This window comes from Ruegeria sp. AB7, from assembly GCF_056542625.1.
On record NZ_JBQGAC010000004.1, the window covers coordinates 111,964 to 225,222 of the forward strand.

Below are 113,259 nucleotides of genomic sequence, written 5' to 3' on the forward strand. Positions count from 1 at the left end.
ACAAAACGCCGATGAGATGGAAAGCGCCTTCATGACCGCACGCGCCGAGGGCAAGGCCGCCTTTGGCAATGATGAGGTCTATATCGAGAAATATCTGACCACCCCCCGCCATATCGAGATTCAGGTCTTCGGCGATGGCAAGGGAAAGGCAGTGCATTTGGGCGAACGCGACTGTTCGCTGCAGCGTCGCCACCAGAAGGTGTTCGAAGAAGCCCCCGGCCCCAGTATCACGCCGGAAGAACGTGCGAAGATCGGTAAGATCTGCGCCGACGCGGTCGCCAAGATCAACTATATCGGCGCGGGCACCATCGAGTTCCTTTATGAAAATGGCGAGTTCTACTTCATTGAAATGAACACGCGTCTACAAGTGGAACACCCCGTGACCGAAGGCATCTTCGGCGTCGATCTGGTGCGCGAACAAATCCGCGTCGCCGCTGGTGAGGACATGTCGTTCGGTCAGGACGATCTCGAGATCAATGGCCACGCCATCGAGGTTCGCATCAACGCGGAAAAACTGCCGAACTTCTCGCCCTGCCCGGGCAAGATTACGGCCTATCACGCGCCAGGTGGTCTGGGCGTGCGGATGGATTCCGCGCTCTATGACGGCTATTCGATCCCGCCGTATTACGACTCGTTGATCGCCAAACTGATCGTTCAGGGCCGTGACCGGGCTGAAGCTTTGGCCCGTCTGGAACGTGCTTTGGGCGAGTTGATCGTCGACGGTATCGACACCACCGTGCCGCTGTTCCACGCCCTGCTGCAGGAACCTGACCTGCACAGCGGCGAGTACAACATCCACTGGCTGGAGCACTGGCTTGCGGAGAACATGGCCTAATCTGACCAAAGGGCCGAAGGACAAACCCCCTTCGGCCCCGAGGCACCCGGCATGAGCCTTTCCCCTGAACTTCTGCTCCATGGCTATTCCATCGGCATTTTTCCGATGGCTGAGCATCGCGACGACCCCGAGTTGTTCTGGGTCGACCCGAAGTTTCGCGGCGTGTTCCCCCTGGATGGGTTCCACATCTCCCGCAGCCTAGCGCGGCGTATCCGGACCTGTGGGTTTTCGGTAAGCATCAATCGCGATTTTGCGGGCGTCGTGGATGGCTGCGCCGACCGATCGGATACCTGGATCAATCCCGAACTGCGCCGTCTGTATCAGGAACTACACCGGACCGGCCGCGCGCATTCACTCGAAGTCTGGGACGGCGCTTCACTGATTGGCGGCGTTTACGGCGTAGTCCTCGGCGCGGCCTTTTTTGGCGAAAGCATGTTCTCGCGTCGCACGGACGCATCGAAGATTGCACTTGCCTATCTGGTGGATCGACTGCGCCAAACCGGGTTCACACTGTTCGATACGCAGTTTCTGACGGCGCATCTGGCCTCGTTAGGCGCGATCGAGATCCCGCGTGCGGTTTATCATAGCGAATTGAAACAAGCGCTTGACCTGAAAGCAGATTTCACCGCTGATCTGCAGCAGACCCCTCAGGGTGTGATACAACGGATCACCCAGACATCGTAGCGGGCGTGATCCAACGCGTTCAGCGCGGGTGAGGTCGCAATCATCCAGCCATCAAACAGCTGCTGCGCCTTACCCTGCTCCCAGATGGTCAGATAGGCAAAGGCGTCACCTGTCGGGTTTTCGGCTGGATAGCGACAATCACCCAGCGCGACATCCAGACCAAAGACCGACGTGGTCTCGCCGTTCTGCATTTCGATGTCCACCGTCTGCCCGCTGACCTTGTCCAACCCGCGCAACATTGCGCCAGGGCCGGATTCGACCTTTTGCTGCGCAGCAGCTCCGGTTGCGGTGACTATCAGAGCCACCAGTGCAGGGCGGATCATTCGCTTCCGTCCCCGGCCACGAATTTGACCAGCAACGAGATCAGGCTGACCGCGCCTTGCGTATCGGTAATCTCATCACCCGCCTCAAAATAGAACGGGGAACCGCCCGGCATAACCTCAACAAAGTTGCCACCCAGCAAGCCTTCGGAAGAAATCACAGCGGCGCTATCGTCTGGAATAAGAATACCATCTGCCACGGAAAATCGGGTATCCGCGCGGTACGTATCAGAGTTTAGCGTAACGCCGGTCACCGTCCCAATCTTGACCCCGGCAAGGCGTACATCCGTGCCAACGCCCACACCTTCGAGCGAGCGGAAAGACGCGCCCAGCTCGTATCCTGCGCCGGATTGAGACAGGCCTGTGGATTGGCTGGCGTAGACACCGAACGCAATGGCGCAGGCCAGCACGGCACCGCCGACGATAACTTCGGTCTTCGTATGATTAGACATCTGGCCTCGCTTATTCCGGGCTCCACGCCTCGTAATCGCTACGTTCAACCGGATCGGCACGACGCAGAGAACCGGCAGGTGCATAGGCCAGCGCGGTGCCGGTCAGATTCTCCTGATGCGGTTTTTCCCAGGACTTGTGCGCCAGAGGTTTATCGGTTGGCGGTTCATCCCATGTGCGGTGCAGCCAGCCATGCCAATCGGGATCGATCCGGCTGGCCTCGGCTTCGCCATTGAAAATCACCCAGCGCTTGCTGTCGTCGGCATTGCGATAGAACACGTTGCCCTCGTCGTCCTCACCGACCTTGATCCCCTTGCGCGCAGTGTAGAATTGCGTGTTCAGGGTGGCCCCGTTCCACCAGGTCACGGCCCGCAAAAGACTGTTCAGGATTCCCATCGGCTGCCTCCGGCATTTCTGTCCCCGAAGATATGGACCAAAGGCACGCTAAGGTCCAGTACTGCCAGCGCTACCTGCGTCATTCCGGCAGGATAGCGGTGACTTCAATTTCAATCCGGTATTTCGGATCGATCAATCCGCATTCGATCATCGTCGCTGCAGGAGGGTTCGCACCAAAGGTTTCAGCCAGAATGGACCAGCAAGGTTCAAATTCGGTTCGATCCGGCAGCATATAAGTGATGCGCACGACATCAGAGAATGAAGCACCCGCCTCGGCCAGCGCGTTTTCGATGATAGACAGCGCCGAGCGGCATTGCTCCACGATCGTTTCACCTTGCCCAACAGTTCCCGCAACATGAACCCAACCACCCGCGACAACCGCGCGGCAATAGCCAACCTTAGCTTCAAACTCACCACCCGAAGAGATACGTCTTACTGTCATCGTGTCCTCAAACGAAAACGGCGCGGACATTGCCGCGCCGTGTGTGTGTTAATCTATGCGGTTCAACCCGCCGAAGCCGATTCCGCCGCGTCTGCGTAGATGATCAAAGGCTGAGAGTCCGACGTCACAGCCTCTTCGTTGACCACAACTTCGGTCACGTTCTTCATGCCCGGCAGTTCGAACATTGTATCCAGCAGGATGTCTTCCAGGATAGAACGCAGACCACGTGCACCGGTTTTACGCTCGATCGCTTTCTTGGCGATCGCCTTCAGCGCATCATCGGTAAAGGCCAGTTCCGCATCTTCCAACTCAAACAACCGCTGGTATTGCTTGACCAGAGCGTTCTTCGGGCTGGTCAGGATGGTGACCAAAGCGTCTTCGTCCAGATCTTCCAGCGTCGCCAGAACCGGCAGTCGGCCGACGAATTCGGGGATCAGGCCAAATTTCAGCAGGTCTTCGGGTTCCAGATCCTTGAAGATCTCGCCCACGCCGCGCTCGTCATTGTCACGCACGTCGGCACCAAAGCCCATGGCCGAGCCTTTGCCACGCTGTGCAATGATCTTGTCTAGTCCGGCGAATGCGCCACCACAGATGAACAGGATGTTGGTGGTATCCACCTGCAGGAATTCCTGCTGCGGATGTTTGCGCCCACCCTGCGGTGGAACGCTGGCCACGGTGCCTTCCATCAGTTTCAGCAGGGCCTGCTGAACGCCCTCGCCCGATACATCGCGGGTGATCGAAGGGTTTTCAGACTTGCGGGTGATCTTATCGACCTCGTCAATATAGACGATGCCGCGCTGTGCGCGTTCGACATTGTACTCGCTGGCCTGCAGCAGTTTGAGGATGATGTTTTCAACATCTTCACCCACATAACCGGCTTCGGTAAGCGTGGTTGCGTCCGCCATCGTAAACGGCACGTCAAGAATCCGCGCCAGCGTTTGCGCCAGCAGGGTTTTGCCGCAGCCGGTGGGGCCAATCAGCAAGATGTTGGATTTTGCCAGTTCTATATCGCTGCCCGCTTTCTGGGCATGATTGAGACGCTTATAGTGGTTATGTACCGCAACCGACAGCACCCGCTTGGCGGTGGCCTGACCGATCACATAGTCATCCAGCACTTCGCAGATATCCTTGGGTGTTGGCACACCGTCCGAGGATTTCAGACCGCTGGCCTTGGTTTCCTCGCGAATGATATCCATGCACAGCTCGACACACTCATCGCAGATGAACACGGTCGGGCCTGCGATCAGCTTACGCACCTCATGCTGGCTTTTGCCGCAAAAGCTGCAATAGAGCGTGTTCTTGCCGTCACCGCCTGAATTCGTCGCCATGCTTTACCCCTCGGGCTCCGTCTCAGCGGCCCCTCTCAAGGACCGCGCTTGCCGTATATGCCTGCAGCTTAGGCCAGCGTTCTGGCAGCTACAATCTCAAAATCATCCCTCACGCCGGACGCGCGCGGATTTGAACCTAGGCCTCTTCACCATCCATCTTGGCGCGGTTCTCGACGATCTCGTCGATATGGCCCCAATCCTTGGCCTCTTCCGGGCTCATGAAATTGTCACGATCCAGCGCCTTTTCAACTGCCTTTTTGGTCTGCCCGGTATGGCGCACATAGATGTCATACAGGCGATCTTTCAGCTTTTGCGTCTCGGCCGCGTGGATCATGATGTCGCTCGCCTGGCCCTGATAACCGCCGCTGGGCTGGTGCACCATGATCCGGCTGTTAGGCAGCGAAAAGCGCATTCCCTTCTCGCCCCCGGCCAGCAGAACCGAACCCATCGACGCCGCCTGACCGATCACCAATGTGGAACATTTCGGCTTGATATACTGCATTGTGTCGTAAATCGACAAACCACTGGTGACCACGCCACCGGGAGAGTTGATGTAGATCGAGATTTCCTTGTTCGGATTTTCCGCCTCAAGGTGCAGCAGCTGAGCGACCACCAAATGGCTCATACCGTCATGGATGGGGCCGTTGATGAAAATGATCCGCTCTTTCAGAAGGCGCGAGAAGATGTCGTATGCGCGCTCGCCCCGGCTGGTCTGCTCGACGACCATGGGGACGAGTGTGTTCATATATGTATCAACTGGATCGAACATTCGGAACCTGCCTGTTTTGCGATGGATCGGGACATTACCCGAGGAGTAGTTACCCGAGTCTTAGTGCCGCCACAGGGGGGCTGCAAGGGGGGCCGAACGTTCCCACGAATTCCGTCTACCTGCACGACCCGAATGCACACGCCGCTACAGGTCGGTTGACGGATTGCGCGGAAACGTGCTGGTTACATCACGCTATTTTGATCCATGCATATGGAAATACATGCCTGGAAATTGTACCAAGAGTTCTCGCTGCGGATGCGGCGCCGGTCAGGCGTCGGGATTCGGCGGCACTAACGAGGGAATACGATCATGGCTTTTCCGCAAATGACCGAGGATATGTCACCCGGCGACCTTGACCGGATGGTTGAAAACGCAACGCGCGCGTCGAACTTTCTGAAAGCCATAAGCCACGAAGGGCGTTTGATGATCCTGTGTCACCTCGTCTCGGGCGAGAAATCCGTTACTGAACTGGAACAATTGCTATCGGCCCGCCAAGCCGCCGTTTCTCAGCAACTGTCGCGGCTCAGACTTGAGGGGCTGGTTGTTCCTCGTCGCGAAGGCAAGGCGATATATTACCGGCTGGCAGATGATCGACCAGCCCGAATACTGGAAGTGGTGTACGAACTGTTTTGCGCTCAGGATGCGACCTGAGCCTAGTTTTTAGCCCTTCGAAATCGGCCATGCAAAACCTGTAGCTATGGCCCGGGAAAGCTGCTAGTCAATTCGAAACAAGCACTTATGGAGCAACCGATGATCCGCGCAATTCTGATTGGCCTGGCCCTGTTCACCTTGACCGCCTGTGAAACCGCAAAGGGCGCTGGCAAAGATATCGAAAACGCCGGAGATGCCATCCAGAACGCGGCCGAGGACGTGCAGGAAAACATCTGATCGTGACGGGATGTTGCGTTCAGGCAACGCTTACCCGCAATATGTAGTTGCCACACCGACTCAACCCGAGTAGTGTGCCGGTACAGGTGCATAGACGCGGCATTGCATTTCTGATACTTTGACGGGGTTCTTTTGCGCAAGCGAAAGAACCCCGTTTTGGTCCGGAGGGTGGTGCGTGGTAGCCTGTATGAACCTTGGGTTCTCAAAAAGGAAAAGGCGTCAGGTGCTCAGACGCGGTCTTTGCATGCATCCTTGCGGACACTCCTGACGCCTTGCCGGTCCGTTCCGCCCGAGGGGCTTCCCGGTCCAGTTGCCTCGGCCCCCGAAGGGACTTTGGCCACTGCCACACGCGCTATGTCGCGTCGCAGTCCGCGCGGACCTTCTGAGAGGCTGAGCATTTAACCCGAACCGAAGCCCAGACCACCTGCTCCACCACCGGTAAGCCATTGCAACTACAAACAAATCCTAAAATCCGCCTTCGTTGCTGTGGCCCCCTTGGCCCTTGCATCCCGCCCCAGTTCCGAAGATCAGAAGCAGTAACCAGACTGTTACATCAGCGTCATGATCCGGCAAGAAAATAGCACTGCAGCATAAAAATTAGACGGGGATAAGCTGTTGATATCCGCCGGGAGAGCCATGTGGATAACCCGAGAATTCGCGTCATCGCGCGGGCTTGGGGATGGAAAAAGTCAAATAAGGATCGCCGGCCAGAATTCGCTTGGTTTCTGCACCTGCGAAGGTCCCGTGCGCTGAATTAGGGGGGTATTGTCCGAGTTGTACAACACTCAAGCCCCCAATCTTTCGAATCGTACAACCGGAGATTCGTCTATGCGCCTGACCATTTCTCAAGCTCGCGCCCGTTTGGGCGAACTGGCCACCTTGTCCCAGGACCCCCGACAAGTGATCGTGCTGACCCGTTATGGCAAACCGATCGCCGCACTGGTGTCGATGAACGAGGCGCAGCGGATTTGGGAGTTAATGGATGATGACACCATCGGACGCAAACACCCGCTCAGCGGGGTGCGCGGGTGGTGGTCGAAGGGGCGCGGTATTCCGGGGATGGAACCTGGGCCGGACGGTTCTTACCTCACCGCGCGCGACGCCGCGCTGAAGGTCCGCGAGATCCAGATGACCCGTGCCGAGGAACGCCGCATTCTCAAACGCGGGGGTCTGGACCCTGTCGCGGGCGGCGAGATCGCCGCCCGGCCCGTCGCCTCCCTGTGGAGACTGTTGTTTATGAGAAGCGCTCCGACCTGAACGGGGTACCTACTACTCCTGCCGCAGTCACAAATCTCAGCGGCATTAACCCCCTTTAACATCCGATCGGGCCGGAAACGCTTCAGTTCACCTGACGTTCCAGAACTGTGCTGTAGGTCGTTCCGTTTCGCAGGCTACGGAAATCGGCAAAGATCTTGCCGTCCTCGTACCGCGCATCGATCAACGCATTGGCGCCAATCACCAGCGGGGATGTTTCAACGATGCCGATCGAGCCAGACCCATCGAGGCTGATGGTTCCGGTGGCCTCGTATTCATTCCATTCAGTGTCGCCATCCCGACGCCACTTGCTGGGCCCCCAGAAGACATTGTCTTCCTGCATCTGGACGTCGAGCATCCATTCGGCCTGATTAAAGCGGGGCTGATCGCCCTTGTAATAATGGCTGGGCTGCACGGTCGTGTAGGACCCGACCCACGTGCCGCGCAGATCCGGTGTGGTATCGGCCAGTGCTGCGGTTCCGAGGGCGAGGGACGTGGCCAGAGCGGCGGCTCCGGCAGTCATGTATCTGGTCATGGGGATCTCCTCCTGAAAACGACCCTTTGGAGTTCAAAAGCGAACATCCTTGCTGTGGCATACAGATTGGGCGGAGGTGCGCCGGTTACAACTTACCTAAGGGAAACTTCATAAAGCGTTTAGTTTGGCGTTAGATGGCGCAGCAGACGGAGCGCCCCGTAGGGCGGGCTTCAGCCCGCCACCCCCGACACCCACGGTGTTCAAGAGATGGGTGTAAACACCCATCCTACGTAGGGTGGGTTTCCAACCCACCAAACCATCCGACCCATGCGCATTGGATCTGGTCGAGCGAATGGCGGGCTGAAGCCCGCCCTACAGTTTCAATGGCAGTGATAAGGCTTTGAACCAGCGTGACAGCATTGCCCCGGAGGTGAATTTTTCCGACACCCGCCGCCATGAGCGAAAGCCGTCGTCGCGGTAAGCGTGGTAATGACTGCCAGCAGAAAGAAATAGCGCATTTGAAACTCCCATTTTACTCATAAATCAGAACGTTAACAAAGGTTAACGGATTGGATCGCCGTCGCAAGTATCATTTTGATATTTTTCAGTATATCTACACCCGTCGACTGGATCGCTCGATCAAAAGAACTGAGGGCAGCGCCGGCCCGAGGGAAGGCGCAAACGCGCCGCCCCATGGGGGCGGGTCGGCGCGGCCTGGCGGTTCAGCGGTTAAATCAACCAAGTTTTCAACAATTTAGGCGCACAAATTTGTCACGAGCTTGCAATGGCGCGCTTTACATTATCACTTTATTATTATAACCCCTTCAAAACCGAACACAAAACTCATAGTATACAGGCGAATATGACAACTTGGAGGGTTGAGAAGTACGTACTGCCCAATGGCAAGTGTCCATTCGATGAATGGGCAGCATCAAACAAGTTAACAGACAGCGACAGAGCAGCCTTAGATACTAAAGTGGAAGCCATCGAGGCAATTCAAAATGCATTGCCGCCTGAATGGGTAAAAAAATACAAAACTTCTACAGTTCGCGAACTCAAAGTTAAGGGCCAAAAGAAGCAACTCAGGCCGCTTTGCGTGATAGAAGCAGAAAAACGGATAATTCTTCTAGTAGGCGCCATCGAAAAGGGCGGGAAGATACCGAAGGGAGATCTGAAGAGTGCAGAACAACGAAAGCAACATCTTGAGAACGGCTATGGATCAACAAAAGACTACTGGCAGGATGAAGGCGATATGGAAACGCCTTAGATCCAAAGCATACAGAGATGGATATGTCGAAAATGCAATTGGCAACCGCCTTGCAGCGCAAATCAATGCGTTGCGCAACCAAAAAGGTTGGACACAGTCTCAGCTCGCTGAAGCTGCGGATATGAAACAAGCGCGTATTTCGGTTTTAGAGAACTCGTGTGCAAATGCGTCGATTAGTTCATTGCGACGTATCGCTTCAGCATTAGACGTAGCTATTAGCATCAAATTGGTGAGCTTTAGTGACCTAGTCGAGGAAGTTCGTACAGATAAACTTGACAAGCGAATACCTTCATTCGCAGATGACAGGCTAAAATTCGATCACAAGATTCGAATTAATACTGCGACTTCAGCAGGCCATTCCAAAATGCTTTATCTGAGTTCAGATCACACTCGATCAAAGACAACCCAAATCACGGTCCCAACAATAGAGTCTTCAATCAAGGCACAACAAAGCTATGTCCACTGAAAATCAAAACTCAGATATTCGCTTTCACCCGGCAGACGTAGTCGGCTTCAACTTGAACGATAACAGTTGCAAGATGGTGTTTTCGATTGAAGGTCCCGAAGGCCAACAATATCCACAAGTTGGAGTGTTCATGACCCATCGAACGCTAAAACTCTTGGCTTTCACGATTTCGAAAACGCTTGAACGCTTCGAAGAAACGGTCGGTCCAATACCAATTGATCCATCCAAGGTTGAAGAAATCGAACAAGCCTTATCCGCGACTGAAAATAGCGACTAATCCTTGTTTCAAGTTCTAAATTTTGACGCAAGAATGAGCAAAAAAATGGCCAGCTTTTAGCTGTCCATTTTTAAGGCGCTAATAAACGCCTCCTGCGGGATATCCACCTTCCCGAACTGACGCATCTTCTTTTTCCCCGCCTTCTGCTTGTCCAGCAGTTTGCGTTTCCGTGTGGCGTCGCCTCCGTAGCATTTGGCGGTCACGTCCTTGCGCAGCGCCGAGAGGGTCTCGCGGGCGATGACCTTGCCTCCGATGGCGGCCTGGATCGGGATTTTGAACATGTGGCGCGGGATCAGGTCCTTGAGCTTTTCGCACATCGCCCGGCCCCGCATCTCGGCCCGGTCGCGGTGAACCATGGTCGACAGCGCATCGACCGGTTCGTCATTCACCAGCACCGACATCTTGACCAGATTATCCTCGGTATAGCCGGTCATCTGGTAGTCGAACGAGGCATAGCCCTTGGTCACCGATTTCAGGCGGTCGTAGAAGTCAAAGACGACCTCGTTCAGCGGCAGGTCATAGACGACCATGGCGCGGGTGCCCGCATAGGTCAGGTCCAGCTGGATGCCGCGGCGATCCTGGCAGAGTTTCAGCACGTCGCCCAGGTATTCATCCGGCACCAGAATGGTCGCCTTGATGCGCGGTTCCTCGATATGGTCGACCTTCGACGGATCGGGCATGTCGGCGGGGTTGTGCAGCTCGATCATCTCGCCGTCTTTCATGTAGACATGATAGATCACCGACGGCGCGGTGGTGATGAGCTCGATATCATATTCGCGTTCGATGCGGTCGCGGATGACCTCTAGGTGCAGAAGGCCGAGGAAACCGCAGCGGAAGCCAAAGCCCAGTGCGGCTGAGGTTTCCATTTCAAAGCTGAAGCTGGCGTCGTTCAGGGCCAGTTTGTCGATCGCATCGCGCAGGTCTTCGAATTCGGAACTGTCCACTGGGAAAAGGCCACAGAACACCACCGGCTGCGCGGGTTTGAAGCCTGTCAGAGCCTCTTCGGTGCCGTTGCGGTCATTGGTGATGGTGTCGCCGACGCGGGTGTCGCGGACCTGTTTGATCGAGGCGGTCAGGAAGCCAATCTCACCGGGGCCGAGGCTGTCGACCATCTCCATCTCAGGCCGGAAGACACCAACGCGGTCGACATGGTGCAGGGTGCCGTTCGACATGAACTTGACCCGCATGCCCTTTTTCAGCGTGCCGTCCATGATGCGGACCAGAACGATGACGCCGAGATAGGCGTCGTACCATGAATCCACCAGCATCGCCTTGAGCGGCGCGTCCAGATTGCCCTGCGGTGCGGGCAGCTGCTGCACGATGGCCTCGAGCGTCTCGTGAATGCCCTGCCCCGTCTTGGCGCTGACCTGAATGGCGTCGGTCGCGTCGATGCCGATCACATCCTCGATCTGTTCGGCCACGCGATCACAGTCGGACGCAGGCAGGTCGATCTTGTTCAGCACCGGCACGATCTCATGATCGGCGTCGATGGCCTGATAGACATTTGCCAGCGTCTGCGCTTCGACACCTTGGGTTGAGTCCACGACCAGCAGAGAGCCCTCAACCGCGCGCATCGACCGGCTGACCTCATAGGCAAAGTCCACGTGGCCGGGGGTGTCGATCAGGTTCAGCACGTATGCCTCGCCATTGTCGGCGGTATAGTCGATGCGAACCGTGTTGGCCTTGATGGTGATGCCACGCTCGCGCTCGATATCCATGCTGTCGAGCAGCTGTTCCTTCATGTCGCGATCCTTGACCGTTCCGGTCTCTTGGATGAGCCGGTCAGCAAGGGTGGATTTGCCATGGTCGATATGCGCGACGATGGAGAAATTGCGGATATGAGCGAGGTCTGTCATGGGTTGGGGATATGTAGAGGAATCGTGGGTTGGTCAAGGTGGGAGAGTTTTCGTTGCAGCTTAATTTTGAGCGCGAAGCAAAGTTGTTCCATGCTCTTAGAACTGAGCAAACCAAAGTGGCGATAGCCCGCGTTTTTCTACGATCATTGTTTCTCGTTGCAAGTGACTATAATTCACTCAGCGAGGCCAAAATCTTAAGTGCTTTGAGATTTGCAATTAACGTGTGCACAGTTGGCGGGCCTAACCCTCGAACCGCCGACATGCAATGGGGATGCAACGTAGACGATTGGGAAATTTCGTTCTCCGGTCATAGCCAAGAAATTGAGTTTCGTGTTGCTCACAGTGCCGAAACACAAATGTACGAGTGCGTTTGGGAGCATTATCCCGACCTTGCAGACGGTGGTGGACACATCTTCATGGACCTTAGAGACGCGCGGCTTTCTCCGGCCAAATCAGTTGACGAAGGGAACTTACTGACCGACTTGGAGTTCCTTAATACTAATCATGATGCTGGGGCGCTTCACAGACTACCAATATGGTCCAATTTACCAGAACATATTGATCTCGAAGTAAGTAGCTTACTCAATTTCTTTAATGCCGACCCTAAAAAATGGGCATTTTGGCATCAATGGTACCAAGGCTACCTATCCGGTGATCCTATTGAACCGATGTTTGAATACAATGTTTCGAGGATACCAGAGGCAATCTGGGATGGAGGCGTCGAATTCGTAGCTCGCGAAATTGAACAAATACGCAAACGCATGGCGGTAGAGCGGGCGGTTGATGACCTAAGACAAAATCTCGGAACCAGATCACTCGGCCGCTTTGGCATCGGAGGCAACCACCCACCCGGTCCCGCATCAGATTTGCAGTTTCAGAATTCGATTACTTTGATCTGGGAATCTGTAGAGGAACTTTCGGAAGAAGTTAGAAAAGCACAGCCAGATGTTGACCGCTTAGAGGCTATTTTGAAGTCGCTGCAAACTGCGTTTGCGACAATGATCAAATGGACTGGAAGAAAAGCCGATCTTGCGATTGATGCCACAATCAAATGGAGCATTCCTCTAGTTGGTGGCGCTTACATTGCTCAGAACCCTGAAAAGATTCAGCTTTTAATCAAAGCTATGCAGGAATGGCTTCCATTGCTACGCTAACCGGTGCCGGTTTGAAGCCCGGCCTACGGGGTGGTGTGTTTCCGACTCGGGTATTCACTTTTTCGCAACGTATGATTGATCCCGAATCCACTTTGATTCATACTCCGCCGCAGACCGAGAGGGGCAGAAGATCCCTCCGGGCAGGCAAAAAACGAGGCTCGAGTATGAAACAGTTCCTCTTAATCGCATTTTGTGCGGCATCGCTGACGTCGGTGGCCCACACGGTGGACGCGGCGCAGATCAAGCGGGCGTGTCTGGCATCAGACCGTGAAGCGGCGACGCGGGCGCGGTGCCGGTGTATTCAGCGCGTGGCGGATCAGGCGCTGACGCGTAGTGATCAGAAGACCGTCGCCAAGTGGTTCACCAACCCGCATCAGGCGCAGGAGTTGAAGATGTCGCAGACCGCGCGCGATGATGCGCTGTGGGATCGGTATCAGAACTTTGGCCAGATGGCACAAGCGATCTGTAGCTAAGTCCGAGGCAATCCTTGACCTGATGCACGCTGCGCCTCAGAAAAGGCGCAGCGAAAGGTATGTGCGATGGTGATGAAAGGGCTGACCCTTCGGGGCCTTGAGGTGTTCGAGGCGCTGGCGCGGACGGGATCGGTGGCGCAGGCGGCCGAGATCACGGGGCTCAGCCAGCCCTCGGTTTCCCAGCAGTTGCGCAATCTGGAAAAGGCTTTGGGCACCGATTTGGTGGATCACGGGCGGCGACCGATGCGACTGACACAGGCCGGCCGCAGTTTCCTGGCGCGGGCCGAGGCAGTGCTGGCCGAGTTGCAGATGGCGCAAGGCGAACTGGCGGTGATGGATCTGGGGCATCTGACCACCCTGTCCATCGGCTTGATCGACGATTTCGACAACGACCTGACGCCGCGATTGGCGACGTTGCTGGCCGACAGTCTGACCCGGTCGAAATTCAAGCTGATCACGCTGCCCAGTCTGGACCTGTTTGCCGAGCTGGAAGCGCAGCGCCTGCACATGGCGGTCTCGGCCCATTCTGGCGAGGTGCTGGAGGGCGTGGTCGAATATCCGCTGGTGCAGGATCCGTTCATTCTGGTCGCGCCTAAGGGCGTTGCGCAACCAGTGCAGGATCTGCCCTTTCTGCGCTATGCCCGCGAGCAGTTGATCAGCCGTCAGATCGAAAGCCATCTGGCGCGGCAGCAGCTGGAGTTCGAGGAACGGTTCGAGATCGGCTCACACCTGGCGCTGATGGCGATGGTGGCGCGGGGGCTGGGCTGGGCGATCACCACGCCGCTGGGCTATATGCGCGCCGCCCGCTTCCACGACGGGATGGAGGCGCACCCTGCCCCGTTCGGTGAGTTCGCACGCACCATTTCCTTGTTTACACGGACCGACTGGTCCGATCAGGTACCTCAGGAGGTGGCCGACATGATCAGACGCCTGATGCGCAGCCAGATCGTTGATCTAGCGATTGCGCAACTGCCGTGGTTGGGTGGTCAATTGAAGGTGGTGGGGTGACCTGACGCTCTCCAAGGCGTGAAAGGCAGTTTTGTAATCTGGATGACTTTATTATTAATACTCTGCTTGGTCGTCGGACTTGCATCCACACCTTTCATTATTAAGCGAAAACGCTCCAGAGCCGAGGCGAGGTGCAGTGCCCTTCGGAGAAGCATGGGTCTCATGAATTCTGAAAGAAGACCTTCACTGCCTGCTGAAGATCGGTCAGGAATGTTAGAGTTCTTGGCTTATTCAATGAGCAACCCCGCGCTGTGGGCTTCTCTTGATGATGACATCGCACGCATAAGCGCCCAAGTGGACCGGGATAAGTACAATATCGAACAAATAGTTGCCGTGCATTTGACATCAAATTTCTTCGCCTGGCGTGGCCTGAAAAACGACGAGAGTATAATCAACGATCTCTCGACGCTCGGCAATCTGATTAGATGTATGCTCTACACTATTAAGCCAGAGAAATGGAGCTCAGCGCCTACCAAGACGAATAAGCTATCTCCATTGTCCGATGACGAAATTCGCTCGCTTTATCAACTTAAGATGTTTGGGAGTCATTTTGGCAACGAGAAAAGTAGCCTTGAAAGATCTAAATGGCTCAAAGGAATTGCGATAGCTCAAGCCTTTGGCAATTTGGGGGCTGTTCTTGAACAACGAGAAGCATCCATCCGGGATAGAGCAAGCGCGTCTTCGGATTGGCTTCAACGGGTTGGAGGGAGCGATTCCGCAATGCACCTTCTAAAGGATGGATGGCTGCCGTTCCTCAAATCACTGGAACACCCTGATATCCGGCTCTGGAATGAGATCGTTACCGATTTCGAAGAATTTGAAGGTGATCGCTTAGAGGCCGCTTTCTGGATTTTGGAACAACCCGAATGTGACCGGTTAACTGCATGGCACTTTATTGTTGGCACGATCTCTTGGGAAGTTCTGGACTGGGATCTGAAGATGCAAAAGGAGCGAAGAGAAACAACGCTCCAAGATGCGTTCGAAGCGGTATTAAAAAGATGGAATACCGGCTTTTATCGATACCACTCGCTGTCTTATCCACAGAAAGAGGAGGATGAAGGTCATCACGGTTTTGATGGCAGCACCATTTTTGACCTGCTTACTGCCTTAGAGCACAGGTTGGATCTTCCTCCATTTACACGCCCGAGCCAATTAGACCAGGATTTAGGCAACCCGACCGACGATCTTTCAAGGTCGGTTTCGGTTGGGCTTAGGTATTGTCATCAAGAAGGGCTATGTCTTCAGCGCGGTTGTGACTGGCATGTACCCGCCTGGCATCCAGCATCCGCGGTTGAGAATTAGATTTTGGAACCACTAGAGCAGGGCGTATTCGCGCAATGATGCAGCCCACAGCCGAATTGAGGCTGCGTATTTTGAACCTAATTGTGAACATATGCGACTGTGCGAATTCAAGGTGCTAAATCTCGTGATCGTCGCTGATCCTTAATCGCTTTCTCAAACAGGACGAAACTGGTTATTGAAACGAAGTGCGAAGACGCGCATCCAGCCCCGCCACGGCCTCTTCGATCAGGTCCAGAACGCCGTCGAAATCCCCGGTGTAGTACGGGTCAGGCACATGGTCGGCAGCGGTATGGGGGGCGAAATCGGTCAACAGGCGGACCGGGGTGTCGTTGCCGTCCGGGCGCAAATCTTCGATGTTCGCGATGTTTTCTGCGTCCATTCCGATGATCAGGTCGAAGTGGTTGAAATCCTCGGCCACGAACTGGCGCGCGCGTAGGTCGCTGAGGTCGATATCACGCGCGCGGGCGGCCTTTTGCATTGGGCCGTAGGGCGGGTCTCCGATATGCCAGCCCGAGGTTCCGGCGCTGTCGGTCTGGTGATGCGGGGCGCGGGCGCGAAAAGCGCCCTCGGCGGCGGGGGACCGGCAGATATTGCCCAGGCAGACGAAAAGGATACGGTGTGACATAAGAGAGGTTTAGCGCGTGGGGCAGGTATGGAAAAGATCGTCATTCTGACCGGGGCCGGGATTTCCGCCGAAAGCGGGTTGGGCACGTTCCGCGATGAAGGGGGCCTGTGGGCGCAGCACCGGATCGAGGATGTGGCCACGCCCGAGGGCTTTGCCCGCAATCCGTCGCTGGTGCATCAGTTTTACAATGCCCGCCGAGTACAGGCCGCCAAGGCGCAACCCAACGCGGCGCATCAGGCGCTGGCCCGGTTGCAGCAGGGCTGGCCTGGAGAGGTGATCCTTGTCACCCAGAATGTCGACAGCCTGCACGAGGCAGGAGGGGCCGCGCATGTGATCCATATGCATGGCACCTTGGCTGGGGCTTTGTGTGAGGCGTGCGGATATCGTTGGGCTTCGCCACCCGAAATGGATGTGGGTGAGCCCTGCCCGTCCTGTCACCAGCCCTCGGCCCGGCCCGACGTGGTATGGTTCGGCGAGATGCCATATTTCATGGATGAGATCTACGACCATCTGATGGAAGCATCGCTGTTCGCCTCGATCGGCACCTCGGGGCAGGTTTATCCGGCGGCAGGGTTTGTACAAGAGGCGCGGGCCGTGGGCGCGCGGACGATCGAATTGAACCTTGAGCCATCAGCCGGAATATTTGATGAAACCCGGCTGGGGCCAGCCTCGAAGGCAGTACCGCGCTGGGTCGATGAGCTGTTGGCGCGAGGCAGCACGCGATAGGGGCAGACAGCGGCGCGTCTTCCCGTCTATGGTGCAGAAAACGCAAACCCGAGTGAGTGACATGACCGATCTACCGCCCAAAGACGGAGAAATCCTTGACGACAGCAGTATCGACGCGCGCGATACGTTAAGTACCAATCTGGCCAGCCTGTGGTGGACCTTTCTGCTGCGTGGAATTCTCGCAGGTCTGATCGGGATTGCAGCGCTGTTCTGGCCGACCAGCAGCATCTCATTATTGCTGCGATTGGTAGGGGCGCTGCTGATTCTGGATGGCGCGCTGACCTGGCTGGGTTTTGGGCGGCGCGGGCTGATCGGAGGCTTCGGGATCGGTGCCGCGCTGATCGGTTTGGTGTTGCTGATCTGGCCACAGGGCGTGGCCTGGCTGGCCTTCACCCTCATGGGGGCGATGGCGCTGTTCGTTGCGATCGGCTCGTTCATGGCGCTGCCGCAAATGCATCCACAAGACCCCGAGCGCGCAACGGTGCGTAATTCAGGTATCTTCGCACTCATCGTCGGGCTGGTGCTGATCTTCTGGCCCGGCAGCGGCATGGTGGCGTTGGGCTGGGCAATTGCCTTCTTCGCGCTGACCTCGGCGGTGGTGATGTTCTTTCTGGCGGCACGGTTCAAAAAAGCGGGCGATCGATTGGGGATGAAAACCGTCAACAGATGACGCAACAGGCCGGGCATTGCCCGGCCTGACGTATGGATGATGGCTGTACCACAGCCTGAAGACAGGCGTTAGTTCGAATGGCCGCCTTTGTCCTGGCGCTCAAGATCGACCGGGATCTCGACCGCGACCTCTCCAGCATTTTCGAAGATCAGAGTGACGGGAACGGTTCCGCCCTGTTCGAAAGGCGCGGTCAGGCCCATGAACATGACGTGATCACCGCCGCGTTTCAGCATGTGGGTTTCGCCCGCCGGAATGGCGAAGCCTTCCTTCACATGCACCATCTTAGCGACACCGTTTTCGTCAACCTTATGAGTGTGCAGTTCCACTCGGGCAGCCGCATCCGAGGTCACGCCGATCAGGCGGTCATCGGTATCGCTTTGATTCTGGATCATCATGAAGGCGGCACCCGCCTTCGCGGTTTTGCCCGAAGACCGTGCATAAGGGTCTTCGACCGAGATGGTATCGGCAGCCAGCGCCGCACCGGTCAGCGAAAAGGTAGTCAGGACTGCAAGCAGGCTGGATTTGAGGGTCATTGTGCCTCTCCTTGGTAACTGTCTGATAGAGTTTGGAAACTGGAATCAGGCAGAAACCGGCGGGGCACGAGCTGGGTGTCGCGGCAACGGCGCGGCAATCAGATGCTGGGAAAGGAGCGACGGCGCGGGCAGCGCGCGCGACGGGGCCGGAGGTACGGCAACCGAGGCTTCATGTATCGCGCCCAGCAGGTTGAGCGCATAGTCAGGGCAGTATTGCGGTGCGCGGGTCGGTTGGCCGTCTTCGTCCATATAGACGACGACCGGCCCGCTGCCGGTGCACAAAACCATCTGCCCGACCGCGCGCTCCATACCCCGCGACACGGCCAGTCCCTGCCCGGTGAGGATCACCATCAGGGACAGCGCATAAGGCAGAAATGTGCGGAAAAAGCCTGTCATGTCAGCTTGGTATATACGCCGCCCGCTGAACCGGCTTCAAGCGCAAAGCAGTGGCTGAGACAGTATGGCCTAGCTCAGCTTTTCGGCGGCCTGAACGCCTCGGCATTCATCCCCGTATGCAGTCGGTTTACCCGGCGCTGCATCCGGGTGCAGCGGATCACGGCTTTTGCAATTGATCTTGGCAGTAAAAACAGAAAATTCTTTGCTTTGAGTGACATGGTAACCCCCTCAACATGAATATGCATAAACATATGCGATATTCAGCAGGCGTTCTGTGAACAACGTCACGAAGCGGGGCGTTTTATTACCATTTCAGAGACAATCATTCGCACAGGGGCAGCGAATGCAAAAAAGAAAAGCCCCACACCGCAGGGTGCAGGGCTGAATTCTTGCGTGAGAAAGCGCTTAGGCCGAGGCTTGTGCCTTGGCGATTTCTTTCTTCACTTTCAGGGCGTTCGCCGACAGCTCGTCATCCTTGGCTTTGGCCAGGAACGCGTCCAGACCTCCGCGGTGGTCGACCGAGCGCAGGGCAGCTGCCGAGATGCGCAGCTTGACGCCACGACCCAGAGTTTCCGACTGCAGGGTAACGTCGTTCAGGTTGGGCAGAAAACGGCGACGAGTTCTGTTTTTGGCGTGGCTGACATTGTTGCCAGTCATCGGGCCTTTTCCGGTCAGTTCGCAACGGCGCGACATGGTTTCTTCCTTTGTTTCTGGAGGCCGGGTACAAGACCCGCGGCCAAATCACAAGGGGCGCAACCCGAAGTCGCGCCCGAAAACTGGTTGGATGCGTTTAGTGGGAATCGCGCGAAGGGTCAAGACGGCTGCGGCGAAATCTTTGCACCCGAGTTGAATTCATTTGAGGTCAAGATCGGGGACATCCGCAACAGCGGCTTGTTATTCTTCAAATGCCGCGTGATCAACTGCGCTTGCAGCCGCCCGCCGGGGATCATGCGGGCCGGGTCGGCGCGGTAGTCAAGGTCTGTCAGTTCGGGAAAAATCTCGAATATCTCGCGACGCGACGCGGCGCTCAGCATTTTCAGCGCTTCGGGGCCGGTATAGAGGCTTTCGGTTGGCGCGTCCTCGGCAAAGATCACCTGATGGCGGTCGAACAGCAGGTGGTAATACTCGACGCTTTCCACGCTTTCATCAACGTAGATATCCGGCATTGCGGTGAGTTTGATGGCCGGAATCAGAACCTCGGTCGTGCCGAACATGCGTTGGGCGATCTTTGAGTGCACCAGCATCCGATGCTGGCGCGAGACCAGCAGATCGCGATGCGGCAGCCCCTCGCCCAATGCCCCTGCAAGGATACGCACAGGCCAGAGTCTGGGGTTGGCTTCAAGCTGGAAGCGATCAAATTCACGCCGCCCGATCCAACGGATCGGGTGCAGGCCCTGCCCCAGCGTGGGGATCAGGTCACCGGTGCACAGCGACTGGATGGGGGTCTGGCCCTGCTGCGTCGTGATCAATGTATCGCGCGTGAAACAGGGCATACCCGACCCGTTCTCGAACGCTGAATACGTGACGGTGATGCCTGAAGGCAGGGTAAATGTGCCGCTAGAGACTGAATAACCAACCCCGTCTTCGACCGTAATCACCCCGAAAGTATCGTCCGTGATAACAGTGCCCTCAGGGAGGTTCAGCGTGTCGGTTCCGCTGCCGCCGCGAATGTCACCCGACACCGTGGTGCTGGTGAAATTCAGCGTGTCATTACCGGCACCAAGCCGGATATCGCCGACGGTTGACCCCCTGATATCAACCGTATCCGCATCGGACCCGCTAGCGATGCGCCCGCCAACCGTGCTGTTGGTGACAATGATCGTGTCGGTGCCTGCATTGCCCAGGACATTGTTGGCAATGGTGCTATTGGTGATGGTGATATCGTCATCGCCGCCACGGCCACGGATACCGGTCACCGGAGGCGTCGCCGGGTTTCCGTTCAGAGTACCGTTGTCATTTGTGACATCGATATCGTCGTCGCCGTTGGTACCATTGATATTGGGCATTCTGACGTGTCCCGTTCCTCGGAGAATCCGGGCACGATCCGAGCTGACCAAGCCCTTTCTCAACCCGGTTCAAACGCAGTGACTTACACTCAAACACAACAATATATGTAGCTTTAATACACGATTAGCGGTCAGCGCACCAGCCGCGCACGCATCATACCGCCAGAGTGTTACGCGTCGGACAGCCCGGAGAGGATTTGTTCGGCCGCCGCCGATGGGCTGAGGTGGCCCGCACTGACCTGAGCGCCAAGATCGCTCATCCGACTGCGCATCTGCGGCGTTTCGAGACGCGCAAGCAATGCGTGGCGTACCTCTTGCTCGAACCAGTATTGTGCCTGTGTGGCGCGGTTCAATACCCAATGCCCGGCTTCGCGCCGCCAAGTGGTCAGGGCCTGCATTTCGTCCCAGGCCTGTTCCAGCCCATGCTCTTCAACCGCTGAAACCGTCATGGCCTTGGGAAACCCTTCGGGGTCCTGTGGGCGCTTGCGCAACAGACGCAGCGCGCCCGCGTAATCGGCGCAGGTGCGGGTGGCAGTCGCTTTCAGGTCGCCATCGGCCTTGTTGATCAGGATCATGTCGGCCATCTCCATGATGCCGCGCTTGACGCCCTGCAACTCATCTCCGCCCGCCGGGGCCAGCAGCAGCAGGAACAGGTCAGACATCTCGGCCACAACGGTTTCCGATTGGCCCACACCCACGGTTTCAATCAGCACGACGTCAAAACCAGCCGCCTCACAAAGTGCAATCGCTTCGCGTGTGCGGCGCGCCACGCCACCAAGATGGCTCTGGCTGGGGGACGGGCGGATAAAGGCGTTTTTCTCGCGGCTCAGCCTTTCCATGCGGGTCTTGTCGCCCAGGATCGAGCCCCCCGAACGGGCCGAGCTGGGGTCAACTGCAAGAACCGCAACGCGCAGCCCCAGCCCCGTCAGCATCATGCCGAAGCTTTCGATAAAGGTCGATTTGCCCACACCCGGCGTGCCCGACAGGCCGATCCGCAACGCCTGGCGTCCGGCGCCGCTCAATTGATCCAGCAGCGCGGTTGCCTGCGCCCGATGATCTTCACGCCCGCTTTCGACCAGTGTGATCGCACGGGCCAATGCCCTGCGCTCTCCGTTCAAGATCCTGTCGCCAAGCTCGGCAATGTTCATCGGTAAGTCCCCGGCTGGAATTTGCCCTAGATGAGGGGGGATGACCCGGTTTGTCCAGCCCCAACCGAAGCCGAGTTTGGCGACGCTGGACCTTGGCCGAGGCTTTGGCGATAAGGCGATATGACCCGGTTGCCCATTGATGACGCCATTCCCGATCTTCTGAACGCTTTGCGAACGCATGGGCGCGCGGTGCTGCAGGCGCCGCCGGGTGCGGGCAAGACAACCCGCGTGCCGCTTGAGATGCTGCAGGCCGGTCTGTGCGAGGGCCGGATCGTCATGCTGGAACCCCGGCGGCTGGCCGCCCGCGCCGCCGCCGAACGCATGGCCGAGACGCTGGGTGAACCCGTGGGCCAGACCGTGGGCTATCGTGTCCGTGGAGACGTGAAAGTTTCAAAGGCGACGCACATCGAGGTTGTGACCGAAGGTATCCTGACACGGATGCTGCAATCCGAACCTGACCTGCCCGGCGTAGGTGCTGTGATATTCGATGAATTCCACGAACGGTCCCTGAACGCCGATCTTGGGCTTGCACTGTGCCTTGAGGTGACTGGAGCGTTGCGCGATGACCTGATCTTGCTGGCGATGTCCGCGACGCTGGATGCTGAACCGGTGGGCCAGCTGATGAACGCGCCTCTGGTGACATCCGAAGGGCGCAGCTATCCGGTCGAGACCCGCTGGTTGGACCGGCCTTTGGGGCCGCAGGCGCGACGACTGGATGCGCTGATCGATCTGGTGGTGCGAGCCGAACGGGAAACCAAAGGGGGCATGCTGGTGTTCCTGCCCGGTGAAGGTGAAATTCGGCGGGCCGAGGCGGCTTTGGCCAGCCGTCTACCCGACACCTGTTCAGTGCGGCCTTTGTTCGGAGCACTGCCCTTTGCCGCCCAGCGCGCGGCGATTGCGCCGGTTAAGCAAGGTCGCAAGGTGGTTCTGGCGACGTCGATTGCCGAAACCTCGCTGACTATTCCCGATATCCGCGTGGTGGTCGATATGGGGCAAGCCCGGCAGGCGCGGTTCGATCCCGGATCAGGCATGTCGCGGCTGGTGACCGAGCGGGTGACGCGGGCCGAAGCGACGCAGCGCGCAGGCCGTGCGGGGCGTGTGGCCGAAGGTGTCTGCTATCGGTTGTGGTCCAAGGGCGAAGAAGGTGCACTAGCCGCCTACCCGCCTGCCGAAATCGAGGCTGCCGATCTGACCGGGCTGGCGTTAGAATTGTCGCTCTGGGGCGCAGAACCGGGTGATCTTGCGTTTCTGACCGCGCCGCCCGAAGGCACGCTGGCCGAGGCGCGCGCGTTGCTGGCGATGCTGGGTGCCCTGGATGGCAAAGGTAGGATCACCGAACATGGGCAGGCGCTGGCGGCGCTGGCGCTGCATCCTCGGCTGGGGCACATGCTGCTGCACGCGGGATCTGAGGCCGCGACACTGGCGGCGCTGATGGCGGAACGCGATCCGCTGCGGGGCGCGCCGGTCGATCTGTCTTTGAGGCTTGAGGTGCTGCGGGACGTGCGCGCGTTTCAGCGCAATCGGGTCTGGCAGGTCAACATGGGCGCGCTGGATCGGATCAAGGGCGAAGCAAAGCGGTTGCGCGCGCAATCTAAGGATGCGGGCGGTCTGAGCCCGGCAGCGATGGCGGCGCTGGCCTATCCCGATCGCATCGGACAGCGACGCAAGGGAGATGTCCCGCGTTATGTCCTGTCGGGTGGCAAAGGCGTCGTGCTGGAAGCCGGTGATACGCTGGTGGGTGCACCTTATCTTGTGGTGACGGATACGGATGGGAACCCGCGTGAAGCGCGCGTGCGCATGGCAGCGCAGATTTCCGAGGGGGAAATTCGCGATCTATTCGGCGATCAGATCGCGTGGGTCAACAGCTGCGACTGGTCGAAACGCGAACGCCGTGTCGTGGCGCGCAGGCAAGAGCGGTTCGGAGCAATCACGCTGGACGACCGCATCTGGAAAGATGTCCCCGAGGACGCGTTGGCGCGGGCGATGTTGGACGGGGTGCGCGATCTGGGTGTGCGGCTGAACGGGGCCGCAGCGCGATTGGCCGCTCGGGTCGAGTTGATCCGCGCGGAAGGCGCTGATCTGCCGGACTTCTCGGAAACCGGGCTGATGGAAACGCTGGAAGACTGGCTGCTGCCGATGCTCTCGGGCGTGCGCAATGCCGATGACTGGAAGCGGTTCGACCTGCTGCCCGCGCTGCGCGCCCGGCTGGACTGGGACCAGATGCAGGAACTGGATCGGCGGGCGCCGGGCTCGTTTGTGACTCCGTTGGGCCGCAAGCTGCCAATTGACTATGGCGGTGCTGTGCCCGAAATCTCGGTTAGGCTGCAAGAGGTATTCGGCGTTACGCAACATCCGGTAGTTGGGGGCGAGCCTTTGAAGATCACGCTGCTGTCACCGGCCCAGCGACCGATCCAGATCACCCGTGATCTGCCCGGATTCTGGGCCGGGTCTTATGCGGATGTGCGCAAGGACATGCGGGCGCAGTACCCAAAACATCCCTGGCCCGAAGATCCAACTCAGGCGGATCCGACGCTGCGCGCGAAGCGGCGCAAAGGCTAAGCTGATCAGGTGGGCGTTGATAAGCCTCATTGGCGGAAACGGCGGAAAGCGCACAAATCGCTGCAAAAATACACGAAACACTGAAAGTTCAGGCCATATTTTGCGGTTATCCGAGAGCGGTATTGTTAACTCAGCAATACATGATTATGTAACTTCTTCGAATTACAAAAAGAATACGCCCGAGCAGGCCTGACATGACGACATGGATACGCAACATCTGGGAAGAGGTCGCGCGACCGCTGATCCAGCGCCCAAGCCGGGTGCAGGTTGCTGCGTTGTGTACCCGCAAGGCAGGTCCCGGTGACGACGTTTTGTTAATCACCAGTCGGGGCACCGGACGCTGGATTATCCCCAAAGGCTGGCCCATTGATGGGCTCAACGGGCCGGAAACCGCATTGCGAGAAGCCTGGGAAGAGGCTGGAGTGCGCGCGACTGAGGTGCAGAAAGATCCCGTTGGTCATTACTCTTACGACAAAAGGTTGGATGACGGCACGGCGTTGCCGGTGATCACCAGCGTTTATCGGATCGAGGTGACCGATCTGGCGGATGTATTCCCCGAGTCCGATCAGCGTAAGCGCTGCTGGGTGTCCCCGAAGGTGGCCGCCGAACGCGTGCAAGAGCCGGAATTGCGCGACTTGCTACTGCAATTGTAACAATATTGTAAAAAACTGATGACAAAGGTTGCCGCGCCCATTGGAACCGTTTAGCGGCGGGCATCATTCAAAACAGCCGTTGTGAACCGATGTCAGACCACCCCACCAAAGCCCGTTGGCACGCACTGGACCGTGACCTACAGCGTATCTCGCGCGTTGAGCACGCCAATGCCCAAGTATCGCGTCCTCTGTTGGCCCCCGGAATTGCACTGGCCTTTATCGCGCTGGCGGGTTTGGCTGCAGCGCTTCTGTTCGGACGGGCCGATGGCGGCGTGATCGTTGTCGCAGCTGCTGCATTCGGCGCTTACATGGCGATCAATATCGGTGCCAACGACGTGGCCAACAATATGGGCCCGGCAGTTGGGGCCAATGCTCTGACCATGGGCGGAGCCATCCTGATTGCCGCCATCGCAGAAAGCGCAGGCGCATTGCTGGCAGGGGGGGATGTGGTTTCGACCATCTCTAAGGGCATCATCGATCCGATGTCGGTGCAGAACAGCAATGTGTTCATCTGGGCAATGATGGCGGCCCTGATATCGTCGGCACTGTGGGTCAATCTGGCTACCTGGGTCGGGGCACCGGTTTCGACCACGCATTCGGTGGTTGGCGGCGTGATGGGTGCCGGCATTGCTGCGGCGGGCCTAAGTGCGGTGAGCTGGGGCACGATGAGCGCGATTGCCGCCAGTTGGGTGATCTCACCCGTTTTGGGCGGGATGATTGCAGCCGCCTTTCTGGCATTGATCAAACACAAGATCCAGTATCAGGACGACAAGATCGCGGCAGCGCGGCGCTGGGTGCCCATTCTGGTTGCCGTGATGGCAGGGGCGTTTGCCACCTACTTGTCGGTCAAAGGCCTGAAGCGGATCGTCAAAATTGATCTTCAATTTGCCCTTTTGATCGGTCTGACCTTTGGCGGCCTGGTCTGGGCTGCGACGGTACCGTGGGTCAAGCGCAAGTCTGAAGGGTTGGAGAACCGGACCCGGTCGTTGAAGACATTGTTTGGTCTGCCTCTGGTGATTTCGGCCACATTTCTGAGCTTTGCGCATGGGGCCAATGATGTGGCCAATGCGGTGGGTCCACTGGCGGCGATCGTGCATGCGGCCGAGTTCGGAGATTTTGCCACGAAAGTCTCGATCCCGACATGGGTCATGGTGATCGGCGCGTTTGGCATCTCGTTCGGCCTATTCCTGTTCGGTCCCAAGCTGATCCGTATGGTCGGCAGCCAGATCACCAAGCTGAACCCGATGCGGGCGTTCTGTGTCGCGCTATCGGCGGCGATCACGGTCATCGTCGCCAGTTGGCTGGGTCTGCCGGTCAGTTCGACTCATATCGCGGTTGGGGCCGTCTTTGGTGTTGGCTTCTATCGGGAGTGGCATGCAGAACGGCGGTGGAAATACTCGAACCGCCAGCGACCGGCAGAGCTGCGACTGGCGCGCGAGGAACGGCGGCGGCGCAAGCTGGTGCGGCGGTCGCATTTCATGACCATCGTGGCGGCCTGGGTGATCACGGTACCGGCAGCGGCAGTGATGTCGGCGCTAATTTTCTGGGTTTTGACTGCGTTCGCTTGATCGGAATTTGCGAGGCTCTGCCTCGCGCTCCGAGGTATTTTAGGCCAGATGAAGAGACGGATCAGGTTATGATCTGGTCGACTGTGAGCGGCGTGTCCGGTGATTGATGGATGAGTTGAGAGACTCGGCTATTGATCGGGGTTGGGATCGCGTACTGTTGGCCGAGTTTGATGATTTCGCCCTGTAGACTGTCGATTTCGGTCGGGCGACCCGCCGTCAGATCATAAGCCATCGAGGTGCGCGCATTGGGGTCGATGGTCAGCATTTTTGCCGCAATTCGTGTAAAAATTGGCGTTGGCAGACGTAGAATGTGCGGTGTCATCCATGCGGGTAGTGGCGTTGTGGAGGTGGCCTCGATCTCGGCGACTTTCAAAACACGCTGCGCCTCGGCCATTTGATCAGCCATCAGGCGACGCCAGTTTCGGTCGAGCAGTTGGTTTTGCAAGGTCTGGCCGGACAATGCGTTCAATGCATTGTTGAGGTTGATCACCAGCTTACCCCATTGCACTGCCTCGATCTGGTCGCTTTCGCTGACGGGTAGATCTGGGGCGCTAAGGCGTTCAGCCAGAGACCGGGAGCCACGCTCGATGACGATCTCGCCCGATGTGGCGCGGTGATAGGTTGCCGGGCCCGTCGGCACCACGTTGAAGGGCACCATTCCAGCCCGAACGTCGCGTCCGGGAAGAGCGGTGCGCAGGGTGCGGGCGTTCTCGAGCCCATTCTGCCAAGACAGAACCGGGGCCGTTTCCGTGGCGTATGCGGCGATCAGCGCTGCCATCTCGGCGGTCGCGCCGGTTTTTACCGTGACGATGACCAACTCGGCATCCCCAAGACAGGCAGGGTCTTCGCTGAGCGTGAGTTGTGCGGCGGCGACGTGACGATGCAGGTTCGAGAAATCTGTCACCGTCAGCCCCTGTCCCCGGATGGCGTTCAGCACCCGCGCGCGACCCAGCAGTGTCACGCTGTGTCCCGCTGCGGCCAGCAATGCGCCGCAAAAGCAGCCAATGCTGCCTGCACCGGCGATGACAATATTCATGGCTTACCTCCGCTGTGCCTCCAAGGATCGCCGGGATCGTTCAACGGAGCCAGCGTGACGTGAGGTCAGACGCGGGCGCGTCTGGGGCGGGTGCGTTCGAGGTCTTCCGAGATCGGAATGAACTCCTGATCATCACCGGGCGGCAGGTGGAAGGCGCCGTTCGCCCAGTCGGCAGTTTTCCATTCGCGTGTGGCGGTTTCGATTTTCTCCTTCGAAGAGGAGACGAAGTTCCACCAGATGTAGCGATCTTCGTTCAAGGTCGCGCCGCCCAGCAGCAACAGCCGCGCACCCAGTGGTCCGGCCTTCACGGACAGGTGATCGCCGGGGCGGAAGACCATCATGCGACCCGCCTCGAAGCTGTCGCCTGCGATCTCGACCGAGCCTGTGGTGACATAGACACCGCGATCCTCGTGATTGTCGGGCAGTGGGAAGGAGGCACCCGGTTCGAGCTGGACGTCGAGATAAAAGGTCTCGGACAGCATGGTGACCGGGCTGGTTTCGCCATAGGCGGAACCAAGGATCAGGCGGGCGCTGACGCCTGCATCCTGAATATGGGGCAACGCGCCCTGTTTGTGGTGTTCGAAATCGGGGGCCATATCTTCGTGAGTTTCGGGCAGGGCGATCCAAGTCTGGATGCCAAACAGGCTGTGTTTCTTGCCGCGTGTTTGGTCACTGGTACGTTCGGAATGGGTCACGCCACGCCCAGCGACCATCCAGTTGACCTCGCCGGGATAGATCATCTGATGCGTGCCGAGACTGTCGCGGTGTTCAAACTCGCCCTGATATAAATAGGTCACGGTACCAAGTCCGATATGGGGATGCGGCCGTACGTCAATACCGCCTTCGGTGATGAATTCGGCCGGACCCATTTGGTCGAAGAAGATGAAGGGGCCGACCAGTTGCCGTTTGACCGAGGGTAGCGCGCGGCGCACCTCGAACCCGCCCAGATCACGGGCACGGGGGATGATCAGGCTGTCCAGCGCCGGGTTCTCGGACCGGCAGTCGGGGGTATGGGTCGGATTCCAGCTCATTCTCGCTCTCCCTTAGGTCAGGATCTGGCTTGGGCTTCAATATGTTTGATAATGTGGAATATAGTATGATTTATTATCTGGCATAGCGCATGAGTGCACATATACAGTGCACGATGGGCGGAAACGGCGGCAACGCTCACGTGACGGTGATGAAATGACCCGATCTTCAGACCAGCTTAACTCGGCTTTCGCAACAAACGTGCTAGATTGAGTGTCAGGCCAGACAACATGCCCGTTATCGAAAGGAGCCCTCTCGATGTCGCACGTTCTTCTTACCCGCCGCAGCGCGTTGGTTACGGCGGGCTGTTTTGCAGCGCTAGGCACGGCCGGGCTGACCACGCCCGCGCGGGCGCAGGGCGTTGCACCGACCCCGTCCATGCGGGGCGGATCGAACAACTATCGCCCCGGCGCCCCTATTGTGCAGCGCATCGGCGGCGGAGGTTTCTGGATGACCGGCACCGTGCGCCGCGCAGGCGACGGTGCCCCCTTGCCCGGCCAACGTATCCAGATCTGGGCGCATACGACCGAGGGGCACGAGCGCGACCAGCGCAGCCATGGGGCGACGCTGACGGATGCGAACGGTGAATTTCGGCTTGAGATGCCACAAATCGTGCCCGCCTTTGGCCAACCGCACGGGCATCTCGCCTATGACAGCGGCGAATTCGAAACGGTTTTCCTACGCCCGGTGATGTCGAGCGCGAAGGATAAAACGCTTGCCGCGCATTTCGTCTTGCAGCCTGCCTGATACGTGTTGAGGCGCATACTGATCTGGGCAGCGTTGATTGTCGCCCTTCTGGTGCCGGTTATCGCGGCAGCATTCAGCCCTTATCTGGCGTGGCGCGAGCCGATCTACATCCTAGCCGGGTTTGCGGGCATCGTCGGGATGTGCCTTCTGCTGATGCAACCCTTGCTGGCCGGACGCTGGTTGCCTGGGCTTTCACCTGTGCGCAGCCGCTTATGGCACAGGCGGTGCGGTCTGGCCCTTGTCGCAGCGATCGTAATCCATGTGGGCGGTTTGTGGATCACGAGCCCGCCGGATGTCGTGGACGCGCTTCTATTCGTATCAGCCACACCCTTTTCCGTCTGGGGTGTGATCGCGATGTGGACGGGTTTTGCTGCAGCAACGATGGGCGTTCTGCGCCTACGCCTGAACCTGCGATTTCGGCTCTGGCGTCTGGGGCACACAGGACTGGCGCTGGTGACCATACTGGGCAGTGTCGTACACGCCCTGCTGATTGAGGGCACAATGGAGAGCATGACCAAGATCGCATTGTGTGTGCTGGTAGTTCTGGCGTGCGTCGCTACGCTCGCCAGACTACGGGTCTGGGATGTGACCCGACGCGTTTAGTCCTCCCATACGCATACCGGGGCCGCGTCAGGCTGATAGGCGTTTGGCATAGGTCGCGCGATCTATTTCAACATCCCGCACGGTGATGCTGCCGACCGTGGGCGCAGACGCAGCCAGAACATTCAGAATGATCGCGTTCAACTCGGCGCGCGTTGCCTCATCACGGCCCTGCAGCAACAAGAGCGTGGCATGAATGAAGGTCTGCGGTTCGGTCCCGATGCGGAAATACGGAAACGAGGTGGCACGGATTTTGAGTGTTGGGGCATCGAATTCTTCATGCGCGGCGAGCACGGAATAGAGCTGCTCACAGATGGCTTGAAAATCATGAGTTTTTTCGAGCCCGGCGGAGAATTCCAGAGTGATGTGTGGCATTGGTTGCTCCGAGATTTAAGAGAGCCATCTATGGCTCTCCCAGATTGCTGTCGGCCTCAGACGCCCAGACACCAGCGCATCACGGCTTTTTGCGCATGCAGGCGGTTTTCGGCCTCGTCAAAGATCACCGAGTTCGGGCCGTCCATGACCTCGGATGTGGCCTCTTCTTCGCGGTGCGCGGGCAGGCAGTGCATGAACAACGCGTCTGGCTTGGCATGCGACATCAGCTCGGCGTTGACCTGATAGGGGCGCAGCATGTTGTGGCGGCGCTCCTTCGCGGATTGGGAATCGTGCATCGAGACCCAGGTGTCGGCGACTACAAGGTCGGCCCCTTCAACAGCTTTGTGCGGGTCCCGTTCGATCACGATTTTCGAGCCCTTCTGGCGTGCAAGCCCCATGAATTCTTCTTCTGGGTCCAGCTGCGCCGGGCCGGTGAATGTCAGGTCGAAACCGAATTGACCGGCGGCATGCAGAAATGAAGCGCAGACATTGTTGCCGTCGCCGGTCCAAACGACCTTTTTTCCTGCGATGGGGCCGCGATGCTCTTCATAGGTCAGCACATCGGCCATGATCTGGCAGGGATGTGTACGATCGGTCAGACCATTGATGACGGGAACGTCCGAGTATTCGGACATCTCGGTCAGGATGGTTTCATCAAAGGTTCGGATCATGATCATGTCGACATAGCGCGACAGGACCCGGGCGGTGTCGGCGATGGTCTCGCCATGGCCCAGCTGCATGTCCTTGCCGGACAGTACCATAGTCTGCCCGCCCATTTGGCGCACGCCAACATCGAAGGACACGCGGGTCCGCGTTGATGGCTTTTCAAAGATCAGCGCAACCATGCGGCCTGCCAGAGGCTGCTCATCGTCGGGGGCGGCTTTGGGACGCCCAAGGCGCGCCTGTTTCATCGCGCTGGCCTGATCGATCATGTTCCGCAGATCACCTGCGTCAGTTTTGTGGATATCAAGGAAGTGGTTCATTTTAATTCACTTTTTAATCAGGCGAGTTCAGGCCGAAGCCATTGCGTTTTCGACTTGTGCCGCAGTTTTCTCGAGGCGGATCAGGGCTTGTGCGATGTCATCCTCGGTGAGGGTCAGCGGCGGCAGCAGGCGGATCACGTTATCTGCGGCGGGAACCGTTATGACCTCGTTGTCATAGCCAGCGTTGACCACGTCGATATTGGCGGGTTTGCATTTCAGGCCAAGCATCAAACCTGAGCCGCGCACCTCCTCGAATACTTCGGGGTGGTCCGCGATCAGGCCTTCGAGCTTCTGACGCAGCAGGCCTGCCTTGCGATTCACACCTTCGAGGAAGGCCGGAGTAGCGACCTGATCAATCACCGCGCAGCCGACGGCACAGCCCAAGGGGTTGCCGCCATAGGTCGAGCCGTGGGTGCCTGCCGTCATGCCGCTGGCGGCCTCTTCGGTGGCCAGAACCGCACCCAGAGGAAAACCGCCGCCGATGCCTTTGGCGACCATCATGATATCCGGCGTGATGCCGGCCCATTCATGGGCAAAGAGTTTGCCGGTCCGCCCAACGCCGCATTGGACTTCATCGAGGATCAGCAAAAGGCCGTTATCATCGCAAATCTGGCGCAGGGCTTTCAGCTCTGCATCCGGAACGGGGCGGATGCCGCCTTCGCCCTGAACCGGTTCGATCAGGATGGCCGCCGTGTTGTCGGTGATGGCGTTGGTGACACCGTCGAGGTCTCCGAATGTCAGATGCACAAAGCCGGGAAGCAGCGGGCCGAAACCTTTGGTCATTTTCTCGGACCCGGCGGCGGCGATACCCGCCGATGACCGGCCATGGAATGAGCCGTCGAAGGTGATGATCTCGACCTTCTCGGGCTGACCTTTGTCATAAAAATACTTGCGGGCCATTTTGACGGCCAATTCGCAGGATTCGGTGCCCGAATTGGTGAAGAACACCGTATCGGCAAAGGTGTGTTCCACCAGCTTGTCCGCCAGTGCCTGCTGTTGCGGGATGTTATAGAGGTTTGAAACATGCCACAGCGCATGCGCCTGTTCCGTCAGGGCCGCCACCAGCGCCGGATGCGCATGACCCAGCGCGTTTACCGCTATGCCCGCGCCCAGATCCAGAAAACGTCGGCCATCCGCCTCGGTCAGCCAGGCGCCTTCGCCCTTCACGAATGTCAGGGGCGCGCGGTTATAGGTCGGCAGAACGGACGGGATCATCGGATCATCCTTTTCGAATAGCTTGAGCCCTGTGAGTGATACACTGGGGCCATGGTCGTCAACTGATTTGGTGGGGTTTGCGCGGATTTGGACAGCGCAAATGGATCAAACGGGCCGATTATGCGGTCAGGCTTTGGCGTCGGAGGCGCAGGATATGTGCGGTATTGATCATGTGAGGCCGTATAGCGGGGTGCACCGGGTCTGAAAACCCCGTTTTTGCGATCGGGGCAAAAATCATTCTGAGACCGGGATTTACCGCTTGTCATTTACCCGACGCTGGCGCACGGCTGAACCATGACACCGATACGTCAGAATCCTGCCCTTGCGGCCCTGCTGATCCTTGCGGCCAGCGCCCTTCTCGCAGGGACCACATTGCTGGCGAAAGCACTGGGGACGGATGTGCTTGGCCCTGCCCTGCATCCGATGCAGATCAGCCATGGACGGTTTCTGTTTGCCTTTCTGGTAATCGTGACAGCCGTCGGCATCATGCGCCCCCGCCTGAGCCGCCCGCATTGGGGTCTGCATATAGGACGGACAAGCTTCGGCTGGCTGGGGATCACGCTGATGTTTGCATCCGTTGCTTTCATACCGATTGCGGATGCGACGGCTATCTCGTTCCTGAACCCGGTCTTTGCCATGATGTTGGCGATCCCGCTGCTGAAAGAAGGTGTCGGCCCGTGGCGCTGGTTGGCCGCCATCGTGGCCTTGATCGGTGCTTTGGTACTGTTGCGTCCGACGCCCGCTAGCTTTCAACCCGCTGCATTACTGGCCCTGACCGCAGCAGTGATAATTGGGATGGAACTGATCTTTATCAAAAAGCTCTCGGGCCGAGAAATACCAATCCAGATTCTGCTGATCAACAATGCGATGGGTCTGACCATTGCGACAGTCGCGGTAAGTTTCGTTTTCCAGATGCCGACGCCTCAGCAATGGGCGGCGCTGGCCTCGATTGGTGTGCTAATGGCCTGTGCGCAGGCTTGTTTCGTCAACGGAATGGCGCGGGCGGATGCCTCTTTTGTGGCACCGATCAGCTACGCCACCCTGATCTTCGCTGCCGTCTACGATTTCGCGGTATTCAAGGTGATACCGGATGGGATCAGCCTGATCGGCTCGGCCATCATCCTGACCGGAGGTCTGATTCTGGTCTGGCGCGAGGCGATACACCGTCAGGCCTTGAGCCGGTAGCCGGTGCGCAACATCTGCCAGGTCAATCCTCCAACCAACAATGTCGCGCTGGCGCAGATCGCCATGCCCAACCAAGGAGAGCTGTCGGACACGCCGATCATCCCATAGCGCAACCCGTCGATCAGATAGAAGACCGGGTTCGCATGGCTTAGCCGATTGAGCACTGGCGGTAGCGCCTGCACAGAATAGAAAGTGCCGGACAAGAAAGCCAAAGGCGTGACGATGAAATTGGTGATCGCCGCCATCTGGTCGAACTTGTTGGCAAAAATCCCGGCAAAAAGCCCAAGCGCACCCATGAACGCGCCGCCCAGAACCACGAATATCAGTGCGATCAGCGGGTTCTGCGGCACGATGCCCAGAACCAACGCCAGAGCGATTGCAACAACAAGGGCGATCAGGATACCGCGGGCGATGCCTCCGGCCAGATAACCCAACAGGATTTCCAGCGGCGATAGCGGCGGCATCAGCGTATCGACGATATTGCCCTGAACCTTGGCGATCACCATCGATGACGATGTATTGGCAAAGGCGTTCTGAATCACGGTCATCATCATGATGCCCGGTGCCAGAAAGGTCAGAAACGGCACCCCCATCACATCCGGTCGGCTGGGACCAATGGCAATGTTGAAGATCAGCAGGAACAGGCCTGCCGTCACCAGCGGTGCCAGCAGGGTCTGCGTCCACACGGCCAGAAAGCGCAGGGTTTCGCGCTGCGCCAGTGTATAGAGGCCCATCCAATTCACCGCGCCAAAGCGGCGTGCGTCGTGATCCATGAGATTATGCATGCTCTGCCCCATACCTGATTCGAAGACCGCTTGTAACTCGGGCCGCAGTGTTTAGAATAGGGCGCTGAGATGATTTCCCAAGGCGGCCCGAATCCGGGGCCGCTTTCCGCTTTTGAAAGGCAAATGATGTCCTGGACTGACGAGCGTGTAGAGCTGCTGAAAAAGATGTGGGGCGAGGGCCAGTCGGCCAGCCAGATCGCCAAGGAACTGGGCGGCGTGACCCGCAATGCGGTGATCGGCAAGGTGCACCGTCTGGGTCTGTCGAATCGCGCCACCGGTGCAAGCCCGGCAAAGGCCGAGCCTAAGGAAAAACCGGCCCCCGCGCCCAAGGCCGAGGCCAAACCGAAACCGACACCCAAGACTGAACCGGCCCGTCCGGTGCCAGCCCCCGAGGCCAAACCGGTCACCCCGGCCCGTCGCCAGATCATACCCGCCGGCCAGCCGCTGCCTCCGCAACCGTCGGCCAATGAGATCAGCCCCGAGGCTTTGGCCAAGGTCAACGAGATTGAAAAGAAGGCCAAGAAGCTGTCTTTGATGGAGCTGACCGAAAAGACCTGCAAATGGCCTGTCGGCGACCCCGCGACCGAGGATTTCTGGTTCTGCGGCCTGCCCGTCGAGGCAGGCAAACCCTATTGCGAGGCACATGTGGGCGTGGCGTTCCAGCCGATGAGCTCGCGCAGAGATCGTCGGCGGTAATTCTTAGACATGACAGCGGGTGTTGGCCTTGGTTGGCCAACGCCCTATCAACATTAGTCTGCAGAACGGGTGCTTTCCGTATAGTCGGATAGCAATGATCGGGCGTGTTGAGCGTGGCGCGACACCAGCTGTTTCTGACGCGCGTTATCCGGCACCAGATAACTGGTATCCGAGAGGCCCCCGGTCGAAATGCCCGAAAACAATACAGTAAGTTCCTCGACCATTGCAGGAGGGAGTGAATTCAACGCTTCCTGTCCTATCAGCAAGCTTTCGGTCGGGGCACCCTCGGCGACAATCACTTCGTGCGTCGCCAGGACCAGATGGAAATACGTGACGCTGTCTACGGTTTCATCGACATAAATCCCCGGCAGATCGGTCAGCCTTATCGCGGCGACCAGAACCTCAGAACGACCGAACATGCGTTTCACAATCGCCGAGGACACCAGCATGCGATGCTGACGCGAGACAAGCAGATCACGTCGGGGCAGGCCTTGTCCAAGTGCGCCCGCGCAAATTCGCACTGGATAAAGTTTCGGATTGCGGCGCAACTCGCGCGCAGTGAGTGAACGGCGCAAGATCTGCAGCAAAGGCTGGTTGCCACCCCGCGCCAGCAAAAGCAGCTGGCCAGGCTTCAGATCTTCTACCGGCACCGGACCCAAATCAGTGGATACGAGTGTGCCCGCAGTCAGACAGGGGATGCTGCCCGGGGTGGGATCGGTATTGACTGTATATGTACCGCCATTGTCGGTCGAAATCAGGGAATCGCCAGCGCCGGCCTGCCCGATGACTGTCGATTGCATACCGTTGGCCGGGCCAGTGTTCGCAGTGATCGGGCCGGGACTTGGAGGATCGCTGAAAGAATTAAACTGATAAACCGTTGTCCCTTCGGAAAGCGAGATACCATTGGTTTTACCCAATCCGTTAAATGTCCCGGAACTTGTCGTGTCGATGACATAGATATCGCGACCGGCAACCGTTGTCGGCGTGATACCGGCCAGAGTATTGGTGGTTCGGATCGAGCCATTGCTCAAATAGATCGTCACGACCAACCCCGAGACATCCGTACCAGCGTCAACCGCGACCTCGATAAAATCCAGGGTCGGGCCACCTAAGTATTTGAGCTCAGAAAAGTATGGATCCGGCATAAATCACATGTCTTTCGATGATGCTAAGACGTCCACCCGGCACTGACGGGACAGAAATGCTGTGGCTGCTGTTGATACATCTTTCGTAGGAAGGCAAGCTGTTGCTTCTGTCACTGCGCCGGATGCGAAGGCAGATTTGGCATCGGCACCCATCGGGGTAGTTCCTCGGGCGAAACCGAGACATGCAGTTTCTCTGACCGGTCACGCCCTACTTTGCGATGCTTGCGCAGCAGGAAAATCTTACCCCAGCCACGCCAGGTGCCCACGGATTGCGCATGCGGATCGGTAGGGAAACGGTCGCGCCAACCTTCGGGCAGGGGCAGGCCGTGCAGCTCGGCCTTGTCCAGCATCCAGATCAGGGAGATGTTGCTGAGGGGGCGGGCCTCTTCGAACCCGTTCAGCTGGCCGCCAACATCGCCGTGGGTGCCGCGGAACCAAACCTGCTCGATATGGCCTTTGAAGTCAGGCGTGCATTTCCACAGCACCGGCTCGAACACTTCGCGGGTCTCGTCCAGCGCCATGGCGTGATAGCCGTGGCGGGTGGCCGGGCCAAGCTGGTGGTTGTGGAAGGCGTGGCGTTCCTCGGCCCAGCGCCAGAGCAGCGGCAGGCGCAGGCCCAGCGCCTTGACCGTGTCCCAGACGCCGACCATCTCGATGGCGACATCCTCGTGACAGAACTCCCGACGAAAGACCGCCGCCGCTTCGCCATTGGCGTTACATTCATAGTGTCGATAGGCCTGTTTGATATTGCGGACAGTGGCGTGTTCGGCCTTGAGCAACCCGATAGCATCGATCACGCCCGCAAGGCTGCGGACCCCGTATGCGCCGCGTGAATAGCCGATGAAAAAGATCTTATCACCGGGTTTGTAACGCGAAGCCAAATAACCATAGGCCCGACGAATCTGACGGTTGATACCCCGCCCCATCATCACGTCCATAGTCGACTTCCAGCTTTCCCACTGCACGCCGGATTCGTAGAAAACCGAAACCTGGCTGCCCATCTCGCAGCACAGGCGCAGGGTCTGGCCCGCGTGGGTTTCCCGCCCTGCTTCCAGCGTCGACATGGTGCCGTCAAGAATGATGACATGGCTGACAGGTTCGCGGTGGCGCGTTTCGGCCGAGTGCTCGGACCGCAGAGGCCGTCCGAGCCATCCCAGTACCTTTCTACTCAGCCGCGACAGAACCATGCGTCAACAATTCCCAAACTTTGTGAGGTGTGAAAGGCATATCCGCCTGCCGCACCCCGTGATCCCAGAGCGCATCCTGTACCGCGTTAGCCACTGCGGCCAGTGCGCCCACGGTGCCTGCCTCGCCACAGCCTTTCATCCCCATCGGGTTGGCGGTTGACGGAACCGGCGCCGAGGTAAACTCTATCATGGGTATCTCAGCAGCGCGGGGCAAGGCGTAGTCCATGAACGAAGCCGTGAGCAGTTGCCCCTCGGCATCATGAACAACATGCTCGGTCAGTGCTTGACCGATACCCTGAACCACGCCGCCATGCACCTGCCCCTCGGCCAGCATCGGGTTGATAAGATTGCCGAAATCATCCACCACCGTGTAGCGGTCGACCCATGTTTCACCAGTGAAAGAATCGATAACGACTTCGGCAACATGTGCGCCGTTTGGATAGCTGCGTGCATCTAGCGTGGCGCGGGCTTCGTGCTGCAACAGATCGGCGCGCCCGTCTGCGCGCGCCATCTCGGCCGCCTCGGTCAGCGTGGGGGTCAGGTTGGACCCGGGTGCGCGGAAGGTTTCATGGTCGAAGGTCACATCGATTTCCTCGATACCCATCTTATCCGCAAGATAGGGCGTGAATGCGGCGATCATCGTATCAACTGTGACCAGTGTCGCGTTGCTTTGGGTCGTTACCGAGCGTGATCCGCCGGTTCCGCCGCCCTGCGCCAGCCTGTCCGTGTCGCCTTGCACAACATTGATCAGGTGTGAAGGAATCCCTGTCTGGTCCGATAGGAACTGGGCATAGACGGTCTCATGCCCTTGCCCATTGGACTGAGTGCCGACATAGAGGTTCACCGTTCCGTCCTCGCAAAACTCGATCTTCGCGCCTTCGGAAGGGTCTCCCAAAATACTTTCGATATAGTAACAAAGCCCCTGCCCCCGGATCAGGCCGTTTTCCGCATCCGCCGCCTTGCGGGCCTCGAAGCCCGTAGTCTGTTCGGCGGCGCGGCTGAGGACCATGTTGAACTCACCCACATCATAGGTTTCGCCGGTTGCGGTCTTATAGGGGAAGGCTTCGGGTCGGATGAAATTCTTGCGCCGCAACTCCCACGGATCAATCCCCAACTCACGCGCAGCACGGTCCATGACGCGTTCCAGCACATAGATCGCCTCGGGTCGCCCGGCACCGCGATAGGCGTCGACCTGCGTGGTGTTGGTGAAGAATCCTTCGACCCGCAAGTAGGTGGTCTGAACATCGTAGACACCCATCAAAACCTTACTGAACAGGCTGGTCTGGATCGCCTGCGCGAAATGGCTGTTATAGGCACCAAGGTTGATCTTGCTGTGAACCCGATAGGCGGTGATCTTGTGATCGGCATCAAAGGCAAGTTCCGCCAGCGACGTCAGGTCACGGCCGTGGTGATCTGACAACATCGCTTCGGACCGGTCCGACATCCAGTGCACGGGCTGGTCCAGTTTCATGGCAGCAACAGCAACGGTGAAATATTCGGGATAAGGCATCGCCTTCATACCAAATCCGCCGCCGACATCTGGCGTAGTAACACGGATCGCCTCGGGGTCCAGTTTCAGCTTTTGTGCCAGTTGCGCTTTCATCCCCCAGACACCCTGCCCGCCATATGAGAAATGCATACGGCCACCCGACCAATCGGCCTGACAGCCACGCGGTTCGATCGAGCTCACGATGACCCGGTTGTCATGCACGTTCAGCGCGACGGTGCGCGCCGCTGCATGAAAGGCGGCATTGGTCGCCTTCTCATCACCCAAGCCCCAGTCAAAGGCGCGGTTGTCGGGGGCTTGTGGATGCAAAGGTTCGCCACCCGCAGCGACATCCATCTTGACCGGCAGGTCTTCGGTTTCCATCCAGATCAATTCGACTGCATCGCGGGCCTGTAACAACGAGTCGGCAATGACGACCGCAACGGGTTCTCCGACGAAACGCACGCGGTCCTTGGCCAGCATGTTCCGCTCGGACGCAGCGCCTTGACTGCCGTCGCGGTTGGCGACTGTAGTCGCGTTCATCACCGTATCGATCCCGGCAGCAGTCAGATCTTCCAGCGTCATGACCAAGCGCACCCCATCCGCTGTACGTGCATCTTCAAGGTCCAGCGACGTGATCGTGGCATGCGCCACCGGGCTGCGAAAGAATGCTGCGAACAGCGCATTCTCGGGCACAGAATCGTCCATGTATTGCCCCTGCCCGGTCAGAAACCGCTGGTCCTCGGTCCGTTTGATGGGCTGGCTTTTGCCGAATTTTTCCATGGGATGATCCTCTGGCTGCCTGAATGCGCGACCCTAGCGTGAAGCAGGACCTTGTCCAGTGGCTGAGAAAATTAACCCCGCACGGTCTGAAAGCGACATTCATGTCTGGAAACAGCGTTGCGCGCCGATCTGGGCCGCGCCTAGGCTGAACCTAAATTCAGTCGAGTGGAGGTTTCCATGCCCAAAGAAATCAAGCTGACGAATGGCCGATTGGACAGCCAAAGTGCCGAGGCCTATTGGGATGATGGGTTTATATTTCCGATCCCCGTGTTCTCTGCCGCAGAAGCCGCCGGGTACCGTGCCGAGTTGGAAGATGTCGAGGCCAGCTGGCGCGAGGCTGACCTGCCGCTACCCCTGAACATGTACAAACGCATCAACGCGCATGTGGTGATGCCATTTGCCACTCGCATCGCGTTGGACCCGCGCGTTTTGGACGTTGTCGAAGGTGTTTTGGGCCCAGACCTGCTGTTGTGGTCGGCTGAGCTGTTCATCAAGGAACCGCGCACGACGCAAGTGGTGGGCATGCATCAGGACCTGACATATTGGGGTATGGGTGAAACCTCGGACCAGTTGACCGCCTGGATCGCCCTATCCCCTGCGACGGTTGAGAGTGGCTGCATGGATTTCGTGAAGGCCAGCCACAAGAACCCGATCCTGCCGCATAATGATACGTTTTCCGACAACAACCTGCTGTCGCGCGGGCAAGAGGTGGCAGTCGATGTCGCAGAGGAAGACAAAACCCATATCGAGTTGCAGCCCGGCCAGATGTCGCTGCACCATGGGCTGACCATTCACGGGTCAGGGCCGAACGTATCTGATGATCGTCGAATTGGCCTGGCTATCCGTTATCTCAACCCCAATGCGCAGCAAAAAGTGGCGGATCGCGACTATGCCATTCTGGCGCGGGGCGAGGACCGGGTGGGGAATTTCATCCATATCCCTGAGCCGACCGAGCTGTTTGCTCCTGAGGCGCTGGACCTGCACGCGCGCATCCGCAGCGATCAGGCCAAGGCGATGGGGCAAGGGGCCAGCGAAAAGCTGGATCTTTATGCGCCCGCCCCATCAAATCCCGGCTGATCATTGCAGGACCGCCGCGCAGGGCCTTCCCCTTCCTGCGTCCATTCGCTATTGCAGGCGCTGACCCGATATTGTTGACGCAGGACGCATCCCATGGCGATGGAAAAGACATTCAACGCGGCCGAGGCCGAGGCCCGCATCTATCAGGCCTGGGAAGCGGCCGGAGCCTTCAAGGCAGGCGCGAACAAATCGCGCGACGAGAGTTTTACCATCATGATCCCGCCACCGAACGTGACGGGTGCGCTGCATGTGGGCCACGCGTTCAACAACACGCTGCAGGATGTTCTGACCCGCTGGCACCGGATGCGCGGGTTCGACACGCTATGGCAGCCTGGTCAGGACCACGCTGGTATCGCCACGCAGATGCAGGTGGAAAAGATGTTGGCCAACACCCAGCAGCCGGGACGTCGTGAGCTGGGACGTGAGGCGTTTCTGGACAAGGTCTGGGAATGGAAGGGAGAATACGGCGGCACGATCATCGAGCAGCTCAAGCGCCTGGGCTCGTCCTGTGATTGGTCGCGCAACGCCTTCACTATGGCGGGTGCGCCGCGTGACCCGCGCACGGGCCACGAAAATTCTGCGAATTTTCACGACGCGGTGATCAAGGTCTTTGTCGACATGTACGAAAAGGGACTGATCTATCGCGGCAAGCGGTTGGTCAACTGGGACCCGCATTTCGAGACCGCGATTTCGGACCTTGAGGTCGAGAATATCGAAGTTGCGGGCCATATGTGGCACTTCAAGTATCCGCTGGCGGGCGGTGAGACCTATACCTACGTCGAGAAAGATGAGGACGGGAATATCGTGCTGGAGGAAGAGCGCGACTATATCTCGATCGCCACGACCCGCCCCGAAACCATGCTCGGCGACGGCGCAGTTGCGGTTCACCCATCCGATGAGCGCTATGCGCCCATCGTCGGAAAACTTTGCGAAATCCCGGTAGGCCCGAAAGAGCATCGCCGTCAGATCCCGATCATCACCGATGATTACCCTGATCCAGATTTCGGCTCGGGCGCGGTGAAAATCACCGGTGCACATGACTTCAACGACAATATGGTCGCCAAGCGCGGCGGCATTCCAATGTATCGCCTGATGGACACCAAAGGCGCAATGCGCGCCGATGGTGCGCCTTATGCCGAAGAGGCGGACAAGGCGCAGGAATACGCGCGCGGGCGTGAGTTCACCGAGAACGAGATCGACGCGATCAACCTGATCCCTGATCATCTGCGCGGTCTCGACCGGTTCGAGGCACGTGCGAAGGTGGTTGAGGAGATCACTGCAGACGGTCTGGCTGTCATGACTCGCGCCGATGATCCACGTCTGGGTTCGACCGCTTTAAAGCCGGAACACGAAGGCGCGGACAAGCTGGTGCCGCTGGTCGAAAGCAAACCGATCATGCAGCCCTTCGGCGACCGCTCGAAAGTCGTCATCGAGCCGATGTTCACCGACCAATGGTTCGTCGACGCCGCCAAGGTCGTCGGCCCTGCGCTGGACGCGGTCAAGGACGGCACGGTCAAGATCATCCCCGAGTCGGGCGAGAAGACCTATTACCATTGGCTGGAAAACATCGAGCCGTGGTGCATCTCGCGCCAGCTGTGGTGGGGGCATCAGATTCCGGTTTGGTATGGCCTCGATCTCTCGGCTGAGAATTTCAAGGACGACGAAAACGACGGCAACCTTGATTTGGTCGAATTGGGTCGTTTGCTGAACGAGGGCGGCATGCTGCATCGTGGCAATGTCATGGAATGCGCGGCAAGCCTTGAGGCAGTTACAGAGAAATTCGTCGACGACAATGCCAATATACCCAGCCCGCTGAGCCACGCGACTGTCATCGAAGTTGCCGATAAGCAGGAAGCGATCCATCAGTTCGCCGAAAGCCTTGCCCTATACGCAGTCGAACAAGACCCGACCAAGCTGGTCTACCCGGTCTGGCGCGACCCCGACGTGCTCGACACATGGTTCTCTTCCGGCCTCTGGCCTATCGGCACGCTGGGCTGGCCCGAAAAGACCGAAGAGTTAGAGCGCTATTTCCCAACCGATGTGTTGATCACCGGCTTTGACATCCTGTTCTTCTGGGTCGCGCGGATGATGATGATGCAACTGGCCGTAGTGAACGAGATCCCGTTCCACACCGTCTATCTGCACCAGCTCGTCCGCGACGAGAAGGGCAAGAAGATGTCCAAAACCACCGGCAACGTGATCGACCCGTTGGAGATCGTGGACGAATTCGGTGCTGACGCGCTCCGCTTTACCAATGCTTCAATGGCGGCTATTGGCGGGGTACTGAAACTGTCGCGCGAGCGCATCACAGGTTACCGAAACTTCGGCACCAAACTGTGGAACGCCGTCCGCTTTGCCGAGATGAATGAGGTCTTCACCGACGCTGTCCCGCAACTGGACGTGACTGACCTGAAACCCAAAGCCGCCGTGAACCGCTGGATCATCGGTGAAACCGCCCGTGTGCGGGAAGAGGTCGACGCGGCGCTGGAAAGCTATCGTTTCAACGACGCGGCCAACGGGCTCTACGCCTTTGTCTGGGGCAAGGTCTGCGACTGGTACGTGGAACTCTCTAAACCCTTGCTGCAAGGCGACGACACCGAGGCACAGGCCGAGACCCGCGCCACCATGCGCTGGGTTCTGGATCAGTGCATGGTTCTGCTGCACCCGATCATGCCTTTCATCACCGAAGAGCTGTGGGGCCTGACTGGTAAGCGTGCCAAAATGGTTGTACACGCAGATTGGCCGACCTATGCGGCTGCCGACCTGATCGACGCGGATGCGGATCGAGAAATGAACTGGGTGATCTCGGTGATCGAAAACACCCGCTCGGCCCGCGCACAGATGCGGGTTCCTGCTGGCCTCTACGTGCCGATGCTGGTGACGGAGATTGACGCGCACGGCCAAGCGGCATGGGACCGCAACGAAGCGCTGATCAAACGTCTGGCGCGGATCGACAGCCTGACCAAGGCGGATGAACTGCCCAAGGGCACGATCTCGATTGCCGCCCCCGGTGCCTCCTTTGGCCTGCCACTGGCGGACATCATCGACATTGGTGCGGAAAAGGAACGGCTGGAAAAAGCCAAAGGCAAGTTGGCCAAGGAACTCGGCGGTCTGCGCGGACGCCTGAACAACCCGAAATTCGTGGCATCGGCCCCGGAAGAGGTTGTTGCGGAAGCCAAAGCTAACCTTGCCGCCCGCGAAGAAGAAGAAGCCAAGCTAAACGAAGCTCTCGCCCGTTTGGCTGAAATCGCCTGATCTTTTTCCTGCTGCTGATATATTGAAATCGAACCTCACCACCCAACCGGCGGTGAGGTTTTTCTTTACCCTCAGAGCTTTCCCCTTGTTCACGCCACGCCCCGCTTGTTAGCACTTCGGCGAAACAACCTGGCGAGGCACTGACGATGCGATCTTTCCCTCCGATGCAGACCGTCTCAACCGGGTTGGTTGTGGCCATTGTCGGGTTCTTCAGCTCGTTTCCCATCGTACTGCATGGGTTGGGCGCGATGGGAGCTTCATCGCAGGAAGCCGCCTCGGGTCTGATGAGTGCGGCGATTGCCATGGGGCTTGCAGCCATCGTCCTCAGCCTGCGGTACAAAATGCCGATCAGCGTTGCGTGGTCGACTCCGGGGGCCGCTCTGTTAGCCGTCTCGGCCACCCCGGTCGAGGGATTTTCAGGCGCGATTGGTGCGTTCCTGTGCGCCGGAGCATTAACGGTTCTGGCAGGGCTGTGGAAGCCGCTGGGACGATTGGCAGCAGCAATTCCCACAACACTGGCGCAAGCAATGCTGGCAGGCGTGCTCTTGCCACTATGCCTTGTGCCCTTCAAGGCGGCGATCGAGATTCCATGGCAGGCGTTGCCGGTGATCCTGACGTGGTTTGTCGCGGGCCGTTTCAATCGATTGATCGCGGTTCCGGCAGCTGTGGTCGCGGCGGCTATCATTGTGTCGCTGAACGCAGGAGATGCCCAATTGATGCCGGATCGTTTGATCGCGGCTCCGATCTGGACCATGCCATCATTCTCGGTCGCGTCGGCCATCGGGATCGGCGTACCGCTGTTTATCGTCACGATGGCGACACAGAATATCCCCGGCGTCGCGGTGATGCGCAGCTTTGGCTTTGATCCTGTTCCCGGCCGGTTGTTTTCATCCGTCGGTGGCGCAAGCATGCTTTCGGCCCCATTCGGGGCGCCTGCAACCTGCCTGGCCGCGATCACCGCCGCGATGTGTTCCAACGAGGAAAGCCACCCCGATCCGGCGCAGCGTTATTGGTCGGCAATCATGGGTGGCGTGTTCTACTGCCTCTTCGGTATCTTTGCCGTGGCGATCACCAGTTTTGCCGCCCATGCCGACCCGCTGCTTATGGGCACTCTGGCAGGTGTGGCCCTGATCGGGGTCCTGGCCAATGCCATGCATGCCGCACTGGACGTCCCTGTCGAGCGCGAAGCGGCTATTTTGACACTGGCCATCACAGCCTCTGGAATAACGGTTTTTGGGTTGGGCGCGGCAGTCTGGGGGCTGTTGGCTGGGGGTATCGCATATCTGGCAACAAACCGAGTGCGCTGAGCCCTTTCATCAGAACCCCTCAGGCGGTAAAATAAGTGCATGTTCGGATCGCTTGGAAAACTGATTGAACGCCAGATCAAAAAGGCGCAGGCCGAAGGCCAACTGCAGGGTCTTGAAGGCGAAGGTGCCCCGTTACCCGACCGCTCGGGCGAGGCACAAGGCGATCCCGCCATTGCTGCGGGTCATCGGATCATGGCGCAGGCCGGAGTGCTACCCGAGGAGTTCGACATCAAGAAACAGCTCGACGCCGCCCGCAAGGAGTTTGCAGCGCTGACTGACAATCAGGACCGCAGGGCCGCAATGAAAAAGATTGCTGATCTTGAGATGCGATACAACATGGCCCGCGATGCACGGCGCGCATTCATGCGGTGATCATTTGAACTCGGGCTTTCGGCCCTGCATCTGTGCCATGACAACTTCCATTTGATCCGACTTACCGATCAGGTCGACCTGTTCGGTAGATTCGGCCAACAGCACATCAGCACGGTCACGGGTTTCGGCCACATCAATCAACCGTTTGGCGGCGCGGATGGCGGACGGGCTTTTACCCGCGATGTCCTCGGCCAGCGCCAGCGCTTCGGTCAGGGGATCATCCGACAGTTTGGTAACAAGCCCCCAATCTGCCGCCTGTGGCGCTCCGATAGGGCGGGCGGTATAGGTCAGCAGGCGCAGCACGTCCGAGCGCACGAGCTCTGGCAGCAGAACCATGCCGCCCATGTCGGGGATAATGCCCCATTTCATCTCCATCACTGCCAGCTTGGCTTCGGGATGCACGATGCGGATGTCGGCACCCAGCGCGATCTGTAGCCCACCGCCATAGGCGACGCCTTGAATAGCGCAGATCACCGGCACTGGGACGCGCCGCCAGATCAAGGCAAGTTCCTGCATTTCGTTGGCATCTTCGTGGCTGCGGGTCATCAGCCATTCGGTTGGGTCTGTGTGTGCCATGCTGGCAAAGCTGGCCATATCGAGCCCTGCGCAAAAGCTCTTGCCCTCTCCCGATAGCACCACGGCGCGGATATCGGCTGCGGCGACTTCTTGGCCGGCCGAAAGGATCGCCTTGATCATCGCATCGTCCAGCGCGTTCATCTTGTCGCCGCGAGTCAGCGTGACATGGGCGATGTGGTCTTTGTATTCGACGGATACGCGGGACATGGGACCTCCGGGGCGTGATTTGCTGTATAAACATGCCAGCAAGACGCCAGCAGCGCCACAGCGACGTCAGGGCAAACCGCGCATCCGAAGCCTCCTTTGAACTTCTGGCAAGGCTTGCCCCGCCTGATCGGTTGCGCTTATCTGCGGCCATGACTGGTCCTCGTTATACCCCGCTTGCCCTCACGCTGCCCGCGACCGTGCCTTTTGTCGGCCCCGAAACGCAGGAGCGCCAACGTGGCGCGCCCTTCGTGGCCCGGATCGGTGCGAATGAAAGCGTGTTTGGCCCGTCCCCGCGCGCCATCGATGCAATGCAACGGGCCGCGGGCGAGATATGGATGTATGGCGATCCCGAGAATTACGAACTACGCCATGCGCTGGCGGTACATCATGGGGTCGCGCCTGAAAACATCGTGGTTGGCGAAGGCATTGACGGGTTGCTGGGCTATCTGGTGCGCCTGCTGGTTGGTCACGGCGATGCAGTTGTGACTTCGGATGGAGCTTATCCGACTTTCAATTACCACGTGGCCGGGTTTGGTGGGGTATTGCACAAGGTCCCCTACCGCGACGATCACGAGGACCCGACGGCACTGTTCGCCAAAGCGGCGGAGGTAGACGCCAAGTTGGTCTATCTGGCCAACCCGGACAACCCGATGGGAACATGGCATTCAGGTGAGGATATCGTGTCCGCTCTGGAGGCTTTGCCAGAGGGCTGTTTGGTGGTTCTTGACGAGGCATATGTCGAATGCGCGCCCGAGGGGACCGCTGCACCTGTCGCTGCTGATGATTCACGTGTGATCCGGATGCGAACGTTTTCCAAGGTTTATGGCATGGCCGGGGCGCGGGTAGGCTACGCTATCGGCTCGTCCGAGTTGATTGCGAGCTTCAACAAAGTGCGCAACCATTTCGGCATGAACCGAGCCGCGCAGGCAGGGGCATTGGCCGCGCTAAAAGATGAAGATTGGCTGACGCATGTGCAGCAAAGGATTGCCGGGTCCCGGAACCGCATCGAAGAGATTTCACGGTCGAATGGTCTGGTGCCTTTGCCGTCTGCGACAAACTTTGTGGCGATTGATTGTGGGCGCGATGGGGTGTTTGCCAAGGCCGTGTTGGACACGCTCGTTGAACAAGGCGTGTTCGTGCGGATGCCATTTGCCGCGCCCCAGAACCGGTGCATTCGGGTCAGCTGCGGAGGTGAGGCGGAAATGGCGGCGTTTGAAGCTGCTCTGCCCACGGCCCTGGCAAAAGCCTGAGCCTCGTAAAGGGGGCTGTCTGCCCCCGATCGCGCCCAAGCGCGATTTCCCCCGAAGTTATTTATGGCCAGATGAAGAGGCGGATCGGGCTTATCCGGCCAGCGTCGCGGCGGCGGCTTCGAGCGCGCCCTGACCACGGGGGATATCGAGCGCAGCCATAGCGGTTTCGACGCCACCCAGCATGGCCATGACCATTTGAGCGTTTACGTGCCCCATGTGGCCAAGGCGGAAGCAGCCGTCCCAATCCTCCATTCCCAGACCGATTCCCAGCGTCAGACCCAGTTGGGTTTCGGTATAGCTGCGCAGCGGCGTGCCCCGCCCCTCGGTCAGGCGGAGGGCAGTGACCGCGTGGCTTCGATGGGCCGGGTCGGTGACGTTGAAATGCAGCGCGCCACCTTGCGCCCAGATTTCACAGGCGGCCCAGATGGCCTTTGCCAGGTGTTCGTGGCGGGCCCAGACCTGTTCGATCCCTTCGCCATGGATCAGGTCGAGCGCGGCGCGCAGGCCATACAGGTGGTGGGTTGGCGCGGTGCCGTTGAAATACTGATAGAACAGATCTGGATTGGCGCGTGGTTGCCAGTCCCAATACTGCGAGACGCGGGGCATTGTGGCGCGCTTGGCTTGCGCCTTGTCGTTGAAGAAGACAAAGCCGGTGCCCGCCGGGGTCATCAGCCCTTTCTGGCAAGCCGTGACAGTGACGTCGACACCCCAGGCATCCATCTCGAACCGGTCGCAGCCCATCGACGCGATGCAGTCAGCCATCAGCAAGGCTGGGTGGTCAATGTCGTCGAGCAACGCTCGCAAGGCCGGGATATCGTTGCGGATCGATGTGGACGTATCGACTTGGACCGCAAGGACCGCTTTGATCTTGTGGCTGGTATCGTTACGCAGGGCCTCGGCGATGCGGTCAAGATCCCAGGGCGAGGACATTCCGAAATCGATCAGGTCAACCTTGGCGCCGATTCCTTCGGCCATCTCGGCCCAACCGTGGGTGAAGCGGCCAGAGGCCGGGGCAAGCACGGTTTCACCGGGCGCGATGACGTTGGAAAGCGCAGCCTCCCATGTACCGTGGCCGTTGGCGATATAGATGGCGACGTTGTGCTGGGTTCCGGCAACGCGTTTCAAGTCTCGGGTGAGCGCGGGCATCATCTCGATCAATTCGCCGTCATAGACATTGGGCGACGGACGGTGCATCGCCTGCAGCACCGTATCGGGCATGATCGAAGGGCCGGGGATGGCCAGATACTCGCGCCCATGCGCGAGGGAGGTTTGGTTTGTCATGAGGGCAACCTGTTTGAATTGAGGCCTACCCTAGCGTCTTGCCCTGCGGCGTCAATCCAGCAGACTGGCGGCCTCGCGGGCAAGTGTTTCGATCCCGGACCAATCACCGTTTTGAACCATCTGCTTGGGCGCGACCCAGCTGCCGCCGGCGCAGACAACATTCGACAGCGACAGGTAATCGAGGGCATTTGACGGCGATACGCCACCAGTTGGGCAGAAGGTGATCTGCGGTAGCGGTGCGCCGATGGCTTTTAGGGCGGGAGCCCCTCCTGAGGCCTCGGCGGGGAAGAATTTCAGCATGTCATAGCCCTTTTCCAGCAGAGCCATGGCTTCGCTTGCAGTAGCCGCACCGGGGAGAAGGGGCAGTCCTTCGGCTTCGCAGGCGGCGATCAGGGCATCGGTCGCACCGGGGGAGACGCCGAACTGAGCGCCCGCCTCTTTGGCAGCGCGGACATCTTCGGGTGTGACCAGTGTACCCGCCCCGACAACACCGCCGGGGACGTTGGCCATGGCGCGGATCGCGTCGAGCGCGGCGGGAGTGCGCAAGGTGACTTCAAGCGCCGGGAGGCCACCGGCGACCAAAGCTTCGGCCAACGGGCGCGCATGGGCCGCGTCGTCGACGACCAGGACTGGAACAATCGGGGCCAGCGCGCAGATCTCGCGGGTGCGTTGGGTGTTGGACATTGGGTTACACTCCGAAAATGCTGGCGCCGGTGTCGGCTGAGCCGACATTCTGACGGAAGGCGCCGAAGAGGTCACGGCCAACGCCGTGTTGGTTTGCCGTAAGGTCGGCGGTGGCCGGATTGCGGTCGAGAACACCGGGGGTCAGGATTTCCAACTCGCCCTTGACCGCATCAACGCGCAACAGGTCACCGTCTTGCAGATAGGCGATCGGTCCACCATCCAGCGCCTCGGGGCAGACATGGATGGCGGCGGGCACTTTGCCGGATGCGCCCGACATACGGCCATCGGTGACCAGAGCCACCTTCTGCCCCCTGCCCTGCAGGATCGACAGGATCGGCGTCAGCGAATGAAGTTCAGGCATACCGTTGGCTTTTGGCCCTTGGAAGCGAACAACAACGATGACGTCATCGGTGAATTCTCCGGCTTTGAAAGCGGCTTTAACGGCGTTCTGGTCGTGGAATACACGCACGGGCGCTTCGACCACTTGGTGTTCAGGTGCTACAGCCGACACCTTCATGACCCCTGTGCCCAGATTGCCCGTCAAGCGAGAGAGCCCGCCCGTGGGTTGGAACGGGTCTTTGGCCGGGCGAACGATCTTTTCGTTCAGACTGTGGCCCGCGCCCTCTTCCCAGACCAACTCGCCGTCTTTCAGCTTGGGTTCTTTGGTGTAGTTGTGCAGGCCCTGCCCCGCGACAGTCAGCGTATCGGGGTGCAGCAAGCCATCTTCCAGCAGCGTACCGATGGCGAAGCCCAGGCCACCCGCAGCGTGGAAGTGGTTCACGTCTGCCAGACCGTTGGGATAGACGCGCGCGACCAAAGGCACGACAGCGGAGATGTCGGAAAAATCCTCCCAGTCCAGCACGATACCACCGGCACGCGCCATGGCGATCAGGTGGATCAGTAGGTTAGTGGAACCGCCGGTGGCCATCAGGCCGACGATGCCATTGACGAAAGCGCGCTCGTCAAGGATCTGGCAGACCGGTGTGTAGTGATTGCCCAACGCGCTGAGAGACAGGGCGCGGCGCGCGCCTTCCTCGGTCAGGGCATCGCGCAGGGGGGTGTTGGGGTTGATGAAGCTGGACCCTGGCAGGTGCAGGCCCATGAATTCCATCAGCATCTGGTTGGTGTTGGCAGTTCCGTAGAAGGTGCAGGTGCCGGGGCCGTGATATGCGGCCATTTCGGCCTTCATCAGCTCTTCGCGGCCCACCTCTCCGGCGGCGAATTTCTGGCGGACCTTGGCCTTTTCGTCATTCGGCAGGCCACTGGTCATCGGACCTGCAGGCAGGAAGACGGCAGGAAGATGCCCAAAGGCTTGCGCGCCGATGATTAGGCCGGGCACGATCTTGTCACAGACGCCCAGGAAAACGGCGGCGTCATAAGTGTTGTGGCTTAGCGCCACTCCGGTCGCCAGCGCGATCACATCGCGCGAGAACAGAGATAGTTCCATCCCCGCCTCGCCTTGCGTGACGCCGTCGCACATGGCTGGCACGCCGCCTGCAACCTGCGCTGTGCCGCCTGCTGCGCGGATCGCATCTCGGATCAGGGCCGGGTAGCGTTCGAAAGGCTGATGGGCCGAGAGCATATCGTTATAGGCGGTGACGATCCCCAGATTGCCAGCCGTGCCGGTGGCCATGGAGTCCTGATCTTCGCCCGCCCCGGCATAGGCGTGGGCCTGCCCGCTGCAGGACAGGTGCGCACGCGCAGGGCCCTTGGATTTGGCCTGCTCCATTCGTTCAAGATGCGGACCACGCAGATCGGCGCTGCGGTCGATGATGCGTTTGGTGACGTCGGATATAACTGTGTTGACCATGATTACCCTCCGATCTGACGCCAGCGGCGCCCATCGCGATGCATCAGCATCAATGCTTCTTCGGGCCCCGAACTGCCCTGATCGTATTTCGCGGGCTTATCGCCACGCTCTTCCCAGCCGTGAATGATGGGATCGACCCAGGCCCATGCGGCCTCGGCCTCATCGCCACGCATGAACAAAGTCTGGTCGCCGCGGATGACATCCATGATCAGGCGTTCATAGGCATCCGGGGATTGGCCGTCGTCGCCCAGCGCATCAGCGAAACTCATATCGAGTGCAACGTCGGACAGGCGGAACCCGCCCTGCCCCGGTTCCTTGATGGTGGTGCGGAGCGTGATGCCTTCATCCGGTTGCAGGCGGATCACCAGCACGTTGCCATGCAATGGGCCGACATTCGGAAAAATCGTATGCGGCGGGTCGCGGAAGAACACTGCAATCTCGGATTCACGTGCGCGCAGGCGCTTGCCGGTCCGCAGATAAAACGGGACACCGGCCCAGCGCCAGTTGCCGATATGCGCCTTCAGCGCAATGAAGCTTTCGGTACGGCTGGCGGGGTTGCCGACGTGATCCAGATAGCCATCGCCCCCTTTTTCGGTGCGGTACTGACCACGAGCGATATCCTTGGGTTCCACCGGCTCCAGCGCTTCGATCACTTTGACTTTCTCATCGCGCACCGCGTTGGGTGAGAATTTCGAAGGCGGTTCCATCGCTGTCAGGCACAGCAATTGAACCAGATGGTTCTGGATCATGTCCCGCATCGCGCCGGACTGATCATAATAAGCACCGCGCCCTTCGACGCCCACGGTTTCGGCCACGGTGATCTGGACGTTATCAACATGAGTGGCGTTCCAGAGCGGTTCGAAAAGCGAGTTGGCAAAGCGCAGCGCCATCAGGTTCTGCACGGTTTCCTTGCCCAGATAATGATCGATCCGGTAAATCTGATGTTCTTCAAAACAGGCCCGCAGCCCTTCGTTCAACGCTTTGGCTGATGCCAGATCGTGACCAAAGGGTTTCTCGACCACGATACGACTGTCAGGTGTGGACAGGCCGTGCTCGTTCAGACGTTGGGCGATGCCCGAGAAAAGGCTTGGGCCTACTGACAGATAGAAGGCGCGTACCACATCCGGTCGCAGCGTTTTCGCAAGGTCAGACCAACCCGCATCGCCAAGCGCATCTACCGGAAAATACTCGACGCGGGACAGAAAGCGATCAAGCGTATCCTTTTTAAAACCCGGCGCAAACTCTTGCATCGACGCACGCAGCTGTTCACGGAACCCGTCGCTGTCCATGTCGGATCGGGCGGTTCCAATGATGCGCGCATCCTCAGGCATCTGGCCGACTTCGAAGCGATGATAGAGGCCCGGCAGGATTTTACGCTGCGCCAGATCGCCCGTCGCGCCGAACAACACAAGGTCGAACGGATCTACCGGAATTACGCGTGAGACCATTGCAAGGCTCCTTTCGAATTCCCCGCCAGCATAAGCAAGGTTTCAGCCCGGGATTAAAACGCATGTGCGTCATTAGCTATGTTATCGCTAACATTCACCGGCTGAATAGAAAACCTGAGCGCAAAAATCAAGCGCGGATTTGCAGCTGGCATCGCGGAAGATCAGTCAGGACTGCGTCCGCAGCCAGTCCATCACCGCCGGACGCACGGATTGTTCCCCACGATGGCGGGCATCGGCGATAATTTTACGCACATCCTGAAGGTTCGACCGCAACAACAGGCTTTTGACCGGCCCGATTGAGGCCGGGCGCATCGAAAGGGTACGGATGCCCATGGCCGCGAGACACAGCGCCTCGACCGGGCGACCGGCATCTTCGCCACAGAAGCTGAGCGGTGTGTCCGAGATCGAGCATCTCTCAACGATACGTTCAATGAAACTCAGAAAGCTGACATTCAGCGTATCGTAGCGACGGCGAACCAGTTCATTTTCGCGGTCGGCGGCGAAGAAAAACTGTTTCAGGTCGTTCCCACCGATCGAGATAAAGCCGACTTCGTCAAAGAACTTCTGCGGCGCAAAGGCAAGTGAAGGCGTTTCCAGCATCGCCCCCACTTCGAGCGATTCAGGCAGAGCATGGCCCAGACGCCGTTCACGCTCGATCGTTTTCTTGACCTCCCAGCGCGCCTCACGGAATTCGTCAGCCTGCGCGACAAACGGGAACATGATCGTCAGGGGGCGGCCATCGGCGGCCCGGATCAGCGCCTGCAACTGCATCCGCATCACGCCGCGCTTGTCCAGACCCACCCGGATCGCCCGCCAGCCCAGCGCAGGGTTCGGTTCTTCCACATGCTTCATATAGGGCAGAACTTTGTCTGACCCGATATCGAGTGTACGGAACACCACACGCTTTTCGCCCGCAGCATCCAGAACCCGTTTGTATTGCGTTACCAACTCGGATCGCTTGGGCATCTGATTGCGGATCAGAAACTGCAGTTCGGTGCGGAACAGGCCCACGCCCTCGGCACCAGAATTGCTAAGTGAGGGCAGATCGGCCATCAGGCCCGCATTCATCACCATGTTGATTCGCGCACCATCCTGAGTAACGGTGGGCGTTTCACGGATCGAGGCGTAGCGCTCCTGCGCCTTGGCTTCCATCGCGATTTTGTCACGGAACGCACTAACGACGGTGTCTTCGGGGCGCAGATGAACGACACCGCTATCGCCATCAACCAGAATGTGATCGCCGTTCAGGGCTTCGGTGGTGATGCGGCCTACATGCACCACCAGTGGGATCGCCAACGCGCGCGCCACGATAGTGGCATGGCTTCCGACCGAGCCTTCTTCCAACACGATCCCTTTGAGAGAACGGCCATATTCCAGCAGATCACCGGGGCCGATATTTCGCGCAATTAGGATCGGATCGGGCGGCAGGTCAGCCCCATTTCCGTTACCCTGTCCAGTCAAAATTCGCAGCAACCGATTGCTGAGGTCGTCCAGATCGGCCAACCGTTCACGTAAATACGGATCGGTAACCTGCCCCATGCGAGCCCGCGCCTGAGATTGTTCTTTCTCGACCGCCGCCTCTGCGCTGAGACCAAGAGCGATGTCCTCCTCCATCCGGCGCATCCAACCCTTGGAGTTGGCGAACATCCGGTAGGCTTCCAGAACCTGCAACTGCTCTTTGTCGCCGCCCTGAGAAATCTCAAGCATCTTGTCGACGCCGACGCGTAGCTCTTCAACGGCCTCGGTCAGCCGCTCACGCTCACGATGCGGGTCTTCGGCAATGGGATTGGTGACAACAACACGAGGTTCATGCAGCCAGACATGGCCTTCAGCAGATCCCTCCTGCGCCGGGCCACCGGTAAGTTGCACCGATTGCTGGTGCAGCGGTGACAAGGCCGCGCCTTCGCCGACGAACGCGCCCAGTTCGGCCATTTCGGCCAGAACCATCGCGACAACTTCCAGCGCATAAACCTCATCCGCCGAAAACTCGCGCGCGTCCCGGGACTGAACCACCAGCACGCCCAGTTTCTGACCCAGACGCTGTACCGGCACACCAAGAAAGGACGAATACCGTTCCTCGCCAGTTTCCGGCATGTACCGAAAGCCCTTGGCCGAGGGCGCGTCCGCCGTATTCACCACCTTGCCAGATTTGGCGACGCGACCGACCAGCCCTTCGCCCATACGCATCCGCGTCTTGTGTACCGCTTCTGGGGACAGACCTTCGGTGGCGCACAGTTCAAGCGTATCCTCATCCCGAAACAGGTAGATCGAGCAAACTTCGCGACCGGTACTGTCGGCGATCAGGTGCGTGATCCGGTCAAGACGTTCCTGACCGGCGGCTTCGCTCGCCATTTCTTCGCGCAGCCGTCCCAGCAACTTGCGAGATTCTGTTTCCGTGCCTTCCGCCATGGCCCACCCACGTTACGGTTTCAGACAGGACACTTGGCTGAAAGCTCAGGCCGCCTTGTCCAGTTCAAAGGCATCATGCAGTGCCTGAACCGCAAGTTCCATGTATTTCCTGTCGATCAGGACGGAAATTTTAATCTCGGAGGTTGTAATGACCTTGATGTTAATCCCCTCATCCGAGAGAATCTTGAACATCTTGGCCGCAACACCGGATTGCGAACGCATGCCGATCCCGACAACTGAGACCTTGCAAACGTCCTCATCCGCAACCAGTTCGGCGTAGTTCAGCTCACCCTGATCCTTGATCGCCAGCAATGCCTTTTCGGCGCGGGAGACCTGATTGGTCGGACAGGAGAAGGTCATGTCGGTGCGCCCTTCGTCCGAGATATTCTGGACGATCATGTCCACGTTCACACCCTCGTCGCTGAGCGCGGTAAAGATGATCGAGGCGATGCCGGGGCGGTCCGCCACGGAAACGACGGTCATCTTGGCTTCGTCGCGGGAATAGGCCACACCGGCCACAACATTGGATTCCATGATATCCTCCTCGTCGCAGACCAGTGTACCGGCCTCGTCGGATTGTTCCTCAAAGCTTGAAAGAACGCGCAGTTTCACCTTGTAGCGCATCGCCAGCTCGACCGAGCGGGTTTGAAGCACTTTGGCCCCCAGCGAGGCCAGTTCGAGCATTTCCTCGAACGAGATTTTGTCCAGCTTGCGTGCCTTTTCACAGATGCGCGGGTCGGTCGTATAGACACCGTCCACATCCGTATAGATGTCGCAGCGCTCGGCTTCGAAAGCGGCAGCAAAAGCCACGGCGGTGGTGTCCGAACCGCCCCGACCCAGCGTGGTGATACGACCTTCGGGGCTGATGCCCTGGAAGCCCGCGACCACCGCAACGCGCATCCCTTCGCCGAATTTCTGGTTGATATTCTCGGGCGGGATTTCTTCGATCCGGGCCGCTGAATGGGCACCGTTGGTGATCAGCGGCACCTGCCAACCCTGCCAGCTGCGCGCCGGGATGTCCATTTCCTGCAGGGTCAGCGCCATCAGGCCAGCTGTAACGTTTTCACCAGAGGAGACAACGGCATCATATTCGCGCGCGTCATAGAGCGGAGAGATTTCATCGACCCAGCCCACCAGCTCGTTGGTCTTGCCGGACATCGCCGAAACGATGACGATGACGTCATAGCCTTTAGCTACCTCGACACCAACCCGTTTGGCAGCACGGCGGATCCGGTCCAGATTGGCGACCGATGTGCCGCCGAATTTCATCACGAGTACGGGCATGGGGGCTAGTGTCTCCGCGCCTTGAATTTCTGATCCCGTGCCTCTTATGCGAGGGGGGGCGCAAGGGCAAGTGGGCAAAGTCTGCACCGCAGTGCTTTACTTTGGTCGTGCGTGGTGTAAGCGTTCGGTCAAAGTCTTATTCCACGAGGATTTCAATGTTCCGCTTTGCCCTTGCCCTAAGCCTGGTTTCGACTGCCGCAAATGCCCAAGTGGCCACCCTATCGGGAACGGATGGCGAGAACTCATTAGGCACCGTTCCATGCGCTGCATTGGCAGGTGATACACTGGCCAGTTGTCCGGCCGAATTGCGGAAGCGCGAAGATGGAACGGCGACGTTGGCGGTTCAGTTGAACACTGGCGAGGTTCGGCGGATTTACTTCACCAAAGGTGTGCCGGATTCCAGCAGTTCGACATCGAAACTGACCTATGAGACACGCGGTGATATCATGGTGATCTTCATTGATCCCGGTGAAGTCTACGAAATCCCCAAGGCGGCCCTGAACTCTCAGTAAGGGTGCGCCCGACCATCCCAGGTTTCAAAACAACCGGTAGTATCGAGCGAGAGAGCCGCAAATCGCTCGATCAAGCCGTTTGCCGCCTGATCGACCGTGATCTCTGCTGCAGATCCGCCCATGTCCGTCTGCACCCAGCCCGGATGGTAGATTCCCACCGCAATGCCATCCGCCTGTAGGTCAGTCGCTAGGTTGCGGCCCAAATTCAGCGCCGCCGCCTTTGACGCACGGTAGATATAGCTGCCACCCGGCGCGCGCGTATGTGACGCCATCTGAGACGAAACGATGGCGATCCGGCCCCGCGCGGTACACAGGTTCGGCAACAAGGACTGGATGGTAAGAAACACGCCTGTCACGTTGGCGGCGAAGCTTTGCGCCCACATCTCGGCGGGATAGCCACTAATGTCGTGTCCTTTGTCCAGATAAACGCCCGCATTGCAGATCAGCAGGTCAATCTGGCGGCCTCGCAGTTGCTCGGCCATCGCAGCGTGCTGTTCTGGGTCCGTGACATCCAGCACGATATCTGCGCTACCGTCCCGGGCAGTTCCGGTCACTTCATGACCTTCTGCACGATACTGATCCGCAATGGATTTCCCGATCCCTCGGTTCGCGCCCGTAACAACGATGTGCATGGGTCAGTTGGTTTTGCGGCTAGGAACAAACGGCAGCGGTGCGACCGGCACGCCGTCTTCAATCAGCGATTGCGCCTCTTCGGGCTTGGCCTCACCATAGATTGCGCGCTCGGGCGCATCCCCCAGATGGATTTTGCGGGCTTCTTTGGCGAAATCCTTGCCCACATAGTCCGAGTTTTCCTCGACCTTTCGACGCAGTTCGCTGAGGACCTCAGCGATCTCGGGCGAAGGTGTTGCCATGCTGATCTCATCCGCAGAAGGCTGCGCTGGTGCAACCTCGGTCACCGCCTTGCGCGCAGGCCGGACACGCGGTGTCATCACCGCCTTTTCCACCTTGTCGCAGCCGCATACCGCGCAGGTTACCAACCCGGCCGCTGACAGTTTGTCAAAGGCGGCTGCGGATTGAAACCAACTGTCAAAGCTGTGGTCATTGCTGCATTTCAATGCGTATTGAATCATATCACATCCAAAATCCGGTTGGCGAATAGATACCGACCAACATGGCAATATCAAGTCTTGATCTTGGCCCGCTATTGCCGATGCAACCCGAATCCACCCAAAAGCGCAGCAAGATCGGGCGACGACACCTTCAACGATGCCTTTTTGGGCGAAACCCATTTGCGCCTGCGCTCACCCGCTTCGGGAAACTGCGCCTCCAATCGCTGCACATGCAGCGGAAACACATCAACCAGACACAGCGCCGATGGCTTGCCAGGCCGGTTCTTGATATAGGCAAACCGACCAAGACTTTCGCTTCCGCACTGCCCCAAAACACCAGCCTCTTCCCAGGCCTCGCGGGCGGCTGTTTCAGAAGGGGTCAGCCCGTTGATCAACCAACCCTTGGGAATGATCCAGCGCCGCGCCCTGCGCGTTGTGATCAACAAAATCTCTGGCAGGTCATCATTGGTACGATAGCAAAGCGCAGCGGATTGAGCATAAACAGGCAGCGCCCCGGAAAGGGAGAGGTTTTCTGCCGAAAGCCCGGCAATCGCACCACTACTGCGCCCGTCAAACACGGTTCATATCCACTGCTCACTCCGCTTATGTTGCGGTTTATAAAGTGATATTTATCATATCCGGCAGAGTCTGCCAAGCTTTACGGGAAAGCCCCCTTGTTCAGAGCCATCCGCCCCGACAAACGCCGCACCAGCTCGTCATGAGGGATGTCGGCATCAATCGCCAATCGACGCAGCCCAAAATGCACATGCGCGATCTGCTGGTAGTAGCGGGTATAGACAAAATTTGTACCGCCCCCGGCAAGCGCCCCAAGCAACGGTACAGACTGCGCCGCCAGCTTCTGGCCCAGCACTACGGACAGGCGCGGCGCCACCATCGCAATGAGGCGTTGCATGGTCGGTCCGGTCAGGGTCATGCGCATTGAGAAAAAGCCCAGATCAGCCCCGTCATCCTCGGCCAAAGGACCTGCGGCTGACAACACTCGGATCGAGTCGAATTTCACGTTCTCGGCGGTCGGATCAAATCCTTCCCGCATCGCTGCGCCTTGGATCGCGCGCAGCATCATGGCGGTTGTCGCGGGCAGCTCGACAAGTGCTGTGGACACTCCACCCAGACCTCCGGCTGCGCCCATGGCAGTAGTCAAGGCTGTGTTGACCCATGGTTTCTGGTCCGGCACGGCACGCCGAGAGCCTTCGGCCGCATGCATGGCAAGCCAAAGCGCCTGTTCGGTTGCTTCGGTCAGACCTTCTCGCACCGGCTTAGGTAACTGATCCAATAAGGATTCCGCCGAACCACCAAGCTTGTTCAGCAGATTCACTCCTGCGCCACCTGCCGCACCGTACAGCTGCGCAAGCCGATCAAGCTCGGCCTCAGGATCGAGTTTTTCGACAAGAACCACGTCCTGCATCTGTGCCCTCCTGTCCTGAAAACATCGGGACTTTGCAGCGGGTTTTCAATGGGTCAACGGGTCCAGCGACTAACAAGCCCCTGAATTTCGGACCAAACTCCGGGGGTCAGTTCCAAACCCAGTATGCGATCAGGGTTGGTGGGCGGGGGCATTTCGACACCCGTCAGCGGGGTGAACCCGAACCGGGCATAATAGGGCGCATCGCCCACAAGCATGACGCGATCCCACCCTTTGGCGCGTCCGGCCTCTACCCCCTGATGGATCAGATATCCGCCCAACCCTTCGCCTTGATGGGTCGGGTGGACCGCCACTGGACCTAGCAGCAGCGCGTCATGTTCACCCACATGCACGGGCCAAAACCGGATTGCACCAGCCAGAATGCCCTGCCCATCGCGCGCGACCTGCGACAGGCCAGCGACAGGCGGCACGTCATCACGCAGACGATAAGACGACAACGCCTCGCGCCCCGGAGCAAAGCACAGATCATAGAGCGCTTCGACCTCCCACCAGTCTTCCGGCTCTTCCGGCCTGATCTTGAATTGCTGCACGCGCGCCCTCTTATCCTTGCTGGAAATCGCCCTAGCACTTCGATAGGCCTTGGGCAAACGCTTGGAGTCCATATGTTCTATCGCCCCGAAGACGGCCACGGCCTGCCGCACAACCCCTTCAACGCCATCATAACCCCACGCCCGATCGGCTGGATTTCGACGCGCGATGCTGACGGGATCAACAATCTGGCCCCGTATTCCTTCTTCAATGGTGTCGCTTATACACCGCCTCAGGTGATGTTCGCCTCAACCGGCTCCAAACACGATCAGGATGGCGGCAAGGACAGCATCGCCAATATCGAGGCCACGAAGGTATTCTGCGTCAACGTGGTGGCCCATGCGCATCGCGATGCAATGAATGCCAGCTCAGAGGGTTTGGGAAAGCACGTCGACGAGTTCACTCATGCTGGGCTGACACGCGTTGAATGCGAAACCATAAATTGCTCTCGGGTCGAGGGAGCGCCCGCAGCGCTGGAATGCAAACTTACTCAGATCGTAACTCTGCCGGGTGAGTCCAATCGGGTGGTGTTCGGAGAGGTCACTGGTGTGCACCTGCACGATGACCACATCCGTGACGGCAAACTTGACGTGACCTCATTCAACCCGCTCGCGCGGTTGGGTTATCGGGACTATTCTGTGGTGACAGAATTGTTCAGCCTTTCACGCCCGGATGACTAATGCCACTGCCTGATCCTACACGCAGATATCCGATTGTTCTGCCCGACGGCTCTAGCCACAACGGAACAGTGTTTCTGTCTCAGGCCATCGATCATCCCCGCTTTGAGGCAGGAGCTTACACTTATGCGTCGGATTTCGATGCACCGAAGGACTGGGCGCAGCGGCTTGCACCGTATCTGTTTCCCTTTTCAGAAGAAAAGCTGATGCTGGGCAAGTTCTGCCAAATCGCTCATGGAGTAAGGTTTATCACTGCCTCCGCAAATCACGCGACCGATGGCTTGACCTGCTTTCCATTTCCAATCTTCGATCCGGATCGCATGTCAGGCTACCAGCCTGATACACGTGATACCGTTATCGGGCACGATGTCTGGATCGGTTACGGAGCTTTGATTTTACCCGGAGCGCAGATCGGAAATGGCGCGATTGTTGGCGCAGGCTCGGTCGTGCGGGGTCAGGTTCCACCCTATGCAGTCGTTACCGGCAATCCGGCAAAAGTCCGGCGCTATCGTTTTGATCGCGATGTGATTGAAAGGCTGCAAGACTTGCGATGGTGGGATTGGCCCGCAGAAACCATCACTCGGGCCGAAGATGCCTTGCTTTCAGGCAATATCGATGCGTTGGAGCGCATTGCTTCTGAGATATAAGGCGGCCAATCCGGCCGCCCTTTCGCGTATTCAGTGCCCGCCCAGAATACCGGTGCGGACCGAATAATCCACAGCCAGTTCGTAATCCGGGTCATCATCGCTGTCGACCATCAGATGGCCGGCCTTGTTCAGCAGTGTATGACAGTCACGGCTCAGGTGCCGCAGCATGACGCGTTTGCCAGCCGCTTCGTATTTGGCGGCGATGTTTTCGATAGCCTGCAGCGCGGATTGGTCCACCACACGGCTGGCTGCAAAGTCGATGATGACGGTCTCGGGGTCGTTTCTTACGTCGAACAGCTCCACGAAGCCCTCGGACGAACCAAAGAACAGCGGGCCCTGAATTTCATAGACCTTCGCCCCTTCTTCCGTTTCCGAGTCGCGCGTAACCGCGTGGATGCGTTTGGCGTTATTCCATGCATAAGCCAGGGCAGAGACAATCACACCGACCACAACAGCCACCGCAAGGTCTTCCATCACGGTGACGACTGTCACCAGTACGATCACGAACGCATCCATCAAAGGCACTTTGCGCATGATCTTCAGCGAATTCCAGGCGAAGGTTCCGATCACCACCATGAACATCACACCGACAAGTGCGGCCAGTGGAATCTGCTCGATCAGAGGCGAACCCACTAGGATGAAGAGCAACAGAAACAGCGCTGCAGCGATACCTGCGATACGCGTGCGCCCGCCTGACTTCACGTTGATCATCGACTGACCGATCATCGCACAACCGCCCATACCGCCGAAGAAGCCAGTGACCACGTTCGCTGTGCCTTGCGCGATACATTCCTGCGAGGCACCACCGCGCTTGCCGGTAATCTCACCCACAAGGTTCAGCGTCAGCAGGGATTCAATCAGACCGATTGCGGCAAGGATCAGGGCATAGGGCAGGATGATTTCAAAGGTCTCCCAGTTCAGCGGCACCATAGGTATATGGAAGCTGGGCAGGCCGCCTTCGATCGAAGCCAGATCACCGACACGCGGGACGTCCAGCCCAATGCCAATGACCAAAGCAGCGACAACAAAAATCCCGGCCAGAGGCGCTGGGATGACGCGGGTGATGCGGGGCATGATCCAGATCACAGCCATGGTCAGAGCAACCAGACCCAGCATTGTGTAGAGCTGTAGGCCTGAAAGCCACTCGCCACCGCCCATGCCGTGGCCGGTATTTTCCATGGTTCCGGGCACTTTGAATTGCCCCAGCTGCGCCAGAAAGATCACAATCGCCAGGCCGTTCACAAAGCCCAGCATCACCGGATGCGGCACAAGTCGGATGAACCGGCCCCAATGCATCGCACCTGCGATGATCTGCATAATCCCCATCAGCACCACCGTTGCGAACAGGTATTCGATCCCGTGTTGTGCGACCAGTGCGACCATGACAACCGCAAGCGCCCCGGTCGCGCCCGAGATCATGCCGGGGCGACCACCGATCAACGCAGTGATCAGACCGACCAGAAACGCCGCGTAAAGCCCGACCAGAGGGTGCACCCCGGCGACAAAGGCAAAGGCCACGGCTTCGGGGACCAGCGCCAAGGCGACGGTGAGACCGGACAGCAGTTCGATCCGCAGGCGGGAAAAGGTCAATCCCTCATCCGGGACCCAGCGCAAATCGGGTTTGGCTATACGATTGGCAAAGCTTGCCAGCATGGCTCGGGGCATGGATCGGTCCTGTTGGTCGGTATTGTTCGCGCGAAAGGGGCCTTCTAGCGGTCAAACCGGTCTCGAGATACCGCGCCAGGCGGGACCCTGATATGCGCCCTGCGCATAGCTTGACCCAAGCGCACACAAACCGTTGAACCCACTTGTCAAAAGGTGCTGTGGCCCGCAGAACTCACACAGCAGGAATTTTCAACGGAGAGCACTCGTGACCCAAACAAAAATCGCCGTCATTGGAGGATCGGGCATTTATGACATCGATGGTCTGGAGAATGCCGAGTGGGTCACAGTAGAAACGCCATGGGGCGATCCGTCGGATCAGATCCTGACCGGGTCGCTGGATGGGGTCGAAATGGCCTTCTTGCCGCGTCACGGTCGCGGACATGTGCACTCGCCGACCGAGGTGCCCTATCGCGCCAATATCGACGCGTTGAAACGGCTTGGCGTAACGGATGTGATCTCGGTCTCGGCCTGCGGGTCGTTCCGCGAACATATGGCGCCGGGTGATTTCGTGATCGTGGATCAGTTCATCGATCGAACATTTGCCCGTGAAAAGAGCTTTTTCGGGACTGGCTGCGTCGCCCATGTCAGTGTTGCACATCCGACCTGCCCGCGCCTGTCGGACGCTTGTGAGACTGCTGGCAAGACGGCTGGCATCACCATCCACCGAGGTGGAACCTATCTGGCGATGGAAGGACCGCAGTTCTCGTCATTGGCGGAATCCAAATTATACCGCGAGCAATGGGGGTGCGACGTGATCGGCATGACCAACATGCCCGAAGCGAAACTCGCCCGCGAGGCCGAGCTTTGTTATGCCTCAATTGCCATGGTCACCGACTATGACAGCTGGCACCCTGATCACGGTGAAGTCGACGTGGCCGCCATCATCGCCACGCTGACCGGTAATGCGGAAAAAGGCCGGGCATTGGTCAAAGGTCTACCCGCTATGCTGGGGACCGACCGTGCGCCCTGCCCGCATGGCTGCGACCGGGCGCTGGAGTATGCCATCCTGACCGCGCCTGAAAAGCGCGATCCGGAATTGTTGGCCAAGCTGGATGCTGTGGCTGGGCGGGTGTTATGAACTCAGTTCTGAGACAGGTTCTTTTGCACCTCGTCCCATAGGCCACGCGACCACAAATCGTTGTGGGTGCCGTCGGGGATCACGTAAATCTGCGCGGTATCGGACATCTCGGCCAGAGCTTTTCCGTGATGCAGTGGAATAGTTTCATCCTCGGTGCCGTGAAAAATCAACGTCGGCACCGAGATCTGTTCGATAAGGTCACGTGTGGCGAACTGATCCCTCATCAAGGCTGAGACCGGCAGGAAAGGATAGCGTTCCGCCGCGACATCAACGGTTGCAGTGAACGGGGCCTCAAGCACCAGAAGTTCTGCATCGGGACGCTCGGCAGCCACAGCGGCGGCAATGCCGGTGCCGAGGCTCTGACCGTGCAGCACCACAGCTTTGCCCTGACCCGCCAGCCTGTCATAGAGCTGAACTCCATCAGAGATCAGCGCCAGTTCCGAGGGCTCGCCTTCGCTGCCCGGAAAGCCGCGATAGCTGGGGGCAAGCAGCCCGTAGCCCGAGTTGAGGATTTCGCGCAGCCGTTCAGCACGGTCCCCCAGATTGCCGCTTTGGCCGTGGAAGAATAGGACGGTCGGTGCATCCGGGATTGCAGCGGGTGCAGCCCAGACCGTCAGGGCAGTACCATCAGCCATTGTCAGCGACAGCGCATCAACATCCGCCAACCCCACCGAAGCCGGATCCGGTAACGTACCTTCGGGTTTGTACAGTAGAGATTGCTGGTTGAAAAACATGTATCCGAGGACGCCCGCATACAAGATCGCCCCGGCCAACAGCAGTCCTACCAAGATGCTTTTGAGGCGCTCGACATCGGATCTGGCGCGGCCGGTATCGGCCTCAGCGTGTTGGGTTTGAACCATGACTCCCTCCTTTGGGTCGCATTGCGAGAGTGGGGTACATTGGAGGCGTTTCAAGATGCATAAGCCAAGCTTCATCCAATCTTAAACCTGTTGCGGCAATCCCAGACCGCATTGCACGCTTGAATTCCCTGCCCCATGTCCTTGGTATTTAGGCGACCCCGGCTTCGCAAATCCGAACGCCAACCCGTTGGAGACGGTGTTTCACCACGAGAATGTGCCCGCAAAGCCTTGACCAATACGTCGTGCCAAGGCTTGCTGTGGGAAACACTCTAATAGGATACTCCATGTCCATTGAAATCTGGCTGGCCTTTGTGGCCGCTTCGACCGCGCTGCTGCTGATCCCAGGCCCGACCGTGTTGCTGGTGCTTAGCTATGCGCTGTCGAAAGGACGCAGTGTGGCGGTTGCCTCGGCCACTGGGGTCGCATTGGGGGATTTGGTGGCGATGACCGCGTCGCTGCTGGGGCTGGGGGCGCTGGTGCTGGCCTCTGCCACACTGTTTACCGTGCTGAAATGGGTTGGGGCAGCCTATCTTGTCTGGCTTGGTGTCAAACTCCTGCGCAGCGCGCCGTCGGGCGGGCTGCAAGCAATTGAAACCGAACGTGACGTGACCGCCCGCAGTGTTTTTGGCCATGCCGCTGCGGTCACCGCGCTGAACCCGAAGTCCATTGCCTTCTTCATCGCTTTCGTACCGCAATTCTTGCGTCCAGCCGAGCCTTTGGGTCCGCAATTCGCGATCCTGATCGCAACATTTGTGGGTCTCGCGGGGTTGAACGCGCTGGCCTACGCGCTGCTGGCGGACAAGCTGCGCCGGATGATCGGACGCGCGAATGTCATCACGACCATGACCCGGTTCGGAGGGTTGACCCTGATCGGAATGGGCATCGCCACAGCGGTTCTGCGCCGCCCGGCGTGATTTCAGTTTTCAGCGTTTTCCTTCATGAACCCCCGGATAAACCGGCGAATTTCGCGGGCGGCGGAGGTGTCCAGATCCCTGCACAACTCGACGAATGCATCGCGCTCATCCTTGTCGAGACGCAAAATCAACTGACTGTTTTTCTTGGTAGATTTCTTTCCATCTTTCTTGGTCACACGTCCAGTCCCCGTCCTGCCCTTGATTCTAAGCGCGATGCATTGTATATACATAGAATATAAAATGTAGATATCGCGCACATAACAGCAAAAGTGAGATTAAAGCAATGAACCTTCATGTCGCGCAAGCCATTCTTCTTCGGGATCGACGCAACTGGCGCAAGCCGCACCTGTCCTGGCTTCCGAACGCGCTGTATCGCTACTACGGCCTGCCTAACGACATGCGCGGCCGCAGCAAGTAGCCGCAGGGGCCAGAGTTCTCTTGCATGACCGCACCTTATGGGCGAAATACCCCGCGCGTGTTTGATGCCAAAGGGGTGGCCCATGTCCAGAAACAAAACGGTCAAGGATTACATTCGGACCATCGTCGATTTCCCGCATGAAGGGATCATGTTCCGCGATGTCACCACCCTGTTTGCCGACCCGCGTGGGTTCCGCATGGCAATCGACCAGATGTTGCACCCTTACGCCGGTGAGCGAATCGACAAAGTTGTGGGCCTTGAGGCGCGCGGCTTTATTCTGGGCGGTGCGATTGCCCACCAGCTGAGCGTTGGATTCGTGCCGATCCGCAAAAAGGGCAAACTGCCCGGCACCACGATCAGCCAGGACTACAAGCTGGAATATGGCGAGGCGATCGTCGAAATTCACGATGACGCCATCCAGCCGGGTGAGAAGATCCTGGTCGTTGATGATCTTCTGGCTACCGGAGGCACCGCCGCCGCGGGGATCAAGCTGATCGAACGGCTGGGCGGCGAGATCATCTCATGCGCGTTCATCATCGATCTGCCCGAATTGGGTGGTCGCAAAGCGCTGGAAGATTTGGGCATGGACGTGCACGTTCTGTGCGAGTTCGAAGGGCTCTGATCTCCACAAACTTCACAAACTCGTGACTGGAAATCGCGTGCGCCGCAGGCTTAGCGCGATTGGGGTCACATTCAAGAAACAGTTGCCTCTGGATTCTGTGATCTTGTCGCGACCTGACTGCGTACCCCGAATGATGCCACCTAAGGCATTCTCAACAAGGGAAATCATGTCATGTTGCGCAAATTCGCTGTTGCTGGAGTTGCCAGTTTTCTGTTGACCACCTCTGCGTTGGCAGATGGGCACGCCAAGGATATCGTCGATACTGCGGTGGGCGCGGGCAGTTTTGAAACGCTCGTCGCTGCCGTTCAGGCCGCCGAACTGGTTGAAACGCTGAAAGGCGAAGGGCCGTTCACCGTTTTCGCCCCAACGGATGAGGCTTTTGCAGCGCTGCCCGAGGGCACGGTCGAAAATCTGTTGAAGCCCGAAAACAAGGACCAGTTGGTCGCAGTGCTGACCTATCACGTTGTCCCGGGCAAAGTGATGTCGGGTGATCTGTCCGATGACATGACCGCCGCCACCGTGCAGGGCGGAGATATCACCATCGATCTCGACAATGGCGTCATGGTGAATGATGCCAACGTTGTGCAAGCCGATATCGAAGCCGAGAACGGCGTGATCCATGTGATCGACAAGGTCATTCTGCCCGCGTCGTAAAGAACCGCAGCGCCCCGGTATACGTCCGGGGCGCGTCTATTAGGCCAGAACCGCCCCGGGGTTCATAATCCCCTGAGGATCAAGCGCTGTTTTAATCGCCCTCATGGCCTGCAACTTGACCGGATCACCATAGCGCTCCAGATCATCTGTCTTGAGCCGACCGACACCGTGTTCGGCGCTGACCGATCCACCAAATTCATGAACCAGATCATGTACCGCGCGTTTGACCGCGCCCCGCTGTGCGACAAACTCCGCCTTATCCTGCCCGGCAGGTGGAAATACGTTGTAGTGCAAATTACCGTCGCCCAGATGGCCAAAGCAGTTTACGCGAAACGGCCCCTGCCCGGCCACCACATCCGCACCGCGCCGAATGAACTCTGGAATGCGGGAAATTGGAACCGAGATATCATGGCTGGAAACTGACCCGATCAGCCGGTTGGCCTCGGGGATGCGCTCGCGCACGGCCCAGAGTTCGGACCGCTGTGCTTCGCTCTGCGCGATAACCGCATCGCGGACCAGATCGCGCTCATCAGCGGCGACATAAATCGCCTCAAGCATGTCCGAAGGGTCTTGGCCGACAGACAGGCCCAGCTCGATTAACACACTCCATTCTGGTGTTGCCGCAAAGGGTTGCCGCACGTCGGGCAAAACCTCGGTCAGGAATTCGAGGCCCTGCCCATGGATCAACTCAAACGTACTGACCGCTTCCCCCACTTGATCCCGCGCCACTGACAACAGATCAATGGCAGCCTCGGGTGAGGAGACCTGAAACATTGCAGTTCCAACGCCCCTGGGTCGCGGGAACAGCTTCAACGCTGCCGCGGTGATGATGCCAAGTGTCCCTTCGGACCCGATCATCAGGTTACGCAGGTCATAACCGGTGTTGTCCTTACGCAACCGGCTAAGCCCGTGCCATATCTCACCACTGGGCAATACCACTTCAAGCCCCAGGCACAGATCGCGTGCATTGCCATAGCGCAGCACATTCACGCCACCCGCATTGGTGGCCAGATTGCCGCCAATCCGGCAAGAACCCTGCGCAGCCAGCGACAGGGGAAATAGACGGTCCGCGTCTTCAGCGGCGGTTTGGACATCGGCCAGAATGGCACCGGCCTCGGCCACAAGTATGTTCTCGGTGGGGTAAGTCGCGCGTATCGCCGTCATCCGTTCCAGGGAAACGATCAAAGGGACAGGACCATCCGGAACAACCTGCCCTCCTACCAGACCGGTGCCGCCGCCATAAGGGACAACAGGCACCCGAGCGTCTGCGGCCAATTGCACCAGAGCCGACACATCTTCCACAGTGCGTGGCAAGGCAAGCAAACCGGGCTGCCCGACAAACCGCTGACGCGGCTCTTCAAGGTAACGATCTGCAATCGGGCGCAAAACGTCAGCACCCAATCGGGCTCTGATTGCTTCGGCAAGGCGGCTGTCTGCAGGGTTCAGTTTCATGGCTCTTCCCTGCCAAAGGCCACGGGCCGCGACAAGCCCTATTCCAGCTCTATCAGGTACTGAGGCTCCAGCACCACAACCGTCGGCCTGTCGGGCAGCGTGCGCAACGAGACGACAATCTCGGACACCCCATCCCGTTCAACCGGGAATTCATCCCGAATATCCACCAGAAACCGCTCAAGCGAAAAGTCCGAGAACCAATGCATCGGGATAATGACCGAGCTTTTGAGGCGTTTCAGAACCTGAACCATCTCGGGCAAGGGCATCGTGGTGCCTCCGTCCACCGCCGCCATGACCACATCCAGCCGCCCCAGTGCAGCGAATTGTTCATCCGACGGAATGTGATGCAGATGCCCCAGATGGCCGATGCACAACCCTTCGACCTCGAACACAAAGATCGAGTTTCCGCGATCTTCAATACCGCCATAGGCCGAACGGATATCGGTCGACACATTGCGAATCAGCATCTCACCCAGATCAAGATGGTGCTCGATGCCTTCGCCGAACTCGCCCCAGCCCGGCAAGACATACGGGATGGCCGGATCGGGATGGGCAGTCCAGTGGGTGCTGTGCGCATGGTTCATTGTGACCACGTCAGGAATTAGCGCAGCGCCGCCGATAAAACCGGTGAAATCGGTCACCGCGTTCAGCCCGCCCTGCGTCTGGATCAGAAACGATGCATGCGCGACATAGCTGATACGAACCGAAAACTCGGGCACGGGATCCTGCCACGCCGCTTTGTGAAGATATTCAATCCCCGGTGCCGCATCTGCGATGGCGATACAGTGACTAGGCCGCCGCTCCTGCGCCACAGCCCCGCCTGCAATCATCATCAGTCCCGCAACAAACCGCCACATAGGGCAAGTGTAGCGCAATGGGCCAACAAGTCATGCCCTTGTTGAACTGGCCACGGATATCTCCATGACAGGAGGCTTGCCATGCCTGGTGGCAGAGCCCTCTAGCCTGCCTCAGTCTTGCCCCGACGATCGGACCTTAGGCTGGCATACAGAACATGCGTTCGCCAGCGCCCATTGATCTGCAGATAAGACTGCGCCACGCCTTCGTATTTGAAGCCTGAGCTTTCCAGCAGACCGCGAGAGGCCTTGTTCTCAGGCAAACACGCGGCCTCGATCCGGCTTAAATCCAGACGGGTGAAGGCGTGATGAACAACGGCGCCAATTGCTTCGCGCATGAACCCCTGACGCGCAAAGGCCTGCCCGGTCCAATAGCCCAAGGTGCCAGCCTGCGCCGGACCACGGCGAACATTGTCCAACGTGATCGCCCCTAGCAGAATATTGTCTGTGCGACGAAACAGGAACAGAGGTATCGCCGTTCCACTCGCGACTGAGCGCTGGGCCCAATAGACCCGGTTGGTAAACGACTTTCGGCTCAGATGGTCCTTGGCCCAAACCGGCTCCCACGGCACCAGATAGTCCTTTGAAGCACGCCGCAAGGCGGTCCAGTCGTTGAAGTCGGAATGCATGGGCGGGCGCAGCGTCAAGCGCTCGGTTTCGAGTTTTAGCTTGCGTCTGCCTAACAGCATCACGCCGCACGCCTCTCCTGCAGATCCACCAGCGTCGGTGCGCCCGAGACCGGCCCATATAGCGCCAGCGCTGCAGGGGCTTTGACTGCCATGTCTTCGGCAAAAGCACGCACGTCCTCGGTGCTGACCGCATCGATCTTGGCCACGGTGTCCTCAAGCGAGGGCACACGTCCCCAGATCTGCACCAGCCGCGCCAGCCGTTCGGCCCGGTTCGACGGGCTTTCCAGCCCCATCAGCATCCCGGCCTTCATCTGGGCCCGCGCACGGGCAACCTCTTCTGCGCTCATGTCTTCGGCAGCGCGCTTCATCTCGTCGATGGTAATCGTCGCCAATTCGCCCACCTGATCGGCCGAGGTGCCTGCGTAAATCGTTGTCGTACCGGTATCCGCATAAGCACCGGTCTGAGCAAAGATCGTATAACAAAGCCCGCGCGTTTCGCGCACTTCCTGAAACAGGCGCGAGGACATGCCTCCACCCAGAGCGGTCGAGTAAATCTGGGCCGTATAGATCGCATCATCGCGATAGCCCGGACTTTCCAGCGCCAGCGCGAAATGCGCCTGCTCCAGCTCTTTCTCCTGCCGCGCCTCACCACCAGTGAACCGCGCAGCGTCGGGGATCAGACCCTTGCGCGGCTGCAGGTGGCCGAACATCTCTTCGGCCAGTTTCATCAGCGCATCGTGGTCCACAGCTCCAGCTGCAGACAGGATCATCTGTTCCGGCCCGTAGTGTTCGGCCACGAAACCCGACAAGTCCTCACGGGAAAACGCACTGACGCGCTCGGTCGGGCCCAGAATGGTGCGGCCAAGGGGTTGGTCGTGATAGCTCTGCTCTTGCAGCCAGTCAAAGATCACATCGTCAGGTGTGTCATAGGCCTGACCGATCTCCTGCAGGATCACGCCGCGCTCGACCTCGATCTCGCGCGGGTCGAACACCGGGTTCAGGACGATGTCGCCGATGACATCCATGGCCAGCGCCACATCGTCCTTCAGTACGCGTGCATAATAGGCCGTAACTTCGCGCGAGGTATAGGCGTTGATGTACCCGCCCACATCCTCGATCGCTTCGGCGATTTGCAGCGCAGAACGCCGCTGGGTTCCCTTGAACGCCATATGCTCAAGGAAATGCGCGATACCGTTCTGCTCGATCCGCTCGTGCCGCCCACCGGCGGTTACCCAGATGCCGATGGCCGCAGATTGCAGCCCCGGCATATGTTCACTGACGATACGAAATCCGTTCTTCAGTTGGTCTTGTCTGACAGTCACCCAGCAATATGCCTTCTGATATGATCCTCGAGGGTGCCCAGATCATTTGCTATGCGGGTCACCCGTTCCGGACGTTCATATAGATCAGACATGCGGGATGGAAGAGGCGGATGTTCGCCGCTTGCCTTCTCGACCGCCGCCGGGAACTTCGCGGGATGCGCGGTTGCGAGCGTGATCATGGGCACATCGGCAGCGCGGTGGTCTTCAGCCACTTTGATCCCAACGGCGGTGTGCGGACAAACCAACTCGGCGCTGTGGACCATCGTGCGCCTGATCGTCTCAAGCGTCTCGTCCTCAGAAACGCGGCCCGAGTCAAAGCTTTCTCGCAGAGCCTCCATTGCGCCTTGGCTGACATTGAAGCCTCCGCTCTTGAGTTCGTCCATCAACTGAGCGACTGCGCCGCCACCTTCGCCATAGGCGTAGTACAATGCGCGCTCAAAGTTCGAGCTAACCTGAATATCCATCGAAGGGCTGATTGAGGGGATCGTATCGCCCTTGAAATATCCCTCGCCCGAGAGACAGCGATGCAGAATGTCGTTCTGGTTGGTCGCCACCACCAGACGATCGATGGGCAGCCCCATGCGTTTGGCCAGATAGCCTGCGAAGATATCGCCGAAATTCCCTGTCGGCACGGTGAAGCTGACCTTGCGATGTGGCGCGCCGAGGCTGACGGCGGCGGTGAAATAGTAAACGATCTGTGCCAGCACACGGGCGAAGTTGATCGAGTTCACCCCGGCCAGCTTCACCCCATCACGGAAGTCGAAATCGTTGAACATGTCTTTCAGCGCGGCCTGACAGTCATCGAAATCGCCATCCACGGCCAAAGCGTGCACATTGCTGTCGGCAGGAGTCGTCATCTGACGGCGTTGCACTTCCGAAACACGGCCATGCGGGAACAGGATGAACACATCCACCGCATCCAGCCCACGGAACGCTTCGATTGCGGCAGAACCGGTGTCACCGCTCGTCGCGCCGACAATGGTAACGCGATCTTCGCGCCGTTTGAGCGCGACCTGGAACAGCTGGCCGATTAGCTGCATGGCAAAATCTTTGAAGGCCAGTGTGGGTCCGTGAAACAGCTCCAGTAGAAAATGGTTCTCGTTCAGCTGCTTCAAGGGCGCGCGGGCGTCATGGCCGAAGCCCTCATAAGCGCGCGCTATGATCTTTTTGAACTCATCATCGGAGAACGAGCCACTCACATAGGGCCACATCACGCGGAATGCGATTTCTTCATAGGACAGGCCAGCCAACGCAGCAATTTCGTCCTGCGACATCACCGGAATTTCAGCGGGCAAGTACAGACCACCATCACGGGCCAGTCCGGTCAGCATCGCCTCTTCAAAGGTCAGTTCGGGCGCCTGCCCGCGGGTTGAGATGTATTTCATGTCGCGTCACTTTCGGAATTGGCACGGCTGCGCCACAGGAAATATCCGGTCATTGCGGCCCAGACCAGAGCAAGACCAAACCAGATGATTGCATATTGCAAATGATCGTTGGGGATGCCCGCCGTATCCACCGGCATTGGCGTTACATTCGGATCGGTTTCCGAGCGGGCAATTAGCAACACCGGCTCAGCCCCCAGCGCGGCGGCCAGATTGGGCACATCACGGGCGAACCAGATGTTGCCGTCAATATCTGCGTCAGGCGTGTAGCCATCAACTTCATCGGGCCAGTGCAGGTTGCCGGTGATTTCCATCGGGCCAGTCAGGCGAACAGCCTGCTTGGCTGTGGTCGGCACAAAGCCGCGATCCACCAGAATAGTCCGGTCGTCGGTGGTAAAGGACTGGATGATCCGATACCCCGGCCCCACCTGCTTGACCGAAACCAAAACGTGGATCTCACCCGGTTCGATCTCGCCTGTGACCGTCACCGGCAGGTATTTGTCCGCATCTTCGGACACCTGCAATGGCAAGGCGACAGGATCGGCAGCGATGCGGCTTTCGATTTCGGCCAGCACCTCCTGTTTCCAGGTCAGCCGCTGCAGTTGCCAAATGCCCAGCGACAACAGCAGGCCCAGACCGGCAAAGCCGAAGATCAGCAGAAACAGAATGCGACGCATATTGGGATCAGACCTTGTTGCGGGAACCGGCGCCTTGTTAAGGGGCACGTGAACCGAAGTGCAACCATGTAATTGTATGGGGCGCAATCTTGCGCCCCTGATTGAGAAAAAGCCGCCCCGTGGGGCGGCTTTTGCAATTGGATCACCTGCGTGGCGTTACATCAGCGGGGCCTGACCCCAGATGTAGACGGCGAAAAACAGGAACAGCCAGACGACGTCAACGAAGTGCCAGTACCAAGCGGCAGCCTCGAAACCGACGTGTTTCTCGGGCGTAAAGTCCCCCTTCAGGGCGCGGATCAGACAGACCGACAGGAAGATGGTGCCGATAATCACATGCGCGCCGTGGAAACCGGTTGCCATGAAGAAGTTCGAATAGAACTGATCGCCACCGAACTCCCAACCCTCATGGGCCAGTAACTCATAGTATTCAAACGCCTGAAGCGCAGTAAAGGCGATGCCCAGAACGATACCAATGGCCAGACCATTGATCAGCGCCTTGCGGTCATTGTCATGAACAAGCGCGTGGTGGGCCCAAGTAATCGCACAACCCGACAGCAACAGGACCAAAGTGTTGATCAGCGGCAGGTGGAACGGATCAACGGCGTGGATATCCGGCTGGATGTATTCAGTACCGGCATAGTCGTACATCGGATACATGCGATGTTTGAAGAACGACCAGAACCAGGCGAAGAAGAACATCACCTCGGACATCACGAACAGGATAAAGCCATAGCGCAGGCCGATACGCACGACCGGCGTATGATCGCCCTGACGGCTTTCAACCACGACTTCGGACCACCATGCAAACATGGTATAAAGAACCCCGACCAGCCCCATCCAGAAGATCCACGGGGTAATCCCGTGCATCCAAAGAACGGCCCCGAACAGCATCACAAATCCGCTTACCGCGCCGATCAGTGGCCAGATTGACGGGTTCAGAATGTGGTAATCATGGTCTTTTGCGTGTGCCATCAGCGTCCCTCACCTACAGGCGTTAGTTCTTGTTTGTTTCAGCCTGCACATCAAGGGCGGCATAGCCCTCGGGCAGATCAATCTCATAGAATGTATACGACAGCGTGATCGTATGCACATATTTTGCTTCGGGATCTTCGATCAGTTCGGGATCGACGAAGAACGTAACGGGCATCTCGACTCGCTCACCCGGCTCCAACACCTGTTCATCGAAGCAGAAACAGGCGATTTTCTGAAAATACCCCCCGGCGGAATAGGGCGCCACGTTGTAGGACGCCTGCCCTGCGACGGGCTTGTCGGTTGGATTGTACGCTTCGTAGAACGCCAGACCTGTCTCACCGATACGTATTTTCATCTCGCGTTCGACGGGCTTGAAGTCCCACGGCATACCCTTGGCCTTGGAGGCATCAAATCGGACCGTCACCACTTGGTCGAGAATGTCATCAGGGGCTTTCTCGGCAACCCCGGTGGTCCCTCCATACCCCGTGACCCGGCAGAACCAATTATAAAACGGCACCGCTGCCCATGCCAAACCGCCCATAAGGACGACGACGCCGACCAGTTGCGCGACCGTTTTCTGTGGCCCCGTCAACTTCATCAGTTCTGCACCTGCTGCGTCGCCAGACTAAAATCTGTGTTCGAGACCTTGACGACTGTCAGGCCGAAGATGATCACGATGAACGCGGCCAGTGTCAGGCCGACGCCCAGATTGCGGCTGAACCGTCTTTGGTGAAGTTCGTGAGTTTTGCGCAGGCTCATGACCAGCCTCCTAATCCGTAAGGTTTCAACAGGGCCTCGACGAGAATCGCGCCGAAATGCAGAAACAGGTACAGCAGCGACAGCTTGAAGAAACTGCGTTCGACCTTGAAGTTATCGGCCTCCGAATCGTCTTCGTTTCGACGAGAAATCTGCCAGGCCCCCCGCAGAAACAAGCCATTCAGAACCAGCGCAACAACTAGATAAATCGGGCCTCCGATATCCGAGAACGCAGTCCCCACCGCCAGCAACGCCAGCAACGCGGTATAGACCAGAATATGCCAGCGCGTCGCGCGTCGACCATGGGTGACGGTCAACATCGGCACCCCGGCATCGTCATAGTCCGAGCGCATGAACAAGGCCAACGCCCAGAAATGCGGAGGTGTCCACATGAATGTCAGGGCAAACATCAACCACGGTTCGAGCGTCATCGAGCCAGTGGCCGCGACCCATCCGATGACCGGCGGGAACGCCCCCGCGGCACCACCAATGACGATGTTCTGAGGCGTCGAGCGTTTCAGCCACATCGTGTAGACGACAACATAGAAGAAAATAGTGAAGGCCAGAAACGCCCCTGCAAACCAGTTGGTTGCCAAACCCAGCATAATCACGGACAGGCCAGACAGAGCCAGACCAAGCGCCAATGCCTCGCCTTCTTCAACTTTGCCAGAGGGGATTGGACGGCCTTTGGTGCGCTTCATCACGCGGTCGATATCCGCGTCCCACCACATGTTCAGCGCGCCGGATGCACCGCCACCAATAGCGATGAACAGGATGGCGCAGAAGCCAACAAACGGATGTATCGGAACCGGAGCCGCAAGCAGTCCGACCAAAGCCGTGAATACGACCAGCGACATCACGCGCGGCTTCAGCAGGGCGAAATAATCACCAAAGCTGGCCTCGTCCGCGCGGGTCTGCGCAGAGACGGTGCTGGCATTGAAGCTTGCGTCGCTCATATCCGGTCCTTTTCGGGGCAAAAGCTGCGCGATTTCCGCGCAGCCCGCATGTGTTTACCTAGGCCGCAAAGGGCTTAGTTCGAGGCCACTTGGTAGGAAGCAGGCTGACCTGCATACTCTTCAAGCGCGCCCTGCAGCCACTGTTCATATGCCTCTTCGCTGACCACTTTGACAGTGATTGGCATATAGGCATGGTCTTTACCGCACAGCTCAGAACACTGTCCGAAATAGACGCCTTCCTTGTCTGCTTCGAACCACAGTTCGGCCAGACGACCAGGAACGCCGTCCTGCTTCACGCCGAACGAAGGAATGGTCCAGGAATGGATCACGTCCGATGCAGTAACCTGCATCACGACAATCTTGCCGACCGGAACAACGACCGCGGTGTCGGTGGCGAGCAGCCATTCGTCTTCGCCATAGCCTGCATCGGCCAGCTTCGCCCGCATCGCATCGTCCAGAACAAACGGTGTTACGTCGGCATCCGCCGGGCGCGCGCCCTCGTCGAGGGTGGCCGGGTGGCCCAGGAGATAGCTATCGAAGGCAAAGTCATGATCGACATATTCGTAGGTCCAGTACCACTGGTTCCCCACGACTTTGATGGTGATGTCGCCTTCGGGAATCTCTTGTTGCTTGAAAAGAACCGGCAGCGAGAAAGCCCCGATGAAGACCAGAATCAGGATCGGGCCCAAAGTCCAGGCAATCTCAACCGGAGTGTAATGCGAGAACCGAGCCGGGTTCGGGTTTACGCGCTGGTTGTAGCGTACGATGCAGTAAACCAGCAGACCCGCAACAAACACACAGATCGCGGTGATGATCACCAGAATCATGTTGTCCAGCGACTGAATCCCTTCGGCAAGGCTGGTGGCAGCAGGCTGGAACCCTATGCCGCCGTCAACCGGCTTGCCAATAATCTCAAGCTCCTGAGCCATGGCGGGAAGGCTGGAGAGGGCCGTAGCAAGCCCGGAAAGCATCAAAGCATTCTTCATTTTCTGTCCTGATCGTTTGATCTTTGCGTCTCTCGCGAAAAGGTGTGAATCGGTCGCACCTCTCCCGTTGTCTTTGGCCGCGTTAAAAACCATATTCCGTCGGGTAGATAAAGCAAAATGCTTGCGTCAAACAGACGCTATTTTTGATCTGGATCAAACCCGAAAGGTCACAACTGATGACTCAGGCCCCGTTTCGCCCGTTTGAAAGCGTCCTTCCGAAGGATGAAGCGCTTGCTGTACTGAAGGCTGCAACTGATGGCGCCGAGGATGGGGAACTGTTCGTAGAACGGCGCAAATCCGAATCTTTGGTGTTTGATGACGGTCGATTGCGCACAGCCTCTTACGACGCTTCCGAGGGATTCGGTCTTCGCGCGGTGCAGGGTGAAGTGGCTGGATACGCGCATTCAACGGATGTTTCGATTCCCTCTCTGAAGCGCGCAGCCGAAACCGCACGGTTGGCGGTCGGCGATGGTGGTGGGACGCTGGCCGGGCCACCACGTGCCACCAATACCAGGTTATATACCGATGAAGACCCGATCGAATCCGCCGCCTTCCCGGTCAAAATCGAGACACTGCGCGAGATAGACGCTTTTACCCGTGGTCTGGATTCCCGGGTTGTGCAAGTCAGCGCCACGATTGCCGCTGCAGTGCAGGAGGTCGAGATTCTTCGCCCCGATGGTGTGCAGGTGCGCGATATACGCCCGATGACCCGCCTGAACATCTCGGTTATCGTAGAACAGAACGGCAGACGCGAAAGCGGTTCTGCCGGAGGTGGCGGTCGCGTGGGGCTGGATGGCTTGATCGATCCCTCAGACTGGCAAGATAAGGCGCGTGAGGCTCTGCGGATCGCGATGGTCAATCTGGATGCCGTCCCTGCACCTGCCGGCGTGATGGAAGTCGCGTTGGGCCCCGGATGGCCCGGCATTCTGTTGCACGAGGCCATCGGCCACGGGCTTGAGGGTGATTTCAACCGCAAGGGCAGTTCCGCTTTTGCCGGGCTGATGGGGCAGCAGATCGCTTCGAAAGGTGTAACAGTCGTGGATGATGGGACGATTGCAGACCGACGCGGTTCGATATCAATGGATGACGAGGGTACACCCAGTTCGCGTACAGTTCTGATCGAGGATGGAATCCTCACCGGATATATGCAGGACCGACAGAACGCACGCCTGATGGGCGTTTCTCCAACCGGGAACGGCCGGCGTCAAAGCTATGCCCATAAACCGATGCCGCGCATGACCAACACAATCATGTTGGGTGGCGATGCCGATCCGGCCTCGTTGGTGGCAGATATCAAAGACGGTATCTGGGCTGTGGGCTTCGGCGGTGGCCAGGTCGACATCACCAACGGCAAGTTCGTGTTCTCCTGCACCGAGGCATATCGTGTCGAGAACGGCAAGATCGGCGCTCCGGTCAAAGGCGCGACGCTGATTGGCGACGGCCCCTCGGCGCTAAAACGCATTCGGGGACTGGGCAATGACATGGCGCTGGATCCCGGCATGGGCACATGTGGCAAGGATGGGCAATGGGTGCCGGTCGGTGTCGGCCAACCTACCGTTTTGATGGATGGGCTGACTGTGGGCGGCTCTGCCACCTGAGTCGGCTCAAAAGAAGAATCAAGGCGCGAAGGGTTAACACACTACCCTTCGCGTCAAATCAAAAACTCATCCATGGACTATGTGTGCCAAGAAAATTCGCACGAATTTTCTCTTTTTCTTTCAATGACATAATTATCTCTCCGAGGGATAGGCTCGAAAAATACCGATCTAATTTTCTAAGATTCACAGGCTGTTAACCCGCTGCACCGTAAACCAGTTTTGCAATCAGGCGGAGCATCGGATGACCGAAGAGCAGCTTTCTTCCAATCACCCCCCACTCCCACCCACCACGGAAGAGGACCGGTTTTCCTGGCTCCGTCTGTTGCGCTCACGCAAAGTAGGGCCGGCAACATTCCGGCGCTTATTGCGCGAACATGGCTCGGCGCAGAACGCGCTGGCCGCGTTGCCGGAAATGGCGCGCGCTGCCGGGATCGAGGATTATGAAATCTGCCCGCCCGGCGTAATTGAGGCGGAGCTCAAGGCCGCAAAGGTCGCCAAAGCGCAGCTTTTGTGCCTTGGGGCCGCCGATTACCCTTACGCGTTATGTGACCTTTCGGATGCGCCCCCGATGCTTTGGGCAATCGGCGATCCGTCGATCTTGAAACGCCGGGCAATTGCCATGGTCGGGGCACGGAACTGTTCTTCGCTGGGCGCGCGCATGGCGCGGGCGTTGGCGACGGATCTGGGTAAGCAAGACTATGTCGTGGTCTCGGGGCTTGCCCGCGGCATTGACACCTCGGCGCACTTCGCCGCATTGGCGACCGGTACTGTGGCAGTGTTGGCAGGTGGGGTTGATGTGATCTATCCGGCCGAAAATGCCGATCTGGCGCGAGATATCGCAGACACCGGACTTCGTCTGTCTGAACAACCGATGGGCACAACGCCTCAGGCACGACATTTTCCGCGCCGCAATCGCATTATCTCGGGTCTGGCGCAGGCAGTGGTCGTTGTCGAGGCCGCGGCGAAATCCGGCAGCTTGATCACCGCGCGGGACGCCCTGGACCAAGGGCGCGAGGTTCTGGCCGTGCCCGGCCATCCCTTTGACGCCCGCGCGGCAGGATGCAATCTGCTGATCCGAGACGGGGCGACACTCGTCCGCAATGCAGAAGACGTGATTGATGCTTTGCCCAAGCAACAGCTACAATCTTCTGCCCAACAAATCCTACCCCTTGGACCCGAGGCAGACTCTGCTGAAATCACGCCCCAAGCCTTGCACGAGGCGATACTGACTCGACTTGGCCCATCTCCGATCGCGGAAGACCAGTTGATCCGGGACATCGCTGCATCTGCGGGCGAAGTCGGCCCTGTGTTGGTCGATCTGGAGCTTGAGGGCAAGATTCAGCGGCAACCAGGCGGCCTGCTGTCACTTTGCGCCTAAGCTATCGAACGGATTCGACACCGGATTCCGCGAGCGGTGCGGCCAGAACCGGCTTGAATTCAGAGTATTTTTAGTAGTGAAAACGAACGCATTGACAATTCGATCTTGCCCCACACATTTTGCACGGTCATACAAAGCGCAAAATCCGTCGAGCGAGGATTCCTCTTAAATGCCCGTAGTTGTTGTAGAATCTCCGGCCAAAGCAAAAACGATCAATAAGTATCTTGGCCCCGACTACACCGTTTTGGCCTCATATGGCCATGTGCGGGACCTGCCACCGAAGGATGGGTCGGTCGATCCCGAGCATGAATTTTCAATGAAATGGGAGGTCGGCAATGACAGCCGTAAGCATGTCAAGGCGATCGCCGACGCTCTGAAAGAAGACAACGCACTGATCCTCGCGACCGACCCTGATCGAGAAGGCGAGGCAATCAGCTGGCACCTCCAAGAAGCGCTGACCAAGCGGCGTTCGATCAAGAAGGATACGCCAGTCAGCCGTGTGACGTTCAACGCGATCACCAAGGACGCCGTGACCGAGGCGATGCAGAACCCGCGTGAGGTCGATATGCCGCTGGTCGAGGCCTATCTGGCCCGCCGCGCGCTGGACTATCTGGTAGGGTTCAACCTGTCGCCCGTTCTGTGGCGCAAGTTGCCGGGTGCCCGTTCAGCGGGGCGCGTGCAATCGGTCTGCCTGCGCCTCATCGTCGAACGCGAGATGGAGATCGAAGCCTTCAAGCCGGTCGAATACTGGTCGGTCAAGGCTGTGTTCGAGACGCCTCGGGGACAAACCTACGAGGCGCGTCTAGTCACGCTGGCAGGCAAGAAACTGGACAAGCACGATCTAGCGAATGCAACGCAAGCCGAACTGGCGGTTCAGGCGATAACCAGCCGTGATCTGAGCGTGACATCGGTCGAGGCCAAGCCTGCCGCGCGCAACCCCTCTGCCCCGTTCATGACGTCGACCTTACAGCAAGAAGCCAGCCGCAAGTTCGGCATGGGCGCACGCCATGCGATGCAGGTGGCCCAGCGGCTGTATGAGGCCGGATACATTACCTACATGCGAACCGACGGTATCGACATGGCCCCCGAGGCCGTGGCGGCAGCGCGCGATGCAATCGCCGACCGTTATGGTGCGGAATACGTGCCAGACAGCCCGCGCATGTACAAAAACAAGGCCAAGAACGCTCAGGAAGCACACGAGTGTATTCGCCCGACAGATATGTCGCGCGATGCTAAGGCGCTGAAGGTGACCGATGAGGATCAGCGCAAGCTTTATGATCTGATCTGGAAACGCACCATTGCCTGTCAGATGGCTGCCGCACGGCTTGAACGCACGACTGTCGAGATTACCAGCACGGACGGTCAGGTTGGCCTGCGCGCCACCGGTCAGGTGGTGCTGTTCGATGGCTTCATGCGCGTTTACGAAGAAGGCCGCGATGACGTGGTCGACGATGACGACAAGCGCTTGCCACAGATCATGCAGGGCGATCCCGCACGTTTTGCCAAGACCTCGCTGCGTGATCAGTTTGCCAAGGCCACCGCCGACTCGGAAAAGGCCGCCATTCTGGCCGAGAACGAATCCGTTCTGGCGCTGCAGCATCACACCCAACCGCCGCCGCGCTATACAGAGGCCACGCTGGTCAAACGGATGGAAGAGCTGGGGATCGGGCGTCCGTCGACCTATGCCTCGATTGTCACCACGATTCAGGATCGTGAATATGTACGTAAAGACAAGAATCGGCTGATCCCCGAAGAAAAGGGCCGGATCGTCACCATCTTCCTGCTGAATTTCTTTCGCCAGTATGTGGGCTACGAGTTCACCGCCAATCTGGAAGAAGAGCTTGACGACGTCAGCGCAGGTGAACGCGACTACAAGGATCTGCTGGGCAAGTTCTGGCGCGATTTCTCTGCCGCGATTGGTGAGACATCGGAGCTACGTATCTCGGAAGTGCTGGACAAGCTGGACGAAGCGCTGGCACCGCAGCTGTATCCGCCGCGTGAAGATGGCTCGGACCCGCGCATTTGCCCGAAATGCGGTGTTGGCCAGTTACATCTGAAAACTTCGCGCACCGGCGGGTTTGTCGGTTGTGGCAACTATCCTGAGTGCACTTATACCCGTCCGATCGCTGGTGAGGGCGCGGAAGGTGACGAGCGTTTGCTGGGCGAAGATGCGGGCGATGAGATCTGGCTGAAATCCGGTCGATTTGGGCCATATGTCCAGCGCGGAGAGCCCACGCCTGAGAACAAGAAGCCTCCTCGTGCGTCCCTGCCCCGTGGCTGGAGCAAAGACGACATGGATCTGGAGAAAGCGCTGACTCTTCTGTCCTTGCCCCGTCAGATCGGCGAGCACCCCGAAGGCGGCATGATCAGTTCGAACTTTGGTCGCTTTGGACCTTATCTAATGCATCAGTTGGCCGACGAGGCAAAGCCCGTCTACGCCAACCTCAAAGACCCGAACGATGTGTTTGAGATCGGCATGAACCGCGCCGTCGAACTGTTGGCCGAAAAACGCGCCAATCCAGGTCGCGGACGTCGGGCGGCCGCGAAGCCGCTGAAAGAGCTGGGCGACCATCCCGACGGCGGCGCGATGCAGGTGTTGGACGGGCGCTATGGACCGTATGTGAAATGGGAAAAGGTCAACGCGACGATCCCCAAAGACATCAAACCCGAGGATGTGACCCAGGAAATGGCCATCGAACTGGTCAATGAACGCGCGGCCAAGAAAGGCACAAAGAAAAAGGCAGCCCCCAAGAAGAAAGCTGCTGCCAAGAAGACCACCAAGAAAGCAAGTTAGGTAGAAATACCACCTGACCCTTGGATTCGTTGACTTCCCCGTGACGTGGCGGCACAAATCGGCCCAACACCATGTCATTGGGGGAGTTTTCCATGAAGAAAATCTATGACAATGCCGATGAGGCGCTCGATGGGGTGATATCGGACGGCATGCTGATCGCTGCGGGCGGCTTTGGGCTGTGCGGTATCCCGGAAATGCTGCTTGAAGCAATCAAGGCCTCAGGCGCGAAGGATCTGACATTTGCCTCGAATAACGCAGGTGTGGATGATTTTGGCATCGGCATCCTGCTGCAAACCAAGCAGGTCAAAAAGATGATCAGCTCTTACGTTGGGGAAAACGCCGAATTCATGCGCCAGTATCTGAGTGGAGAACTGGAGCTGGAATTCAATCCACAAGGCACACTCGCCGAGCGGATGCGGGCCGGTGGCGCTGGCATCCCCGGGTTTTACACCAAGACGGGCGTGGGAACGGTGATCGCGGAAGGCAAAGAGCACAAGGACTTCAACGGCGAGACCTATATCATGGAGGAAGGCATCTTCGCCGACCTCGCGATCGTAAAGGCGTGGAAAGCCGATGACACCGGGAACCTCGTGTTCCGCAAGACCGCCCGCAACTTTAACGTGCCCGCAGCGACTTGCGGCAAGATTTGTGTGGCTGAGGTTGAAGAAATCGTCCCGCGCGGCTCGCTGGACCCGGATGGCATCCACCTACCCGGCATCTATGTGCATCGCATTATCCAAGGCAGCCACGAAAAGCGCATCGAACAGCGCACCACCCGCAAGAAGGAGGACGCATAATGCCCTGGGATCGCAATCAGATGGCCGCACGTGCGGCAGAAGAGCTGGAAGACGGCATGTATGTGAACCTCGGCATCGGTATTCCGACGCTGGTGGCGAACTATGTAGGGGACAAGGACATCACCCTACAGTCCGAAAACGGTATGCTGGGCATGGGGCCTTTCCCGTTTGAGGGCGAGGAAGACGCTGACCTGATCAACGCGGGCAAGCAGACGATTACCGAACTGTCCCGCACCTCTTACTTCGATAGCGCGACCTCGTTCGCCATGATCCGAGGCGGCAAGATCGCCGCTGCGATTTTGGGTGCGATGGAAGTGGACGAGAAAGGAGACCTGGCCAACTGGATGATTCCCGGCAAGCTGGTCAAAGGCATGGGCGGCGCGATGGATCTGGTCGCTGGCGTTGGTCGCGTGATCGTAGTGATGGATCACACCAACAAGCATGGTGATTCAAAAGTGCTGAAGGAATGCACGCTGCCTCTGACTGGCCAAGGCGTTGTGGATCGCATCATCACCAATCTGGGTGTTCTGGATGTCGTCGAAGGCGGCCTGAAGATCGTCGAACTGGCCGATGGTGTCAGCGAGGACGAGATGCGAGGAGCGACTCAGGCAACAATCGTAGATTGACCTCAGGCCAATGAAACATAAGGCCCGCTGCGATGCGGGCCTTTTTTAGTTCGAAGTCTGAAAAATGCAGGGGTCCGAAACGAACTGCGGTGTTGTTGTACATAGAGCACTCGCGACCTGAAACGCGGCCAGAACCTTGGGCACGTAGTCTCTGGTCTCGGCATAAGGTGGCACACCACTATGCTTGCGCACGGCCCCTTCGCCCGCATTGTAGCCTGCCAATACGAGAATCGGGTCATTGTCGAACTCGTTCATAAGCCAATGCAGGTATTTGACCCCACCTTCGATATTCTGTTCAGGTTTCAGGCTGTCCTCTACCCCAAAACGTTCGGCGGTAGCTGGCATCAATTGCATCAAGCCCTGCGCCCCGGCAGAACTGACAGCCTGTGTGCGGCCCGCAGATTCTACCGAGATAACGGCCAGGACAAGTGCGGGTGAGACATTGGTCCCTACGGTCGAACGTAGAATATCCACACCTCGCTTTTCTGCGATGTCTTGCAAGGTCTGCAGACGCGGCGCCGCGACACCCGTGGCAGTAAGCGCTTGAACGGCCTCTCTCAGCCGACCTGCGCTGGCCTGCGCTAGATCGGGGGATACCCGGCTCCAGAATGCTCTATAAGAGCCAACTGGCTTGGTCGCCGCCGCAATCTTCTGAGGAACCGATGGGGGCGGCTTTGCGATAGCGGCAATCTCAGGCACTTCCAGCTTGGCGCCAGTGCTGGGGGCTGATGGTGATGCTGCATGTTGTTCGGGCGTGATCTGAATCGTCACGCGCGGACGTGTCCCCGGTTTAGGGGCCTTTATGCGCTTATAGACGCCGCGCGGCTCGGTTTCGGTTGCAGTGACAGGAATTGCACCCGCCATCAGAAACACCGCTGCACCGGCGCATATTACTGCGTCCCGGAAATACATTTGCCTGCCTCGATTTCTTATCTTTTGAAGCATTTTGAACATCATAACGGCCCGCAACACCAGAAAAACCAAGCGAATTGGGGCAATTTCGCCTCAATTGCCGCCATTTTGCATCGCCCACGCAACGGAAGTACAAAAAAGGTGTGATTTTTTTTATTTATTTCCAATTAGTTACTAAATTCACCAACAAAAAATTAAGCTTTGAGCAAAAAAATATTGGTTTGGCCCAATTCCTGCCACGCACAGGGGTCAAACATATATCCATACCGAGACGATCGGGAGCGGACTGAGAGAGAAAGCTCTGAAAGACGCCGAGGTTAATTAATTTTTGATCCTTTAGGAGGGACATAACATGATCAAGTTCATCAAGAACTTCCGCAAAGACGAAGACGGCGCCGTAACTGTAGACTGGGTCGTTCTGACCGCAGCTGTTGTTGGCCTGGCAGCCGTTGCTTACAACCAGATCCACAATGGTGCCAGCAGCCTGGCAGGCAACATCGATGACGCTCTGGGTTCGGTAACTGTGACAGTTCCGGATACCGAATAATCTGTTATCGGTCTAGCATAACAACTTGGGGCCATGTCTTTACTCAAAGGCGTGGCCCCTTTGTTTTCAGAAGAGAGCGATCCGGTATAGTCCAATGTTAAAAAGAGTATATAGTTTCCGAACCGATGAGACCGGCGCGATAACCGTAGACTGGGTGGTTTTAACTGCTGCAATCGCAGGTCTCGCCGCAATAATCTACTTCATCCTGAGCCAAGGACTTCTAACAGCGGGACAGCCGATCGCAAATGTAGAAGTAGAAGAGATGGTCTTTGAGTAGCGCGGGCCCGTTCCCATTTACTAGCGAAACGGCAACCCTGCGAATAAGCGTATTTTCTGCCAAAAATTACCGGGATTGTCCGCTTTTTCGACACAATTGAAAAATATCTTGGATCCTGAATCGATGTGACTTCAAGAGTCGCGGTCTACGGAAAATAAAGAGGGACAAATGCGAGCTGTTTTTGGACTTGTTCTTATCATCGGGGTCGCGTTGGCCGGTGGTGCTGTCTATATGGCACGCGAATACATCACGGACAATCAGGCCAAACTTGCACAGGAACGCAAGTTGCGCGAAGAGGCGCTTGCCAATGCGCAGGCGGGCATCGTCCCGACCGTAGGCGTTTTGGTTTCGAATCGCTCCTTCAAATACGGCGAACGTTTGAACCAGGAAGATATCCGCGTCGTTCAGTGGCCAGAGGATGCGATTCCCGAGGGTGCCTTTGTGGACATGACAACCCTATTCCCGGAAATCAAAAACAATGAACGATTCGTTCTCCGCGCGATGGAGAAAGACGAAGCGATTATGGAAGTCAAAGTCACCAATCCAGGCGAGACTGCTGGCCTCAGGTCGCAATTGCCCAAGGGAATGCGCGCATTTGCGATAAGCGTTGATGTGGCATCTGGCGTATCGGGCTTTTTGCGCCCGGGCGATACGGTGGACGTGTATTGGACCGGCTCATTACGTGGCACCAGCGATTCTGGCCGCGGTGAGATTACTCGTTTGGTGCTGACGAACATCGAATTGGTCGCTGTTGATCAGTCGGCGGGTCTGGATGTGACCGGCACAACCATTGCTCGCACGGTCACAGTTGCAGCGACGCCACAACAGATCGCCGCTTTGGCACAGGCTCAGAACACGGGTCGCATGTCGCTGGCACTGGTTGGCGCTCAAGATGACAAGGTGGCAGAGGTGGTTGAAGTCGATCAGCAGTCTTTGCTTGGCATTGAAGAGAGGGCCCCGGCCCCCGTCGCGGCTCCGGAGAAGGTCTGCACAATCCGCACCCGTCGTGGCGGCGAGACGGTAGAGACCCCAATTCCCTGCACAAACTAACTAAGTTTCAGACCTTTACGAGACAAAGACCGCGCATTTTGCGCGGTCTCTTTCTTTGTGTTGTTGCGCATAATCCACATAAGGAACTTTCCAGAAACCATTGATTATTGCAATAAATCTGGTTCTGTCGCAGGGTTTCATAGCATAGGGCATAAGACCCAAAAAAAATCGAGTGGTGATCGGAGAGGCAGGTCACATGACAATACGTTCCTGGATCAGCGCAACCCTGCTGGGGTTGTCGCTAGTTGTGAGCCCAATCGGCGATGCCGCTTGGGCCCAAAACCTTCGCGTGGTTAAAAAGGGTACAGCGGAAACGCTGGATGTCCCCGTAAATCGCGCAATCGTGGTGGAAAGCGAACAACCGTTCGCAGACATCAGCATTGCCAATGCAGGCATAGCGGATATTTCGACCCTGTCGGACCGCACTATCTATGTTCTCGGTCGGGCACCGGGTACAACCACCCTGACAATGTTCGACGGCGCGGGTAATCTGATTACCAACGTGCGTGTGCGTGTTTCACCTGATGTTTCGGAATTCAAAGAACGCTTACGTCAGATTCTTCCCAGTGAGCGAATCGAGGTTCGGACCGCCAATGATGGGATCGTCTTGTCGGGAACAGTTTCCAGCAGTGCCAAACTGGCGCGTGCGCTTGAGTTGGCAGAACGGTATGCCCCTGAACGTGTATCGAACCTGATGAATGTCGGTGGCGTGCAGCAGGTCATGCTGAAAGTGCGCTTTGCGGAAATGAACCGCTCTGTAGCCAAAAACTTGTCGGCATCGTTGGGCTTTGGCGGTGGCGACACCACTGCGGGCTTCAATTCCTTGAATAACCAGGGCGCACTGAACAACGCACTGGCGAACAACATCCCGTTTGTTCAGACAAATTCCGGTGCCATTCTGTTCGGTTTCGGCGCGGGTTCAACGCAGGTTAGACTGCTTTTGGAAGCCCTTGAAACCAAGGGTTTGGTTCGCAGCTTGGCAGAACCGAATCTTTCTGCACTGTCTGGCCAAGAGGCGGAGTTCCTTGCCGGTGGTGAGGTGCCAATCCCAGTACCCCAAGGCGACGGTGTCGTTGCGATCGAGTATCGTCAGTTTGGCGTACAGCTGCTGTTTGTTCCGCGCGTCGTCGATGGCAACCTGATCAACCTGGAACTGGGTGCATCAGTATCGAGCATCGACCAGAGTGCGAACTTCACGATCAACGGCGACAATGTTCCCAGCTTCATCACGCGTCAAACCCGGACAACCATCGAGTTGCGCGACGGTGAAAGCTTTGCCATTGCAGGCCTAATCCAGGATGATTTCACGGATCTGAACAGCCAGGTTCCCTGGCTTGGCGATGTGCCTGTATTGGGCGCGTTGTTCAGGAGCGCTCAGTATCAGCGTGAGCAGAGTGAATTGATCATCATCATTACCGCGCATCTGGTGTCGCCCACTCGTGGCGAGGCGCTTGCCCTGCCGACCGATCGCGTGAAACCGCCCAGCGAGTTCGATCTGTTCGTAAACGGCAAGATCTCTCGGACTGAACGCGCCGGAAATGGTGCAGCCTCTGAAGTTGCCAATCAGGATTTTGGCACCTCTTACGGCTACGTGCTGGACTGATAGAGAGGATAGTACCAATGGAAAAGTGGATCATCACACTGGGTCTTTCGGTTGCTGTCGCCGGTTGTACACGCGAGGCCGGGTACGAAATCGATCAGGGCACGTTTGGTAACGCTACACTGAACAACATTCAGGTCATGAATGGTGAGTTGACGTATGGCCAAATCCTCGCGCGGCGTTTCGCTGCCGAGGTGCCCACACAGATCAACTTTGCCTTCGATAGCGCACAATTGGACGCTTCGGCGCAACGAATCCTGTTGCAGCAGGCGGCCTGGATCAAACAGTTCCCCGAGGCGCGGTTCCGTGTCTATGGGCACACGGATGCCGTTGGCTCTGAGGCATATAACAAGCGATTGGGCCAGCGCCGCGCTAATGCCGCCGTTGCATTCCTGACACGACAAGGAATATCGCGTTCACGGTTGGAAGCCGTTGTTTCCTTTGGCAAATCCAGGCCGTTGGTTGCCACCCAAGATCGGGATCGACGCAATCGGCGGACAGTGACCGAGGTATCCGGCTTCTTCGACCGGCATCCAAATATTCTAGATGGAAAATATGCGGACGTGATCTATCGCGAATACATCTCAAGCGCGATCCCGATAAGCGATATCCAACGGCAAGAAGACGCCGGTGGTACCAGCGACTAATAAATAGGAAATGGGCGGCATTGTCGCCCATTTCCCTACAATTGGTTCTTTTGCGCCCAATTCTTGCCTAACTTCCAAGCCACTTTGTGAACAATTGGGTGACCTGCGGCCAAAATCGACCGCATCGGGCGACAGCATACCAGAACTGAATCTTCTCGCGTTCAAATGGTTTGCTCAGCCCTCTCGATGAGGATTGTGTTAATGACGAGCGCGACGCCGCAAGACGATAATAACGCCATTTTGGCCTGCACCATCAGCCGTGATGTCCAGAACTTCGACCTTTTGATCGAGGATATGGAAGCTGCGCTGGGCGAACGCTGGGGTGATCTTGGATTTGCCGAAGCGCTTGCGTTCTTTAGCCAACCCGAAGCCAAGACGCTTCAATTTGTAGCGCTGGCGCTGGACGGCGATGATGAAGACAACCTGACACTGATGGGTGAGATCATCACTCAGGCCAAGGAAAAAGGCATCAAGGTTGTCTTGATCGCCGAGGATGTCACCCCTGCCGCATTGCATCAGCTGCTACGCAGAGGTGCGGACGAGTTTGTCCCCTACCCGCTTCCCGAAAATGAACTTCAGGAAGCCATCGATCGTATGCAACAACCCGATCCGGTTGTGGCACCGCAAGCAGCGCCCACTGCGACGAACGGCTCCTCGAAAGAAGGGGCACTTTTTGTCGTGCAGGGCCTGGCAGGTGGTGTCGGTTCTACAACCATGGCGGTCAATCTGGCATGGGAACTTGCAACGGTTTCAGCCAAAGAAGCCCCGAAAGTGTGCCTGATCGATCTGGATCTGCAATACGGCACTGTTTCGACCTATTTGGATCTGCCTCGTCATGAAGCCGTGTTCGAAATGCTCTCAGACACGGATTCGATGGACGAAGACTCCTTTGGACAGGCGCTCCAGACGTTTGAAGAGAAACTGCAAGTTCTAACGGCACCATCTGACATGGTGCCGCTGGACATCATCACGCCTGAGGACATTCAGCGTGTAATCGACACCGCACGCGCGAATTTTGATTATGTCGTCATAGACATGCCAAAAACACTTGTTCACTGGTCAGAAACGGTTCTGCAGGCCGCCCATGTCTATTTTGCGTTGCTTGAGCTGGATATGCGCTCGGCCCAGAACGCATTGCGTCTGAAAAGGGCACTGCAGGCCGAGGAATTACCCTTCAACAAACTGCGATTTGCTATGAATCGGGCTCCGAAATTTACCGATCTCAACGGTAAAAGCCGGGTTAAACGTATGGGTGAAAGTCTGGGTATTTCCATTGATCTGCTTCTGCCCGATGGCGGCAAACCCGTCATGCAAAGCGGTGACCACGGTTTACCGCTGGCAAATTCAGCGGCCAAGAACCCGCTGCGCCGGGAAATCGCCAAATTGGCTCAATCGCTTCATAGCCTTGGCAGCAGTGACGCCGAAGCCGCATAACTCAAAGGGGAGCTGCCGTGTTTTCAAGATACAAAAAACAGCCTTCGGCGCAGCCGGTTGAAACCCAGGCGTCGAAAGTCGAGGCCCCGGCAGCAGCAGCTGCGGCACCAGCTGCCAACGCAATTGCGCGCAAGCCGGTCAAGAAAAAGGCGGCAGAAGTTGTTGGAAACGACAAGGAACGCAAGCGCAAGGAACGGCTGGGCGAAATCAAGCTTGAGCTGCACCGCGAGCTTCTTGAAAACCTGAACCTCGCAGCCCTTGAAAAAGCTGAAGAATCCGAGCTGCGGACAGAAATCAGCGCGATTGCCAGCGAAGTTCTGGAAGCCCGCAACATCGTTCTGAACCGTGAAGACCGCAGCCAGCTGAACAAAGAGCTTTATGACGAGGTCACCGGTCTCGGGCCGCTGGAAGCGCTGCTACAAGACGACTCGGTCAACGATATTCTGGTCAACGGCCCCCAGCAGATTTTTGTCGAACGGGCCGGTAAGCTTGAGATCAGCGACATCACGTTCAAAGACGAAAAGCACCTGATGCGGATCATCGACAAGATCGTTTCTGCCGTTGGTCGCCGTGTCGATGAATCCAACCCGTATGTTGACGCTCGCTTGGCTGATGGCTCACGTTTCAATGCGATGGTGCCGCCGATCGCGGTGGATGGTTCGCTTGTTTCCATTCGTAAGTTTAAGAAAGACAAGCTCGGCATCGACGATCTGGTCAATTTCGGTGCGTTTACCGAAGAAATGGCAGCCTATCTGCAAGCCGCCGTGTCGACTCGTCTGAATATCATTGTTTCGGGCGGTACCGGTTCCGGTAAAACGACAACGCTGAACGCGCTGTCGAGCTTTATCGACGACGCCGAGCGCATTCTGACCATTGAGGATACCGCGGAACTTCAGCTGCAGCAGACCCATGTGGGTCGGATGGAAAGCCGTCCGCCCAACGTTGAAGGCAAAGGCGAGGTCAGTCCGCGCGATTGTTTGAAAAACGCCCTGCGGATGCGCCCCGACCGCATCATCGTGGGCGAGACCCGTGGCGCCGAAGTGATCGATATGCTGCAGGCCATGAATACCGGCCACGACGGATCAATGACCACGATCCACGCGAACTCGGCCCGTGACGGTATCTCGCGTCTTGAAAACATGATCGCCATGGCGGGGATCGAAATGCCGATCAAAGCGGTCCGCAGCCAGATCTCGTCGGCTGTGAATCTGATCGTTCAGGCCAGCCGTCTGCAGGATGGTTCGCGCCGGATGACATCAATCACCGAAATTACCGGCATGGAAGGTGACGTCATCTCGATGCAGGAAATATTTAAATTTCAACGTGTTGGCCTGACCCCCGACAACAAGATCATCGGTCATTTCACCGCAACAGGTGTGCGCAGCCACTATTCCGAGCGCTTCCGTCTGTGGGGCTTCGATCTGCCCGCCTCGATCTACGATCCAACCACGATGTAGGAGAACCAAGATATGCAACTGCCTGTCGAGGCGCTCATCTACATCGTGATTTTCGTCGGGGTCTTTGCCCTGGTCGAAGGTATCTATCTCGTCGCATTCGGAAAATCGATCAGCCTGAACAGCCGCGTCAATCGCAGGCTGGACATGATCGATAAGGGCGTCGGGCGCGAGCAAGTACTGGAGCAGCTGCGCAAGGAAATGCAGCAGCACATGAAATCGCAGAGCATACCGCTCTACTCGCTATTGGCAGACAAGGCGCAGAAGGCGGCGATCGCCTTCTCTCCTCGGCAGTTGATTGTGATCATGGCACTGGTTTCAGGGCTGGCTTTTGTAGGTTTGAGCGTAGGAACAGCGACCGAACCGACGCTTCGGGCGGCTCTATCGGTCGCGATCGGGGTCGGAGCGGTGTACGCTTGGGTCAATAACAAAGCCAATAAACGTATGGCCTTGATTGAAGAACAATTGCCCGACGCGGTGGAACTGATGGTTCGGTCACTTCGCGTCGGAAACCCATTTGTTTCCTCGATCCAAATCGTTGCTAACGAGGTCGAGGACCCCCTTGCGACAGAGTTCGGTGTTATCTCGGATGAATCCGCTTATGGCCGGGATGTCGGTGAAGCACTCAAGGATATGGCAGAGCGGCTGGATATGCAGGATTTACGGTTTTTGGCCGTCGCCGTTTCGATCCAGCAACAATCGGGGGGTAACCTTGCCGATATTTTGGCCGGATTGGCCAAGGTGATCCGCGCACGTTTCCGACTGTTCCGCCGGGTGAACGCTATCACCGCCGAAGCCAAATGGTCGGGCAAATTCCTGTCGGGTTTCCCGGTCGCCTGTCTTCTGTTCATCATGGTTAAGGACCCGAACTACTACGACGCCGTAATCGACGATCCGCTTTTCATTCCGGCATGTTTCTTTGTCGGTATCACGCTGACCCTGAACCTGATCGTCATGCGTATCCTGACCGACATTAAGGTTTAAGAGGCCCAAAGATGGAATTTTTGAACCAGATCAATGAGCTGTTGAAGCAGAACTTGGGTGAATTCGGTCCGCTGATTGTCGTGGGCGTTTTGGGATTGTTCATGATCCTGGTCACGATCCCGCTGATGCTGAACCAGCCGGAAGACCCACTAAAGAAGTTGCAGCGGTCAAATTCACCGCCAAAAAACAACAAGAAAGAAAAGAAAGAGCGTCTCAGAACAGCCAGCCGGAACGAACAGCTTGAGAAGTTCGCCAACTTTCTCGAACCAAAGAACGAAGAAGAGTATACCGCCGTTCAACTCAAGTTGAGGCAAGCCGGCTATCAGTCCAAGGACGCGGTTCGTTTCTATCACTTCGCTCAGTTCGCGTTGGGCATAATTGGGATCCTGATCGGCGTCTCGCTGGTTACCGTGTTTGCGGGCGATCAGGAATTTGACTCGACACAAATCCTCATTCGCGTTCTGGGACCTGGTATTGCGGGTTACTTCGTGCCCAAATACTGGATCACGCGGCGCGTAGAGGAACGCAAGGAAGCGATCGTAAATGGTTTCCCTGATACGCTCGATCTGATGTTGGTATGCGTCGAGGCCGGGCAGTCCTTGGATCAGGCCATTGTACGGGTCGCGTCTGAGATGAAAGCATCTTACCCAGACATCGCGCTTGAGTTCGAGGTTGTCGCCTACGAAATGAAAGCCGGTAAAGAAAAGGACACCGTTTTGCGCGACTTCGCGACGCGATGCGGCGTTCAGGACGTTAGTGCGTTCGTCACCGTGATGATCCAATCAGCGACATTCGGGACATCCATTGCCGAAGCGTTGCGGGTTTATGCCGATGAAATGCGTGACAAACGCGTGATGCGCGCCGAAGAGGCAGCGAATAAGTTGCCAACCAAAATGACCCTTGCGACAATGATGTTGACCGTCCCTCCTCTGCTGGTCATCCTTGTTGGACCTTCGGCAAAAGGTATTATGGAGTTTGGAAACCGATAACGCCTTCCCGCTTCTTCGCTGGGTTGCCAAATCAGGTTGTTGGCACCTTCGTATGACAATTCAGGCCGCCATGGTTTTCACCATGGTGGCCTCTTGCACTGAAACAGGCGCGACAGACGATCCGTTTGCCCCTGGCGTCGACCCAGATGGGCCTGCGGTAGATGAGGTGACCGTCGGAAACCGATTGATGGCGGCGGGCGAATATGAGCTTGCACTTGAATCCTTCACCCGTGCCGCGTTGCAACAGGGTATGACCCCGCAAATCCTGACTTCGCTTGGGACAGCTAATTTGGGATTGCGCCGGATTGGCCAGGCTGAACCGCTACTGCGTCGTGCTGTCGAGGACGATCCCGAGTGGCCTGTGGCATGGAACAACCTGGGTGTCTTCTTGGTGGAAACGGGCGAATATGCCGAAGCCGCGCAGATGTTCCGCAGAGCCTATGCGCTGGACAATGGCGAAAGTGACGCAATCCGCGACAATCTGCGGTTAGCACTCGCAAAAATGGAAAATCCTGTTAATAATACCCCACAAGAACAAGAATTTGAACTGGAGCAGCGCGGCAACGGGCAATTTGTTCTGCGTAAAATCCAGTAATAGAGGCAGAGCAGTAAAGGACGCACAAAAATGCGCCAACCCTTCTTGATTCCGACGATGCTGGCGTGCGGGCTGGTTTTGGCCGCCTGCGCAAAGGAAACCGAAGAGGAAAAGGTTGAACGTACTTTTCAGGAAGTGAACGTCATCGACGAGACCAACCTGAATGACGTGATGCTGAATGCGGCCGATCCCAATGAGGCGGTGACCTATTTCCAAAGTGCGGCCGCCAAGAACCCCGACCGCATCGACCTGCAACGAGGACTAGCAATCACGCTGACCCGTGCCAAGCGCAGCACTGAAGCTTCCGCCGCGTGGAAACGAGTGCTGAGCATGAAAGGGGCCAACAACGCCGACCGTGTCGAATACGCTGATGCGCAGATTCGCAGCGGCAACTGGGATGGCGCAAAGGCGACATTGGACAAAATCCCTCCTACATATGAAACCTTTAAACGGTATCGGCTTGAAGCGCTGGTGGCAGATGCCAAAAAAGACTGGAATCGCGCCGATCATTACTACGAAACCGCAGTGGGCCTGACGACCCGCCCTGCTGGCGTCATGAACAACTGGGGCTATTCCAAACTGACGCGCGGGCAATATGCGGAAGCCGAGCGGCTGTTTACCGACGCCATTAGGCAGGACAATTCTATGTTCACCGCCAAGAACAACCTGGTTCTGGCGCGCAGCGCGCAAGGCAACTACAGCGTTCCTGTTGTCCCAATGACGCAGACCGAACGGGCGAAACTGTTGAACACCATGGCCATTTCAGCCGTGAAACAGGGGAATATCAACCTGGCCAAGAACCTCTATCGCGAGGCGATTTCCACCCACCCGCAGCATTATGACGAGGCGGTCCGCTCGCTTCGGGCCCTTGAGGACGCCTGATCCATGATCATACCAGCGGCAGCGGCGGCGTGGTTTCTACCTTTTGTTCTGCCGATCTGTTTCTACGTTGCCTTTACGGATATGCGTGAGATGCGGATCAAGAACCACGCGGTCATCGCGCTGGCGGTTGTTTATCTCATCGTCGGGCTTATCGCATTGCCACCGTGGTCCGGTCCGTGGATCCCCGGCAACATCGGGCCGTTAACCCTGACCCTGCCTGCCTACGGATGGCAGCTGCTTCACATGGTTGTCGTTCTTGTTATCGGCATCGTGCTAAATGCAGCTGGGGTGATGGGGGCCGGAGACGCGAAGTTCTGTGCCGCAGCCGCAGCGTTTGTCTGGGTCGGTGACCTGATGTGGGTCATGGTGATTCTGACGGCAACTCTGCTGGGAGCGTTCTTTGCCCACCGGTTGGCGAAATACACCCGGCTGCGCCAGATCGCGCCACATTGGGAAAGCTGGGATCGCGGCAAACAGTTCCCTATGGGTCTGACGCTGGCTGGCAGCCTCGTTGTTTATTTGATTTTGGGCATAATCCACGGATCGTGAACAATCATCAGCGCGCCTTGCCCGCGCCTTTGTCCTGCCACAAATCCGCGCCAAATTCTTCCAAAGCGGCCCCGCAAGGGCCTTTTGCGTGATTTTTGGATGGACGAGCCCCGCTCATGAATATGCAGACCTCCTCTGTGATTGCCCCCCCTGCCCCTAAAGGCCTGGGAGAAATGCAACTTCCGCTGGTGATGATGCGGGACATTCTGTTGAAGACCGTCTTTCGCAAGAACGTGGATACGGTCAGCGAAATCGCGGGTGCCATCTGTTTGCCCGGGTCCGTGACACAGGAACTAGTTGATATCGCACGCGAGCAGAAACTGCTTGAAGCGACCGGGACTCTGAACGCCAACTCCGGCAATGAAATGGGCTATCAGCTGACCGATGCAGGCAAAGCGCGGGCGTTGGATGCGTTGAGCCAGTCTGAATATTTCGGTGCGATGCCGGTGCCGCTCGATGTTTACCGCGAGCAGGTCAAGCGCCAGTCGATCCGCAACATTCAAGTCACCCGCGACCAGCTAACCGGCGCGATGGGCCATCTTGTTCTGCCCGACAGCCTGCTGGATCATCTGGGCCCGGCGGTCAGCGCCGGTCGCTCAATTCTGATGTATGGCCCTCCGGGCAATGGTAAATCCTCGATCTCGAACGGCATTCGCGATGCTTTGGGGGACAACGTCTATGTTCCGCGCGCAATCGAATATGCCGGTCAGGTGATTACGGTCTACGACCCGATCGTGCACACCGCGATCGAGCAAGAAGAGGACGATCCCAACAGTCTGCGCCGCCGCAAGCGGTTCGACACTCGCTATGTTCAATGCGAACGCCCCACCGTTGTGACTGGTGGTGAACTGTCACTGAGCATGCTGGATTTGGTCTACAACCCCACTGCGCGTACTTATCAGGCGCCTCTGCAGCTGAAATCCACCGGCGGCATCTTCATCGTGGACGACCTTGGACGTCAGGCAGAGCCCCCTCAGGCCCTGATCAACCGCTGGATTGTTCCGCTTGAAGAAAGCAAGGATATCCTTGGCCTGCAATCGGGTGAGAAGTTCGAAGTACCATTCGACACGCTGGTTATATTTTCGACCAACTTCCACCCGAATGAAATTTTCGACCAAGCGGCCCTGCGCCGGATTTTCTTCAAGATCAAAATCGACGGCCCGAACCAAGAGAACTTCCTGAAGATCTTTGCCATGGTCGCCCGCAAGCGCGGTATGCCACTAGACGAGGCGGCGCTAGTGCATTTGCTGAAGGTCAAATACCCGACCATTAACAACATCTACGCAAACTATCAGCCGATCTTCCTGATCGACCAGATGATCTCAATCTGCGAGTTTGAGGGTATCCCTTATCAGATGAGTCCTGACCTTATCGACCGAGCCTGGGCCAACATGTTCGTTAAGGAAGAAAAGATCATTCACTGATCCCCTTGTCCTGGTTTCCATGGCCTGAGGGCTGCGCTAGGTTTGCCGGATGGTGCAGATTCCCCCGGCAGTCCAAAACTGGTTTTCGAACAAAGGCTGGTCGATTCATCCGCATCAGCAGGAAATGTTTGAGCGGGCGAATGATCCCGCGACCCTTCTTATCGCTCCAACTGGTGGCGGCAAAACCATGGCCGGTTTTCTGCCTTCCCTGGCCGAGTTGGCGCAGGGGCAGCATGACGGATTGCACACGCTTTATGTGTCTCCTCTCAAGGCGCTGGCAGCGGATATCAGGCGCAATCTGCGCGTTCCCGTCGAGGAAATCGGCCTACCAATTCGGATCGAAGATCGCACCGGCGACACATCGGCCACGCAGAAGAAACGCCAGCGCGCCGATCCTCCACATATCCTGCTGACCACGCCCGAAAGTCTGGCGTTACTTACCTCATACGAAGATGCTCCGCGCATGTTTGCTGGGGTCCAGCGCATTGTTGTCGACGAAATACATGCACTGGCAGAAAGCAAACGGGGGGATCAATTGATGCTGGCGCTGGCACGATTGCAGACACTCTGCCCCGATCTGCGCCGCGTAGGCTTGTCCGCCACGGTTGAAGACCCCGAAGGCATCGCACGATTTCTAGCCCGCAATCCCGATCCTTGCCGAATTATTCAGGCTGATCCCGGCCCTGACCCCGATATCTCGATGCTGCAAACACAAGAGATGCCGCCATGGTCGGGCGGTGGCGCAGCCTATTCCATCCCCGCTGTGATGGAGCAGATCAAAAAGCACAAGACGACACTTATCTTTCACAATACTCGGGCGCAGGCCGAGATTTTCTTTCACAACCTCTGGCTCGCCAACGACGACGCTCTGCCCATCGGCATTCACCACGGCAGCCTGGATCGGCAACAACGCGAACGGGTCGAGGCCGCGATGGTCAGGGGTGATCTGAGGGCAATTGTCTGTACCGGCAGCCTCGATCTGGGGATCGACTGGGGCGATGTGGATCTGGTGATCCAGATCGGCGCGCCGAAGAATGTCAAGCGGCTGGTGCAGCGGATCGGGCGCGCAAATCACCGCTACAATGCCCCTTCCAAAGCTATTCTCGTCCCAGCCAACCGGTTCGAAGTGGTCGAATGTGTTGCTGCACTGGAAGCTGTGCAAGAACATGATCTGGATGGCGACCCCCGCGGGCCAGGACCCAGGGACGTTTTGTGCCAGCATATTCTGATCGCCGCCGCAGCGGGACCCTTTGATGCAGATGCACTCTACGCCGAAATGACGGCTGCCGGGCCTTATGCGCAGATCACCCGTGCTGAATTCGATGCCTGTTTGGAATTCTGCGCCACCGGTGGATATGCCCTGCGAGCCTATGATCGGTGGCAGAGGCTTCAGCAGCGCCCGGATGGAGCGTGGCAATTGCGCGACCCGAGGGCGGCACAGCGTATCCGCATGAACCTTGGCACGATTCAGGACACCGACACGCTGAAGGTTCGGCTTAAGCGCAATCGCGGGGGCAAGCCTCTGGGTGAGGTAGAGGAGGGATTCGCGGCCTCGCTAACCCCTGGTGATACCTTTCTGATCGGTGGTCAGATCGTCCGCTATGAGGGTCTGCGAGAGATGGTGGTCGAGGTCAGCCGCCGCGCTGACCGCAAGCCCAAGATCGCGACCTTTTCGGGTACTAAGTTCGCCACGTCCACCCAGCTGAGCGACCGAATCCTACGGATGTTCGCACAGCCGGATTGGCCTCAACTGCCCGGACATACTGCCGAATGGCTGGGTCTTCAGCGCGAGATATCACGCCTGCCGCAAAGTGACCGCCTGTTGATTGAGAGCTTCCCTGACAGGGGGCGCGAGCATCTATGCGTCTACGGATTTGCCGGCCGCAATGCGCAACAGACGCTGGGCTTGCTGTTGACCAAACGCATGGAGGAAACCGGCCTTGCGCCGCTGGGATTTGTAGCCACTGACTATGCCACCTTAATCTGGGGGCTGGATGCGGTGACCGATCCGCGCCCACTATTTCAGTTGGACGCGCTACGAGAAGGATTGGAGACTTGGCTGGCGGGTAACGCCGTGATGAAACGCACATTTCGTGCTTCGGCCACAATCGCGGGCTTGATCGAACGCAACACTGGTGGGCAGCGCAAGAGTGGTCGGCAGGCGACATTTTCGTCAGATATCCTCTACGACACCTTGCTGAAATACGATCCTGAACATCTGCTGATGCAAATCACCCGCGAAGAGGCCATGCGCGGGTTGGTCGATTTCGGACGGATCGAAGCCATGGTCGCCCGGATCGGAGACCGGATTGACCTGCTGCGGCTGGACCGCGTCTCTCCCCTGGCGGCGCCTCTGTTCCTCGAAGTTGGCAAAGTCCCCGTCAAGGGTGAAGCCGAGGAACGCCTGCTTGCGGAAGAAAGTGCCCGGTTACTGCAGGCCGCAGGATTGCAACCGGCATAAACCACTTGCGCAATCCGCAAAATCGTATGAAGAACGGATCATGAACAAGATCGCGTTTTCATTTGCTGGCCAAGACCTGACTGCGCTTGGGTCGGGCGCACTATGGTGGCCGGAACAGGGCTTGCTCTGTGTTTCCGATCTGCATTTAGGAAAATCCGAACGGATCGCCCGCAGGGGCGGCCCGACCTTGCCGCCGTATGACAGCCGCGAAACATTGACCCGATTGGCAAGTGATCTTGCCCGTACCGGTGCCACGAAGGTCATCTGTTTGGGGGACAGCTTTGACGATCTCGATGCCTCGGGCGCGTTGGCTGCTGAGGATAGGCAACAGATCACCGCAATGCAGGCTGGTCGACGTTGGATCTGGATCGAGGGGAACCATGACCCCGGCCCGGTAGAAATGGGCGGCACACATCTGTCCGAGTGGGCTTGCCACGATCTGATTTTTCGCCATATCGCCCAGCAAAACAGCGCAGGTGAAATCTCGGGCCACTACCACCCCAAAGTTAACCTGAATGCCCGAGGGCGCTCGATCACCCGCCCGGCTTTTTTGCTGGATCAATCACGTCTGATCCTTCCAGCTTATGGCGCTTACACTGGGGGGTTGCACAGTTCAGCAGAGGCTCTGAGCGGGATCATGGCGCCGGATGCGCGGGCAATTCTGACCGGTGCGCAACCTCAACTCATCCCGATGCCCAGATAGGTTCTAGAGCAACCCGTCGTCCACGAGCTGTTGCTTGTATTTCCTGCTGACAGGAACCAGATCGCCGTTGCTGAGGTGCAAAAAGGATTTTCCCTTTTCTTTTTCGACCCCAACAATCGCTGTATCCACGACCCAGTGTGAACGGTGCGTACAATGGCCGTGTACCGGCTCCATCTCGGCAATCGCGTCGGTAAAGCGCGAGCGGATTGTAAACGTGCCATCGGACGTGACCACGTCGACATAGTGATCGCGCACGGTTAACCGATAAACCTGCCCCTCGAAAGTGGCGGGCAAACGATTGAAAAGACGTGGTCTGGGTTCGAATACCGGTGCTGCGGTTTCTTCCCGCTGACGCACCAGCAAAAGTCCGGTGGCGAAGAGAAGACCATAAGGGGCGACTTTCAATATGCCCGGTGCCATCAATCCATTTAGCGTGAACAGAATCCAGGTCAGAAACCACAGTGATGGTGCAAACAATGTCAGGATCAACAGGACGAAGGCAAAATCACGGACCAGCAATCCGGATCGATTTAGCCGTTCGCGTACCAGCTTTCCAGCCGACCAAGTCGCTGCAAGCGCGAGCAGCATAACACCTGTCCAGAACACCATCCGCTGACTGAATGGCAGTGTCATATCCCGAAAGGGGGCAAAGGAATACGCCAATAAAGGAATAAAAACGAGGCAGGCCACTACCCGTTGAAGGCTTATTAACGAGAAGATCGGACTCAGCTTCATCATACCAGGTAACGCACCTCGCCAAAGGTAAAACCATGAAACACGAACAGACAGGATTATAACCCCTTAAACGGCTGGAATAGAAGGATTATCACCGACCGACGCTAGGTCAAGTCAAGATGTAGTTATATAAATATCCTAATCTAATGAAAAAGGCCGGAGAGCTTTTCGCTCTCCGGCCAATTCAATCATTGACCTTGCGCCCGAATTGAACTCGGAGTTTGCAATTAGGCAGTCAGGCCTTCCGGTTCAGGCAAGCCGTTTGCGCGGCAAGCCGCGGTGAGCGTGTTCGCAAGAAGGCAGGCGATCGTCATAGGGCCAACTCCGCCGGGAACGGGGGTAATCGCACCAGCGCGTTCTGCCGCAGTGGCGTAGTCAACGTCGCCAACCAGCTTGTTCTTGCCGTCGCGTTCGATCCGGTTGATGCCGACATCGATCACGGTTGCGCCTTCCTTGATCCAGTCACCCGGAACCATCTCGGGGCGACCAACTGCCGCGACCACAATATCAGCACGGCGCACAACATCGGGAAGGTCTTTGGTGCGGCTATGCGCGATGGTCACGGTGCAGCTGTCGCCCAGAAGCAACTGCGCCATCGGCTTACCCACGATGTTCGACCGACCGATCACTACAGCATCCATGCCGGACAAAGAGCCGTGGTGATCGCGCAACATCATCAGACAGCCCAGCGGAGTGCACGGCACCATTGACTTCTGACCTGTTCCCAGCAGGCCCACATTCGAGATGTGGAACCCGTCCACATCCTTTGCCGGATCGATCGTGTTGATCACCAGATCTTCGTTCAGATGCTTGGGCAGCGGCAGTTGCACCAGAATGCCGTGCACCGCAGGGTCATTGTTCAGTTTGTCAATCAGCGCCAGTAGGTCCGCCTCGGACGTGTCCACATCCAGCTTGTGCTCGTACGAGTTCATGCCGACCTCGACGGTCATCTTGCCCTTAGAACGGACATAGACCTGGCTGGCCGGGTCTTCGCCCACCAGAACCACCGCCAGACCGGGAGTGATGCCGTTCTCTTCTTTCAGCTTTGCAACCTGGTCAGCCACCTGCGCGCGCACTTTGGCGGCAAAGGCCTTTCCGTCGATAACCTGCGCTACCATTCTTTGATCCCTTCTTTCACAAAACGGATCGGGCGCACTAGGCGCCCGTTTCTTCAGTCTGGGCCGAGCACGCGTTCTTCGCGGGCAATCGACCAATCAATCAGTATACGCCAGAGCTTTTCGGCAAGATCGGGGTCCATACCCAACTCATCCGAGCTCTTGCGGACGCGCTGCACCACATCTTCGACACGTTCCGGGATGCGGGCTGGCAGGCCCTCGCCGGGTTTCAGCTGCGACGCGCGGTCGATATAGGTTGCGCGCGTTACCAGCAATCCAATCAATTGGCGGTCCAGCTTGTCGATCTGAGGCCGCAATTCCTGCATCGAATGACAGTCTTGCGGAGGTATCAGAGTGGGCATTTTGGTCTCCTGCGGCCCGGGGATATCCCCGGACCACGAGATGTCTTATTTGAGCGCTTAGAACAAGCCCTCGATCTCACCTGCGTCGTTAAGGCAGATGGTTTCGGCGGCCGGTTTGCGCGGCAGACCGGGCATGGTCATGATCTCACCGCAGACAACGACGATGAAACCAGCGCCGGCGCTCAGGCGCACCTCACGCACCGGAACCGAATGGCCGGTGGGCGCGCCACGCAGGGTTGGGTCGGTCGAGAACGAATACTGTGTTTTCGCCATGCAGACCGGCAGGTTGCCATAGCCCGCTTCTTCCCATTCGCGCAGTTGGTTGCGGATCTTGTTGTCGGCTAGAACTTCGTCGGCGCGATAGATACGCTTGGCGATAGTTTCGATCTTCTCGAACAGCGGCATGTCGTCTGGGTAGATCGGTGAGAAGTTCGCGGCGCCGTTTTCGACGATTTCGACAACTTTTTCGGCCAGAGGCGTAGAGCCATCCGAACCCAGCTCCCAGTGACGCGACAGGATCGCCTCAACACCATGCTCGCCGCAGTAGTCCTTGACCGCCTGAACTTCGTCATCGGTGTCGGTGACGAAGTGGTTTATCGCGACGACAACCGGAACACCGAAGGATTTGACGTTTTCGATGTGGCGACCCAGGTTGGCGCAACCTGATTTAACAGCGTCGACGTTTTCCGCACCCAAGTCAGCCTTGGCCACGCCGCCATTCATTTTCATCGCGCGCACGGTGGCAACCAGTACCACTGCCGACGGAGCAATACCCGCCTTGCGGCACTTAATGTTCATGAACTTCTCGGCACCGAGGTCAGCACCAAAGCCCGCTTCGGTGACAACATAGTCGGCCACTTTCAGAGCGGTTTTGGTTGCGATGACTGAGTTACAGCCGTGCGCGATGTTTGCAAACGGGCCGCCGTGGACGAAAGCCGGGTTGTTTTCCAGCGTCTGCACCAGGTTCGGCTGCATCGCGTCTTTCAACAGAACGGTCATTGCACCTTCTGCCTTGATATCGCGGCAGTAAACCGGGGTCTTGTCGCGGCGGTAAGCAACAATGATGTCGCCCAGACGCTTCTCCAGATCTTTCAAGTCGTTTGCCAAGCAGAGGATCGCCATGACTTCGGACGCCACGGTGATGTCAAAGCCTGCTTCACGCGGGAAACCATTCGACACGCCGCCCAGAGACGCCGTGATCTGACGCAGAGCACGGTCATTCATGTCGACGACGCGGCGCCATGCAACGCGGCGTGTGTCGATTTCCTGCTCGTTACCCCAATAGATATGGTTGTCGATCATCGCCGACAGCAGCGAGTGGGCCGAGGTGATGGCGTGGAAGTCACCTGTGAAGTGCAGGTTCATTTCTTCCATCGGAACAACCTGCGCGTAACCGCCACCTGCGGCGCCGCCCTTCATGCCGAAGTTCGGGCCAAGCGAAGCTTCGCGGATACAGATCATCGCGTTCTTGCCGATGCGGTTCAAGCCGTCGCCCAGACCTACGGTGGTGGTGGTCTTGCCTTCACCTGCGGGGGTTGGGTTGATCGCGGTCACCAGGATCAGCTTGCCGTCTTCGCGGTCCTGTACCGAGTTGATGAAGTCCTGGCTGACTTTGGCCTTGTCATGGCCGTAAGGCAGCAGATCATCGCTGGAGATACCCAGCTTCGCGCCGATTTCCTGAATCGGCTTTTTGTTCGCCTCGCGGGCAATCTCAATGTCGGATTTGTAGCTCATTGGGCAGGGTCCCTGATTGAATTCCGTGCAAAACCGACGCACGGGCGTCGGCGCTGCGCAACATATACTGACGTACACAACTCTGATGGCTAAGGATTCCGACATTTTCATGCCGCGAAACGGCGTTGCGAGAAATCGTAATGCGCAAATCGGAAACGGATTGAACCTATGGGTTCCAAAGGGGCTGATCCGGCACAAACAATTGCATCTTGTCGCCGCGTTTCAGAGCCCCCGGGCGTTCGACCCAAGCCGTTATCCCGCGTCGCCCTTTGGCCGCAGGTTTGAATGCCGCCCCGTAACCGGTGTGATCCGCCTCGATCTCACGGCCCGGAAGAACGCAGGGGGCGTTTTCCATGTCCACAGTGATCGTTAAACCGCTCTCGGCCTGCAACCGCGAAGATGGAGGGATATGAGAGAAATCGGGAATGCCCTTCAGGACAATCGAAGCCCCAAGGTAAGACGGATCAAGCGTTGCCAACTCCATCTCAGCCGCAATATCACCCAATTCCTCTGCCGACAGCACTGACAGTTGCCGCACATTCCGGATCTCGGTGCCCTTTTGATAGAGATTCGCTACTCGAACACAGGACGCCCTATTGAGCCCCTGATGCCGTTCCCCCTGAACGCCATCAAAATTCAGGTCCAAATCGTTGACTGGCTTGGCCCGCAAAGACTGGCCTGCCGGAACATGGCCCAGCCATACCACCTCGGCTGAATATTCTGTTTCACGCAAGAATGGCATGAGGCGCCCCCCCTTCAATGACAGGTTAGCAGGCATAATGCCCAGCAACGCCCTGATGAAAAGAGAAAACCCGGAGGCTGGCTCCGGGTTTTGCAATTATGCGGTGGGTTCTGGTTCCATCCCGCCATCTGGCGGCGATTTCTTGGACTTGGTCTTCGGGATGGCAGTCACGCTGGGGGCGTTGCCCTCATCGGGGCTGTCGCCCTCATCATCGCTTTCGGTGGGCGGTTCGCCATTCATGACGCGCTTGATCTCATCGCCGGTCAGGGTTTCGTATTCCAGCAAACCTTGCGCCAGACGCTCCCATTCCTCGTTCTTATCGGTCAGGATCTTGTGCGCGCGCTCATAGCCTTGCTGGATCAGGCGCTTTACCTCTTCTTCGATCAGCTCTTTGGTATGGGCCGATACCGAGAACCCAGCGGTGTTGCCCTGATAGCCTTCATGCGCCTCGGCATAGTCGATGTTGCCGACCTTGTCCGACATGCCCCAGCGCATCACCATGGCGCGCGCCAGTTGGCTGGCCTGCATGATATCGCCCGCAGGGCCGTTCGACACGTGATCTTCGCCGTATTTAATCACCTCGGCGGCCTTGCCTGCCATAGTCATGGCGAGCTTCTGCTCACACTCATCGCGGTGATAGTTCAGACGATCCATTTCGGGCAGTGACACAACCATACCCAGCGCACCACCGCGCGGAATGATGGTCGCCTTATAGACCGGATCGCACAGCGGCAGTTCCAGACCCACAACGGCATGGCCGGCCTCGTGATAGGCGGTCTTCTCCTTCTGGTCCTGCGTCAGCACCATCGAACGGCGCTCGGCCCCCATCATTACCTTGTCTTTGGCGTTCTCAAAGTCCTCCATGGTGACAAAGCGACGACCGACGCGGGCGGCCATCAATGCGGCCTCGTTCACGAGGTTCGCCAGATCAGCACCCGAAAAGCCCGGCGTGCCGCGCGCGATGATGCGCAGATCGACATCGGGACCCAGAGGCGTCTTGCGCGCGTGCACGCCCAGAATTTTTTCACGGCCTTTGATGTCGGGGTTGCCGACGGTCACGTTACGGTCAAACCGGCCCGGACGCAGCAGCGCGGGGTCCAGAACGTCCTTCCGGTTGGTGGCAGCCAGAATGATCACGCCTTCATTGGCCTCGAAACCGTCCATCTCAACCAGCAGCTGGTTGAGGGTCTGTTCGCGTTCGTCGTTTCCGCCGCCATAGCCAGCACCACGATGGCGCCCCACGGCGTCAATTTCGTCGATGAAGACGATACAAGGCGCGTTCTTCTTGGCTTGCTCGAACATGTCACGCACACGCGATGCACCAACACCAACGAACATTTCAACGAAATCGGAACCCGAGATCGTAAAGAACGGCACACCCGCCTCGCCCGCAATCGCACGGGCAAGCAGCGTCTTACCAGTGCCCGGAGGGCCCACCAGCAGCGCGCCTTTGGGAATCTTACCGCCCAAACGCGAAAATTTCTGCGGGTTGCGCAGGAATTCCACGATCTCTTCCAGCTCTTCCTTGGCCTCGTCGATGCCCGCAACGTCGTCGAACGTCACCCGGCCATGCTTTTCTGTCAGCATCTTGGCCTTGGACTTGCCAAAACCCATCGCACCACCTTTGCCGCCACCCTGCATCCGGTTCATAAAATAGACCCAGACGCCAATCAACAGCAGGAAGGGCAGCAGCGTGATCAGGAACGACTGGAAACCCGATTGCTGCTGTTTTTCAGCACGTACGGGGATGTTCTTGTCGATCAGCAGCTTCGTCACCTCGGCATCGGTGGGTTTGATGGTGACAAAGTCCTGATTCTCATTCGTGCGATAGCGGATCTGTTCGCCATCTAGCGTCACGCTGGTGACGTCTCCGGCGTCCACGGCGCTGACGAATTCGGAATAGGTGCGTTCATTGTTCTGAAGCGACCCGCTGGGTCCACTGAACAGGTTGAACAGTGCCAGGATCAGCAGAAACAGAACGACCCAGAAGGCGATGTTGCGAGCGTTGCCCAAGGAAAATCTCCCGAAAGGTTTCGGCAGGTGGGGACCTGCCGGGGTTGTTCCTTAAAATAGAGAGGATTGTGGCAGGTTCAATGAGATAAAATCACTGCGTCGAAGTCAGACCTTTCAGGAAGCAGTTCGGCCCGCCATTCATTTGCAAAACCGGCCAGAGGTGCCGCCAATAGCATGCCTTCAACCCAGACTGAGGGCGTCGACAGCACGACAGCACGAGGTTTGCCCACAGAGCGCCAGTTTTCCAGCTGCAATATACCATCCTCACCAAGCGCCCGGATTTCCGCATCTTCAGTTTTTGGCCCGGATATAATCCAACGCCTGTCCCAAGGTTCTGAGGGGCGCGCGTGCTGATTGCTGACGGCGTTTAGCTCTCTGCAAATCCAAGTTTTTTTGCCTTCCGGGATTAAAATGCATCCCCCCAGGGTGGCCGTCTGAGCAGACGAAATCGCATCCAACACTTGATCCACCGCTTTGTGTCGTGGCGGATACTCTCCCCCTGCGATCCATGAAACAGACGCGGTCACAAGCCGACGACGGATTTCTTCGGGCAGAGTTTCGAAACCTTCGCGATCAATGCAAAGATCGCCATCCGTCACCGTCATGCACCGTAAAGCGGATTCTTGCGCGTATTGCGCCAATGCTTCACGCGCTTGCGCCATATTTTCAGCGACCCGTGATAATGACTCTGCCGTGATCCCGATTTGATTTAATCCGGAAAGTGCCTGGCGGGCTTTGATCCGGTCAAAACGAGGGTCCTGATTCGACGGATCATCAATCCACGAAATACCTTGCACAGTCAGATATTCCCGAAGATCGGAGCGTGTCGTGGACAGCAATGGGCGCAGCAATGTGACCAGACCTTCTTTTCGCGATACAGCCATGGCCGAAAGCCCCGAAACGCCCGAAGCACGGGCCAGCCGCATCAGTACCGTTTCAGCCTGATCATCCTCCGTGTGGCCCAGCGCAACTGCCTCTAGGCCCTTCGATTCGGCCCACGCGACCAGCAACCGGTATCTCGCACGCCGCGCCTGATCCTGCAGATTTCCGGATCCATCCCACCCCTGCCATTTCAGCGTTTCATGAGGAATGCCTAAGCGCTGCGCCAGGGTTGCGACAGCCAAGGCCTCTGACGCTGATTCAGGTCGCAGACCGTGGTCAACGGTCGCTGCAAACAACTCGATATTCTCTTGTCGCGCAATATCAACCAGCAAATGCAACAGGGCGGTCGAATCGCTGCCCCCTGATACCGCCACCCCCAGCCGGCGCGGTGGTGGATCCGGCAGACCCGCCCGCAGATTTGCCCGAAGCGTATCGGCGTCAGAGGTCAAGAACAGCCCAGTGTTGCCATTTCTTGTGTGGCCGAAGCAGCTGGTGCCGATGCCGGAAACCGTACGCCAACTTCGCCGAGAGTGATGCAAGCCTGATCGGTTTGGCCCAGCTGTCCAAGCGCTGCGCCCAACTCAAACAACGCCTCGGGTGCCAGAGGCCCTTCGGAGTCGCCCGTGAAGCTGGCCAGAAAGGCGCGCGCCGCTTCGCGTGTATCGCCCACCCCTTTCAGCGCCTGCCCGCGCCGCAGGTTGGCTTGGCTCGCCAGCGGGCTGCCCGGATAGGACTGGTCGAATTGCGCAAACAGATCGGCCGCGGTCTGGAAATCTCCATCCACCAGGGCCTGCGAAGCGGCATCAAAATCCGCTTGCTCACCGACTGCAAGCTCACCCTGATCAGTGACCGTGGGTTGCGTAGGGTTGGGGGTGGGTGCCACAGCCACATCGGTGGATGTCTCACCACCCAGCGTTGAGGTTTCACCCAACGCGCTCAGATCACCACCTTCAAGTTCAACCAGACGAAACTCCAAATCACCTATACGATTGGTGCCATCGGTCACGACATTCTGCACCCTTTGGTTCAACTGCTCGGTCTGGCGTGTCAGGCGCTGCAATTCTGCCTCGATCGCATCAACGCGCTCAAGCACGGAACTGCCGGACAGGTTTGGCGCGGGGGACCCAGTGGTTGAAAACTCGCGCTTGAGACGCTGAATTTCCACATGCAGCACGGTTAATTCCTGACGGATATCCGCCAGCGTCTGCTGATCCTGAGCCTGTGCCACACCAGCGACGGCCACAACCGCCGCCAGAACCAATCCTGCAATTCGCATCATCTTACCCCAAGGTTGAACCGGTCAGCACCGTCACCGCGCGGCGGTTTTTCGAATAGCAATCCTCGGTGCTGCAAATTTCGATCGGGCGTTCCTTGCCATAGCTGACGGTGGTCAACCGGTTGCCTGCCACCCCGCGCGAGATCAGATACTCCCGCGCCGCATTGGCCCGGCGAGCTCCAAGCGCAAGGTTGTATTCGCGCGTGCCCTGCTCGTCCGCATGGCCTTCGATATTGGCGACAAAATCCGGATTGGCGAGCAGCCAATCGGCCTGCCCTTGCAGAATCGTCTGCGCCTGCGGGCTGAGCGTGGACTGATCGACCGCGAACAGAACCCGGTCACCAACTGTTTGCTGGAAATAGGCTGGCGAACGCGGATCACTGGGTGAGCCCGGAACCAGTGCGCCGCTGCCACCAGCGCCGCCACCCAGAGCCGACGGATCATTATTGGAACAGGCCGCAATCAGGGTCAGCGCCCCAATTGCCGCGACTTTGCTCAACAGCTTCATCTCAAGTGCCTCGTGTTTCGTTGTTTATTGCCGCGCTTCTATCACATTGCGGGTTTGTTGTGAACTTTACCTGCGGTCTGTTCCAATCAATTCTGCAGTGGCCCCCAAGACGGATCGCTACCGCCATCCGGCGTTCTAACAGGACGCAAGTTACGGCCCGAAATATCCACAGAGTAAAGCGTCGATCGACCGCTTGCCCCCTGCGTTTCGCGGGTGAACATGATGACCCGCCCGTTTGGCGACCATGTGGGACCTTCGTCCAGGAACGAGGCGGTCAAAAGGCGCTCTTCGCTGCCATCCGTGCGCATAACACCGATGTGGAAGCGACCTTTGTTCTGCTTGGTAAAGGCAATCAAGTCACCACGCGGAGACCAGACCGGCGTGCCATAGCGGCCTTGCCCAAAACTGATCCGCGTTGCCTCGCCTCCGTTGGCGGGCATGATGTAAAGCTGCGGGGTGCCGGATCGGTCGCTTTCGAACACAATCCGGCTGCCATCCGGCGCATAGCTGGGGGCAGTTTCAATTGCCGGCGTGTTGGTCAGCCGCACGCTCTGGCCCGAGGCCAGGTCCATCTTCCACAGATCGGTGTTTCCGCCCTGGGTCAGAGAATAAACGATCGAACGGCCATCGGGTGAGAAACGTGGCGAAAAGCTCATGGTGCCTTCCTGCGTCGGCAATTCCTGCCGTTTCACACGGCCTACATCCAGTAGATAGATACGCGGCTGACCGGTTTCATAGCTGGTGTACAGCAGCCGGTCGCCGGTTGGCGAAAAGCGCGGAGCCAACACGATGGCGGCACTGTCAGTCAGGTACTGCACATTCGCGCCGTCATAATCCATGATCGCCAACCGCTTGCGCCGCTGATCCTTAGGGCCGCTTTCCGACACGAACGCGACTCGGCTGTCAAAGTAAGCACCCTCGCCGGTGATCCGGGTATAGACCTGATCGGCAACCTTATGCGCCATGCGACGCCAGCCGTCGGTGGTGCCCGCAAACTGCAACCCATTGCCCAGTTCCTGACCCGAGAACACGTCCCAAACCCGGAACCGCACCGTCAGCCGTTTGCCCGAAACATTGACCGCCCCTGTCACCAGTGCCTGCGCGTTGATCGCTTTCCAATCGGCAAACTGCACCGGGGCATCAAAACTGCTGACCCGGCTGATGAATGCATCCGACGAGATTTCGCGGAACAAACCCGTTCCCGTCAGGTCCGATACCACCACGCGCGAGATGTCTTGCGCATATTGTGCGGCCGAAGGTCCGTCCGGCACAAAGCTCGGCACCGCAAATGGCATCGGCTCGATGATCCCTTCATCGATTTCCAGACGCAGTGGGCCACTTTGGGCGTAGGCCGAGGTCGAAAGAAGGGTCAGGCCAATTAAGAGGCTGGTCAGAAGTTTCATCATTTGATCCGCATCCTCTCGGGATTGAATGTAATCTCAATATCCTGCCATTGATCGTATTTGTCAGCAGGTAGGTCATATCCTTTAGACCCACAGCGCAAAATTGCGCGCCGCGCGGCTTCGTAGGCTTGTTTTGCTGATGCGGCCGAGCCGCCTGAACTGTCGAGTAGCTGCAAACTGCCGCCAACCACTTTGCCATCTCTGGTTAACGAAAACCCGACAACAACCACGGTTTCCAGCGCATCCGTCGACAGGGACCCGACATTCCAACACCGCGACACCGCAACCCGCATCGCGTCTTTTTCACCGCTTGTCAGTGGTGGGCCCGAAGGTTCGGTGCCATTGCCCAATGCTTCGGCCAAGGCGTCATTGATCGCTTGCTCGTTTTGCGCAGGTTCAGTCGGCGCGGGCTCGGGCGTTTCTGCAACCTCAGGCTCTGGCTGGGGTGCCGGCCGGTTCGGGCGCACGCGCGGACGAGGAGAAGTTCGCGGGGCCGGATCTTCGACTTCTTCCGCCTCGGTCACAATCTCGGGCGCGGCCTCTTCCGGTGCCGTTTGATCTTGCTGTTCTTGTTGGATTTCCGCCCCTTCATCCAGCGAAACCGGAGGGGTTTCAATGTCATCCGGCTTGGCCTCGGGCGGAGGAGGAGCAATCTGCTCGGGCGCGATCTTATCCGCAGGGCTTGGTTCGGCCTCCGGGCCCGGAGGCGCAGGAAGCGCCGCCAGCTCAGGCTCGGGTTCTTCAAGCGTCGGAGGTTGTTCGATCAGTTCGGGCTCGGGCGGCACTTCCACCGTTTCCGGTTCCGGCTCGGGCTCAGGTTCCGGCTCGGGCTGGGCAACCGGCTCAGGTTCGGGCGTATCTTCCGGCGTCGGGTCCAGTATTTCGATCTCATCAGGTTCTGCAGGCTGTTGCAGTTCAGCCGGGTCAGTCGGCACCTCGGGTGCCTCGCGTTGCGCGGTCATGGCCGCAAACT

General features: G+C 58.0%; 114 protein-coding genes (2 of these 114 cut by a window edge). 53 read left to right on the forward strand and 61 right to left on the reverse strand.

Annotated features, from left to right (window positions below; translation table 11 throughout):
• Positions 1–835, forward strand: partial view of an acetyl-CoA carboxylase biotin carboxylase subunit gene (gene accC / locus ACR0EN_RS12355; RefSeq protein WP_170466082.1) — the 3' portion only. 512 nt of this gene lie to the left of the window's left edge; 835 of the gene's 1,347 nt are visible here — the last part of the coding sequence; its start codon lies off the left edge, out of view; the stop codon is at positions 833–835.
• Between the two features lie 51 nt (positions 836–886).
• The gene (gene aat / locus ACR0EN_RS12360) at positions 887–1,519 is read left to right on the forward strand and encodes a leucyl/phenylalanyl-tRNA--protein transferase (protein ID WP_170663837.1); all 633 of its coding nucleotides are present in this window, start codon (positions 887–889) and stop codon (positions 1,517–1,519) included.
• On the opposite strand, the gene ACR0EN_RS12365 is transcribed toward aat, so the two are convergent.
• The 6 genes from ACR0EN_RS12365 to ACR0EN_RS12390 all read right to left on the reverse strand — a co-directional run bounded on the left by ACR0EN_RS12365 (position 1,483) and on the right by ACR0EN_RS12390 (position 5,224).
• A complete protein-coding gene (locus ACR0EN_RS12365; protein ID WP_170424191.1) occupies positions 1,483–1,842 on the reverse strand; it encodes a DUF2155 domain-containing protein in 360 nt (119 codons plus the stop codon). The genes aat and ACR0EN_RS12365 overlap by 37 nt on opposite strands.
• The gene (mlaD, locus tag ACR0EN_RS12370) at positions 1,839–2,291 is read right to left on the reverse strand and encodes an outer membrane lipid asymmetry maintenance protein MlaD (RefSeq protein WP_170466091.1); all 453 of its coding nucleotides are present in this window, start codon (positions 2,289–2,291) and stop codon (positions 1,839–1,841) included. Before mlaD ends, ACR0EN_RS12365 begins: the two co-directional genes overlap by 4 nt.
• 10 nt (positions 2,292–2,301) lie before the next feature.
• On the reverse strand, positions 2,302–2,685 hold the full coding sequence (locus tag ACR0EN_RS12375) for an NADH:ubiquinone oxidoreductase subunit NDUFA12 (RefSeq protein WP_010443266.1): 384 nt from the start codon (positions 2,683–2,685) through the stop codon (positions 2,302–2,304).
• Between the two features lie 79 nt (positions 2,686–2,764).
• Entirely contained in the window at positions 2,765–3,127 is a 363-nt protein-coding gene (locus tag ACR0EN_RS12380; protein ID WP_480586981.1) for a RidA family protein, read from the reverse strand.
• A gap of 62 nt (positions 3,128–3,189) precedes the next feature.
• Positions 3,190–4,455: an ATP-dependent Clp protease ATP-binding subunit ClpX gene (clpX, locus tag ACR0EN_RS12385; RefSeq protein WP_170397188.1), complete on the reverse strand. Its 1,266-nt coding sequence runs from the start codon at positions 4,453–4,455 to the stop codon at positions 3,190–3,192.
• Positions 4,456–4,591: 136 nt separating this feature from the next.
• Positions 4,592–5,224 (reverse strand): ATP-dependent Clp protease proteolytic subunit, encoded by a 633-nt coding sequence (locus ACR0EN_RS12390; RefSeq protein WP_170564807.1) that lies wholly within the window; start codon positions 5,222–5,224, stop codon positions 4,592–4,594.
• A gap of 309 nt (positions 5,225–5,533) precedes the next feature.
• Between ACR0EN_RS12390 and ACR0EN_RS12395 the strand changes: the two genes are divergently transcribed.
• The 3 genes from ACR0EN_RS12395 to ACR0EN_RS12405 all read left to right on the forward strand — a co-directional run bounded on the left by ACR0EN_RS12395 (position 5,534) and on the right by ACR0EN_RS12405 (position 7,369).
• Positions 5,534–5,875 carry an ArsR/SmtB family transcription factor gene (locus ACR0EN_RS12395; RefSeq protein WP_170397190.1) on the forward strand — a complete coding sequence of 114 codons (342 nt, stop codon included), beginning with the start codon at positions 5,534–5,536 and terminating at the stop codon, positions 5,873–5,875.
• 99 nt (positions 5,876–5,974) lie between these two features.
• Positions 5,975–6,112: an entericidin A/B family lipoprotein gene (locus tag ACR0EN_RS12400; RefSeq protein WP_010443271.1), complete on the forward strand. Its 138-nt coding sequence runs from the start codon at positions 5,975–5,977 to the stop codon at positions 6,110–6,112.
• A gap of 879 nt (positions 6,113–6,991) precedes the next feature.
• Positions 6,992–7,369 carry a hypothetical protein gene (locus tag ACR0EN_RS12405; RefSeq protein ID WP_480586984.1) on the forward strand — a complete coding sequence of 126 codons (378 nt, stop codon included), beginning with the start codon at positions 6,992–6,994 and terminating at the stop codon, positions 7,367–7,369.
• Positions 7,370–7,451: 82 nt separating this feature from the next.
• Here the strand turns inward: ACR0EN_RS12405 and ACR0EN_RS12410 are convergent, their stop codons facing one another.
• A complete protein-coding gene (locus ACR0EN_RS12410) occupies positions 7,452–7,901 on the reverse strand; it encodes a hypothetical protein (protein WP_170466098.1) in 450 nt (149 codons plus the stop codon).
• 724 nt (positions 7,902–8,625) lie between these two features.
• Here ACR0EN_RS12410 and ACR0EN_RS12415 point away from each other — a divergent pair.
• Genes ACR0EN_RS12415 through ACR0EN_RS12425 form a run of 3 tightly spaced genes read left to right on the forward strand, consistent with a single transcriptional unit; the run spans position 8,626 to position 9,851 of the window.
• Complete coding sequence (locus ACR0EN_RS12415; RefSeq protein ID WP_480586987.1) at positions 8,626–9,108, forward strand: type II toxin-antitoxin system RelE/ParE family toxin; 483 nt, start codon at positions 8,626–8,628, stop codon at positions 9,106–9,108.
• The gene (locus tag ACR0EN_RS12420) at positions 9,056–9,574 is read left to right on the forward strand and encodes a helix-turn-helix domain-containing protein (protein ID WP_480586990.1); all 519 of its coding nucleotides are present in this window, start codon (positions 9,056–9,058) and stop codon (positions 9,572–9,574) included. The genes ACR0EN_RS12415 and ACR0EN_RS12420 overlap by 53 nt, the downstream gene beginning before the upstream one ends.
• Positions 9,564–9,851 (forward strand): hypothetical protein, encoded by a 288-nt coding sequence (locus ACR0EN_RS12425; protein ID WP_480586993.1) that lies wholly within the window; start codon positions 9,564–9,566, stop codon positions 9,849–9,851. The genes ACR0EN_RS12420 and ACR0EN_RS12425 overlap by 11 nt, the downstream gene beginning before the upstream one ends.
• Before the next feature lie 56 nt (positions 9,852–9,907).
• Here ACR0EN_RS12425 and lepA read toward each other — a convergent pair whose 3' ends face one another.
• Positions 9,908–11,707 (reverse strand): translation elongation factor 4, encoded by a 1,800-nt coding sequence (lepA, locus tag ACR0EN_RS12430; RefSeq protein ID WP_170799904.1) that lies wholly within the window; start codon positions 11,705–11,707, stop codon positions 9,908–9,910.
• A gap of 29 nt (positions 11,708–11,736) precedes the next feature.
• Here lepA and ACR0EN_RS12435 point away from each other — a divergent pair, with 29 nt between their 5' ends.
• From ACR0EN_RS12435 to ACR0EN_RS12450, 4 genes are all read left to right on the forward strand, one after another.
• Positions 11,737–12,861: a hypothetical protein gene (locus ACR0EN_RS12435; protein WP_480586996.1), complete on the forward strand. Its 1,125-nt coding sequence runs from the start codon at positions 11,737–11,739 to the stop codon at positions 12,859–12,861.
• Between the two features lie 164 nt (positions 12,862–13,025).
• Positions 13,026–13,334 carry a hypothetical protein gene (locus ACR0EN_RS12440; RefSeq protein ID WP_170511491.1) on the forward strand — a complete coding sequence of 103 codons (309 nt, stop codon included), beginning with the start codon at positions 13,026–13,028 and terminating at the stop codon, positions 13,332–13,334.
• 66 nt (positions 13,335–13,400) lie between these two features.
• Positions 13,401–14,342, forward strand: coding sequence for a LysR family transcriptional regulator (locus ACR0EN_RS12445; RefSeq protein WP_170818047.1), 942 nt, complete (start codon positions 13,401–13,403; stop codon positions 14,340–14,342).
• 162 nt (positions 14,343–14,504) lie between these two features.
• Positions 14,505–15,644 carry a hypothetical protein gene (locus ACR0EN_RS12450; protein WP_480587000.1) on the forward strand — a complete coding sequence of 380 codons (1,140 nt, stop codon included), beginning with the start codon at positions 14,505–14,507 and terminating at the stop codon, positions 15,642–15,644.
• A gap of 172 nt (positions 15,645–15,816) precedes the next feature.
• Here the strand turns inward: ACR0EN_RS12450 and ACR0EN_RS12455 are convergent, their stop codons facing one another.
• Positions 15,817–16,269: a low molecular weight protein-tyrosine-phosphatase gene (locus ACR0EN_RS12455; protein ID WP_170818049.1), complete on the reverse strand. Its 453-nt coding sequence runs from the start codon at positions 16,267–16,269 to the stop codon at positions 15,817–15,819.
• A gap of 27 nt (positions 16,270–16,296) precedes the next feature.
• On the opposite strand from ACR0EN_RS12455, the gene ACR0EN_RS12460 reads away from it, so the two are divergent.
• Together ACR0EN_RS12460 and ACR0EN_RS12465 are read left to right on the forward strand one after the other, a co-directional pair.
• Positions 16,297–16,995, forward strand: coding sequence for an NAD-dependent deacylase (locus tag ACR0EN_RS12460; protein WP_170511485.1), 699 nt, complete (start codon positions 16,297–16,299; stop codon positions 16,993–16,995).
• Positions 16,996–17,056: 61 nt separating this feature from the next.
• The gene (locus ACR0EN_RS12465; RefSeq protein ID WP_480587004.1) at positions 17,057–17,665 is read left to right on the forward strand and encodes an HdeD family acid-resistance protein; all 609 of its coding nucleotides are present in this window, start codon (positions 17,057–17,059) and stop codon (positions 17,663–17,665) included.
• Between the two features lie 68 nt (positions 17,666–17,733).
• Here ACR0EN_RS12465 and ACR0EN_RS12470 read toward each other — a convergent pair whose 3' ends face one another.
• From ACR0EN_RS12470 to meaB, 5 genes are all read right to left on the reverse strand, one after another.
• Positions 17,734–18,198: a copper chaperone PCu(A)C gene (locus ACR0EN_RS12470; protein WP_480570811.1), complete on the reverse strand. Its 465-nt coding sequence runs from the start codon at positions 18,196–18,198 to the stop codon at positions 17,734–17,736.
• 45 nt (positions 18,199–18,243) lie between these two features.
• Positions 18,244–18,594, reverse strand: coding sequence for a glycosyltransferase family protein (locus ACR0EN_RS12475; protein WP_170424215.1), 351 nt, complete (start codon positions 18,592–18,594; stop codon positions 18,244–18,246).
• A gap of 405 nt (positions 18,595–18,999) precedes the next feature.
• On the reverse strand, positions 19,000–19,287 hold the full coding sequence (gene rpmB, locus ACR0EN_RS12480) for a 50S ribosomal protein L28 (RefSeq protein WP_008756960.1): 288 nt from the start codon (positions 19,285–19,287) through the stop codon (positions 19,000–19,002).
• Between the two features lie 119 nt (positions 19,288–19,406).
• Entirely contained in the window at positions 19,407–20,600 is a 1,194-nt protein-coding gene (locus ACR0EN_RS12485) for a Hint domain-containing protein (protein WP_480561184.1), read from the reverse strand.
• A 170-nt stretch (positions 20,601–20,770) separates the two neighbouring features.
• Positions 20,771–21,748: a methylmalonyl Co-A mutase-associated GTPase MeaB gene (gene meaB / locus ACR0EN_RS12490; protein ID WP_170663846.1), complete on the reverse strand. Its 978-nt coding sequence runs from the start codon at positions 21,746–21,748 to the stop codon at positions 20,771–20,773.
• A gap of 120 nt (positions 21,749–21,868) precedes the next feature.
• Between meaB and hrpB the strand changes: the two genes are divergently transcribed.
• From hrpB to ACR0EN_RS12505, 3 genes are all read left to right on the forward strand, one after another.
• A complete protein-coding gene (gene hrpB / locus ACR0EN_RS12495; RefSeq protein ID WP_480587007.1) occupies positions 21,869–24,307 on the forward strand; it encodes an ATP-dependent helicase HrpB in 2,439 nt (812 codons plus the stop codon).
• A gap of 194 nt (positions 24,308–24,501) precedes the next feature.
• Positions 24,502–24,960 carry an NUDIX hydrolase gene (locus ACR0EN_RS12500; RefSeq protein ID WP_170404203.1) on the forward strand — a complete coding sequence of 153 codons (459 nt, stop codon included), beginning with the start codon at positions 24,502–24,504 and terminating at the stop codon, positions 24,958–24,960.
• Between the two features lie 89 nt (positions 24,961–25,049).
• Complete coding sequence (locus ACR0EN_RS12505) at positions 25,050–26,528, forward strand: inorganic phosphate transporter (protein ID WP_170397220.1); 1,479 nt, start codon at positions 25,050–25,052, stop codon at positions 26,526–26,528.
• 61 nt (positions 26,529–26,589) lie between these two features.
• Here ACR0EN_RS12505 and ACR0EN_RS12510 read toward each other — a convergent pair whose 3' ends face one another.
• Both ACR0EN_RS12510 and ACR0EN_RS12515 read right to left on the reverse strand, forming a co-directional pair.
• The gene (locus ACR0EN_RS12510) at positions 26,590–27,564 is read right to left on the reverse strand and encodes a 2-dehydropantoate 2-reductase (protein ID WP_480587010.1); all 975 of its coding nucleotides are present in this window, start codon (positions 27,562–27,564) and stop codon (positions 26,590–26,592) included.
• A gap of 65 nt (positions 27,565–27,629) precedes the next feature.
• On the reverse strand, positions 27,630–28,595 hold the full coding sequence (locus ACR0EN_RS12515; protein ID WP_170424227.1) for a pirin family protein: 966 nt from the start codon (positions 28,593–28,595) through the stop codon (positions 27,630–27,632).
• 256 nt (positions 28,596–28,851) lie between these two features.
• On the opposite strand from ACR0EN_RS12515, the gene ACR0EN_RS12520 reads away from it, so the two are divergent.
• Positions 28,852–29,340, forward strand: a complete 489-nt coding sequence (locus ACR0EN_RS12520; RefSeq protein WP_170397223.1) for a peptidase associated/transthyretin-like domain-containing protein — start codon at positions 28,852–28,854, stop codon at positions 29,338–29,340.
• Positions 29,341–29,346: 6 nt separating this feature from the next.
• Complete coding sequence (locus tag ACR0EN_RS12525) at positions 29,347–29,943, forward strand: ferric reductase-like transmembrane domain-containing protein (RefSeq protein WP_480587014.1); 597 nt, start codon at positions 29,347–29,349, stop codon at positions 29,941–29,943.
• Positions 29,944–29,970: 27 nt separating this feature from the next.
• Here the strand turns inward: ACR0EN_RS12525 and ACR0EN_RS12530 are convergent, their stop codons facing one another.
• From ACR0EN_RS12530 to ACR0EN_RS12540, 3 genes are read right to left on the reverse strand one after another with little or no spacing between them, the layout of a single operon-like run.
• Complete coding sequence (locus ACR0EN_RS12530; RefSeq protein ID WP_170511329.1) at positions 29,971–30,315, reverse strand: tautomerase family protein; 345 nt, start codon at positions 30,313–30,315, stop codon at positions 29,971–29,973.
• Positions 30,316–30,371: 56 nt separating this feature from the next.
• Positions 30,372–31,298, reverse strand: a complete 927-nt coding sequence (gene argF, locus ACR0EN_RS12535; RefSeq protein WP_170404219.1) for an ornithine carbamoyltransferase — start codon at positions 31,296–31,298, stop codon at positions 30,372–30,374.
• A gap of 27 nt (positions 31,299–31,325) precedes the next feature.
• A complete protein-coding gene (locus ACR0EN_RS12540; RefSeq protein WP_170424237.1) occupies positions 31,326–32,513 on the reverse strand; it encodes an aspartate aminotransferase family protein in 1,188 nt (395 codons plus the stop codon).
• Positions 32,514–32,807: 294 nt separating this feature from the next.
• On the opposite strand from ACR0EN_RS12540, the gene ACR0EN_RS12545 reads away from it, so the two are divergent.
• The gene (locus ACR0EN_RS12545) at positions 32,808–33,698 is read left to right on the forward strand and encodes a DMT family transporter (RefSeq protein ID WP_170424239.1); all 891 of its coding nucleotides are present in this window, start codon (positions 32,808–32,810) and stop codon (positions 33,696–33,698) included.
• On the opposite strand, the gene ACR0EN_RS12550 is transcribed toward ACR0EN_RS12545, so the two are convergent.
• Positions 33,680–34,483 carry an ABC transporter permease gene (locus tag ACR0EN_RS12550; RefSeq protein WP_170397238.1) on the reverse strand — a complete coding sequence of 268 codons (804 nt, stop codon included), beginning with the start codon at positions 34,481–34,483 and terminating at the stop codon, positions 33,680–33,682. The two genes, ACR0EN_RS12545 and ACR0EN_RS12550, sit on opposite strands and share 19 nt — an antisense overlap.
• A 126-nt stretch (positions 34,484–34,609) precedes the next feature.
• On the opposite strand from ACR0EN_RS12550, the gene ACR0EN_RS12555 reads away from it, so the two are divergent.
• Positions 34,610–35,179 carry a GcrA family cell cycle regulator gene (locus tag ACR0EN_RS12555; protein ID WP_170397240.1) on the forward strand — a complete coding sequence of 190 codons (570 nt, stop codon included), beginning with the start codon at positions 34,610–34,612 and terminating at the stop codon, positions 35,177–35,179.
• A 53-nt stretch (positions 35,180–35,232) separates the two neighbouring features.
• Here ACR0EN_RS12555 and ACR0EN_RS12560 read toward each other — a convergent pair whose 3' ends face one another.
• The 3 genes from ACR0EN_RS12560 to ACR0EN_RS12570 all read right to left on the reverse strand — a co-directional run bounded on the left by ACR0EN_RS12560 (position 35,233) and on the right by ACR0EN_RS12570 (position 39,780).
• Positions 35,233–36,324, reverse strand: a complete 1,092-nt coding sequence (locus tag ACR0EN_RS12560) for a Hint domain-containing protein (protein ID WP_480587017.1) — start codon at positions 36,322–36,324, stop codon at positions 35,233–35,235.
• Between the two features lie 110 nt (positions 36,325–36,434).
• Complete coding sequence (locus ACR0EN_RS12565; RefSeq protein ID WP_170397244.1) at positions 36,435–37,511, reverse strand: DUF2235 domain-containing protein; 1,077 nt, start codon at positions 37,509–37,511, stop codon at positions 36,435–36,437.
• The gene (locus ACR0EN_RS12570; RefSeq protein WP_480587020.1) at positions 37,489–39,780 is read right to left on the reverse strand and encodes a xanthine dehydrogenase family protein molybdopterin-binding subunit; all 2,292 of its coding nucleotides are present in this window, start codon (positions 39,778–39,780) and stop codon (positions 37,489–37,491) included. Before ACR0EN_RS12570 ends, ACR0EN_RS12565 begins: the two co-directional genes overlap by 23 nt.
• A 177-nt stretch (positions 39,781–39,957) precedes the next feature.
• On the opposite strand from ACR0EN_RS12570, the gene ACR0EN_RS12575 reads away from it, so the two are divergent.
• The 4 genes from ACR0EN_RS12575 to ACR0EN_RS12590 all read left to right on the forward strand — a co-directional run bounded on the left by ACR0EN_RS12575 (position 39,958) and on the right by ACR0EN_RS12590 (position 45,791).
• Complete coding sequence (locus ACR0EN_RS12575; RefSeq protein ID WP_170404230.1) at positions 39,958–40,857, forward strand: phytanoyl-CoA dioxygenase family protein; 900 nt, start codon at positions 39,958–39,960, stop codon at positions 40,855–40,857.
• 93 nt (positions 40,858–40,950) lie between these two features.
• Positions 40,951–44,112, forward strand: coding sequence for a valine--tRNA ligase (locus ACR0EN_RS12580; RefSeq protein ID WP_480587023.1), 3,162 nt, complete (start codon positions 40,951–40,953; stop codon positions 44,110–44,112).
• Between the two features lie 146 nt (positions 44,113–44,258).
• Positions 44,259–45,419 carry a benzoate/H(+) symporter BenE family transporter gene (locus ACR0EN_RS12585; protein WP_480587026.1) on the forward strand — a complete coding sequence of 387 codons (1,161 nt, stop codon included), beginning with the start codon at positions 44,259–44,261 and terminating at the stop codon, positions 45,417–45,419.
• A 39-nt stretch (positions 45,420–45,458) separates the two neighbouring features.
• Positions 45,459–45,791: a DnaJ family domain-containing protein gene (locus ACR0EN_RS12590; protein ID WP_170818061.1), complete on the forward strand. Its 333-nt coding sequence runs from the start codon at positions 45,459–45,461 to the stop codon at positions 45,789–45,791.
• On the opposite strand, the gene ACR0EN_RS12595 is transcribed toward ACR0EN_RS12590, so the two are convergent.
• Complete coding sequence (locus ACR0EN_RS12595) at positions 45,792–46,574, reverse strand: crotonase/enoyl-CoA hydratase family protein (RefSeq protein ID WP_170424255.1); 783 nt, start codon at positions 46,572–46,574, stop codon at positions 45,792–45,794. It abuts the gene before it with no gap.
• A 149-nt stretch (positions 46,575–46,723) separates the two neighbouring features.
• Between ACR0EN_RS12595 and ACR0EN_RS12600 the strand changes: the two genes are divergently transcribed.
• A complete protein-coding gene (locus ACR0EN_RS12600; protein ID WP_170818062.1) occupies positions 46,724–47,824 on the forward strand; it encodes a pyridoxal phosphate-dependent aminotransferase in 1,101 nt (366 codons plus the stop codon).
• A 90-nt stretch (positions 47,825–47,914) separates the two neighbouring features.
• On the opposite strand, the gene ACR0EN_RS12605 is transcribed toward ACR0EN_RS12600, so the two are convergent.
• The 6 genes from ACR0EN_RS12605 to ACR0EN_RS12630 all read right to left on the reverse strand — a co-directional run bounded on the left by ACR0EN_RS12605 (position 47,915) and on the right by ACR0EN_RS12630 (position 56,740).
• Entirely contained in the window at positions 47,915–49,105 is a 1,191-nt protein-coding gene (locus tag ACR0EN_RS12605) for a pyridoxal-phosphate-dependent aminotransferase family protein (RefSeq protein ID WP_480587031.1), read from the reverse strand.
• Between the two features lie 51 nt (positions 49,106–49,156).
• Positions 49,157–49,789, reverse strand: coding sequence for a bifunctional 4-hydroxy-2-oxoglutarate aldolase/2-dehydro-3-deoxy-phosphogluconate aldolase (locus ACR0EN_RS12610; protein ID WP_170626451.1), 633 nt, complete (start codon positions 49,787–49,789; stop codon positions 49,157–49,159).
• 4 nt (positions 49,790–49,793) lie between these two features.
• The gene (gene edd / locus ACR0EN_RS12615) at positions 49,794–51,599 is read right to left on the reverse strand and encodes a phosphogluconate dehydratase (RefSeq protein WP_480587035.1); all 1,806 of its coding nucleotides are present in this window, start codon (positions 51,597–51,599) and stop codon (positions 49,794–49,796) included.
• A 2-nt stretch (positions 51,600–51,601) separates the two neighbouring features.
• Positions 51,602–53,047, reverse strand: coding sequence for a glucose-6-phosphate dehydrogenase (zwf, locus tag ACR0EN_RS12620; RefSeq protein WP_480587038.1), 1,446 nt, complete (start codon positions 53,045–53,047; stop codon positions 51,602–51,604).
• A 165-nt stretch (positions 53,048–53,212) separates the two neighbouring features.
• A complete protein-coding gene (ptsP, locus tag ACR0EN_RS12625; protein ID WP_480587041.1) occupies positions 53,213–55,456 on the reverse strand; it encodes a phosphoenolpyruvate--protein phosphotransferase in 2,244 nt (747 codons plus the stop codon).
• Between the two features lie 45 nt (positions 55,457–55,501).
• Positions 55,502–56,740 carry an aspartate kinase gene (locus tag ACR0EN_RS12630; protein WP_170397275.1) on the reverse strand — a complete coding sequence of 413 codons (1,239 nt, stop codon included), beginning with the start codon at positions 56,738–56,740 and terminating at the stop codon, positions 55,502–55,504.
• Positions 56,741–56,895: 155 nt separating this feature from the next.
• On the opposite strand from ACR0EN_RS12630, the gene ACR0EN_RS12635 reads away from it, so the two are divergent.
• Positions 56,896–57,252, forward strand: coding sequence for a hypothetical protein (locus tag ACR0EN_RS12635; protein ID WP_170397277.1), 357 nt, complete (start codon positions 56,896–56,898; stop codon positions 57,250–57,252).
• On the opposite strand, the gene ACR0EN_RS12640 is transcribed toward ACR0EN_RS12635, so the two are convergent.
• From ACR0EN_RS12640 to ACR0EN_RS12660, 5 genes are all read right to left on the reverse strand, one after another.
• Positions 57,246–57,884 carry an SDR family NAD(P)-dependent oxidoreductase gene (locus tag ACR0EN_RS12640; RefSeq protein WP_480561170.1) on the reverse strand — a complete coding sequence of 213 codons (639 nt, stop codon included), beginning with the start codon at positions 57,882–57,884 and terminating at the stop codon, positions 57,246–57,248. The genes ACR0EN_RS12635 and ACR0EN_RS12640 overlap by 7 nt on opposite strands.
• Positions 57,885–57,887: 3 nt before the next feature.
• Positions 57,888–58,343, reverse strand: a complete 456-nt coding sequence (locus tag ACR0EN_RS12645; RefSeq protein WP_170397281.1) for a DUF1178 family protein — start codon at positions 58,341–58,343, stop codon at positions 57,888–57,890.
• 71 nt (positions 58,344–58,414) lie between these two features.
• Positions 58,415–58,900, reverse strand: a complete 486-nt coding sequence (locus ACR0EN_RS12650; protein ID WP_170404261.1) for an NUDIX hydrolase — start codon at positions 58,898–58,900, stop codon at positions 58,415–58,417.
• Between the two features lie 80 nt (positions 58,901–58,980).
• A complete protein-coding gene (locus ACR0EN_RS12655) occupies positions 58,981–59,748 on the reverse strand; it encodes an EcsC family protein (RefSeq protein ID WP_170404266.1) in 768 nt (255 codons plus the stop codon).
• A gap of 53 nt (positions 59,749–59,801) precedes the next feature.
• Positions 59,802–60,296, reverse strand: a complete 495-nt coding sequence (locus tag ACR0EN_RS12660) for a GNAT family N-acetyltransferase (protein WP_170397287.1) — start codon at positions 60,294–60,296, stop codon at positions 59,802–59,804.
• A gap of 72 nt (positions 60,297–60,368) precedes the next feature.
• Here ACR0EN_RS12660 and ACR0EN_RS12665 point away from each other — a divergent pair, with 72 nt between their 5' ends.
• Both ACR0EN_RS12665 and ACR0EN_RS12670 read left to right on the forward strand, forming a co-directional pair.
• Positions 60,369–60,974 (forward strand): flavin reductase family protein, encoded by a 606-nt coding sequence (locus ACR0EN_RS12665; RefSeq protein ID WP_480587045.1) that lies wholly within the window; start codon positions 60,369–60,371, stop codon positions 60,972–60,974.
• Positions 60,974–61,618, forward strand: coding sequence for a CatB-related O-acetyltransferase (locus ACR0EN_RS12670; protein ID WP_170397291.1), 645 nt, complete (start codon positions 60,974–60,976; stop codon positions 61,616–61,618). The genes ACR0EN_RS12665 and ACR0EN_RS12670 overlap by 1 nt, the downstream gene beginning before the upstream one ends.
• Positions 61,619–61,648: 30 nt before the next feature.
• Here ACR0EN_RS12670 and ACR0EN_RS12675 read toward each other — a convergent pair whose 3' ends face one another.
• Entirely contained in the window at positions 61,649–63,283 is a 1,635-nt protein-coding gene (locus ACR0EN_RS12675; RefSeq protein ID WP_480587049.1) for a SulP family inorganic anion transporter, read from the reverse strand.
• Between the two features lie 205 nt (positions 63,284–63,488).
• Here ACR0EN_RS12675 and ACR0EN_RS12680 point away from each other — a divergent pair, with 205 nt between their 5' ends.
• Positions 63,489–64,361 (forward strand): S-methyl-5'-thioadenosine phosphorylase, encoded by an 873-nt coding sequence (locus ACR0EN_RS12680; protein ID WP_170511367.1) that lies wholly within the window; start codon positions 63,489–63,491, stop codon positions 64,359–64,361.
• Positions 64,362–64,363: 2 nt separating this feature from the next.
• On the opposite strand, the gene ACR0EN_RS12685 is transcribed toward ACR0EN_RS12680, so the two are convergent.
• On the reverse strand, positions 64,364–65,221 hold the full coding sequence (locus ACR0EN_RS12685) for an alpha/beta hydrolase (RefSeq protein ID WP_170511369.1): 858 nt from the start codon (positions 65,219–65,221) through the stop codon (positions 64,364–64,366).
• Between the two features lie 284 nt (positions 65,222–65,505).
• Between ACR0EN_RS12685 and ACR0EN_RS12690 the strand changes: the two genes are divergently transcribed.
• Positions 65,506–66,135, forward strand: coding sequence for a LysE family translocator (locus tag ACR0EN_RS12690; protein ID WP_170397298.1), 630 nt, complete (start codon positions 65,506–65,508; stop codon positions 66,133–66,135).
• A gap of 2 nt (positions 66,136–66,137) precedes the next feature.
• Here ACR0EN_RS12690 and ACR0EN_RS12695 read toward each other — a convergent pair whose 3' ends face one another.
• Positions 66,138–66,311 carry a hypothetical protein gene (locus tag ACR0EN_RS12695; RefSeq protein ID WP_170404284.1) on the reverse strand — a complete coding sequence of 58 codons (174 nt, stop codon included), beginning with the start codon at positions 66,309–66,311 and terminating at the stop codon, positions 66,138–66,140.
• Between the two features lie 107 nt (positions 66,312–66,418).
• Between ACR0EN_RS12695 and ACR0EN_RS12700 the strand changes: the two genes are divergently transcribed.
• The 3 genes from ACR0EN_RS12700 (at position 66,419) to ACR0EN_RS12710 (ending at position 67,829) form a co-directional block, all read left to right on the forward strand.
• Complete coding sequence (locus tag ACR0EN_RS12700) at positions 66,419–66,553, forward strand: hypothetical protein (RefSeq protein ID WP_480587052.1); 135 nt, start codon at positions 66,419–66,421, stop codon at positions 66,551–66,553.
• An 82-nt stretch (positions 66,554–66,635) separates the two neighbouring features.
• Positions 66,636–67,175, forward strand: coding sequence for an adenine phosphoribosyltransferase (locus tag ACR0EN_RS12705; RefSeq protein WP_010441681.1), 540 nt, complete (start codon positions 66,636–66,638; stop codon positions 67,173–67,175).
• Between the two features lie 171 nt (positions 67,176–67,346).
• Positions 67,347–67,829: a fasciclin domain-containing protein gene (locus ACR0EN_RS12710; RefSeq protein ID WP_170397302.1), complete on the forward strand. Its 483-nt coding sequence runs from the start codon at positions 67,347–67,349 to the stop codon at positions 67,827–67,829.
• A 39-nt stretch (positions 67,830–67,868) separates the two neighbouring features.
• Here the strand turns inward: ACR0EN_RS12710 and ACR0EN_RS12715 are convergent, their stop codons facing one another.
• The 11 genes from ACR0EN_RS12715 to coxB all read right to left on the reverse strand — a co-directional run bounded on the left by ACR0EN_RS12715 (position 67,869) and on the right by coxB (position 77,815).
• Positions 67,869–69,281 carry an FAD-binding oxidoreductase gene (locus ACR0EN_RS12715; protein ID WP_480587055.1) on the reverse strand — a complete coding sequence of 471 codons (1,413 nt, stop codon included), beginning with the start codon at positions 69,279–69,281 and terminating at the stop codon, positions 67,869–67,871.
• Positions 69,282–69,319: 38 nt separating this feature from the next.
• Positions 69,320–70,111, reverse strand: coding sequence for an MBL fold metallo-hydrolase (locus ACR0EN_RS12720; protein WP_480587201.1), 792 nt, complete (start codon positions 70,109–70,111; stop codon positions 69,320–69,322).
• Positions 70,112–70,239: 128 nt separating this feature from the next.
• A complete protein-coding gene (locus tag ACR0EN_RS12725) occupies positions 70,240–70,824 on the reverse strand; it encodes a GNAT family N-acetyltransferase (RefSeq protein ID WP_170397308.1) in 585 nt (194 codons plus the stop codon).
• Complete coding sequence (locus ACR0EN_RS12730; protein ID WP_170626462.1) at positions 70,824–72,086, reverse strand: M16 family metallopeptidase; 1,263 nt, start codon at positions 72,084–72,086, stop codon at positions 70,824–70,826. Before ACR0EN_RS12730 ends, ACR0EN_RS12725 begins: the two co-directional genes overlap by 1 nt.
• A complete protein-coding gene (gene thrC, locus ACR0EN_RS12735; protein WP_480587058.1) occupies positions 72,083–73,471 on the reverse strand; it encodes a threonine synthase in 1,389 nt (462 codons plus the stop codon). The genes ACR0EN_RS12730 and thrC overlap by 4 nt, the downstream gene beginning before the upstream one ends.
• Complete coding sequence (locus ACR0EN_RS12740) at positions 73,468–74,145, reverse strand: SURF1 family protein (protein WP_170424281.1); 678 nt, start codon at positions 74,143–74,145, stop codon at positions 73,468–73,470. Before ACR0EN_RS12740 ends, thrC begins: the two co-directional genes overlap by 4 nt.
• A gap of 156 nt (positions 74,146–74,301) precedes the next feature.
• On the reverse strand, positions 74,302–75,117 hold the full coding sequence (locus ACR0EN_RS12745; RefSeq protein ID WP_170397316.1) for a cytochrome c oxidase subunit 3: 816 nt from the start codon (positions 75,115–75,117) through the stop codon (positions 74,302–74,304).
• Between the two features lie 22 nt (positions 75,118–75,139).
• Positions 75,140–75,715 (reverse strand): cytochrome c oxidase assembly protein, encoded by a 576-nt coding sequence (locus ACR0EN_RS12750; protein WP_480587061.1) that lies wholly within the window; start codon positions 75,713–75,715, stop codon positions 75,140–75,142.
• On the reverse strand, positions 75,715–75,876 hold the full coding sequence (locus ACR0EN_RS12755; RefSeq protein ID WP_170397320.1) for a hypothetical protein: 162 nt from the start codon (positions 75,874–75,876) through the stop codon (positions 75,715–75,717). Before ACR0EN_RS12755 ends, ACR0EN_RS12750 begins: the two co-directional genes overlap by 1 nt.
• Complete coding sequence (gene cyoE, locus ACR0EN_RS12760) at positions 75,873–76,829, reverse strand: heme o synthase (protein WP_170397322.1); 957 nt, start codon at positions 76,827–76,829, stop codon at positions 75,873–75,875. Before cyoE ends, ACR0EN_RS12755 begins: the two co-directional genes overlap by 4 nt.
• Before the next feature lie 74 nt (positions 76,830–76,903).
• Positions 76,904–77,815, reverse strand: a complete 912-nt coding sequence (coxB, locus tag ACR0EN_RS12765) for a cytochrome c oxidase subunit II (RefSeq protein WP_170647529.1) — start codon at positions 77,813–77,815, stop codon at positions 76,904–76,906.
• Between the two features lie 176 nt (positions 77,816–77,991).
• On the opposite strand from coxB, the gene tldD reads away from it, so the two are divergent.
• The 5 genes from tldD (at position 77,992) to ACR0EN_RS12790 (ending at position 85,008) form a co-directional block, all read left to right on the forward strand.
• Complete coding sequence (gene tldD, locus ACR0EN_RS12770; RefSeq protein ID WP_170663870.1) at positions 77,992–79,413, forward strand: metalloprotease TldD; 1,422 nt, start codon at positions 77,992–77,994, stop codon at positions 79,411–79,413.
• Between the two features lie 241 nt (positions 79,414–79,654).
• Positions 79,655–80,791, forward strand: coding sequence for a DNA-processing protein DprA (gene dprA / locus ACR0EN_RS12775; protein WP_480587064.1), 1,137 nt, complete (start codon positions 79,655–79,657; stop codon positions 80,789–80,791).
• 169 nt (positions 80,792–80,960) lie between these two features.
• Positions 80,961–83,585 (forward strand): type I DNA topoisomerase, encoded by a 2,625-nt coding sequence (gene topA, locus ACR0EN_RS12780; protein WP_170564715.1) that lies wholly within the window; start codon positions 80,961–80,963, stop codon positions 83,583–83,585.
• Positions 83,586–83,677: 92 nt separating this feature from the next.
• Positions 83,678–84,382 (forward strand): CoA transferase subunit A, encoded by a 705-nt coding sequence (locus ACR0EN_RS12785; RefSeq protein ID WP_170404323.1) that lies wholly within the window; start codon positions 83,678–83,680, stop codon positions 84,380–84,382.
• Positions 84,382–85,008: a 3-oxoacid CoA-transferase subunit B gene (locus ACR0EN_RS12790; RefSeq protein WP_170397333.1), complete on the forward strand. Its 627-nt coding sequence runs from the start codon at positions 84,382–84,384 to the stop codon at positions 85,006–85,008. Before ACR0EN_RS12785 ends, ACR0EN_RS12790 begins: the two co-directional genes overlap by 1 nt.
• Positions 85,009–85,053: 45 nt before the next feature.
• Here the strand turns inward: ACR0EN_RS12790 and ACR0EN_RS12795 are convergent, their stop codons facing one another.
• Entirely contained in the window at positions 85,054–85,920 is an 867-nt protein-coding gene (locus ACR0EN_RS12795) for a lytic transglycosylase domain-containing protein (protein ID WP_170818071.1), read from the reverse strand.
• Positions 85,921–86,272: 352 nt separating this feature from the next.
• On the opposite strand from ACR0EN_RS12795, the gene ACR0EN_RS12800 reads away from it, so the two are divergent.
• The 14 genes from ACR0EN_RS12800 to pdeM all read left to right on the forward strand — a co-directional run bounded on the left by ACR0EN_RS12800 (position 86,273) and on the right by pdeM (position 101,516).
• A complete protein-coding gene (locus tag ACR0EN_RS12800; protein ID WP_170397337.1) occupies positions 86,273–86,467 on the forward strand; it encodes a hypothetical protein in 195 nt (64 codons plus the stop codon).
• 445 nt (positions 86,468–86,912) lie between these two features.
• A complete protein-coding gene (cpaB, locus tag ACR0EN_RS12805) occupies positions 86,913–87,794 on the forward strand; it encodes a Flp pilus assembly protein CpaB (protein ID WP_170424295.1) in 882 nt (293 codons plus the stop codon).
• A gap of 196 nt (positions 87,795–87,990) precedes the next feature.
• Positions 87,991–89,397, forward strand: coding sequence for a type II and III secretion system protein family protein (locus ACR0EN_RS12810; protein ID WP_170397343.1), 1,407 nt, complete (start codon positions 87,991–87,993; stop codon positions 89,395–89,397).
• A 17-nt stretch (positions 89,398–89,414) separates the two neighbouring features.
• Positions 89,415–90,041 (forward strand): OmpA family protein, encoded by a 627-nt coding sequence (locus ACR0EN_RS12815; RefSeq protein WP_170397345.1) that lies wholly within the window; start codon positions 89,415–89,417, stop codon positions 90,039–90,041.
• Between the two features lie 201 nt (positions 90,042–90,242).
• Positions 90,243–91,475 (forward strand): CpaE/TadZ family protein, encoded by a 1,233-nt coding sequence (locus tag ACR0EN_RS12820; protein ID WP_170424297.1) that lies wholly within the window; start codon positions 90,243–90,245, stop codon positions 91,473–91,475.
• Between the two features lie 17 nt (positions 91,476–91,492).
• A complete protein-coding gene (locus ACR0EN_RS12825; RefSeq protein WP_170397349.1) occupies positions 91,493–92,932 on the forward strand; it encodes a TadA family conjugal transfer-associated ATPase in 1,440 nt (479 codons plus the stop codon).
• A gap of 12 nt (positions 92,933–92,944) precedes the next feature.
• Positions 92,945–93,913 carry a type II secretion system F family protein gene (locus ACR0EN_RS12830; protein WP_170397358.1) on the forward strand — a complete coding sequence of 323 codons (969 nt, stop codon included), beginning with the start codon at positions 92,945–92,947 and terminating at the stop codon, positions 93,911–93,913.
• Between the two features lie 11 nt (positions 93,914–93,924).
• Complete coding sequence (locus tag ACR0EN_RS12835) at positions 93,925–94,902, forward strand: type II secretion system F family protein (protein WP_170397360.1); 978 nt, start codon at positions 93,925–93,927, stop codon at positions 94,900–94,902.
• Between the two features lie 52 nt (positions 94,903–94,954).
• On the forward strand, positions 94,955–95,497 hold the full coding sequence (locus tag ACR0EN_RS12840) for a tetratricopeptide repeat protein (protein ID WP_370644360.1): 543 nt from the start codon (positions 94,955–94,957) through the stop codon (positions 95,495–95,497).
• Between the two features lie 30 nt (positions 95,498–95,527).
• On the forward strand, positions 95,528–96,379 hold the full coding sequence (locus ACR0EN_RS12845) for a tetratricopeptide repeat protein (protein ID WP_170397362.1): 852 nt from the start codon (positions 95,528–95,530) through the stop codon (positions 96,377–96,379).
• 3 nt (positions 96,380–96,382) lie between these two features.
• Positions 96,383–96,928 (forward strand): prepilin peptidase, encoded by a 546-nt coding sequence (locus tag ACR0EN_RS12850; RefSeq protein WP_170733262.1) that lies wholly within the window; start codon positions 96,383–96,385, stop codon positions 96,926–96,928.
• 116 nt (positions 96,929–97,044) lie between these two features.
• Positions 97,045–98,352 carry an ATPase gene (locus tag ACR0EN_RS12855; RefSeq protein WP_170397365.1) on the forward strand — a complete coding sequence of 436 codons (1,308 nt, stop codon included), beginning with the start codon at positions 97,045–97,047 and terminating at the stop codon, positions 98,350–98,352.
• 49 nt (positions 98,353–98,401) lie between these two features.
• Positions 98,402–100,813, forward strand: coding sequence for a ligase-associated DNA damage response DEXH box helicase (locus tag ACR0EN_RS12860; protein ID WP_170818074.1), 2,412 nt, complete (start codon positions 98,402–98,404; stop codon positions 100,811–100,813).
• Between the two features lie 40 nt (positions 100,814–100,853).
• Positions 100,854–101,516: a ligase-associated DNA damage response endonuclease PdeM gene (gene pdeM, locus ACR0EN_RS12865; RefSeq protein WP_170818075.1), complete on the forward strand. Its 663-nt coding sequence runs from the start codon at positions 100,854–100,856 to the stop codon at positions 101,514–101,516.
• A 3-nt stretch (positions 101,517–101,519) separates the two neighbouring features.
• Here pdeM and ACR0EN_RS12870 read toward each other — a convergent pair whose 3' ends face one another.
• The 11 genes from ACR0EN_RS12870 to ACR0EN_RS12920 all read right to left on the reverse strand — a co-directional run.
• Complete coding sequence (locus tag ACR0EN_RS12870; protein WP_480587068.1) at positions 101,520–102,104, reverse strand: LytTR family DNA-binding domain-containing protein; 585 nt, start codon at positions 102,102–102,104, stop codon at positions 101,520–101,522.
• 374 nt (positions 102,105–102,478) lie between these two features.
• On the reverse strand, positions 102,479–103,369 hold the full coding sequence (gene folD, locus ACR0EN_RS12875; protein ID WP_170612115.1) for a bifunctional methylenetetrahydrofolate dehydrogenase/methenyltetrahydrofolate cyclohydrolase FolD: 891 nt from the start codon (positions 103,367–103,369) through the stop codon (positions 102,479–102,481).
• A 53-nt stretch (positions 103,370–103,422) separates the two neighbouring features.
• Entirely contained in the window at positions 103,423–103,728 is a 306-nt protein-coding gene (locus tag ACR0EN_RS12880; protein ID WP_170404363.1) for a chorismate mutase, read from the reverse strand.
• Positions 103,729–103,785: 57 nt separating this feature from the next.
• Positions 103,786–105,462 carry a formate--tetrahydrofolate ligase gene (locus ACR0EN_RS12885; protein ID WP_170818077.1) on the reverse strand — a complete coding sequence of 559 codons (1,677 nt, stop codon included), beginning with the start codon at positions 105,460–105,462 and terminating at the stop codon, positions 103,786–103,788.
• 166 nt (positions 105,463–105,628) lie between these two features.
• A complete protein-coding gene (locus ACR0EN_RS12890; RefSeq protein ID WP_170511399.1) occupies positions 105,629–106,204 on the reverse strand; it encodes an MOSC domain-containing protein in 576 nt (191 codons plus the stop codon).
• A gap of 96 nt (positions 106,205–106,300) precedes the next feature.
• A complete protein-coding gene (gene ftsH, locus ACR0EN_RS12895) occupies positions 106,301–108,217 on the reverse strand; it encodes an ATP-dependent zinc metalloprotease FtsH (protein WP_170424311.1) in 1,917 nt (638 codons plus the stop codon).
• A gap of 77 nt (positions 108,218–108,294) precedes the next feature.
• The gene (gene tilS / locus ACR0EN_RS12900) at positions 108,295–109,548 is read right to left on the reverse strand and encodes a tRNA lysidine(34) synthetase TilS (RefSeq protein WP_480587071.1); all 1,254 of its coding nucleotides are present in this window, start codon (positions 109,546–109,548) and stop codon (positions 108,295–108,297) included.
• Positions 109,545–110,375, reverse strand: a complete 831-nt coding sequence (ybgF, locus tag ACR0EN_RS12905; protein WP_170424526.1) for a tol-pal system protein YbgF — start codon at positions 110,373–110,375, stop codon at positions 109,545–109,547. The genes tilS and ybgF overlap by 4 nt, the downstream gene beginning before the upstream one ends.
• Before the next feature lie 4 nt (positions 110,376–110,379).
• On the reverse strand, positions 110,380–110,883 hold the full coding sequence (gene pal, locus ACR0EN_RS12910) for a peptidoglycan-associated lipoprotein Pal (protein WP_170397385.1): 504 nt from the start codon (positions 110,881–110,883) through the stop codon (positions 110,380–110,382).
• A gap of 86 nt (positions 110,884–110,969) precedes the next feature.
• The gene (tolB, locus tag ACR0EN_RS12915) at positions 110,970–112,289 is read right to left on the reverse strand and encodes a Tol-Pal system beta propeller repeat protein TolB (protein ID WP_480587074.1); all 1,320 of its coding nucleotides are present in this window, start codon (positions 112,287–112,289) and stop codon (positions 110,970–110,972) included.
• A protein-coding gene (locus ACR0EN_RS12920) for an energy transducer TonB (RefSeq protein WP_480587077.1) crosses the window boundary here: on the reverse strand, positions 112,286–113,259 show its 3' portion. 130 nt of this gene lie beyond the right edge of the window; 974 of the gene's 1,104 nt are visible here — the last part of the coding sequence; the start codon falls outside the window, past its right edge — the gene reads right to left on this strand; its stop codon occupies positions 112,286–112,288. Before ACR0EN_RS12920 ends, tolB begins: the two co-directional genes overlap by 4 nt.

Coding starts and splice junctions, on each gene's coding strand:
- aat (WP_170663837.1), top strand. CDS start 887: ATGAGCCTTTCCCCTGAACTTCTGCTCCATGGCTATTCCATCGGCATT.
- ACR0EN_RS12365 (WP_170424191.1), bottom strand. CDS start 1,842: ATGATCCGCCCTGCACTGGTGGCTCTGATAGTCACCGCAACCGGAGCT.
- mlaD (WP_170466091.1), bottom strand. CDS start 2,291: ATGTCTAATCATACGAAGACCGAAGTTATCGTCGGCGGTGCCGTGCTG.
- ACR0EN_RS12375 (WP_010443266.1), bottom strand. CDS start 2,685: ATGGGAATCCTGAACAGTCTTTTGCGGGCCGTGACCTGGTGGAACGGG.
- ACR0EN_RS12380 (WP_480586981.1), bottom strand. CDS start 3,127: ATGACAGTAAGACGTATCTCTTCGGGTGGTGAGTTTGAAGCTAAGGTT.
- clpX (WP_170397188.1), bottom strand. CDS start 4,455: ATGGCGACGAATTCAGGCGGTGACGGCAAGAACACGCTCTATTGCAGC.
- ACR0EN_RS12390 (WP_170564807.1), bottom strand. CDS start 5,224: ATGTTCGATCCAGTTGATACATATATGAACACACTCGTCCCCATGGTC.
- ACR0EN_RS12395 (WP_170397190.1), top strand. CDS start 5,534: ATGGCTTTTCCGCAAATGACCGAGGATATGTCACCCGGCGACCTTGAC.
- ACR0EN_RS12400 (WP_010443271.1), top strand. CDS start 5,975: ATGATCCGCGCAATTCTGATTGGCCTGGCCCTGTTCACCTTGACCGCC.
- ACR0EN_RS12410 (WP_170466098.1), bottom strand. CDS start 7,901: ATGACCAGATACATGACTGCCGGAGCCGCCGCTCTGGCCACGTCCCTC.
- ACR0EN_RS12415 (WP_480586987.1), top strand. CDS start 8,626: ATGGCGCGCTTTACATTATCACTTTATTATTATAACCCCTTCAAAACC.
- ACR0EN_RS12420 (WP_480586990.1), top strand. CDS start 9,056: ATGGATCAACAAAAGACTACTGGCAGGATGAAGGCGATATGGAAACGC.
- ACR0EN_RS12425 (WP_480586993.1), top strand. CDS start 9,564: ATGTCCACTGAAAATCAAAACTCAGATATTCGCTTTCACCCGGCAGAC.
- lepA (WP_170799904.1), bottom strand. CDS start 11,707: ATGACAGACCTCGCTCATATCCGCAATTTCTCCATCGTCGCGCATATC.
- ACR0EN_RS12440 (WP_170511491.1), top strand. CDS start 13,026: ATGAAACAGTTCCTCTTAATCGCATTTTGTGCGGCATCGCTGACGTCG.
- ACR0EN_RS12445 (WP_170818047.1), top strand. CDS start 13,401: ATGGTGATGAAAGGGCTGACCCTTCGGGGCCTTGAGGTGTTCGAGGCG.
- ACR0EN_RS12450 (WP_480587000.1), top strand. CDS start 14,505: ATGAATTCTGAAAGAAGACCTTCACTGCCTGCTGAAGATCGGTCAGGA.
- ACR0EN_RS12455 (WP_170818049.1), bottom strand. CDS start 16,269: ATGTCACACCGTATCCTTTTCGTCTGCCTGGGCAATATCTGCCGGTCC.
- ACR0EN_RS12460 (WP_170511485.1), top strand. CDS start 16,297: ATGGAAAAGATCGTCATTCTGACCGGGGCCGGGATTTCCGCCGAAAGC.
- ACR0EN_RS12465 (WP_480587004.1), top strand. CDS start 17,057: ATGACCGATCTACCGCCCAAAGACGGAGAAATCCTTGACGACAGCAGT.
- ACR0EN_RS12470 (WP_480570811.1), bottom strand. CDS start 18,198: ATGACCCTCAAATCCAGCCTGCTTGCAGTCCTGACTACCTTTTCGCTG.
- ACR0EN_RS12475 (WP_170424215.1), bottom strand. CDS start 18,594: ATGACAGGCTTTTTCCGCACATTTCTGCCTTATGCGCTGTCCCTGATG.
- rpmB (WP_008756960.1), bottom strand. CDS start 19,287: ATGTCGCGCCGTTGCGAACTGACCGGAAAAGGCCCGATGACTGGCAAC.
- ACR0EN_RS12485 (WP_480561184.1), bottom strand. CDS start 20,600: ATGCCCAATATCAATGGTACCAACGGCGACGACGATATCGATGTCACA.
- meaB (WP_170663846.1), bottom strand. CDS start 21,748: ATGAACATTGCCGAGCTTGGCGACAGGATCTTGAACGGAGAGCGCAGG.
- hrpB (WP_480587007.1), top strand. CDS start 21,869: ATGACCCGGTTGCCCATTGATGACGCCATTCCCGATCTTCTGAACGCT.
- ACR0EN_RS12500 (WP_170404203.1), top strand. CDS start 24,502: ATGACGACATGGATACGCAACATCTGGGAAGAGGTCGCGCGACCGCTG.
- ACR0EN_RS12505 (WP_170397220.1), top strand. CDS start 25,050: ATGTCAGACCACCCCACCAAAGCCCGTTGGCACGCACTGGACCGTGAC.
- ACR0EN_RS12510 (WP_480587010.1), bottom strand. CDS start 27,564: ATGAATATTGTCATCGCCGGTGCAGGCAGCATTGGCTGCTTTTGCGGC.
- ACR0EN_RS12515 (WP_170424227.1), bottom strand. CDS start 28,595: ATGAGCTGGAATCCGACCCATACCCCCGACTGCCGGTCCGAGAACCCG.
- ACR0EN_RS12520 (WP_170397223.1), top strand. CDS start 28,852: ATGTCGCACGTTCTTCTTACCCGCCGCAGCGCGTTGGTTACGGCGGGC.
- ACR0EN_RS12530 (WP_170511329.1), bottom strand. CDS start 30,315: ATGCCACACATCACTCTGGAATTCTCCGCCGGGCTCGAAAAAACTCAT.
- argF (WP_170404219.1), bottom strand. CDS start 31,298: ATGAACCACTTCCTTGATATCCACAAAACTGACGCAGGTGATCTGCGG.
- ACR0EN_RS12540 (WP_170424237.1), bottom strand. CDS start 32,513: ATGATCCCGTCCGTTCTGCCGACCTATAACCGCGCGCCCCTGACATTC.
- ACR0EN_RS12545 (WP_170424239.1), top strand. CDS start 32,808: ATGACACCGATACGTCAGAATCCTGCCCTTGCGGCCCTGCTGATCCTT.
- ACR0EN_RS12550 (WP_170397238.1), bottom strand. CDS start 34,483: ATGCATAATCTCATGGATCACGACGCACGCCGCTTTGGCGCGGTGAAT.
- ACR0EN_RS12555 (WP_170397240.1), top strand. CDS start 34,610: ATGTCCTGGACTGACGAGCGTGTAGAGCTGCTGAAAAAGATGTGGGGC.
- ACR0EN_RS12560 (WP_480587017.1), bottom strand. CDS start 36,324: ATGCCGGATCCATACTTTTCTGAGCTCAAATACTTAGGTGGCCCGACC.
- ACR0EN_RS12565 (WP_170397244.1), bottom strand. CDS start 37,511: ATGGTTCTGTCGCGGCTGAGTAGAAAGGTACTGGGATGGCTCGGACGG.
- ACR0EN_RS12570 (WP_480587020.1), bottom strand. CDS start 39,780: ATGGAAAAATTCGGCAAAAGCCAGCCCATCAAACGGACCGAGGACCAG.
- ACR0EN_RS12575 (WP_170404230.1), top strand. CDS start 39,958: ATGCCCAAAGAAATCAAGCTGACGAATGGCCGATTGGACAGCCAAAGT.
- ACR0EN_RS12580 (WP_480587023.1), top strand. CDS start 40,951: ATGGCGATGGAAAAGACATTCAACGCGGCCGAGGCCGAGGCCCGCATC.
- ACR0EN_RS12585 (WP_480587026.1), top strand. CDS start 44,259: ATGCGATCTTTCCCTCCGATGCAGACCGTCTCAACCGGGTTGGTTGTG.
- ACR0EN_RS12590 (WP_170818061.1), top strand. CDS start 45,459: ATGTTCGGATCGCTTGGAAAACTGATTGAACGCCAGATCAAAAAGGCG.
- ACR0EN_RS12595 (WP_170424255.1), bottom strand. CDS start 46,574: ATGTCCCGCGTATCCGTCGAATACAAAGACCACATCGCCCATGTCACG.
- ACR0EN_RS12600 (WP_170818062.1), top strand. CDS start 46,724: ATGACTGGTCCTCGTTATACCCCGCTTGCCCTCACGCTGCCCGCGACC.
- ACR0EN_RS12605 (WP_480587031.1), bottom strand. CDS start 49,105: ATGACAAACCAAACCTCCCTCGCGCATGGGCGCGAGTATCTGGCCATC.
- ACR0EN_RS12610 (WP_170626451.1), bottom strand. CDS start 49,789: ATGTCCAACACCCAACGCACCCGCGAGATCTGCGCGCTGGCCCCGATT.
- edd (WP_480587035.1), bottom strand. CDS start 51,599: ATGGTCAACACAGTTATATCCGACGTCACCAAACGCATCATCGACCGC.
- zwf (WP_480587038.1), bottom strand. CDS start 53,047: ATGGTCTCACGCGTAATTCCGGTAGATCCGTTCGACCTTGTGTTGTTC.
- ptsP (WP_480587041.1), bottom strand. CDS start 55,456: ATGGCGGAAGGCACGGAAACAGAATCTCGCAAGTTGCTGGGACGGCTG.
- ACR0EN_RS12630 (WP_170397275.1), bottom strand. CDS start 56,740: ATGCCCGTACTCGTGATGAAATTCGGCGGCACATCGGTCGCCAATCTG.
- ACR0EN_RS12635 (WP_170397277.1), top strand. CDS start 56,896: ATGTTCCGCTTTGCCCTTGCCCTAAGCCTGGTTTCGACTGCCGCAAAT.
- ACR0EN_RS12640 (WP_480561170.1), bottom strand. CDS start 57,884: ATGCACATCGTTGTTACGGGCGCGAACCGAGGGATCGGGAAATCCATT.
- ACR0EN_RS12645 (WP_170397281.1), bottom strand. CDS start 58,343: ATGATTCAATACGCATTGAAATGCAGCAATGACCACAGCTTTGACAGT.
- ACR0EN_RS12655 (WP_170404266.1), bottom strand. CDS start 59,748: ATGCAGGACGTGGTTCTTGTCGAAAAACTCGATCCTGAGGCCGAGCTT.
- ACR0EN_RS12665 (WP_480587045.1), top strand. CDS start 60,369: ATGTTCTATCGCCCCGAAGACGGCCACGGCCTGCCGCACAACCCCTTC.
- ACR0EN_RS12670 (WP_170397291.1), top strand. CDS start 60,974: ATGCCACTGCCTGATCCTACACGCAGATATCCGATTGTTCTGCCCGAC.
- ACR0EN_RS12675 (WP_480587049.1), bottom strand. CDS start 63,283: ATGCCCCGAGCCATGCTGGCAAGCTTTGCCAATCGTATAGCCAAACCC.
- ACR0EN_RS12685 (WP_170511369.1), bottom strand. CDS start 65,221: ATGGTTCAAACCCAACACGCTGAGGCCGATACCGGCCGCGCCAGATCC.
- ACR0EN_RS12690 (WP_170397298.1), top strand. CDS start 65,506: ATGTCCATTGAAATCTGGCTGGCCTTTGTGGCCGCTTCGACCGCGCTG.
- ACR0EN_RS12700 (WP_480587052.1), top strand. CDS start 66,419: ATGAACCTTCATGTCGCGCAAGCCATTCTTCTTCGGGATCGACGCAAC.
- ACR0EN_RS12705 (WP_010441681.1), top strand. CDS start 66,636: ATGTCCAGAAACAAAACGGTCAAGGATTACATTCGGACCATCGTCGAT.
- ACR0EN_RS12710 (WP_170397302.1), top strand. CDS start 67,347: ATGTTGCGCAAATTCGCTGTTGCTGGAGTTGCCAGTTTTCTGTTGACC.
- ACR0EN_RS12715 (WP_480587055.1), bottom strand. CDS start 69,281: ATGAAACTGAACCCTGCAGACAGCCGCCTTGCCGAAGCAATCAGAGCC.
- ACR0EN_RS12720 (WP_480587201.1), bottom strand. CDS start 70,111: ATGATTGCAGGCGGGGCTGTGGCGCAGGAGCGGCGGCCTAGTCACTGT.
- ACR0EN_RS12725 (WP_170397308.1), bottom strand. CDS start 70,824: ATGCTGTTAGGCAGACGCAAGCTAAAACTCGAAACCGAGCGCTTGACG.
- thrC (WP_480587058.1), bottom strand. CDS start 73,471: ATGAAATACATCTCAACCCGCGGGCAGGCGCCCGAACTGACCTTTGAA.
- ACR0EN_RS12740 (WP_170424281.1), bottom strand. CDS start 74,145: ATGCGTCGCATTCTGTTTCTGCTGATCTTCGGCTTTGCCGGTCTGGGC.
- ACR0EN_RS12745 (WP_170397316.1), bottom strand. CDS start 75,117: ATGGCACACGCAAAAGACCATGATTACCACATTCTGAACCCGTCAATC.
- ACR0EN_RS12750 (WP_480587061.1), bottom strand. CDS start 75,715: ATGAAGTTGACGGGGCCACAGAAAACGGTCGCGCAACTGGTCGGCGTC.
- ACR0EN_RS12755 (WP_170397320.1), bottom strand. CDS start 75,876: ATGAGCCTGCGCAAAACTCACGAACTTCACCAAAGACGGTTCAGCCGC.
- cyoE (WP_170397322.1), bottom strand. CDS start 76,829: ATGAGCGACGCAAGCTTCAATGCCAGCACCGTCTCTGCGCAGACCCGC.
- coxB (WP_170647529.1), bottom strand. CDS start 77,815: ATGAAGAATGCTTTGATGCTTTCCGGGCTTGCTACGGCCCTCTCCAGC.
- tldD (WP_170663870.1), top strand. CDS start 77,992: ATGACTCAGGCCCCGTTTCGCCCGTTTGAAAGCGTCCTTCCGAAGGAT.
- dprA (WP_480587064.1), top strand. CDS start 79,655: ATGACCGAAGAGCAGCTTTCTTCCAATCACCCCCCACTCCCACCCACC.
- topA (WP_170564715.1), top strand. CDS start 80,961: ATGCCCGTAGTTGTTGTAGAATCTCCGGCCAAAGCAAAAACGATCAAT.
- ACR0EN_RS12785 (WP_170404323.1), top strand. CDS start 83,678: ATGAAGAAAATCTATGACAATGCCGATGAGGCGCTCGATGGGGTGATA.
- ACR0EN_RS12790 (WP_170397333.1), top strand. CDS start 84,382: ATGCCCTGGGATCGCAATCAGATGGCCGCACGTGCGGCAGAAGAGCTG.
- ACR0EN_RS12795 (WP_170818071.1), bottom strand. CDS start 85,920: ATGTATTTCCGGGACGCAGTAATATGCGCCGGTGCAGCGGTGTTTCTG.
- ACR0EN_RS12800 (WP_170397337.1), top strand. CDS start 86,273: ATGATCAAGTTCATCAAGAACTTCCGCAAAGACGAAGACGGCGCCGTA.
- cpaB (WP_170424295.1), top strand. CDS start 86,913: ATGCGAGCTGTTTTTGGACTTGTTCTTATCATCGGGGTCGCGTTGGCC.
- ACR0EN_RS12810 (WP_170397343.1), top strand. CDS start 87,991: ATGACAATACGTTCCTGGATCAGCGCAACCCTGCTGGGGTTGTCGCTA.
- ACR0EN_RS12815 (WP_170397345.1), top strand. CDS start 89,415: ATGGAAAAGTGGATCATCACACTGGGTCTTTCGGTTGCTGTCGCCGGT.
- ACR0EN_RS12820 (WP_170424297.1), top strand. CDS start 90,243: ATGACGAGCGCGACGCCGCAAGACGATAATAACGCCATTTTGGCCTGC.
- ACR0EN_RS12830 (WP_170397358.1), top strand. CDS start 92,945: ATGCAACTGCCTGTCGAGGCGCTCATCTACATCGTGATTTTCGTCGGG.
- ACR0EN_RS12835 (WP_170397360.1), top strand. CDS start 93,925: ATGGAATTTTTGAACCAGATCAATGAGCTGTTGAAGCAGAACTTGGGT.
- ACR0EN_RS12840 (WP_370644360.1), top strand. CDS start 94,955: ATGACAATTCAGGCCGCCATGGTTTTCACCATGGTGGCCTCTTGCACT.
- ACR0EN_RS12845 (WP_170397362.1), top strand. CDS start 95,528: ATGCGCCAACCCTTCTTGATTCCGACGATGCTGGCGTGCGGGCTGGTT.
- ACR0EN_RS12850 (WP_170733262.1), top strand. CDS start 96,383: ATGATCATACCAGCGGCAGCGGCGGCGTGGTTTCTACCTTTTGTTCTG.
- ACR0EN_RS12855 (WP_170397365.1), top strand. CDS start 97,045: ATGAATATGCAGACCTCCTCTGTGATTGCCCCCCCTGCCCCTAAAGGC.
- ACR0EN_RS12860 (WP_170818074.1), top strand. CDS start 98,402: ATGGTGCAGATTCCCCCGGCAGTCCAAAACTGGTTTTCGAACAAAGGC.
- pdeM (WP_170818075.1), top strand. CDS start 100,854: ATGAACAAGATCGCGTTTTCATTTGCTGGCCAAGACCTGACTGCGCTT.
- ACR0EN_RS12870 (WP_480587068.1), bottom strand. CDS start 102,104: ATGCTGCTCGCGCTTGCAGCGACTTGGTCGGCTGGAAAGCTGGTACGC.
- folD (WP_170612115.1), bottom strand. CDS start 103,369: ATGGTAGCGCAGGTTATCGACGGAAAGGCCTTTGCCGCCAAAGTGCGC.
- ACR0EN_RS12880 (WP_170404363.1), bottom strand. CDS start 103,728: ATGCCCACTCTGATACCTCCGCAAGACTGTCATTCGATGCAGGAATTG.
- ACR0EN_RS12885 (WP_170818077.1), bottom strand. CDS start 105,462: ATGAGCTACAAATCCGACATTGAGATTGCCCGCGAGGCGAACAAAAAG.
- ACR0EN_RS12890 (WP_170511399.1), bottom strand. CDS start 106,204: ATGCCATTCTTGCGTGAAACAGAATATTCAGCCGAGGTGGTATGGCTG.
- ybgF (WP_170424526.1), bottom strand. CDS start 110,375: ATGCGAATTGCAGGATTGGTTCTGGCGGCGGTTGTGGCCGTCGCTGGT.
- pal (WP_170397385.1), bottom strand. CDS start 110,883: ATGAAGCTGTTGAGCAAAGTCGCGGCAATTGGGGCGCTGACCCTGATT.
- tolB (WP_480587074.1), bottom strand. CDS start 112,289: ATGATGAAACTTCTGACCAGCCTCTTAATTGGCCTGACCCTTCTTTCG.